Origin of the sequence: Lactobacillus sp. ESL0701, assembly GCF_029433445.1 — a bacterium.
Classification (GTDB): Bacteria; Bacillota; Bacilli; order Lactobacillales; family Lactobacillaceae; genus Lactobacillus.
The window spans coordinates 1-115,343 of sequence record NZ_JAQTIC010000003.1 but is presented as its reverse complement, the minus strand read 5'-3'; the positions used below and the strand labels follow the sequence as shown (position 1 = coordinate 115,343).

Annotated in this window: 98 protein-coding genes, 29 tRNA genes, 1 riboswitch and 1 other annotated feature (1 of these 129 running past the window's edge); of the genes, 20 read left to right on the top strand and 107 right to left on the bottom strand. The window is 39.6% G+C overall.

Features of this window, described 5'->3' with window-relative positions; genetic code table 11:
• The 5 genes from PT281_RS03505 to PT281_RS03485 form a co-directional block, all read right to left on the bottom strand.
• Positions 1–106: the start of an adaptor protein MecA gene (locus PT281_RS03505; protein WP_277152056.1), read on the bottom strand. The gene continues 623 nt to the left of window position 1, outside the view; 106 of the gene's 729 nt are visible here — the first part of the coding sequence; its start codon is at positions 104–106; the stop codon falls past the left edge of the window.
• Positions 107–213: 107 nt separating this feature from the next.
• Positions 214–612: a transcriptional regulator SpxA gene (spxA, locus tag PT281_RS03500; protein WP_277131190.1), complete on the bottom strand. Its 399-nt coding sequence runs from the start codon at positions 610–612 to the stop codon at positions 214–216.
• A 210-nt stretch (positions 613–822) separates the two neighbouring features.
• Positions 823–2,556 carry a phosphoenolpyruvate--protein phosphotransferase gene (gene ptsP, locus PT281_RS03495; RefSeq protein ID WP_277152054.1) on the bottom strand — a complete coding sequence of 578 codons (1,734 nt, stop codon included), beginning with the start codon at positions 2,554–2,556 and terminating at the stop codon, positions 823–825.
• Positions 2,556–2,822: a phosphocarrier protein HPr gene (locus PT281_RS03490; RefSeq protein WP_277152052.1), complete on the bottom strand. Its 267-nt coding sequence runs from the start codon at positions 2,820–2,822 to the stop codon at positions 2,556–2,558. The genes ptsP and PT281_RS03490 overlap by 1 nt, the downstream gene beginning before the upstream one ends.
• Positions 2,823–2,934: 112 nt before the next feature.
• Entirely contained in the window at positions 2,935–3,117 is a 183-nt protein-coding gene (locus PT281_RS03485; protein WP_277152051.1) for a hypothetical protein, read from the bottom strand.
• Between the two features lie 161 nt (positions 3,118–3,278).
• Here PT281_RS03485 and PT281_RS03480 point away from each other — a divergent pair, with 161 nt between their 5' ends.
• The 3 genes from PT281_RS03480 to PT281_RS03470 all read left to right on the top strand — a co-directional run bounded on the left by PT281_RS03480 (position 3,279) and on the right by PT281_RS03470 (position 6,309).
• Positions 3,279–5,471 (top strand): ATP-dependent Clp protease ATP-binding subunit, encoded by a 2,193-nt coding sequence (locus PT281_RS03480; protein WP_277152049.1) that lies wholly within the window; start codon positions 3,279–3,281, stop codon positions 5,469–5,471.
• A 123-nt stretch (positions 5,472–5,594) separates the two neighbouring features.
• Positions 5,595–5,876 carry a DUF1827 family protein gene (locus PT281_RS03475; protein WP_277152047.1) on the top strand — a complete coding sequence of 94 codons (282 nt, stop codon included), beginning with the start codon at positions 5,595–5,597 and terminating at the stop codon, positions 5,874–5,876.
• Between the two features lie 157 nt (positions 5,877–6,033).
• Positions 6,034–6,309, top strand: a complete 276-nt coding sequence (locus PT281_RS03470) for a hypothetical protein (RefSeq protein ID WP_277152046.1) — start codon at positions 6,034–6,036, stop codon at positions 6,307–6,309.
• A 29-nt stretch (positions 6,310–6,338) separates the two neighbouring features.
• Here PT281_RS03470 and PT281_RS03465 read toward each other — a convergent pair whose 3' ends face one another.
• Both PT281_RS03465 and PT281_RS03460 read right to left on the bottom strand, forming a co-directional pair.
• Positions 6,339–7,910 carry a peptide chain release factor 3 gene (locus PT281_RS03465; RefSeq protein WP_277152044.1) on the bottom strand — a complete coding sequence of 524 codons (1,572 nt, stop codon included), beginning with the start codon at positions 7,908–7,910 and terminating at the stop codon, positions 6,339–6,341.
• A complete protein-coding gene (locus PT281_RS03460; protein WP_277152042.1) occupies positions 7,910–8,779 on the bottom strand; it encodes a hemolysin family protein in 870 nt (289 codons plus the stop codon). Before PT281_RS03460 ends, PT281_RS03465 begins: the two co-directional genes overlap by 1 nt.
• A gap of 101 nt (positions 8,780–8,880) precedes the next feature.
• On the opposite strand from PT281_RS03460, the gene PT281_RS03455 reads away from it, so the two are divergent.
• Entirely contained in the window at positions 8,881–9,342 is a 462-nt protein-coding gene (locus PT281_RS03455) for a hypothetical protein (RefSeq protein WP_277141308.1), read from the top strand.
• Here the strand turns inward: PT281_RS03455 and PT281_RS03450 are convergent, their stop codons facing one another.
• Positions 9,343–9,822, bottom strand: coding sequence for a hypothetical protein (locus tag PT281_RS03450; protein ID WP_277152041.1), 480 nt, complete (start codon positions 9,820–9,822; stop codon positions 9,343–9,345).
• A gap of 10 nt (positions 9,823–9,832) precedes the next feature.
• The gene (gene recX / locus PT281_RS03445; protein WP_277152039.1) at positions 9,833–10,648 is read right to left on the bottom strand and encodes a recombination regulator RecX; all 816 of its coding nucleotides are present in this window, start codon (positions 10,646–10,648) and stop codon (positions 9,833–9,835) included.
• Positions 10,649–10,778: 130 nt separating this feature from the next.
• Here recX and rlmD (PT281_RS03440) point away from each other — a divergent pair, with 130 nt between their 5' ends.
• Positions 10,779–12,158, top strand: a complete 1,380-nt coding sequence (gene rlmD / locus PT281_RS03440; RefSeq protein ID WP_277152037.1) for a 23S rRNA (uracil(1939)-C(5))-methyltransferase RlmD — start codon at positions 10,779–10,781, stop codon at positions 12,156–12,158.
• 178 nt (positions 12,159–12,336) lie between these two features.
• On the opposite strand, the gene PT281_RS03435 is transcribed toward rlmD (PT281_RS03440), so the two are convergent.
• Complete coding sequence (locus PT281_RS03435; protein WP_277152254.1) at positions 12,337–13,254, bottom strand: alpha/beta hydrolase; 918 nt, start codon at positions 13,252–13,254, stop codon at positions 12,337–12,339.
• 113 nt (positions 13,255–13,367) lie between these two features.
• Here PT281_RS03435 and PT281_RS03430 point away from each other — a divergent pair, with 113 nt between their 5' ends.
• On the top strand, positions 13,368–13,652 hold the full coding sequence (locus PT281_RS03430) for a hypothetical protein (protein ID WP_277152035.1): 285 nt from the start codon (positions 13,368–13,370) through the stop codon (positions 13,650–13,652).
• 28 nt (positions 13,653–13,680) lie between these two features.
• On the opposite strand, the gene PT281_RS03425 is transcribed toward PT281_RS03430, so the two are convergent.
• The 6 genes from PT281_RS03425 to map form a co-directional block, all read right to left on the bottom strand.
• Positions 13,681–14,844, bottom strand: a complete 1,164-nt coding sequence (locus PT281_RS03425; protein ID WP_277152034.1) for a hydroxymethylglutaryl-CoA synthase — start codon at positions 14,842–14,844, stop codon at positions 13,681–13,683.
• Complete coding sequence (locus tag PT281_RS03420) at positions 14,845–16,059, bottom strand: hydroxymethylglutaryl-CoA reductase, degradative (RefSeq protein WP_277152032.1); 1,215 nt, start codon at positions 16,057–16,059, stop codon at positions 14,845–14,847. It lies immediately after the preceding gene.
• Positions 16,060–17,211, bottom strand: coding sequence for a thiolase family protein (locus tag PT281_RS03415; RefSeq protein WP_277152030.1), 1,152 nt, complete (start codon positions 17,209–17,211; stop codon positions 16,060–16,062).
• Positions 17,212–17,380: 169 nt separating this feature from the next.
• Positions 17,381–18,280 carry a UTP--glucose-1-phosphate uridylyltransferase GalU gene (gene galU / locus PT281_RS03410; RefSeq protein ID WP_277152028.1) on the bottom strand — a complete coding sequence of 300 codons (900 nt, stop codon included), beginning with the start codon at positions 18,278–18,280 and terminating at the stop codon, positions 17,381–17,383.
• 68 nt (positions 18,281–18,348) lie between these two features.
• Positions 18,349–19,266, bottom strand: a complete 918-nt coding sequence (locus PT281_RS03405) for a YihY/virulence factor BrkB family protein (protein WP_277152026.1) — start codon at positions 19,264–19,266, stop codon at positions 18,349–18,351.
• A gap of 6 nt (positions 19,267–19,272) precedes the next feature.
• Entirely contained in the window at positions 19,273–20,100 is an 828-nt protein-coding gene (map, locus tag PT281_RS03400; RefSeq protein WP_277152024.1) for a type I methionyl aminopeptidase, read from the bottom strand.
• A gap of 133 nt (positions 20,101–20,233) precedes the next feature.
• Between map and PT281_RS03395 the strand changes: the two genes are divergently transcribed.
• Positions 20,234–20,680 (top strand): flavodoxin, encoded by a 447-nt coding sequence (locus PT281_RS03395; RefSeq protein ID WP_277152023.1) that lies wholly within the window; start codon positions 20,234–20,236, stop codon positions 20,678–20,680.
• Positions 20,673–21,161: a GtrA family protein gene (locus tag PT281_RS03390; protein WP_277152021.1), complete on the top strand. Its 489-nt coding sequence runs from the start codon at positions 20,673–20,675 to the stop codon at positions 21,159–21,161. The genes PT281_RS03395 and PT281_RS03390 overlap by 8 nt, the downstream gene beginning before the upstream one ends.
• 96 nt (positions 21,162–21,257) lie before the next feature.
• On the opposite strand, the gene wecB is transcribed toward PT281_RS03390, so the two are convergent.
• Positions 21,258–22,400 (bottom strand): UDP-N-acetylglucosamine 2-epimerase (non-hydrolyzing), encoded by a 1,143-nt coding sequence (wecB, locus tag PT281_RS03385; RefSeq protein WP_277152019.1) that lies wholly within the window; start codon positions 22,398–22,400, stop codon positions 21,258–21,260.
• Between the two features lie 98 nt (positions 22,401–22,498).
• On the opposite strand from wecB, the gene PT281_RS03380 reads away from it, so the two are divergent.
• Both PT281_RS03380 and PT281_RS03375 read left to right on the top strand, forming a co-directional pair.
• Entirely contained in the window at positions 22,499–22,687 is a 189-nt protein-coding gene (locus PT281_RS03380) for a hypothetical protein (RefSeq protein WP_277152017.1), read from the top strand.
• A 162-nt stretch (positions 22,688–22,849) separates the two neighbouring features.
• On the top strand, positions 22,850–24,757 hold the full coding sequence (locus PT281_RS03375; protein ID WP_277152015.1) for an SHOCT domain-containing protein: 1,908 nt from the start codon (positions 22,850–22,852) through the stop codon (positions 24,755–24,757).
• Between the two features lie 428 nt (positions 24,758–25,185).
• On the opposite strand, the gene PT281_RS03370 is transcribed toward PT281_RS03375, so the two are convergent.
• Entirely contained in the window at positions 25,186–25,308 is a 123-nt protein-coding gene (locus PT281_RS03370; RefSeq protein WP_277152013.1) for a hypothetical protein, read from the bottom strand.
• 264 nt (positions 25,309–25,572) lie between these two features.
• On the opposite strand from PT281_RS03370, the gene PT281_RS03365 reads away from it, so the two are divergent.
• A complete protein-coding gene (locus tag PT281_RS03365; protein ID WP_277152011.1) occupies positions 25,573–25,842 on the top strand; it encodes a type II toxin-antitoxin system HicB family antitoxin in 270 nt (89 codons plus the stop codon).
• A 73-nt stretch (positions 25,843–25,915) separates the two neighbouring features.
• Positions 25,916–26,179 carry a type II toxin-antitoxin system HicB family antitoxin gene (locus PT281_RS03360; protein WP_277152009.1) on the top strand — a complete coding sequence of 88 codons (264 nt, stop codon included), beginning with the start codon at positions 25,916–25,918 and terminating at the stop codon, positions 26,177–26,179.
• Between the two features lie 107 nt (positions 26,180–26,286).
• Here PT281_RS03360 and PT281_RS03355 read toward each other — a convergent pair.
• From PT281_RS03355 to PT281_RS03330, 6 genes are all read right to left on the bottom strand, one after another.
• Positions 26,287–26,359, bottom strand: a tRNA-Arg gene (locus tag PT281_RS03355).
• Between the two features lie 53 nt (positions 26,360–26,412).
• The gene (locus PT281_RS03350; RefSeq protein WP_277152007.1) at positions 26,413–27,741 is read right to left on the bottom strand and encodes a PTS transporter subunit EIIC; all 1,329 of its coding nucleotides are present in this window, start codon (positions 27,739–27,741) and stop codon (positions 26,413–26,415) included.
• Positions 27,738–28,976, bottom strand: a complete 1,239-nt coding sequence (locus tag PT281_RS03345) for a DEAD/DEAH box helicase (RefSeq protein WP_277152252.1) — start codon at positions 28,974–28,976, stop codon at positions 27,738–27,740. The genes PT281_RS03350 and PT281_RS03345 overlap by 4 nt, the downstream gene beginning before the upstream one ends.
• Positions 28,973–29,683 carry a GH25 family lysozyme gene (locus PT281_RS03340; RefSeq protein ID WP_277152005.1) on the bottom strand — a complete coding sequence of 237 codons (711 nt, stop codon included), beginning with the start codon at positions 29,681–29,683 and terminating at the stop codon, positions 28,973–28,975. Before PT281_RS03340 ends, PT281_RS03345 begins: the two co-directional genes overlap by 4 nt.
• A gap of 144 nt (positions 29,684–29,827) precedes the next feature.
• On the bottom strand, positions 29,828–30,829 hold the full coding sequence (locus PT281_RS03335; RefSeq protein WP_277152003.1) for a D-2-hydroxyacid dehydrogenase: 1,002 nt from the start codon (positions 30,827–30,829) through the stop codon (positions 29,828–29,830).
• 107 nt (positions 30,830–30,936) lie between these two features.
• Positions 30,937–32,415, bottom strand: a complete 1,479-nt coding sequence (locus tag PT281_RS03330; RefSeq protein ID WP_277152002.1) for an MFS transporter — start codon at positions 32,413–32,415, stop codon at positions 30,937–30,939.
• A 323-nt stretch (positions 32,416–32,738) separates the two neighbouring features.
• Between PT281_RS03330 and PT281_RS03325 the strand changes: the two genes are divergently transcribed.
• Positions 32,739–33,749, top strand: a complete 1,011-nt coding sequence (locus PT281_RS03325) for an Abi family protein (RefSeq protein WP_277152000.1) — start codon at positions 32,739–32,741, stop codon at positions 33,747–33,749.
• A gap of 74 nt (positions 33,750–33,823) precedes the next feature.
• Here PT281_RS03325 and PT281_RS03320 read toward each other — a convergent pair whose 3' ends face one another.
• The 4 genes from PT281_RS03320 to PT281_RS03305 form a co-directional block, all read right to left on the bottom strand.
• On the bottom strand, positions 33,824–35,005 hold the full coding sequence (locus PT281_RS03320; RefSeq protein WP_277151998.1) for an amidohydrolase family protein: 1,182 nt from the start codon (positions 35,003–35,005) through the stop codon (positions 33,824–33,826).
• 108 nt (positions 35,006–35,113) lie between these two features.
• On the bottom strand, positions 35,114–36,298 hold the full coding sequence (locus PT281_RS03315) for an amidohydrolase family protein (protein ID WP_277151997.1): 1,185 nt from the start codon (positions 36,296–36,298) through the stop codon (positions 35,114–35,116).
• A 44-nt stretch (positions 36,299–36,342) separates the two neighbouring features.
• Positions 36,343–36,582, bottom strand: a binding site (T-box leader).
• Between the two features lie 605 nt (positions 36,583–37,187).
• On the bottom strand, positions 37,188–38,372 hold the full coding sequence (locus tag PT281_RS03310; RefSeq protein WP_277151995.1) for an amidohydrolase family protein: 1,185 nt from the start codon (positions 38,370–38,372) through the stop codon (positions 37,188–37,190).
• A 25-nt stretch (positions 38,373–38,397) separates the two neighbouring features.
• A complete protein-coding gene (locus PT281_RS03305; protein WP_277151994.1) occupies positions 38,398–39,600 on the bottom strand; it encodes an amidohydrolase family protein in 1,203 nt (400 codons plus the stop codon).
• Between the two features lie 181 nt (positions 39,601–39,781).
• On the opposite strand from PT281_RS03305, the gene PT281_RS03300 reads away from it, so the two are divergent.
• Positions 39,782–40,969 carry a hypothetical protein gene (locus PT281_RS03300; protein ID WP_277152251.1) on the top strand — a complete coding sequence of 396 codons (1,188 nt, stop codon included), beginning with the start codon at positions 39,782–39,784 and terminating at the stop codon, positions 40,967–40,969.
• A gap of 70 nt (positions 40,970–41,039) precedes the next feature.
• Here the strand turns inward: PT281_RS03300 and PT281_RS03295 are convergent, their stop codons facing one another.
• The 6 genes from PT281_RS03295 to PT281_RS03270 all read right to left on the bottom strand — a co-directional run bounded on the left by PT281_RS03295 (position 41,040) and on the right by PT281_RS03270 (position 46,045).
• Positions 41,040–41,552 (bottom strand): GNAT family N-acetyltransferase, encoded by a 513-nt coding sequence (locus tag PT281_RS03295; RefSeq protein ID WP_277152249.1) that lies wholly within the window; start codon positions 41,550–41,552, stop codon positions 41,040–41,042.
• Positions 41,553–41,602: 50 nt separating this feature from the next.
• Positions 41,603–42,367, bottom strand: a complete 765-nt coding sequence (locus PT281_RS03290; RefSeq protein WP_277151992.1) for an HNH endonuclease family protein — start codon at positions 42,365–42,367, stop codon at positions 41,603–41,605.
• Positions 42,368–42,424: 57 nt separating this feature from the next.
• Positions 42,425–43,561: a DUF262 domain-containing protein gene (locus tag PT281_RS03285; protein WP_277151990.1), complete on the bottom strand. Its 1,137-nt coding sequence runs from the start codon at positions 43,559–43,561 to the stop codon at positions 42,425–42,427.
• A gap of 435 nt (positions 43,562–43,996) precedes the next feature.
• On the bottom strand, positions 43,997–45,343 hold the full coding sequence (gene rlmD / locus PT281_RS03280) for a 23S rRNA (uracil(1939)-C(5))-methyltransferase RlmD (protein ID WP_277151988.1): 1,347 nt from the start codon (positions 45,341–45,343) through the stop codon (positions 43,997–43,999).
• Between the two features lie 80 nt (positions 45,344–45,423).
• Positions 45,424–45,690 (bottom strand): helix-turn-helix transcriptional regulator, encoded by a 267-nt coding sequence (locus PT281_RS03275; RefSeq protein ID WP_277131107.1) that lies wholly within the window; start codon positions 45,688–45,690, stop codon positions 45,424–45,426.
• Complete coding sequence (locus PT281_RS03270; protein ID WP_277151986.1) at positions 45,680–46,045, bottom strand: type II toxin-antitoxin system RelE/ParE family toxin; 366 nt, start codon at positions 46,043–46,045, stop codon at positions 45,680–45,682. The genes PT281_RS03275 and PT281_RS03270 overlap by 11 nt, the downstream gene beginning before the upstream one ends.
• Positions 46,046–46,179: 134 nt before the next feature.
• On the opposite strand from PT281_RS03270, the gene PT281_RS03265 reads away from it, so the two are divergent.
• Positions 46,180–46,887, top strand: coding sequence for a Bax inhibitor-1/YccA family protein (locus PT281_RS03265; protein WP_277151984.1), 708 nt, complete (start codon positions 46,180–46,182; stop codon positions 46,885–46,887).
• Positions 46,888–46,958: 71 nt separating this feature from the next.
• Here PT281_RS03265 and PT281_RS03260 read toward each other — a convergent pair whose 3' ends face one another.
• The 21 genes from PT281_RS03260 to PT281_RS03160 all read right to left on the bottom strand — a co-directional run bounded on the left by PT281_RS03260 (position 46,959) and on the right by PT281_RS03160 (position 79,277).
• Entirely contained in the window at positions 46,959–57,467 is a 10,509-nt protein-coding gene (locus PT281_RS03260) for a DUF1542 domain-containing protein (RefSeq protein ID WP_277151982.1), read from the bottom strand.
• A 260-nt stretch (positions 57,468–57,727) separates the two neighbouring features.
• A complete protein-coding gene (locus PT281_RS03255; protein ID WP_277151980.1) occupies positions 57,728–58,648 on the bottom strand; it encodes a diacylglycerol kinase family lipid kinase in 921 nt (306 codons plus the stop codon).
• A 30-nt stretch (positions 58,649–58,678) separates the two neighbouring features.
• Positions 58,679–60,109 carry an Asp-tRNA(Asn)/Glu-tRNA(Gln) amidotransferase subunit GatB gene (gatB, locus tag PT281_RS03250; RefSeq protein ID WP_277151978.1) on the bottom strand — a complete coding sequence of 477 codons (1,431 nt, stop codon included), beginning with the start codon at positions 60,107–60,109 and terminating at the stop codon, positions 58,679–58,681.
• Positions 60,110–60,112: 3 nt separating this feature from the next.
• Complete coding sequence (gene gatA / locus PT281_RS03245; RefSeq protein ID WP_277151977.1) at positions 60,113–61,552, bottom strand: Asp-tRNA(Asn)/Glu-tRNA(Gln) amidotransferase subunit GatA; 1,440 nt, start codon at positions 61,550–61,552, stop codon at positions 60,113–60,115.
• Positions 61,552–61,854 carry an Asp-tRNA(Asn)/Glu-tRNA(Gln) amidotransferase subunit GatC gene (gatC, locus tag PT281_RS03240; RefSeq protein WP_277151975.1) on the bottom strand — a complete coding sequence of 101 codons (303 nt, stop codon included), beginning with the start codon at positions 61,852–61,854 and terminating at the stop codon, positions 61,552–61,554. Before gatC ends, gatA begins: the two co-directional genes overlap by 1 nt.
• A 13-nt stretch (positions 61,855–61,867) precedes the next feature.
• Entirely contained in the window at positions 61,868–63,007 is a 1,140-nt protein-coding gene (locus PT281_RS03235; protein WP_277151973.1) for a CamS family sex pheromone protein, read from the bottom strand.
• A 13-nt stretch (positions 63,008–63,020) separates the two neighbouring features.
• A complete protein-coding gene (ligA, locus tag PT281_RS03230; protein WP_277151971.1) occupies positions 63,021–65,033 on the bottom strand; it encodes an NAD-dependent DNA ligase LigA in 2,013 nt (670 codons plus the stop codon).
• Between the two features lie 38 nt (positions 65,034–65,071).
• The gene (gene pcrA, locus PT281_RS03225; protein WP_277151969.1) at positions 65,072–67,315 is read right to left on the bottom strand and encodes a DNA helicase PcrA; all 2,244 of its coding nucleotides are present in this window, start codon (positions 67,313–67,315) and stop codon (positions 65,072–65,074) included.
• Positions 67,316–67,395: 80 nt separating this feature from the next.
• The gene (locus PT281_RS03220) at positions 67,396–68,043 is read right to left on the bottom strand and encodes a glycoside hydrolase family 73 protein (protein WP_277151967.1); all 648 of its coding nucleotides are present in this window, start codon (positions 68,041–68,043) and stop codon (positions 67,396–67,398) included.
• Positions 68,044–68,194: 151 nt separating this feature from the next.
• Positions 68,195–68,280, bottom strand: a tRNA-Leu gene (locus PT281_RS03215).
• Positions 68,281–68,347: 67 nt separating this feature from the next.
• Positions 68,348–70,099: an ABC transporter ATP-binding protein gene (locus tag PT281_RS03210; RefSeq protein ID WP_277151965.1), complete on the bottom strand. Its 1,752-nt coding sequence runs from the start codon at positions 70,097–70,099 to the stop codon at positions 68,348–68,350.
• Positions 70,100–70,173: 74 nt separating this feature from the next.
• Positions 70,174–70,833, bottom strand: coding sequence for a MarR family winged helix-turn-helix transcriptional regulator (locus PT281_RS03205; protein WP_277151963.1), 660 nt, complete (start codon positions 70,831–70,833; stop codon positions 70,174–70,176).
• 107 nt (positions 70,834–70,940) lie between these two features.
• On the bottom strand, positions 70,941–71,402 hold the full coding sequence (locus PT281_RS03200; protein WP_277151962.1) for a SprT family protein: 462 nt from the start codon (positions 71,400–71,402) through the stop codon (positions 70,941–70,943).
• A gap of 2 nt (positions 71,403–71,404) precedes the next feature.
• The gene (locus tag PT281_RS03195) at positions 71,405–72,103 is read right to left on the bottom strand and encodes a glycosyltransferase (protein WP_277151960.1); all 699 of its coding nucleotides are present in this window, start codon (positions 72,101–72,103) and stop codon (positions 71,405–71,407) included.
• A gap of 2 nt (positions 72,104–72,105) precedes the next feature.
• Positions 72,106–73,536, bottom strand: a complete 1,431-nt coding sequence (locus PT281_RS03190) for an oligosaccharide flippase family protein (protein ID WP_277151958.1) — start codon at positions 73,534–73,536, stop codon at positions 72,106–72,108.
• A 10-nt stretch (positions 73,537–73,546) separates the two neighbouring features.
• Positions 73,547–74,701: a CDP-glycerol glycerophosphotransferase family protein gene (locus PT281_RS03185; RefSeq protein WP_277151956.1), complete on the bottom strand. Its 1,155-nt coding sequence runs from the start codon at positions 74,699–74,701 to the stop codon at positions 73,547–73,549.
• Between the two features lie 101 nt (positions 74,702–74,802).
• Positions 74,803–75,456, bottom strand: a complete 654-nt coding sequence (locus PT281_RS03180) for an amino acid ABC transporter permease (protein WP_277131077.1) — start codon at positions 75,454–75,456, stop codon at positions 74,803–74,805.
• A 13-nt stretch (positions 75,457–75,469) separates the two neighbouring features.
• Positions 75,470–76,108 carry an amino acid ABC transporter permease gene (locus PT281_RS03175; protein WP_277151954.1) on the bottom strand — a complete coding sequence of 213 codons (639 nt, stop codon included), beginning with the start codon at positions 76,106–76,108 and terminating at the stop codon, positions 75,470–75,472.
• On the bottom strand, positions 76,105–76,920 hold the full coding sequence (locus PT281_RS03170) for a transporter substrate-binding domain-containing protein (RefSeq protein ID WP_277151953.1): 816 nt from the start codon (positions 76,918–76,920) through the stop codon (positions 76,105–76,107). The genes PT281_RS03175 and PT281_RS03170 overlap by 4 nt, the downstream gene beginning before the upstream one ends.
• A gap of 13 nt (positions 76,921–76,933) precedes the next feature.
• Positions 76,934–77,671, bottom strand: coding sequence for an amino acid ABC transporter ATP-binding protein (locus PT281_RS03165; RefSeq protein WP_277151951.1), 738 nt, complete (start codon positions 77,669–77,671; stop codon positions 76,934–76,936).
• A gap of 199 nt (positions 77,672–77,870) precedes the next feature.
• Entirely contained in the window at positions 77,871–79,277 is a 1,407-nt protein-coding gene (locus PT281_RS03160) for a DHA2 family efflux MFS transporter permease subunit (protein WP_277152247.1), read from the bottom strand.
• A gap of 143 nt (positions 79,278–79,420) precedes the next feature.
• Between PT281_RS03160 and PT281_RS03155 the strand changes: the two genes are divergently transcribed.
• On the top strand, positions 79,421–79,870 hold the full coding sequence (locus PT281_RS03155) for a GAF domain-containing protein (protein ID WP_277151949.1): 450 nt from the start codon (positions 79,421–79,423) through the stop codon (positions 79,868–79,870).
• A gap of 71 nt (positions 79,871–79,941) precedes the next feature.
• Here the strand turns inward: PT281_RS03155 and PT281_RS03150 are convergent, their stop codons facing one another.
• The gene (locus PT281_RS03150; RefSeq protein WP_277151947.1) at positions 79,942–82,608 is read right to left on the bottom strand and encodes a calcium-translocating P-type ATPase, PMCA-type; all 2,667 of its coding nucleotides are present in this window, start codon (positions 82,606–82,608) and stop codon (positions 79,942–79,944) included.
• Between the two features lie 501 nt (positions 82,609–83,109).
• Positions 83,110–85,509 carry a phosphoketolase family protein gene (locus PT281_RS03145; protein ID WP_277151945.1) on the bottom strand — a complete coding sequence of 800 codons (2,400 nt, stop codon included), beginning with the start codon at positions 85,507–85,509 and terminating at the stop codon, positions 83,110–83,112.
• 286 nt (positions 85,510–85,795) lie between these two features.
• Here PT281_RS03145 and PT281_RS03140 point away from each other — a divergent pair, with 286 nt between their 5' ends.
• Positions 85,796–86,569, top strand: a complete 774-nt coding sequence (locus tag PT281_RS03140) for a DeoR/GlpR family DNA-binding transcription regulator (protein ID WP_277151943.1) — start codon at positions 85,796–85,798, stop codon at positions 86,567–86,569.
• An 83-nt stretch (positions 86,570–86,652) separates the two neighbouring features.
• Here the strand turns inward: PT281_RS03140 and PT281_RS03135 are convergent, their stop codons facing one another.
• From PT281_RS03135 to PT281_RS03100, 8 genes are all read right to left on the bottom strand, one after another.
• The gene (locus PT281_RS03135) at positions 86,653–87,378 is read right to left on the bottom strand and encodes a GntR family transcriptional regulator (RefSeq protein WP_277151942.1); all 726 of its coding nucleotides are present in this window, start codon (positions 87,376–87,378) and stop codon (positions 86,653–86,655) included.
• A gap of 11 nt (positions 87,379–87,389) precedes the next feature.
• The gene (locus PT281_RS03130) at positions 87,390–88,310 is read right to left on the bottom strand and encodes a nucleoside hydrolase (protein ID WP_277151940.1); all 921 of its coding nucleotides are present in this window, start codon (positions 88,308–88,310) and stop codon (positions 87,390–87,392) included.
• Positions 88,311–88,429: 119 nt separating this feature from the next.
• Positions 88,430–89,122 (bottom strand): ribose-5-phosphate isomerase RpiA, encoded by a 693-nt coding sequence (rpiA, locus tag PT281_RS03125; protein WP_277151938.1) that lies wholly within the window; start codon positions 89,120–89,122, stop codon positions 88,430–88,432.
• Between the two features lie 124 nt (positions 89,123–89,246).
• Complete coding sequence (locus PT281_RS03120) at positions 89,247–89,717, bottom strand: DNA starvation/stationary phase protection protein (RefSeq protein ID WP_277151936.1); 471 nt, start codon at positions 89,715–89,717, stop codon at positions 89,247–89,249.
• 204 nt (positions 89,718–89,921) lie between these two features.
• Positions 89,922–90,173 (bottom strand): glycosyltransferase family A protein, encoded by a 252-nt coding sequence (locus PT281_RS03115; protein ID WP_277151934.1) that lies wholly within the window; start codon positions 90,171–90,173, stop codon positions 89,922–89,924.
• 86 nt (positions 90,174–90,259) lie between these two features.
• Positions 90,260–91,624, bottom strand: coding sequence for a PTS cellobiose transporter subunit IIC (gene celB / locus PT281_RS03110; RefSeq protein ID WP_277151932.1), 1,365 nt, complete (start codon positions 91,622–91,624; stop codon positions 90,260–90,262).
• A gap of 37 nt (positions 91,625–91,661) precedes the next feature.
• Complete coding sequence (locus PT281_RS03105; RefSeq protein ID WP_277151930.1) at positions 91,662–92,156, bottom strand: PTS cellobiose transporter subunit IIA; 495 nt, start codon at positions 92,154–92,156, stop codon at positions 91,662–91,664.
• Positions 92,157–92,169: 13 nt separating this feature from the next.
• A complete protein-coding gene (locus tag PT281_RS03100) occupies positions 92,170–92,505 on the bottom strand; it encodes a PTS sugar transporter subunit IIB (RefSeq protein WP_277151928.1) in 336 nt (111 codons plus the stop codon).
• Positions 92,506–92,699: 194 nt separating this feature from the next.
• Here PT281_RS03100 and PT281_RS03095 point away from each other — a divergent pair, with 194 nt between their 5' ends.
• Positions 92,700–94,148 carry a 6-phospho-beta-glucosidase gene (locus tag PT281_RS03095; RefSeq protein ID WP_277151926.1) on the top strand — a complete coding sequence of 483 codons (1,449 nt, stop codon included), beginning with the start codon at positions 92,700–92,702 and terminating at the stop codon, positions 94,146–94,148.
• A 59-nt stretch (positions 94,149–94,207) separates the two neighbouring features.
• Here the strand turns inward: PT281_RS03095 and PT281_RS03090 are convergent, their stop codons facing one another.
• On the bottom strand, positions 94,208–94,594 hold the full coding sequence (locus PT281_RS03090) for a PTS lactose/cellobiose transporter subunit IIA (protein WP_277151924.1): 387 nt from the start codon (positions 94,592–94,594) through the stop codon (positions 94,208–94,210).
• Between the two features lie 93 nt (positions 94,595–94,687).
• Complete coding sequence (gene scrK / locus PT281_RS03085) at positions 94,688–95,560, bottom strand: fructokinase ScrK (protein WP_277151922.1); 873 nt, start codon at positions 95,558–95,560, stop codon at positions 94,688–94,690.
• A gap of 199 nt (positions 95,561–95,759) precedes the next feature.
• Between scrK and udk the strand changes: the two genes are divergently transcribed.
• Positions 95,760–96,404 carry a uridine kinase gene (udk, locus tag PT281_RS03080; protein ID WP_277151920.1) on the top strand — a complete coding sequence of 215 codons (645 nt, stop codon included), beginning with the start codon at positions 95,760–95,762 and terminating at the stop codon, positions 96,402–96,404.
• A 43-nt stretch (positions 96,405–96,447) separates the two neighbouring features.
• Here udk and PT281_RS03075 read toward each other — a convergent pair whose 3' ends face one another.
• The 4 genes from PT281_RS03075 to PT281_RS03060 form a co-directional block, all read right to left on the bottom strand.
• Positions 96,448–97,026 (bottom strand): ECF transporter S component, encoded by a 579-nt coding sequence (locus tag PT281_RS03075; protein ID WP_277151918.1) that lies wholly within the window; start codon positions 97,024–97,026, stop codon positions 96,448–96,450.
• Between the two features lie 13 nt (positions 97,027–97,039).
• On the bottom strand, positions 97,040–97,618 hold the full coding sequence (locus PT281_RS03070) for an ECF transporter S component (protein ID WP_277151916.1): 579 nt from the start codon (positions 97,616–97,618) through the stop codon (positions 97,040–97,042).
• A 45-nt stretch (positions 97,619–97,663) separates the two neighbouring features.
• Positions 97,664–97,752: riboswitch (TPP riboswitch) on the bottom strand.
• Between the two features lie 59 nt (positions 97,753–97,811).
• The gene (locus tag PT281_RS03065; protein ID WP_277151915.1) at positions 97,812–99,038 is read right to left on the bottom strand and encodes an MFS transporter; all 1,227 of its coding nucleotides are present in this window, start codon (positions 99,036–99,038) and stop codon (positions 97,812–97,814) included.
• 102 nt (positions 99,039–99,140) lie between these two features.
• Positions 99,141–100,223: a M42 family peptidase gene (locus tag PT281_RS03060; RefSeq protein WP_277151913.1), complete on the bottom strand. Its 1,083-nt coding sequence runs from the start codon at positions 100,221–100,223 to the stop codon at positions 99,141–99,143.
• A gap of 241 nt (positions 100,224–100,464) precedes the next feature.
• On the opposite strand from PT281_RS03060, the gene hpt reads away from it, so the two are divergent.
• Complete coding sequence (gene hpt, locus PT281_RS03055) at positions 100,465–101,034, top strand: hypoxanthine phosphoribosyltransferase (RefSeq protein WP_277151911.1); 570 nt, start codon at positions 100,465–100,467, stop codon at positions 101,032–101,034.
• 53 nt (positions 101,035–101,087) lie between these two features.
• Here the strand turns inward: hpt and PT281_RS03050 are convergent, their stop codons facing one another.
• The 36 genes from PT281_RS03050 to PT281_RS02875 form a co-directional block, all read right to left on the bottom strand.
• The gene (locus PT281_RS03050) at positions 101,088–102,434 is read right to left on the bottom strand and encodes a hemolysin family protein (RefSeq protein ID WP_277151909.1); all 1,347 of its coding nucleotides are present in this window, start codon (positions 102,432–102,434) and stop codon (positions 101,088–101,090) included.
• A gap of 78 nt (positions 102,435–102,512) precedes the next feature.
• Positions 102,513–103,169 (bottom strand): nitroreductase, encoded by a 657-nt coding sequence (locus tag PT281_RS03045; protein ID WP_277151907.1) that lies wholly within the window; start codon positions 103,167–103,169, stop codon positions 102,513–102,515.
• 340 nt (positions 103,170–103,509) lie between these two features.
• A complete protein-coding gene (smpB, locus tag PT281_RS03040) occupies positions 103,510–103,965 on the bottom strand; it encodes an SsrA-binding protein SmpB (protein ID WP_277151905.1) in 456 nt (151 codons plus the stop codon).
• A gap of 12 nt (positions 103,966–103,977) precedes the next feature.
• The gene (gene rnr, locus PT281_RS03035; RefSeq protein WP_277151903.1) at positions 103,978–106,314 is read right to left on the bottom strand and encodes a ribonuclease R; all 2,337 of its coding nucleotides are present in this window, start codon (positions 106,312–106,314) and stop codon (positions 103,978–103,980) included.
• A 73-nt stretch (positions 106,315–106,387) separates the two neighbouring features.
• The gene (gene secG / locus PT281_RS03030) at positions 106,388–106,621 is read right to left on the bottom strand and encodes a preprotein translocase subunit SecG (protein WP_038521563.1); all 234 of its coding nucleotides are present in this window, start codon (positions 106,619–106,621) and stop codon (positions 106,388–106,390) included.
• A 69-nt stretch (positions 106,622–106,690) separates the two neighbouring features.
• Complete coding sequence (locus tag PT281_RS03025; protein WP_277151901.1) at positions 106,691–108,751, bottom strand: LTA synthase family protein; 2,061 nt, start codon at positions 108,749–108,751, stop codon at positions 106,691–106,693.
• Between the two features lie 73 nt (positions 108,752–108,824).
• Positions 108,825–109,847 carry a lysylphosphatidylglycerol synthase transmembrane domain-containing protein gene (locus PT281_RS03020; protein WP_277151899.1) on the bottom strand — a complete coding sequence of 341 codons (1,023 nt, stop codon included), beginning with the start codon at positions 109,845–109,847 and terminating at the stop codon, positions 108,825–108,827.
• Positions 109,847–110,890 (bottom strand): glycosyltransferase family 4 protein, encoded by a 1,044-nt coding sequence (locus PT281_RS03015; RefSeq protein ID WP_277151897.1) that lies wholly within the window; start codon positions 110,888–110,890, stop codon positions 109,847–109,849. Before PT281_RS03015 ends, PT281_RS03020 begins: the two co-directional genes overlap by 1 nt.
• Before the next feature lies 1 nt (position 110,891).
• Positions 110,892–112,055: a glycosyltransferase family 4 protein gene (locus tag PT281_RS03010; protein WP_277151895.1), complete on the bottom strand. Its 1,164-nt coding sequence runs from the start codon at positions 112,053–112,055 to the stop codon at positions 110,892–110,894.
• 117 nt (positions 112,056–112,172) lie between these two features.
• Positions 112,173–112,257 (bottom strand) — tRNA-Leu (locus PT281_RS03005).
• Positions 112,258–112,300: 43 nt separating this feature from the next.
• A tRNA-Cys gene (locus PT281_RS03000) sits at positions 112,301–112,371 on the bottom strand.
• A gap of 21 nt (positions 112,372–112,392) precedes the next feature.
• A tRNA-Gln gene (locus PT281_RS02995) sits at positions 112,393–112,464 on the bottom strand.
• A 7-nt stretch (positions 112,465–112,471) separates the two neighbouring features.
• Positions 112,472–112,544, bottom strand: a tRNA-His gene (locus PT281_RS02990).
• Between the two features lie 12 nt (positions 112,545–112,556).
• Positions 112,557–112,627, bottom strand: a tRNA-Trp gene (locus tag PT281_RS02985).
• A gap of 4 nt (positions 112,628–112,631) precedes the next feature.
• A tRNA-Tyr gene (locus tag PT281_RS02980) sits at positions 112,632–112,713 on the bottom strand.
• Between the two features lie 7 nt (positions 112,714–112,720).
• Positions 112,721–112,793: transfer RNA gene (locus tag PT281_RS02975), tRNA-Phe, on the bottom strand.
• Positions 112,794–112,799: 6 nt separating this feature from the next.
• A tRNA-Asp gene (locus PT281_RS02970) sits at positions 112,800–112,873 on the bottom strand.
• 2 nt (positions 112,874–112,875) lie between these two features.
• Positions 112,876–112,949: transfer RNA gene (locus PT281_RS02965), tRNA-Met, on the bottom strand.
• Between the two features lie 10 nt (positions 112,950–112,959).
• Positions 112,960–113,046, bottom strand: a tRNA-Ser gene (locus tag PT281_RS02960).
• 39 nt (positions 113,047–113,085) lie between these two features.
• Positions 113,086–113,157: transfer RNA gene (locus tag PT281_RS02955), tRNA-Glu, on the bottom strand.
• Between the two features lie 692 nt (positions 113,158–113,849).
• A tRNA-Ser gene (locus PT281_RS02950) sits at positions 113,850–113,939 on the bottom strand.
• A gap of 2 nt (positions 113,940–113,941) precedes the next feature.
• Positions 113,942–114,015, bottom strand: a tRNA-Ile gene (locus PT281_RS02945).
• A gap of 5 nt (positions 114,016–114,020) precedes the next feature.
• Positions 114,021–114,091 (bottom strand) — tRNA-Gly (locus PT281_RS02940).
• Between the two features lie 21 nt (positions 114,092–114,112).
• Positions 114,113–114,185, bottom strand: a tRNA-Phe gene (locus tag PT281_RS02935).
• A 6-nt stretch (positions 114,186–114,191) separates the two neighbouring features.
• Positions 114,192–114,265: transfer RNA gene (locus PT281_RS02930), tRNA-Asp, on the bottom strand.
• Positions 114,266–114,267: 2 nt separating this feature from the next.
• A tRNA-Met gene (locus tag PT281_RS02925) sits at positions 114,268–114,341 on the bottom strand.
• A 34-nt stretch (positions 114,342–114,375) separates the two neighbouring features.
• Positions 114,376–114,449 (bottom strand) — tRNA-Ile (locus PT281_RS02920).
• Positions 114,450–114,460: 11 nt separating this feature from the next.
• A tRNA-Met gene (locus PT281_RS02915) sits at positions 114,461–114,534 on the bottom strand.
• Positions 114,535–114,575: 41 nt separating this feature from the next.
• Positions 114,576–114,649, bottom strand: a tRNA-Pro gene (locus tag PT281_RS02910).
• 6 nt (positions 114,650–114,655) lie between these two features.
• Positions 114,656–114,729 (bottom strand) — tRNA-Arg (locus tag PT281_RS02905).
• A 9-nt stretch (positions 114,730–114,738) separates the two neighbouring features.
• Positions 114,739–114,824, bottom strand: a tRNA-Leu gene (locus PT281_RS02900).
• 9 nt (positions 114,825–114,833) lie between these two features.
• Positions 114,834–114,905: transfer RNA gene (locus PT281_RS02895), tRNA-Gly, on the bottom strand.
• Positions 114,906–114,917: 12 nt separating this feature from the next.
• Positions 114,918–114,990: transfer RNA gene (locus PT281_RS02890), tRNA-Thr, on the bottom strand.
• Positions 114,991–115,022: 32 nt separating this feature from the next.
• Positions 115,023–115,104 (bottom strand) — tRNA-Leu (locus PT281_RS02885).
• 12 nt (positions 115,105–115,116) lie between these two features.
• Positions 115,117–115,189, bottom strand: a tRNA-Lys gene (locus PT281_RS02880).
• A gap of 4 nt (positions 115,190–115,193) precedes the next feature.
• Positions 115,194–115,266, bottom strand: a tRNA-Val gene (locus PT281_RS02875).
• Positions 115,267–115,343 lie beyond the last annotated feature (77 nt).

Genomic DNA, 115,343 nt, shown 5'->3' with positions numbered 1-115,343 from the left:
TATCCCGATCCCCTAATAAATCTAAAACTTTTAAGCCACGACTAGCTAACTCATTCTTATCTATTCGGACACGAATAGTATTTTCATTAATATGATCAACTTGCACGAGTTTTCACCTCCATTGGATTCTTTTATCCATTGTAGCGTACTTTGAAGATAAAATAAAAGCGTTAGTTTAAAAAACTAACGCTTTTTATTAAAAATATAGCTTGATTATAAGTCTGCAATCTTTTGCATTTCTTCGAGCTCAAGCCGACGAACTTTCCGTGGCAAGAACCGACGAATTTCATCTTCATTGTAACCAACTTGCAAGCGCCGATCATCCATAATGATTGGTCGTCTTAACAAACTTGGATTCTTTTCAACCAAATTAAGCAATTGGTCAATCGATAAATCATCAAGGTTAACTTTTAACTGCTGAAAAGCTCTTGAACGCGTTGAAATAATTTCTTCGGTACCATTTTCTGTCATCCGCAAGATTTGAATAAGCTCGTCTTTAGTAAGAGGTTCAGAAAAAATATTTCTTTCTTTAAAAGCAATGTCATGCTTCTTTAACCAAGCCTTAGCTTTACGACACGAGGTACAACTCGGAGATATATATAAATTAACCATATATTTCACGCTCCTTTGAACAAATACTACTTCTTATCTATAATCTATTATAGCATATTACTTCTTTTTTGTAAGTAGTATTTTTGTAATTAACTATATTTTCATCTTACAAATAAAAAGTGAATAAATTATGACTTTTTTATCAAGAAAGTTTAAAGCTAAACAAAAAATAGTACATCATCTTTGATAATGTACTATTTTTTTATTCTGTTATTTGTCAACTTGATTCATCAAGTCAGCAACTAACTGTTCATTTTCTTCAGCAGTTTCAGAAATATAACATGCCTTATTTGCCAGTTCCTTGAGATCCTCAGTGTTAAGCTTCTTCATTAAGCTTCTAATTCGCAAAATAGAAGTTGCACTCATTGAGTATTCATCAAGACCCATTGACAATAAGATTGGGAACATGGTGCTGTCACCTGCAGCTTCACCACACATGCCACACCAAATACCATTTTCGTGAGCTGCATCAATTGTATGCTTAATTAACCGCAATACTGATGGGTTAGCAGGTTGGTACAGATAAGAAACATTATCGTTACCACGATCAGCAGCCATTGTATATTGGATCAAGTCATTAGTTCCAATTGAGAAGAAATCAACTTCTTTGGCAAATTGGTCAGCCAAAACTGCAGCAGCCGGAACCTCAATCATCATCCCGACTTCTAAGTTATCGCCAACTTTGACACCATCATTAACTAACTTAGTCTTTTCTTCAGCTAAAATAGCCTTGGCCTTGCGTAATTCGTTCAAGGTACCAATCATTGGGAACATAATTCCTAACTTGCCGTAAGCAGAGGCTCTAAGCAATGCCCGTAATTGGGTGCGGAAAATGTCTTCATTCTTCAGTGACAGTCTAATGGCACGAATACCTAAGAATGGGTTCATTTCGTCTGGCAAGTCCCAATAATCAAGGTGCTTATCGCCACCGATATCCATTGTCCGAATAATAACTTGCTTGCCGTGCATTCCTTCGATAACTTCTTTATAAGCCTCGAATTGTTGGTCTTCTGTTGGGAAGTCCTTAGAATCCATGTACAAAAATTCAGTCCGGTACAAGCCAATCGCTTCGGCACCATTATCATTGACACCTTGCATATCGTTTGGTGTACCAATGTTAGCTGCAATGGTGAATTCCTTGCCGTCAGCTGTAACTGATGGTTCATTCTTCAATTTTTCCCATTCAGCCTTTTGGGCTAAGAAAGCTTCACTCTTTTGCTTGTAATCAGCAACTTGAGTATCACTTGGCTCAATGACAGCATCGCCATTTAAACCGTCGACTACTAAAGTCTGACCGTTCTCAACATCAGCAGTAATTGACTCAGTACCAACAACGGCTGGTAATTCAAGTGACCGAGCCATAATTGCTGAGTGCGCAGTCCGACCACCAATATCAGTCACAAAGCCCTTAACAAATTGTTTGTTTAATTGAGCAGTATCACTAGGAGTCAAATCATGCGCAACCACAATAACTTCATGGTCAATTGCAGCTGGATTAGGCAATTCTTTATTCAAAAGATGAGCCATGATTCGCTTAGAAACATCGCGCACATCAGCAGCACGTTGTTGCATATAAGCGTTGTCAGTCATCCCTTCAAAAATTGCAATAAACTTTTGTGCAGTTTCATCAAGTGCGGCTTCACTATTAATTTTTTGGTCTTTGATTTCAGTTTCAATGGCTCCTGTAAATTCAGGATCATTTAAAATCATCAAATGGGCTTCAAATACTTGAGCTTCGTCCTCGCCTAAACTCTCTTTAGCGCTGTCACGAATTGCTTCAACTTCTGAAGTCGAAGCAGTGATCGCATTTTTAAAGCGATCTAATTCACTAACAGCATCGGAAACAGTGGTCTTCGTAAATGAAAGATCTGGTTCTACCAAGAGATAAGCGGGTGCCACAGCGATACCATCACTTGCAGCAATTCCTTTTAAAATCTTGGTCATTATTCAGCTAAACCCTCTTTTTTCATTGTATCTGAAATAGCGGCAATAGCGTCTTTTTCATCATCACCATCAGCAGTAATTGTAACATCAGCACCCTTACCAACACCAAGTGACATAACACCCATGATTGACTTCAAGTTAACTGACTTACCGTTATACTCTAAATTAATATCTGAACCAAACTTCGAAGCAGCTTGTACTAAAAGTGTAGCTGGACGAGCGTGAATACCTGTTTCTGCAACAATATGAAAATCGCATTTTTCCATTATAATTATCTCCTTTAAAATTGAAAAATCAAAACGGTAGTAAATACCTACTCGAGTATTAGACTATCATTTTTTTGTGAATTAGACAACATAAATGTAACAGTTTACATCATTAATTTTCAGACTTTGACTGTGAATAAATTATTTTTCCACCACGTAAAGCACGGCCAGTAATATTTTGCCGTTTGCCAAACGCCCGCAAGGCTGCTTGAAAATCAAAGGCATCTTGGGGAGCAACTTCATATTGGTCAAGCTCCCCTTCAGCCAACTGTTCAAGAATTTTTTGATAATCCACTAAATATCACCGTCTTTTTTATCTTTTTGTTTAATGACCACTGTTATTTTAACATATTTATTGAACTTACAAAAAATAAGTTTTTCAGGTTTTAGCACTTGATTATTGAGAGTGCTAATTATATAATTTAGTAAACTTGAAATGAAAGGCGGTAAGTGTAATTGCTTTGTCAAAACTGTCAAAAGCGGCCTGCTTCCATTCACCTTTATGCCAAGGTTAATGGTCAAAGTCGCGAAATTAATTTATGTGGACAATGTTATCAACAACTTAAACAACAAGGAAATATCAATATGAATAATGACAACAACGGTTTCTTCGGAGACTTTGATGACTTATTTAATAGTATGAACGCAAATAACGCGGCATTTAATAATGCTAATTCCGAGCATCCGCAACACGTTAATAATGGCGCCGGCGGTGGTCATTCACTACTCGACCAATATGGTACTGACTTAACAGCACTAGCTAAAAAGGGCAAAATCGACCCAGTTATTGGTCGGGATAAGGAAATTGCCCGCGTAATTGAGATTTTAAATAGAAGAACTAAAAACAATCCGGTATTGATTGGTGAAGCCGGCGTTGGTAAGACAGCAGTTGTCGAAGGACTCGCCCAACAAATTGTTGATGGGTCAGTTCCTGCTAAATTACAGGACAAGCGAATTATTTCACTAAATGTCGTTTCACTTGTTCAAGGAACTGGTATTCGTGGTCAATTCGAACAGCGCATGCAGCAATTAATTAAAGAATTGCAACAGCACGACGACATTATCTTATTTATTGATGAAATTCACGAAATTGTCGGTGCAGGTAACGCTGAAGGCGGAATGGACGCAGGTAATATTATTAAGCCTGCCCTAGCCCGCGGCGATTTACAACTTGTCGGCGCAACCACCTTAAAAGAATACCGTGAAATCGAAAAAGATTCTGCACTTGCTCGGCGCTTCCAACCTGTTGATGTTAAAGAACCATCTGTTACGGAAACCATCCGTATCTTAAAAGGAATCCAAAAACGTTACGAAGATTATCACCATGTTCACTATACTGATGATGCCATCAAATCAGCAGCTGAATTATCAGAACGTTATATCCAAGATCGTTTTTTGCCTGACAAGGCCATTGACCTGCTTGATGAAGCTGGTTCAAGAATGAACTTGACCATTCCTTATGTTGATAAGGACAAGCTCAAGGAACGCATTACTGCTGCTCAACAATTAAAGCAAGAATCATTGAAAAACGAGGACTACGAAAAGGCCGCATATTACCGCGACCAAATCGAAAAGTACAATAAAGTAAAAGACCAAAAGATTGATCCTGACAAGTCCCCAGTTATCACCAGCAAAATTATGAACAAGATTGTTGAAGAAAAAACTGGTATTCCTGTTGGCGACTTGCAAAAGCAAGAAGAAAATCAGCTACAAACTTTAGCACCTACCTTAAAAGCCCATGTTATTGGGCAAGACCAAGCCGTTGATAAAGTTGCCCGCGCAATCCGCCGCAACCGCATTGGCTTTAATAAGTCCGGTCGCCCAATTGGTTCCTTCTTATTTGTTGGTCCAACTGGGGTTGGTAAGACAGAACTAGCTAAGCAATTAGCCAAGCAAATGTTTGGTTCAAAAAATTCAATGATTCGTTTTGATATGTCAGAATTTATGGAATCCTACTCTGTTTCCAAATTAATCGGTTCTGCTCCTGGCTATGTTGGTTATGAAGAAGCAGGTCAATTAACCGAACAAGTTCGTCGTCACCCTTACAGCCTAATTTTACTTGATGAAATCGAAAAGGCAGACCCCTCAGTAATGAACCTGTTCTTACAAATACTAGACGATGGGCGCTTAACTGACTCACAAGGTCGGACCGTTTCCTTTAAAGACACGATTATCATCATGACTTCTAATGCTGGTCAGGGAATTAAGAATACTAGTGTTGGCTTTGCGGCTGAAAATACAGATGAAGAAAAAGATTCTGCTAGAAGCTCAATGAGTCAATTCTTCAAGCCTGAATTTTTAAACCGGCTTGATGATGTCATCGAATTCAACGAGTTATCAAAGGAAGATTTAGTTAAAATTGTTAACTTGATGCTTGATGAAACTAACAGCATGGTTAAGAATCAAGGCTTGCAAATTAGTGTAACTGATGATGCCAAGAAGAAATTAATCGAGGAAGGTTATAATCCAGCTATGGGTGCACGACCTTTACGCAGAATAATTCAAGAAAAAATTGAAGACCGCGTAGCCGACTTCAAGCTTGACCATCCAGATGCCAAGAACTTAATTGCTAGTCTTATTGATGACCACATTGTAATTAATGAGCAACTGGCTACTAGTGAAACAGCAGTTTCAGACACCGAACTTTAATTAAAATATAAAGAAAGCATGATTACTGTAAATTACAATAATCATGCTTTTATATTGGGAAAAAATAATAATTTAGCGTTATACTAGAGTTAATAAAACTACTACAAGAAACGGGTGAAATCCATGCATTTAATAGATGTAACCAATAGCTATCGGGATTTAGTTCACAGTCAGCTTAACTCAACTGACGTGAACTATGTCAAAGTTTATTCTTTAGGCAATACTTCTGTTATTTATACTGAAAGTGACAAGGCAATCGGGATTGCGATCGAAAACCACGACCGCCGCGTCCGTAAGGATGAGGTCGAATTCATTATCAAACGTTTGATTAAAGAAAATGATCCTTCATATTTAGTAACCTTTGATAAAAATCAACGCGTGGTCGAAATTCACGTTGATAAATAAGATAGTTATTGCTAGTAAAAGGCACTTTAAGATGATTCTTAAAGTGCCTTTTTTTATTTATTCTGACTTATCGCAAAATCCAATTAACAATTACAATAAATAATGCTAACATTATTTTAATTTTCAAATAAGTAAATTTAACTATGGGTATCGACAAATGAAAAAGAAAGAAATCAAAAATTTAAGTGAGGGTAGATTTTTTCACCTGATTAACCTTGAACGCAGGATTAGCAGAATTGTTGGTGTTATTTCATCATGTTATGTCTGTTTCTTAATCTGGACGGTCATGACTAACTTCGGCGTTTTTGCCAAAACAATTTCCGTAACTTTTGTTGTTTTAGCTATTTATTTTTCAATCTGTGCCATCTTGGACATTAAAGATAGAATTAACCGCCGTAAACAGGAGAAATTAGAACATCAGAAAAATGGTTGACATTAATTGCCAACCATTTTTTTGAATTTTTAAAGTTTTTCAGTTAATTTAACATCCGGATACTTATCTTTAAAGAAGCGTTCCGCAAATTGATTTTCAAATAAGAAGAGCGGTTGATCATAGCGATCCTTAACCAGCAGATTACGACTGTTCGACATTGCCGGATCAAGCTGGTCTGGATCAATCCAGCGAGCTACCCGATGACCGATACTGGTCATTTCAACATCTGAGTTATATTCATTCTTCATTCTGAATTTAAATACTTCAAATTGCAGTTGTCCAACAGCACCTAAAATATATTCGTCAGTCTGGTAATTGCGGTAAAGCTGAATGGCTCCTTCTTGAACCAACTGCGTCATCCCCTTGTGGAACGACTTTTGCTTCATCACGTTTTTGGCAGTTACCCGCACAAACAATTCCGGCGTAAATTCCGGCAATGCAGGATAGACAACCTTGCGCTTACCCGCGTAGATACTATCCCCAATTTGAAAATTACCGGTATCGTATAACCCAACGATATCACCAGCAACGGCATCAGTAACTTGAACACGTTCACTAGACATAAATTCCGTAGCGTTATTCAGCCGAATTGGCTTGTCCGTCCGCGCTAAGGTAACATCAAGTCCCTTCTTGAACTCACCGCTGCCTACTCTGACAAAGGCAATTCGGTCACGGTGATGGGGATTCATGTTAGCCTGAATTTTAAAGACAAAGCCCGAAAATTCTGAATCATCAGGATTCAATTCCTCGTCCCCGTTAACCAAATGACTTTCAGGAGCCGGAGCTAATTGCACAAAACTCTTTAAGAAGGTTTCCACACCAAAATTTGTTAGAGCTGAACCAAAGAAAACCGGTGTCTGGTCACCCTTAATAACTTTATCAAGGTCAAAGGTATTACCCGCTTCCTTAATTAAGTCAATCTCATCCAAAGTATCTTGGAATTGTGAATTTTGACTAAACGGTTCACTTGCTGGCAGTTTTCCGTCCTTATCTAATGGCAAAAAGCGGTCTTCGCCATCCTTACGGTACAATTCAACCTGATTATTGGCAATATCGTATAGTCCTTGCAGCGTTTGTCCTGAACCAATCGGCCAGTTCATTGCGACCCCTTCAATGCCAAGTAAGTCTTCTAATTCCGCAATTAGGTCTAGCGGCGGGCGACCATCACGGTCAAGCTTATTCATAAAGGTAAAAATCGGAATCCCGCGCTGCTTAACAACCTTGAACAGCTTTTTAGTCTGCGGTTCAATACCTTTTGCAGAATCGATAACCATTACGGCTGAATCGACAGCCATTAACGTCCGGTATGTATCTTCTGAGAAATCTTGGTGTCCCGGGGTATCAAGAATATTAATTCGTTTACCCTGATATTCAAACTGCATTACGGAACTGGTAACAGAAATCCCACGTTGCTTTTCAATTTCCATCCAGTCACTGGTGGCATAATGACCAGTCTTACGTGCCTTAACCGTTCCGGCATTGCGGATTACCCCACCAAAAAGAAGCATTTGTTCCGTAATCGTCGTCTTCCCAGCATCGGGGTGCGAGATAATCGCAAATGTTCTTCTTCTTTTTACTTTATCTAAAAGTCCTTCACTCATTAATTACTTTGCTCTTCTTCCTTTTGTTTTCCTTCCGGAATTGTCAATAACACCGTCAGAAGCCGTGACCGCATCATTCTTCTAGTTGTTAATACCATCCCGTTATCCAGTTTAACCGATAACTTTTCGCCCTTAGCCGGAATAATTCCTAGCTTGGTAATCATAAAGCCGGCAACAGTATCGACATCCTCCATCTCAAGGTCAGTGCCAAACTGTTCATTAAAATCAACCAGCGGCATCTTGCCATAAATGACATACTTATTAGGGCTAAGCTGGTTAAACAAGACTTCGGCATGATCGACCTCATCATCAATATTGCCGACAATTTCTTCAATCAAATCTTCAATCGTGGCTATCCCAACCACGCCGCCGTATTCGTCCGTCAAAATAGCTAGTTGCTGCTGCGTCTGCTGCATTTCAACTAGTAGTTCACTTAGATCAGTTGTTTCCGGTGCAAATAACGGCGGGTTCATCACATCATCATAATCAATATTGTCGAAGCCCTTTTCTCTTGCCTTACGAAGCACCGTGCGAATATGAATCACACCGATGATTTTATCCTTATCCTGCTGGTACACAGGGATGCGCGAATAAGGCTCACGCAAAATGTCATCAAGATTATCCTGAAAGCTATCACAGCAATCCACCATATACGCGTCAATCCGCGGGACCATTACCTCGCGGACCATCCGCCCTTGAAAATCCAAAACATTGTTTAGCATGGAGGATTCTGTTTCACTAATTTGCTTGTCTTCAAACAGTGTTGTAACTTCCTTAGCTAAATGTTCTTTGGTTTCTTCATCACTTGCAGGGGAAAATTTATTCTTAAATCGCTTAAATAAATTCCCCTTGGCAGGGTCGCTAGTCATAATTTTTGCTCTCTTTCTTAAAACATCAATATAAATAATAACATTATATCATGTACGCCCGTGATATGTTAGAATAGCACGTAAGAAACGAGGTTAATTTAATGAAAAAAAGTCACGTTCTACTTGTTTTTACATTTTTACTATTAATTCCCTACCTATGCAGCCTTTTAATTATCGGTATCGGCTACGATGCGCTAGTTCTGCATTCGGCCGACTTATTCAGAACAACTATCGGCGCGCTAGTTGGCGCGATTATCATGTTTGCCATCAAAGCAACAATCCAACGCCCCGTTGATTTATTAGCCGTTGCCGTTGACGACGGCTTTTTTAAACAATTATTGCGTTTTTTCAGTATTAGACGGCGCTACTTGCTACTGTTTGCCAACATGGTACTTGACTTCATTCTTTGCTTTGCGGCAACGTTTTTAGTCCGTAATTGCCTGACACTTGACCAGATTGTCGGTAAATCTGTCGGCATTGTCTTTTTGGTAATGCTTTTGTCAACCTGCCTTGGCGCGTATGTCGAATACGATAACTTATCAATTGACCCCAAGCAGCATTAATTACTTACTGTCCTCAAGATACAAGTCTTGGAACAGTTTTTTTGTATCTAAATCTAGACTCTGCAAAATATATGGCGTGGTACTATCGCCCATATTCTCATAAACCTGAGTCCCTTCTTCGGTTACTTTTTGGATCAGTTCCGGCAAGACAAAGTTAAGCGGCTGATTAAAAAAGGCTAAACTTTGCTCAGACAATTCAACTCGGGCAACCTGAGTTCGCGGCAGGACAAACTTCATTAATGTACTTGGCACTTCAACTTCCTTAGGAACAATTACGCCGTACCAATACATAAAATTTTCTGGGCCAAACACGACTAGGCTGCTGCGCTTGTTACTCAAATGGTTCGACTTCAAAAACTGCCGAAAAGCAGGATCATTTTCCATTTTCAAGTTACAGCCGGAAAACGATTTTTCCTGATCCATCATCGCGTCAGGAAATGGTCTTCCGACAAAAATCAATTCTTCTTGTGCTTGTTTCATTATTCTTCTCCTAATATTCAGCTAATTCAGCCAGCGGAATAATTTCACCAGCTAAAAACGCATCAATTTCATTACTGGCAAAACCGTGAGCAAACAAATAATTACGAATCTTGCGGTCGCGTTCGCTTTCTGGCAGCCTGCGAAAACGTTTATAGGCTTTGACCCCTTGCTTTTTGAGTGCTTCAACCTGTGCCTCAGCGTCTGGCTCTAAATCTATTTCGGCAATAACCAGTGAGGCAATACCACTAGAAAAGCCGTGACTCATGAGCTTGGAATTCATCTTGCGCTGCAATTCACGCTCGGATACCTTACCAACCTGACTTTTCAGGGACTTTAATACCCGCAAGCCTGTATCCAGCCAATCTTCATCGGCTATTGCAGTCATTTCTTCTTGAATAATTGCTGGATCAATTCCCTTTTGGGTTAACTTACGTGTCAAGGTCAACGGTCCATCAGTCCCGCTGCGCAGACTCTGCTTAATTGATAAAACGGTATATTTGCGATCATCCAAAAAGCCCATCGCACTTAGCTGCGTAACTGCACTTTGTGCAGCTTCATCGTCAATCTCGTGCTTTTTTAAATATTGTAAGACTTCATAAACTGTACGTGCTTGGTAACTTAGATAATTTGAAGCTAAATTAGTCGCCTTACTGTCGGCATCAAACTTTTTAACCGTCGCTAATTCTTCAGGTGTCAGTTCCTGCCCTTTTAACAACATAAACTCGGCAACGGTCTGCTCACTAGCTGAAAAAGCATACTGCCCATCCAAAAAAATATTGTAACGTCCCGGTCGTTTTTGACTGCTGACTTTAGTAATGACTGGCATTTTAACCTCAACTTTCTAATTCTTAACCTCACCCTATATGCTAGCAAATTTTCGTGTTTCTTGCTAAAAACTTTTTCTGAGGAGTACAATAAATTATTAATAGTTAATTATTTATTGTAGAAAGAACATTATGTACAAAAATTTCAAACGAAACCAACCAAAAGAAAAAGACGTAATTATTACCATTAAGCGTCTTGGCATTAACGGTGAGGGCATCGGCTACTACCGTAAGAAGATTATTTTTATTCCTGGAGCTTTACCAGGTGAAGTCGTCGTTGCTAAAATTATCAAAGATTTTCCCCATTACCTTCAAGCTGAACTTGTCCGCATTAAAGAACAAAGTCCTGATCGCGTTGCCTTCCCTAAAGGCGTTAATCCCGCAATCGGCGGTCTTGAACTAGCACATTTGTCCTACCCTAAGCAATTAGAGTTTAAACGTGACAATGTACTTGAAGCCTTAGAAAAATTCCATCCCCGCGGCTATCGTAAATACAAAGTTAAACCGACCATCCCGGCCCCAAATGAATGGCACTACCGTAACAAAGCACAGTACCAAATTGAGCAAGATCACGGTAAAACTAACTTAGGCTTGTTTGCGCCAAATTCACATCATCTTTATGACTTGCCAAACATGCCAACCCAAAGTGAAGCTACGCAAAAGATTGAACGGCAAATTAAGACCTTAGTTGAAAAAATGCACGTGGCTGTTGCTAATCCTTACCGGCATACTCCCGGTCTGAAGACTATTGTTGTTCGCGAAGCCGAAGCTACCCAAGAAATTCAAGTAACCTTAATCACTGTTGGTCATGAAATCAAGAACTTGTTGCCGTTAAGCCAAGAAATCATGAAATTACCTGGCGTGGTTAGCGTTTATCAAAATGAAACTGACTGGCGTAACCCACAAGTCTGGGGCAATAAAACCGAAAAACTTGCCGGTAAAAACAAGATTACTGAAGAAATCTTGGGTAAAAAGTTTGCCTTGTCACCGCGGGCCTTTTTCCAACTAAATCCGCAACAAACCGCCAATTTGTACTCGGAAGCGTTGAAGTTTTTAGATCTTGACCAAGATGCAACCTTAATTGACGCGTACAGCGGTGTTGGTACCTTAGGTATCTTAGCTGCAGAACACGTTAAGCAAGTGATTGGCATTGAAACCATTCCAGAAGCCGTTGATGACGCTAAACACAATGTCGAACTCAACCACATCAAGAACGCCGATTATCTTCAAGGCAGTGTTGAAAAAGTTTTGCCGCATTTACAAGAAACCGGCGTAGCAATTGACGCCTTAATCGTTGACCCCCCAAGAACTGGGTTAGCTAAGAGCTTAATTAAAACGCTGCTCAAGATTAAGCCACAAACTTTTGTTTACATTTCTTGTAACCCATCAACTTTGGCCCAAGACCTCGTCTTACTATCTGAAGCTTATGATGTCCGCTTAATTGAGAACGTTGATATGCTGCCGCAGACTCCACGGTGTGAATGTATTGCCAAATTAACTTTACGCAAATAAAAAAACAGCTGCCATAATGGCAGCTGTTTTTGTTTGCGGATAAGGTATATTTCTACTATCTATTACATTATTAGCAGAGCATTTTGACAATATACAATTTTAGAGATTAAATTTTTGCTGATACGCTATCCACTTAGTTATCATAGCAATTATTGTAATCGCTTGCAAATATTAAACTTTATTTAATGTATTGGGCTAAGAATTGACTAACATGTGCTTTGTAAGCTGCGGGATGATCCTCATAAGAATTAGCATGTTTGGACTTTGGAGCAATCCAAAGCTGCTTAGGACCTTGAGTCGCACGATAATTACGATAAACCATCTTAGTTGGCACAAAAGTATCATTACCGCCGTGAATAAACAACATTGGTCGATGATTTTGGTGCAACTGATTGATACTTGAACCATCTTTAAGGAAGTAACCAACTTTAACGCGATTAATTCCACTCAAGATTTCAACCATTGGAAATCTTGGGAAAGCCGGCATATTATATAGAGCTTTAGCCTCGTGTTCAATTTCATCTTTGACACTAGTATAGCCACAGTCTTCGACAAATGCCCTAACCTGCTTAGGTAACTGCAACCCGCTGACCATCATCGTCGTGGCACCACCCATGCTAACGCCAAAGACAACAATTTGCTGGTTTTGACCGTTTTTAGCAAGTACTCGGTTAATCCACTTTTTGACATCGGCCTTTTCGACCCAGCCGTAGCCAATATATTTTCCTTGACTCTTGCCTTGGGCACGTGGATCTGGTGTCAAAGTATTGTAACCTAACTCATGAAATAGCGCGTCGTACTTGCCCATATCTTCTTTAACATTCATGTAACCTGGCAAGATAATTGCTGTTTTATGCGAATGTTTGCTAGGAATATAATTAGCATCTAGGCGGTACTTGTCATCAGCAGATTGCATGTGCCATTTTTCTTTATTAACCTGCTTGAACCATTTCTTCTGCTTGTAAAGCGGGTCAGACTTCTTAAGAACCTTACTTGAAGAAGACAAAAAACTCTTATGTCCCGGGACACAAGCCACCTTAAAGAAATAAAACCCGGCACCAGTAAATAACAGACAAATCAATAAAACAACGATAATTAATGAAAGCCATAATTTTTTATGTTTTAATTGTTTCAAAGAGTATAGCCAACTTTCTATCAAAAATATAATACGATTAGTATAACATTTTAGCTTTTGTATAGGTTAATAATATGAGACTCACAGATTTACTACAATTAACTAATGACTTAAATGCGCAAACAAGTTTTTATTTAACAATTAAAGAGCAAGTATTGCCGCTAGGACAATTAAAGATTACGAGCAGTAATTGTTTGCTTTATCCAGGAAAAGTCCCAATGACTAAAGCCAAAATCATCCACTTAGTCAAGCATTTGCACGGTCGCGCTATCCCACTATGGGTACAAGACGGCACTGAACGATTACCCATTTATGGCATCCAAATTTTACCGGAAACTAATTCGGTTAGACTAACTTAAAAAGCAGACTGTCACCAGTCTGCTTTTATTATTTTTGCCGATATTGGCGAATATGATTTTTCGTGCCAGCAAAGTACCAGTACCCCGCAGCTTCATCACTAACTAAGATTAAGCCATCAGCCGGATCTCTAAGAGCCATTGTAAAAATCTGCTCATATTCCGGAATTGTTAATTTTTGTCGCCTGCTTAGTAAATCTTGCGTTGCACTCGGGTTAAGCATTTTTTGATAATCTGCAACTGTTCGTCCCGAGAAGAACTCGCCCATCGCACCTGAGCCATAAGAAAAAAGACCAACTAAGGCATTATCTGCTAATGAGCCGTTTTCTAATAAACTCAATAAGCTTAAATAAAGTGACGCCGTATAAATATTCCCTACCACTCTGCCGTATTGCGCACCGGCTGTAAAGTTAGCCACCAAACGACTAATCGTTGCTTCATCTTGATTGACAACTGCTAACCGGTTAGCCTTTAAACCCATTTTGGTAAAGGGTAAATGATAGATTAGCGCCGCAAAATCACTTGTCTGCCAATTTTTTAATTTCTGATAATCCGTAAACGTTCTTTGAAAAAAGTCCAAGTAAACCTGGGTGGAATACTTACCGTCAACTAACGCGGTCGCAGAATTATTAGGCCGCCAAAAGTCATTAATATCCTGACTAAAGGCACTATGACCATCGTTTAAGGTCAAAATACGCGGCTGCGCCTTAATTAGCAAGCTGACGCTGCCCGCGCCCTGGGTAACTTCTCCCGCAGTCGCAATACCGTAACGAGCCAGATCACTGCCGATTACAATCGCGCTATGATGGGGATGCAAGCGAACATAATCGCGGGCAATCATCACACCAGCAGTCATGCCAAAACAAGCTTCCTTCACCTCAAAAGTTCGAACTTCTGGGGGTAAATTCAAGGCGCTTTTGACAAATAAAGAAGCAGACTTCGACTGATCAACACCACTTTCAGTCCCAAAAACCAGCAAGCCCACTTGCTCGCGATCAACTTGTGACAAATAGCTCTGTGTGGCGTTAATTCCCATTGAAACGGCATCCTGCGTCTGATCGGCAATACTCATCTGGCTTTGGCCAATGCCAATTAAATATTTATTGGGATCTTCATTGCGCGCGTGAGCCAAATCCACCATATCAACATACTTATTAGGCGTATAAAACCCTATCTGGTCAATTCCAACCTGCATTTAGTCTTCCCTTTCTCTAACTTGATGCAAAAACTTACTGGCTGCAGCTTCTGAATACTCACGATTTTGCGTCAATAACTGCAAAACCTGCTTTTTTTCTTGCGCAGTCGCGGATAAATTAGCTACTAAATTGCGAGCCTGCAGCTTCATGTGCCCTTTTTGGATACCTTCGGTCGCAATTGCCAGTAAGGCAGCCAGATTATTAGCCAGTCCCACTGCCGCAATTACATTAGCTAATTCTGCGGTGGTAATAGTTTTTCCTAAAATCCGGTAATTTTGTTGAACATCGGTGCGTGCCTTAATTGAGCCGCCAACTGTACCAATTGCCAGCGGCAAAGTCAATTCCCCAGATAAATAGTCGCCTTGAACTTCCCACTTGCTTAAACTTGTGTACTGCCCAGACTGACTAGCTAAAACGCCGGATGCAGCCGCAACCGCACGTTCATCATTGCCCGTTGCCATTAAGACGGCATAGACGCCATTCATAATTCCTTTATTGTTAGTCACAGCACGATACACATCGCGTTGACCAATTTGACTTAATAAGGCAATCTTGTCAGCAATCTCCGCCCCGCCAACTGCATTTACTGGCAATTTAACTTGGGCTGTCGTCAATTGACTAGGATAATTTGATAAAATCGCAAATAATTTTGAAGTAACTATCGGCAATTTTACCAATTGATCCGCTAAAAACTCCATAATTGCATTTACCTTATTGGCCCCCATGGCTTCAGCGGGGTCAACTAATACTTTCACATAAACAAGCTCATCTTCTTGCCGCAGCTCAATTTCTTTCACACCGCCGCCATGTTTAACCAAACTCGCAAATTCTTGATTAGCCAGTTCAATTAATTGGGGAAACTGCTCGCTTAATTTTTCTGGCTTAAAGTCAGTTGTGACCTGTAAAATAATTTGACCATAAATACCCTGACGCTTGCTTTGAGCAGTAACGCCGCCACATTTATTAAAAATATTACTGCCATGATTGGCAGCCGCCACAACTGAAGGTTCTTCTGTTGCCATTGGCACCCAATAAGAGTGGCCATTAACCAGCAAATTTTGCACTAAGCCTACTGGTAAACGTAATTGCCCTACAACATTTTCGCTTAATTGGTTAAGCTGATTTAACGTTGCCGCGTCAATGTCATCTAATTTTATTCCTTGTTTTACAAGTACGTCCCGTCGCTGCTGCGGCGTTAATCGATAAAACTTCATTTAATTCATCCCGATTAATTCACAGGCAATTGCTTGACCGCCACCAATGCAGAGAGTTACCAGTGCCCGCTTGCCATTAACATGATTTAGTGCATTAATTGCAGTTGTCACTAACCGCGTACCTGTGGCAGCTAAGGGATGCCCTAGAGCAATCGCACCACCAAAAATATTCAACCGTTCCATTGGAATTGCCAGGTCGCGAGCCAAGGCAACACTCGGGGCCGCAAATGCTTCGTTGACTTCAATTACATCATAATCCGTAATTTGACTAGCTGTTTGTTTCAATAACTTTTGTACAGCATAATACGGTGCATAACCCATATAAGCTGGATCAGTTCCGGACTCCGCAAATGCGCCCAAACGAGCTAACGGCTTGAGCTGCAGCTCTTTTACCTTTTCTGCCGTTGCCAAAAGTACCATACTGGCACCATCACTAAGTGGTGAAGCATTCCCAGCAGTGACTTGCCCATCTAGAGTAAAAGCGGGCTTGAGCTTACCTAACGCGTCAAGGCTGGTATCTGGGCGAATATTTTCATCTTGAACAATTTGGTGACCATTAATCTTGGTCGTAATTAGTTCCGGTGCAAAATATCCTTGCTTAACAGCTCGTGCGGCTTTTTGGTGTGACTCATAGCTGTACTCATCCATTTCTTGGCGTGAAACTTGATATTTTTCGGCGACATTTTCTGCAGTTATGCCCATATGCTGCCCAGAAAAAGCATCAGTCAAGCCATCAGTTAACATGATACTTTCAAGTGCCGGTGAATTTTTGGTGCTACTAAAATATGCGGCATTGGTCATGCTTTCACTACCGCCAACGGCAACCAAGCCAAAGTCTCCCAATTCCATCTGCCCTTGAGCTAGACGCAAAGCCTTCAAACTCGAACCGCAGACTTCATTAACAGTTACACTGCTGCTATTCAGCTTCATGCCAGCATTCAAAGCTATTTGCCGCGCCATATTTTGACCCAAGCCGCTTCCTAAAACATTCCCCATAAACAAAGCATCAAGGTCGCTAGCTTCAAGACTAATACTACGCAAAGTTTCGGTAAGTGCTAATTGACCCAAAAAGACCGCATCCTGATCAGCCCATTGCCCGCGATAACGACCAAATGGTGTCCTTTTCGCAGCAACAATAAAAATATCTTTCATTAACAGATTCTCCTACTAAAAGATTTATTTCCAAACCTTAGCAAATTTCGACACGTTTAACTAGTGGTTTGAGTGGTGTTAAGAAAAAGTTTAAAGTCGTTTTCAAAAATTTAGACAAAATTAAAAGCATCCTAAACCTAAAGTTTAAAGTGCTTTCAAATCATTTTGTCTATTTCTTTTTCTTATCTTGAGCCGCTAACTTTTGACCCAAATTAATAATATACTTACGCAAATCATCCTTAATTTCAGGATGATTAAGACCATATTCGATGGACGTTTCCAGATAGCTTTCCTTATTACCCACATCGTGGCGTTCACCTTTAAAAACATGAGCAAAAACGCGCTGCGTCTTATTCATTGTATCAATGGCATCAGTCAATTGAATTTCTCCACCGCGACCTGGCTTCTGCTTAGCCAAAATGTCAAAAATTTCTGGCGTTAGCAGATACCGACCAATAATCGCATAATCGCTAGGTGCCTTATCAATATCCGGCTTTTCCACAAAGGACTTAACATTAATCAGTCCCGGCACAATTTCGTTCTCCGGCTCAATAACACCGTATTTAGAAACTTCCTTGTGCGGCACCGGCATCACTGCGATTGTTGAAGCATGAGTTTCATTATACCGGTTGATTAGCTGCTGAGTTAACGGCACTTTATCTAACATTAAGTCGTCACCCAGCATGACAACAAAGGGCTCATCCCCAACAAAACTACGTCCGCGAGCAATCGCATCGCCTAAGCCAAGAGGATGGGGCTGTCTTGTATAGTAGATATTAATCCCCAATTGCGTAATTTCTCGCGACATCTCAAGCAAGCTGGTTTTACCTGTTTCTTGCAAATTTTGTTCAAGTTCAGGATTAGAATCAAAGTGGTCTTCAATTGTCCGCTTATTTTTACCAGTAACAATCAAAATGTCTTCAATTCCTGAATTTTTAGCTTCCTCAACAATAAATTGAATGGTTGGCTTATCAACAATTGGCAACATTTCCTTAGGCATTGCCTTAGTTACAGGCATAAATCTCGTCCCCAGACCTGCTGCTGGTATAATTGCTTTTCTTACTTTCATTTTTTACACTTTCTTTTATCTATGCTTTGAAATCCAATATAACAGATTTTGCGCGATTGTGCTAATTTTTAATGATGGCGTTTTCTTTGGATATATTCTGCTAAATGACCGGCAGAATACTGTACTTTACCAACACGTAATGAAATAATCGCCGCATTGACACAGGTACCAAGTAATAATAAAACTGAAGAAATATTAAGCCATAACATGAAAATAATAAAGGTACCAATGATGCCATAATTTTCCCAACTAATATGGAAGTGATGCAAATAAAAACTAAACAAATAAGATAATAGCAGCCAGCCAATTAAAGTTGTAAAAACTCCCGGCCAGATTACCCGTTTTTTCAATTTAATATTAGGCAAAACGTAATTCAAATAAAATAACGTTCCCAGCAAAATAATCCCCACAACTGGATAACGATAGCTAAAAATCTTTTCAATTTCACCAACAGAGAAAGAAAAAATCGGTCGTAAAAATTCCAATACCTGCTGACCAAAAATCAAGGTTAGACTCAGCAAAGTAAAAATTATAATCATTAAGTTAGTTAATAATATTGTGATTGACCGTGTCCAAACCGTTACCTGCCACTTCTGCTTTAACTCCGTAGAGCGCACACCATAAATGCGATTCATGCCAATCCGAATCGCATTGACTAACGATGAAACTGACCATAAAGCTAAAATAACACCAAACGAAATATAACCAGTTGACTTGCGTCTTAACAGCGAATTAATAATCGGCATAATAAATTTAGCAATTTTGTCCGGAAAAATCAGATCAAGGTAGCTGGCAATTGGCGTCGTATCTATATGGAACAACGGCAAAATATTTCCGATAATAATAATTAATGGAAATATCGAAAACAAAACATAATAAGCAATGACAATTGCACTAGTTAATACTTCACCTTGGGAGAATTTGAGTGATAGTGTTTTATAAAATAAGGCAACACGATTTGGTGCTGCCTCTTTTTTTCTATTCATGCAACCTTAATCATCCATTTCGTCAAAATGTGGTAGGTATTTTTCATAGCCAGCGTAAGGTTTTTGCAAAGTTAAAATCTTGGGACCATCTTTGGTAATGGCAAAAGTATGTTCAAACTGCGCCGATTTAGAACCATCTGGTGTCGCATAATAAACCCAATCATCGTTAGGATCACTAACTGTCTTTTGCTCAATGCGCCAGTCGCCGCCAGCTTCGACCATTGGCTCAACGGTGATTGTCATGCCTTCACGTAACCGTAAGCCATGACCAGCCTTGCCCCAATGCGGTACTTCTGGATCTTCATGGATACTTGGTTGGATACCATGACCAACTAACTCTTTAACATCGCCGTAGCCGTGTTCGTCTTCAACAAAATGTTGGATCACCGCACCAATATCACCAATTCGATTACCCAAAACCGCTTGATCAATTCCCAGATACATTGCCTTCTTGGTTGTTTCCATCAAATCACGGTCGGCATCCGAAATTTTACCCACTGGGTAAGTGGTACAAGAATCAGTTTCATAACCATTGAGATTGCAAGTGACATCAACTTTAACTAGGTCGCCTTCGTTTAAAATTGTATCTTTACGCGGGGTCGCGTGGGCAATTTGGTCGTTTACCGAAATACACGTCCCATACTTATAACCTTCAAAGCCCTGCTCAGATAGACGACCGCCACGGCTTTTGACAAACTCTTGACAGAATTCCTCAATATCCCACGTCGTAATCCCCGGCTTAATCACATCACGCAAGCCTTCAAACATTGATGCCAGTAACCGACCCGAAGCCTGCATCCCTTTAAGTTCTCGAACGGATTTTATTGTAATCAAAACTAAACTCTCCTCTTAAAAATCATCTTTGTTTACATTATAGCGTTTTTTAAAAGTTTACTAAAGAATTTCATCAATCTGCCTAAATTATGTATAATAATATGATGAATTAAATAGGAAAGGTATGAAAAGCATGAAGGCAAGGATTGTCTACGCTAGTATGACTGGCAATGATGCAGATATGGCAGATATTTTGGAAGAAGATCTGCAAGATTATGATTTTGATGTAGAAACTAGCGAGGCTGAATTTACAGATGCTAGCGACTATTTAACAAGTGACCTCTGCATCTTCGTGACCTACACTTATGGTGAAGGCAAGATGACCGATGATGTTGCTGACTTTTATGAGCAATTAAAAGAATTAGATTTAAGCGGCAAATATTTTGCAGTAATGGGCAGTGGCGATAAGACTTACAATGATCATTTTTGTGAAAATGTCTTTGACTTCGAAAAGATGTTCAAGCAAGTTGGCGCTAAAGAAGCTGTTGCACCAGTGACAATTGAAAATGCACCAGATGATGATGCTATCGCCGCGATTGATAAGGCAGCAGAAGAAATGGCTGATCGGTTAAATGGCTAATAGGATTAATCCATGGCGTCACCCCATAAAATTTGTTAAACGGCACCGCAATCTTTTCGTTTATATGGTTTTTGGGTTTATCGCCGCACTAATTAATACGGTTGTCTTCATGGCTCTACACAAGTGGTGGGGTGGAGCCGTTTTCTTTTCTAATATTATCGCATTTGTAATTTCTAATTTGGCTTCTTACTTCTTTAATCAAAAAGCCGTCTTTATCAACAATGTTGACCAAGATCACTCAACATGGCATAAGTTGATTGTTTTTTTCACTTACAGAATTATCAGCTTAATTCCTGACCAGATGATTATGTCTGTTGGTATTTCATGGCTGCACCTTAGTCCCCTGCCAGTTAAGATTATTGACCAAGTATTAGTAGGAATTTTCAATTATCTAACAACACGGTCAGTTTTCCAAGCACAGGAAACAACCTTGATTGAACGAGCTAAACAGCGAATTCAAAGGCATAAAAATAACAAATAAAATAAAGTCGCAAATTTATTCTTGCGGCTTTTATTTTGTAATTAATAAAACAATAAAAGCCGCAGAAATAAGTCTGTGGCTTTTTTATAATCATAATTATTCAAAATCTGCTGGCTTTTGTCCCTGTGGTTTTGCAAAATAATATGCAATATCATCCATAATTCGGTCGCAAGCATGACCGTCACCATATGGATTTTTGGCGCTAGCCATTTTTTGATAAGCTGCTTTATTTTCCAGCAAATCAAGCATCGCCTCACGCACCGCATCAACTTCAGTTCCCACTAATTTAAGTGTACCAGCCTTAACCCCTTCAGGGCGTTCAGTTGTATCACGCAACACTAAGACCGGCTTATTAAGTGAAGGGGCTTCTTCTTGCACGCCACCAGAATCCGTCATAATAAAATAACTGCGTTTGGCTAAATTATGAAAATCGACCACATCTAATGGAGCAATCAGATGAATACGTGGATCATTACCCAAAATTTCACGGGCAACTTGTTGAACACGCGGCGACAAGTGGACAGGATAGATAATTTCAACGTCTTCATGACTGTCAACTACCTGCTTCATCACCTTAAACACCCGCCGCATCGGTTCACCTTGATTTTCACGGCGGTGCATCGTTACCAAGATGACTTTGTGACCCGGCTTGATTAAATCAAGGACATCATGGTGATAATCTTGTTGAACAGTTTGCTTAAGAGCATCTATTGCAGTATTGCCCGTAACAAAAATATTGTCGGCGCGATGATTTTCTTTTAACAAATTCGCTTTACTTAATTCAGTTGGCGCAAAGTATAAGTCAGCTAAATCGTCAGTCATTTGCCGGTTCATTTCTTCAGGATAAGGTGAATACTTGTTCCACGTCCGCAAACCAGCTTCGACATGCCCGATTGTGCTCTGCTCATAAAAACTAGCTAAACTAGCCGCAAAACTGGTCGTTGTATCACCATGTACCAGCACAATATCCGGCTTTTCTTTCCTAATCACTTTGGCTAAGTCAATCATTACCTTGGCCGTAATTTCCTCAAGTGATTGATTCTGCTTCATAATATCAAAGTCGTAATCCGGTTTGATTTTAAAAATTTCTAGAACTTGATCGAGCATTTCACGGTGCTGCGCACTAACCACCGTTACCTCGTCAAAACGCTTATCAGCCTGCAGTTTCAATACAAGTGGTGCCATTTTAATTGCTTCAGGTCTAGTGCCAAAAACCGTCATTACCTTAATTTTCGTCATAAAAGCCTCCGTCTTGATATAATCATACCCGATTTAACAGGCGAAAAACAAGCTCGTATGGTTTAATTAAGACAGAATTTAGAAAAGGTGTCGTTTAAATGAATCACAGTTTTATTCTTTTATTAATTGCTGGTCTATTAATCGTTTTTGCCAGTTTTAGCCTAGTTTACAGCTTTGATAAGAAGCAAAGTCAAAAAACTAAACGAATTTTACTCATAATTGGGATTATTTGTCTGTTAATTGTTGCTTTTTTAGCAGTACAGATTATTAAAAATCCGTTGGCTTAGCCTATTTGTAATGTTTATTTTTAAAAGCTCTTGCATATCAAATTCAATTATTTTGAAATCAACCATATAATTAAATATATAAAGCTATTAATAAAAGTAGTACAATAATTTCAGGTTTAATTAGATTTTGATAATACTAACGCTAAAAAGGGCTTTTAAAATATGACATTAAAAAAACATAAGCATAAAAATCCCAAACCCTGGTACAAACACTTTTGGGTTTGGCTAATTATTATAATTTCTATATTGTATTTAACTACTACATCTAGTATTTTTGAAAAAGTTTCATTACTATTCTGCCTAGCCTTTTATCTTTTAGGATATTATCTAGCACATAACCACGTCAAAGACCAACTTCCAAAAAAGCAACCCGAAAACACAGAAAAAATAAATATTATAACTACTGTAAAATACCCACTACTTGTGCCAATCGCACAATGCGCCTTTTGTGGTAAAAATATTTGCTATTATCAACTTCATGTAAAATTTAAAAATTCAGCATATATTTGTAAAGCTTGTATGCACAAATATAAATTCCCGATAAGTAATACGGCTATTACTTGGGTCAAGTATCATACAATTGACGATTTTAAAAAACATCTTGATAAAGGCCAAGATTTCGCAGATATTGTTTTAGAAATCAAGAAGTACGCCAAACCCAAGAAAGGATCGCCTAAACACTGGTATGAACGCTTTTGGGTTTGGTTACTTATTTTAATAGCTTTGATATTTTACTTACTTGAAACTTCAGCAATTTTTTCTATAAAAATTTTTGCATCTCTTTGTTTAATATTTGGAGTTGGTATACTTTTTTTATCAGATAAGAATAATAACGAAGAAATTTGGAAAAAGAATCATTCACGGTGTGCACTCTGTGGTCAATATCTTGACAACGAAACTCGCTTTTTGAAATTTATGTATTCAACTTATATTTGTAAAAATTGCATGCTCAAATATAAGTTTACTCCTATTAGTAAAGCTCGGGCTTGGGCAGCTTCTCATACTGTCGAAGATTTAAAAAAATATCTTGACAAGGGTCAAGATTTCACTGATATTATTTTGGCTACTGGTAATAACCTATCAACACCGCCGGTTTATGACAGCCAGTTTCACAAACCATGGTACAAGCGAACTGAAATATGGCTGCTTATTATAATGGCTTTTACAGCGTGCTTGACAGCGTCGTTTATAAACATTTTTATCAGAATTATTGTGGCACTCTTGGCTATCTTCTTTGTTTGCGGTGCTCGTACATCAAGCAAAATTGATTATGATATTCTAACTGAACAAAATGATGCACAATGTGCTCTCTGTGGTCAAGGTCTTTATTACAGCGACAAATTTTTAAAATTAAAAGGTTCTACTTATATTTGTCAAGATTGTATGACTAAATATAAGTACGCTGAATCAGCAAAAAATATGGGTGATTGGACAGCCTCCCATACAATTAATGACTTAAAGGAATACATTGATAAGGGTGAAGATTTCACAGATATTTCTTTAGAAGTACAAATCCAGAAAGGAGAAAAAGACCAATATATAGCAGCTTTTAAAAAGAAATCCACCCGCTATTCCCATTATTACTTTAATATTGATGCCAAAAAAATCTATATTGACAAAACACTGCTATTTCCTGAAAGATTAGTCGATGCTAGTGAAATTGCTTCATATCACATTAATGAGAAAAAACATACTGAAACTGAAAAACATTTTGTCACAGAATATTTTGTCAACAATATTCCAATGGGAAAAACCACATCTGAAACAAAAGAATACCTCGATCACCTCGGCTTAACTATTACTTTAACTGATAATAGCGAATTTGAAATTAAATTTGTAATTATCAAAAGTGAGATGACCAGTGCTCGTGTTGATAGCGCATATTCTCAATTAGAACAAGTAATTGCCATTCTTGATACTTGGCAGGATTATGAAATAGAAAAAAAGCAAAAAAAGAAACAAACTAACGACATCATGAAAGAACTAATAAACTATAAAGCATTATTAGAAGCTGATATTATTACCAAAGAAGATTTTGATGCTAAAAAGAAACAATTATTAGATCTTTAAATAAAAAATTAGACCTAGCTGTTAATTCAGCTAGGTCTTTTAGTTCAAATTTTGTTTACCTACATTTTAATAACTCCCGTGCTCTATCAGGCATAAGCAAGTGAAGTTAAAGCTTAATAAGCGGTATTCTACCTGATGCAATACTCTGTAATTCTTAAATATTTTATTTAATCAATTAGCCATTTGCGATTATCTTTCTAATTATATCTAATATGATTGCCAATACAATCGCTATAACAGCAGATCTATAATATTTCTTTTCTTTTTTAGTCAATCTTCAAAAATACCTTTCTAATATATAAAAACTTTATGGTAACAGTTTGAAGATTATTGTTATTATTGAACAAACGATTATTATTATTTGAGCCGTACATTTACTCATTATTTTCTCCTTTATTAAATTTTATATGTTTAATGACTTTCTTTAGTTAAGGCTTAATGCCAAAGTACAAAAGAATTGCAATAACTGCTGAAATAATTGATGCAATTACTGCAGCTATGTCTAAGGCCGATGCTTTATCTTTTTGTTTTTTCATATTTTTACTTTTCATTTTTCTTTGCTCTAGTTATTTTAGTAATTTTATTACTCCTGCAATTACTACAATCATTAACCCGGCTAAAACTAATTTTTTAGGTCTTAAATCAATTATTGTATTGATAATGATATTACCTTTTTTATTTTGATAATGATATTTGTATATTTTCACTTGCTTATTTTCCTCATCATTCCTAGAACTCTCACATACTATTAAGGAATTATTATTTAATCATTATACACGTTTATTGTATATAATTACTAGGAAAGGATAATAGATATGAAGAAATTAACTTATCCAGTAATTATTACTGAAGTAACTGATGAAGACGGTCATTATTTTTGTGTAAGTTCGCCAAATATAAAAGGTATGGTCACTCAAGGAGACACTTTCGAAGATGCAGTGTATTGGACAGAAGATGCCATTGCCACTATGATTGAGGGTGAAGAATACCCTAAACCTCAAGATCCAAAGAATTGGGAATTAGAGCCTAATGAAAGCATAGTGTATGTCACTGTTGACATGGAAAAATGGTTACAAGACAAGTAACCTAAAATCGCACCTAAGTATTTGGCAAAAAATCATCAAACTAAACACATAAAGTTAAGAAGGGATGTATAATATGCAGAATTTATTAACTTATCCAGTAATTATTTGGCCAGCTGAAAACGGCTATAATGTTTCAGTGCCAGACTTAGGTAAAAATGGCTTAGCTACTCAAGGAACTGATTTAGATAATGCTATTTATATGGCGCGCGACTTAATCTACTGCATGCTAGCCCATACTACTAATTATCCTGAAGCTATACCACTTGATAAGGTTGTAATTCCTCATGAAGCTAAAAACGCTATTACAAGAGTGATATCAATTAACGTTAAAAAATAGGTTATTAACAGACTAACCAAAATCTTCTAGAGATAATAATGAAACCCAGAAGCTAGAACAACTAACTTCTGGGTTTTACTATATTCTTAAAATTATTCAGATTTCAATGACCCCGGTGAGATTCGAACTCACCTCTACGGTTTAGGAGACCATTGTTCTATCCAGATGAACTACGGAGTCATAACAAATTAACTTTACCAAATTTACGTGATAAAAGCCAATTTTTTTAGTAATTAATATTGCCTCGTATAATATGGACGCGGACCATTAGCATCAGCCAATTTGTCTGCCGCAAAGACAAACGGTGTCCAGATTGCCAAGGCGATCAACATATTAACAACACACAAGACGATGGCACGCCAGTCGTAGTTGCAAGCCAAGAACGGGCCAATAATCGGCGGCAAAATTCCCGGCACCGCAGCTTGAACAGGATTAACCAATCCCATCATGCTCACCCAATATGAGAAAGCAACATTAACTAACGGTGCCACAATAAATGGAATGAAGTATACAGGATTAAGAACAACTGGTAGTCCTAAGACAACTGGCTCATTAATGTTAAAGATAGCTGGTGCCAAGGCGACTTTGGCAATTGTTCGATAATCGCTGCGTTTAGAAAAGAGCAAGATTGCAACAATCAACATCAATGTTCCACCAGCACCACCAAACCAGGCAAACACATCAAATGATCCTCGTACCCACAACATTGGTGCTGGCTTACCATTACGCACGGCCGTAATATTCATATTTTGTGCTGTCATCCAGATTGAATCCAAGATGGGCGCCATCACGCTTAACCCGTTAATACCAAAGAACCAGAAGATTTGAACAAGCAGCGTCACGAGCATCACCATCCCGAAGCCCTGCCCCATCTTGACTAACGGCCATTGAATTGTGTGCAAGAGCCAATTGCCAAAGTATGTACCAGTTACTACTTGAAAAATAAAATTAATTGCCCCAACAACAAAAATTGCAATTGTTGCTGGTACTAATGAGTCAAAGGCTCTTTGCTCTGCATAAGGTAGATTAGCTGAAAGATGAATCATTATTCGTGCCTTAACACAGAAAGCATAAATCAAAACACCAATCGTCCCAAACAAAATTGCGGTAAAAATCCCGGTAGTTGAAAATTGCTCAATGTTAAACACTTGGTTCATGATAACGTCATGACCAGCAACCTGAATTTTCGTCAAATTAGCAATACTCATGGCTAATGACGAAAGTGCAACTAACGCGCCAGCAAGCGAGTCAACCTCCAAGCTTTTAGCAAAGTGATAGCCAAGTGATAATGCCAAAAAGAGCGCGAACAAGGCAAAAGTGCCACGCCACACCACATTACAAATTAAGACCATGGGCTGCATTGTCCAGGCAAAAGTTGTCCAACCTAAGTTGGTCTTCGCTGCTGCAATCAAACTTTTAATCAATACAGCAGCCGAACCAGCAATCGTAATTGGCATGACAGAAACAAATGCATCCCGCAACGCTACCAGCCAGCCCACTTGACCAATTTTATTGGCTATTGGCAATACATAATCTTCCAGCCAAGCTACTAATCGACTCATTGTTCCCCCTTTTGCTTCAAATAGTGTGGGTGATAACCCTTATTTTTATTCTTCTGCTTCTTATGTTTCTTCTTTTTGCTTGGCGCCGATACCACTTTTTCCTCAGTAACTGCTTTTTTAGCCTTCTTCTTACGCGGTAATTTGGTTACCAATCTGTATCCAGCAAAGTAAACCCGTTCTAAAGTCGCACTATCACCAAGCAATTTCTTTAAATCACGAAAATCATGGTCATCGCCAAGCGTTACCACATAACCATTTGCTCCCATTCGACCTGTTCGACCAGCACGATGCAAATAAGTGTTAACTTCGCTCGGAATATCAAAGTTAATGACGTAAGTCACACCGGGAATGTCCAGTCCGCGAGCTGCCAAATCCGTTGCCAGCAGCAATTTGGTTTTCCCGACCTTCAGATCATGGAGTGCCTGCTCGCACTTTTCCTTGCCAAATTCATTTGCCAGCAGGGTAAATTTAGTCTTAGTATGCGCAAAAATCCCCGCAAACCGCATCATTGTTTGGTTGGAATCAAAGAACAAAATTCCTTTAAAATGATCCAACCGCGTCAACCGCTGCACAAAGTCAATCTTATGAGTATTATCAATCTGCAAGAAATAATTCTTAACAGTTGTTGTCTGCTGCGAGCGTACATCAACTAGTAAAAATACGCGCCCGAAAATTTCTTCGGCCTTTTGCGTAATTTCCGATTCTGTCGCACCAAACAACAGAATTTGCGCGTCAGAAGACAGGTTTTGTCCTAAAGAACTAAGTAGTTCCATCTTGCTGAATTCTAAAATATCATCGGCTTCATCAATAACCAACGTCTTAATTTGCTCTATTTTAATGCGATTACTGGAAAAGAAGTCAAAAAAGCGTCCTGGAGTAGCGACAACAACTTCTGGGTGCTTCTTCTTTAAATTATCTTCCTGCCGCTGACGATTACCAGCACCAACTAAACTAACACCCTTCAAGCCTAAGGCATGAATAAAAGGATTAATTGCGTGCCGAATCTGCACCGCCAGTTCAGTTGTTGGTGCAATGATTATTAAACTATTGGGCATACCCTTCTTGACACGTTCCAAAGCTGGCAATGCATAAGCTAGCGTCTTGCCCGTTCCTGTTTTAGCAAGTGCTACCAGACTAGCCCCATTTAAAATCGCGTCACGTGTTTCTTGTTGAATTAACGTCGGCTGTTTTAAGCCTAGTTTAGTTAAAACTGCTTCAATTTCTTGTTTCATTATTGTGTTAACTGCCCATATTTCTGTTTATACTGTGTTACTGTGCCGTTATATGCCAGCATGACAACCCCACCATCTTCTAACTCACGGACATTTTTAACCCGGCCGTTAGTCGTGTATTGCCAAAAGGCATATTGGAGTTTGTTCGGCTCACGTTTGCTGGCTGTAATAAATAAAACACCAGCTGGAAAATACTTTTTATACTTAACCGGCAGGTCAACCATCACACGTTTACCAGTATTTACCAGCATATTTGTAAACTGCGCCATCTGCTTAATATACTCTAGTCGGCGTTCACTTACTGCTGGTATCACCATAATTGGTAAACTACCCGTGTTAGACCCTACTTTTTTCATAAAATAAGTATAATGCTGCTGGGGTGTCGACTCATCACTATACGCTACACTCGTGCCAAACGCCAGCTTAGTTCCTAAAATTTGATCGCGATAAGCTAGATAATCGTCATCAAAATATGACCGTCCCTGTGTACTGCGTAAGTAGACAAAGGAGATTCCGTTTGCCTGCAATTCATGCATTGAAACATAGCCATAATCTTGATTTAATTCCACGCCAATTGCACTTGAATTAGCATCCGGCGGCAGCGTCGTTTGCTTTTTCAAATTAACTAGCCCATTAAATAAGAGCGCGAGCGCAATTGCCAACATAAGCAAAATTGCCGGTAGTGTGTACTTATGATGAAATCGTTTCATCTAATTCTCCATCATTTATATCAACGCCATCAATTATACCAATACTTTCATTATAAGCGAATAAACCGAATTTTGATAATTTTACCGCAAAAATAAGCGATTAACTTAAAAAAGTTAATCGCTTAGCTAGTTTAGAATTCACGACTACATTTCAACAAGGTAAACTGGCTTTTGACCATTTAACACACGCTTAATATCAGTCATACTATGCTCAATCATATTCTTAACTGACGTCTTCGTGTAGTAAGCAGAATGTGGTGTAATTATAACATTTGGCATCTTCGCTAATTCCTGGTAAGTCTTTGGTAATTCGGAAAGGTCATCAAATTTCTTCATGAAGAAATCATTTTCTTCTGTCAAAACGTCCAAAGCAGCACCAGCAATTTCATGATTCTTCAAAGCAGCTACTAAGTCTTCGGTATTAACTAGCGGACCCCGGGCATCATTAATAATAATTGCCGTATCTTTCATTTGCTTAAATTGCTTGGCGTTAATCATATCCACAATTGATGGATCAAGTGGCGTATGCAAAGTTAAAATGTCAGATTCCTTAATAACTGTATCAAAATCCGTATATTCCAAGAAGGCTTCGTTGGCAGGATTTTCAATCAAGTCATTACCAATAACTCTAGCACCCAAGGCACTAAAGATTTCCGCAACTGCTGAACCAATTCGACCCACACCAATAATCCCGACAGTCTTATTATAAATTTCATCACTCATCAGATTTTCTTCACGGACAAAGTTTAAATCATGCTTTTCATTGTGCAAGATTTGCCCCCAGTTACGCAATAAGTACATGGCTGAAGTCAGCGTGTTTTCCGCAACAGCTCGCGGTGAATATGCTGGAGTGTTGGTAACAAATAGGTCATATTTATGAACATAATCCCAATTAATAATATTGTAGCCAACTGACCGCAAAGCTAACTGCTTAATCCCAAAGGAAGCTAACTTTTTATAGACCTCTTCTTGGTCTATGTCCTCAACTTGCATCATGCTAACACAGTCAAACCCCTTAGCTAGATCAACCGTTGATGCATCCAAAATGTCCTCACTTGTTTCTAAGTCATCTTCAGGGTGATTTTTACGCCATTTGTCAACATAAACCATTTGTTCAGGTGTCATATTGTATAGTAAAACTTTCATTAGGATAAATCCTCCTTTAAACCAAAAAATCTTTGCTTATATTTTAACTAATATCTGCAAAGATTTAAAGATTATTTTAGAATTTATTTAAAATTATATTAGATTTTTTATTTATCAACTTCAACTGGCTTGTTCACGTCAGTATGCCAGTTAAAGTAAAAGTTGAGCCCAAAAGCCACTACCAGTAATAACAGCGACACCAACATAATTTCCTTAATACCATTATGAAAAATCATCCGCATTGTCGGCAATAACTTTGCTGGTAAATGTTTTGCCGTTTGCGCATCACTTAACTCATTCATCATATGCATGGTAATTCCTAGATGTTGTTTTACGCCGCGTGCTAGTGCCATGTTCATAATTACGCCATATACGGCTGACATTACCGTTTGTGCCAAAATCCTAATTAAATATGATGTTGATGTGGCTGTTGCCATATTAGCCATGCCGGCATCTACTTGCACTTTGACTTGCAGTGCCACAAAGATAAAGCCAACGCCAATCCCCGAAAAAGCACAAACAAAAGTTAACCACTGCAAAGGTGTTTGTAAATCCGCTAAAAATACCCCACCTACTGAAATGGTCATCCCTAAAATACCAATTAAAACTAACATAAAGGTGCGCACCCGATCACTAATAAAAGAAACACTCTGTGAGGCAGTAATATCAACAATTGAATTGGGAACTAAGGTTACCCCACCAACTAGCGCCGTAGTCCCCAAGAGTGCTTGAGCCCACATTGGCAAGTAAGTATTAACTGCTAAATAAGCTCCCCAAGTGAATGCAAAGAGCAAAAAGTCACCATTTAACGCCTTATTTTTGAAAATTGAAAGCGGAATAATTGGATTAGTCGCCCGCTTTTCTCGCCACAAAAAGCCACCAATAAAAATCAGACTAATCGTAATTAGTAACGCGACAACTAAATTACTGGTCAACCCCAGCAGCTGGATGCCCATTAAAAATGTCAATAAACCAACTGCTAGTAATAACGCGCCGGAAAAATCAAACTTGCGTGTCGATTTTGGCGTTATCGGCTTGAAATAAAATATGCTCAAGATAACCGCAATAATACCAATTGGCACGTTAAGGTAAAAGACCCAGTGCCACGACATCGTATCGATAATGGTGCCGCCAACTAATGGTCCCATAATCGCTGCCACATTAAAACTTGCAGTTAAATAACCCAAAATTCGTGTCCGCGTTTTAATATTAGGATAAATATAACCAACAATAATATACGGCAGCGACCCCATTCCACCGGCGCCAATCCCCATTACTAGCCGAGCAGCCAAAAAGAAAAAAATATTTGGTGCTAATCCTTCAAAAATTGAACCAATAATAAACAAAACCAATGATAACTCAAAAGCTAATTTGTTAGTAATTTTCTCACCGATTTTTGTCCACAAGGGAATCGAAATCGACATCCCCAGTAAAAAGATGGCAACAATCCACCCCATAAATTGAATACCATGTAGTGCCGCGACAATTGCCGGAATCGCGGTATTGATTACTGTCCCATCCAATCCCGACATAATGTTACCTAGCATTAATGCCAGCGTGACATACTTAATCTGCTTCTTAGTCATCATTACTCCTCAAATTTAAATCACACAAAAATTCCTATCACTGCACAGTGATAGGAACTTATTTTTCTTGTTACAATTATGAAACTATCTGCTAAAAAAGCAAGAGAATTTACCAAATCAAAGCAAGATTCTCGAGTTTTAAATATCATTTTTTCTTATTAACTAAGATACTGTAATTTCTATTCTAGTATTGTATAATATTTTTATTATTGAGCAGAATAAATTATTGACTTTGAATACATTATCCGTTAAATTATTAATGAAAGATCTATCCCTTCGCTTAACGGACACGTCCCATCGCGAAGGTTTTTTTATACACAATTATGAAAAATAAAATTTCCCTTAGATACATTGATCAACTCTCACTATTTAAACTTCGAGGAATCAATAATATTTCTTTAAATGCACATCTGGATTCAACTAAGTTAAATCAGCAATTAAAGACTATTAGTACTATTGGTTACTATAATCTTAAAAACTATGCTAAACCATATTTAGACACTTCAACTAAACAGTATAATAATCTTTCTTTTGATGAGTTAGTAGCAAGATACTATCGTGATAAACATCTTAGACAAGCTGTTTTACATGCGATTGAAGATATTGAAACCACTTTAAATACTCGTATTGCTAACACTATTGGTACAAAATATGGTGAATATGGCTACTTACCATTTAGGTTGTGGTGTCAGCGAAATTCTAGAAATAAATTTCTTAACAATCATCTAATGGATAAATTTGCTATTGAAAAAGAGCAATCTAATTTTGTAAGTAAAATTCAATATAAAGTTAAAAAATCTAATTCATATGATATGAAAGACTTTGTTGAAAATACTGAACGAGTATATCCACCTATTTGGTTATTAATGAATGAACTAACACTTGGCGAAACAATTCATATTTATAAATTAATGTCTAAGACAAATAGAAAAGAAATTTCTAATTATTTTGGTTGTAAAACAGATGAATTAGTAAGCTGGCTAGAAAGTATCAACTTAATTAGAAACATTTGTTGCCATAATGGTTTATTAGCAGACTTCAAATTACGTACTCGTGCCAAAGTTCCTCAAGAGTTTAAATTTGATTCTGAAAAAGATATGGATATTTTATTTCGCTTACCAGATGGCAATTATACAAATTCTCTTGCAATGCAAATTTGTATCATCGTCAAACTCATGGGTAAAATCAATAACAAATATATATTTTCAGATCTTAAAAAAGCCATTTTTAAATTAATTGATAACACAACTACTGCCAATTATTATGGCTTTACATCTAAAGAAGCCATTAACAAGTTATTTAAACAATCCCAAAACAACCTATCTGGCTATTAAATAATACAACTAAACTTTAAACAAAAAATCCTGTTAATACACATTAACAGGATTTTTATATGCCTTAATTAAATTTAATATGCCCGATGGCCCTTCTTATAAACAGCCTTATCTTCTTGGGCAACTGCCTTAATATCTGCTAACGGATCATTATCCAAAACCAAAAAGTCGGCGTATTTGCCAGCTGCTAACGTGCCGTATTCATCATCAATTTGCATCAACTTGGCTGAATTTACACTGGTTTGTAAAGCTTCAAAAGTACTAAAACCATCGTCAACCAACAGTTGCAATTCGACGGGAGTCTTCGAAAAGTCGTTAAAGGTGGTCCCAGCATCTGTTCCCAATGTGATTTTGACACCGCGATCCTTGGCATGAGCAATATTTTGGCATAAATCAGCTAACGCCTTCTTTGCCTTGTTCATTTCCCAATCTGGTGCAATCCCAGCTGCATATTCAGGAAAGGCCCATGCCGCAATAATTGTTGGTGTTAAGTAAGTTCCCTTTTCTAACATTAGATCAATGGCTTCATCATTAACGTAAAAGCCGTGTTCAATCGAATCGACGCCAGCTTCAATCGCGTTCATAATGCCAGCAATTCCTTCCGCATGAGCCGCAACCGTAATCCCTTTATGATGTGCCTCGTCAACCGCTGCCTTAATTTCAGCAACACTAAGTTGCGGATCATCCATAAAGTCACGCTCGGTCATAATCCCACCAGTGGTCATCACCTTGATTACTTTTGCACCGCGCTTTAAGCCTTGACGAACTGCCTTGCGCATCTCATCTGGTGAATCAACAACATAGCCAAAATTAGGAATATCCCCGTGACCGCCAGTCATTGAATACGGGCGTCCTGATGGCATCACGTCAGGCACATCTGTAATTTTTCCTTCATTAATCATCTGTGCAATTGTTAGATCAATGTCAAAAGTTGAGCCGCATTCACGCACGTATGTAACTCCAGACTTAAGCATTTCATGTAAATGCTTAACAGAATCAACCGTCGTTTCCACCACGTTAAAGTCAGTTACCCCACGTGGGTCAGTTGGATCCATCACCATGTGGTCATGACAATTAATCAATCCCGGCATAACATACTTACCCTGTAAATCGACTACTTTATCAGCTTGTGGTGCGTCGCCACTGCCCAAAGCCACAATTTTACCAGTTTGCTCATCAACTTCCAGCCAAGAATTTGCTTGAATGCTATCTTGCTCACCATCGAATAAATTTAAATTTTGGTATAGAACCTTCATGCTGTTCTCCTTTTTCTTTATTAAATACGTATATTTTATTCCCTTTTAAGTATGAGAACAACTCCAACATAAAAAACGCCTTTTTTAGAAAAAGACGTTTTTTAAAATTTAATATGCACGTTGACCCTTCTTATAAACAGCCTTATCTTCTTGAACAACTACGGTGATGTCAGCCAATGGATTTTCATCTAAAACCAAGAAGTCCGCATACTTATCAGCTTCTAACGTGCCATATTCATTGTCAATCTTCATCAACTTAGCATCATTGAGGCTTGTTTGCAAAGCTTCAAAGTTGGTAAACCCTTGCTCAACTAACAGCGGCAACTCTTGCGGTGTCATCGTGAAGTCATTGAACGGCGTTCCGGCATCTGTGCCTAATGTAATCTTAACGCCAGCATTTTTGGCCTTAGTAATATTGCCCCGCAGATCTTTCCAAGCGGCAGAAATTTTAGCCATTTCCCAGTCAGGAATCTTACCAGGAGCATATGCAATAAAGGCCCATGCACCAACAATTGTTGGCGTTAAGTATGTTCCTTTTTCTAGCATCAATTCAATTTCTTCATCATTAACATAAAAACCATGCTCAATCGAATCCACGCCAGCTTTAATCGCATTCAAAATTCCCGGATTACCTTCAGCGTGTGCCGCAACAATCAAGCCCTTGTGGTGTGCTTCCTCAACTGCCACATGCATTTCTGCTTCACTTAATTGCGGCTGGTCTAGTGCATCACTTTCAGTCATGACACCACCAGTTGCCATAATCTTAATTGCTTTTGCCCCTTCTTTAATTCCCTGACGAACGGCCTTGCGCATTTCATCAGGTGAATCAACCAAACGACCAAAGTTCGGCATGTCACCATGACCGCCAGTCATTGAAAAAGGATGACCTGCAGGCATAATTTCGGGTACCCGACTTAACTTACCTGCCCTAATTAATTTATCTAATTCAATATCGATATTATAAGTACTGCCGCATTCACGAATATAAGTAACGCCAGATTTTAACAAATCATGCAAATGCTGGACGGCACGGACAGTTGAGGGAACAACCCCAGCACTTGAACCACCATCAGGAGTTGTCGGATCCATAAAAATATGCGTATGACAATTCATTAATCCCGGCATAACATACTTGCCGCCCAAATCAACTGTCTTATCAGCTTGTGGCAGCTCACCAGAACCCACTTGGATAATTTTGCCCGTTTGGTTATCGACCAACAAGTAACTGCCTGCCTTAATTTCATTATCTTTGCCATTAAATAAATTAATATTGGTAAAAATTGTCTTACTCATCAAAATGCCTCCTATTTTGGCAATTAAAAAAGCACCCGTCCTAATTCAAGGACGAGTGCTCGTGTTACCACCTTTAATTTGTTTGCCATTTACACGACAAACCTCACTAGCTATCTGACAATAGCTTGCATTGATAACGGCTGCAGCACCGCTGCTGGCTAAATATCACCAGTAGTCACCAATTCAAAGCCCATGTTCACTATCACTAGCCTAACAACTTTCATCATAATGTCGTCTCGCTTTAAAGACACGCAAATAGCTACTCTGCTTCTCAAGATGTTCTTATTTATAATTAATTTATCATCATGATTTAATCATGTCAACCTAAAATTGCAAAAAGCTGAAGGGGAATTTAATCGCCAACTTAATTTTTTATATACAAAAAGTAGCTAAACCACACTAGGTCTAGCTACTTCCATAGTTGCTCAATCCGTGTTATCATATCAATGAAGATATTAATAATGATAGTGAAACGAAGCTATGAGATTGAACTTTTAGGCACTGCGTTCCGAGGTACATGCCAGTGTACCCCATAGCCAGTGCCAAACACCAAAAGGTTTGTCAAAATAAGACTTCCTTTCATGATAACCATAGGGTACATGATTTCTCATGTACCATTTTTATTATAACAAAAATAATAAACATCTGCTTTAGTGGCTGGTGTCTATTTTGTTTAATTCATTTTTTCATTCTGAGACAGATTACCCAATTAATCTTAAGTTATCAACAGCTGCAAATTTAATGATAACTTGTGATTTAGCCGTGATGTATTTTTTACGCTAACTCACAATTTATGTATAGATTGATATAAATATCTGTCTCAAAAACTTCAAGCCATAAAAAACGTCTTTTTACATTATAGTAAGAAGACGTTTTTACTTAATTAAGCTTAATATGCACGTTGGCCCTTCTTGTAAACAGCCTTGTCTTCTTGGGCAACGGCCTTAATGTCCTCCAGTGGATTGCCATCGAGTACCAAGAAGTCAGCGTACTTCCCCTCTGCCAAAGTGCCATATTCATCTTCAATCTTCATCAATTGTGCAGAATGGACACTGGTTCTCAAGGCTTCATAGTTAGTGAAGCCTTGTTCTGCCAACAGTTGCAATTCAACTGGCGTCATTGAAAAGTCATTAAATGGCGTTCCGGCATCAGTACCCAACGTAATCTTAACGCCGCGATCTTTGGCATGAGTAATATTTTTACGCAAGTCACCAAGTGCATCGCTAGCCTTCTTGATTTCCCAATCAGGAACCTTACCCTCAGCGTAAGTTGGAAAGGCCCAGTCAGCAACAACTGTTGGTGTTAAGTAAGTTCCCTGCTTGAGCATCAGGTCAATTTCTTCATCGTTAACGTAAAAACCATGCTCAATTGAATCAACGCCAGCCTTAATCGCATTCATAATACCTGGATTACCTTCGGCATGGGCAGCAACAATCAAACCCTTGTGGTGAGCTTCTTCAACTGCGGCATGAATTTCAGCGACACTCAATTGTGGATCGGTCATAAAGTCGTTCTTAGTCATAACACCACCGGTGGCCATGACCTTAATTGACTTAGCACCCTTCTTCAATCCTTGGCGAACCGCCTTACGCATTTCGTCTGGTGAATCAACTAAGTGACCAAAGTTTGGCATGTCGCCATGACCGCCAGTCATTGAATATGGTCGACCAGATGGCATAACCTCTGGTACCTTGGTAATTTTACCCTCATCAATCATGCGAGCAATTGTAATATCGACGTCATAAGTTGAACCACATTCACGAACGTAAGTAACGCCGGATTTCAGCATCGTGTGCAAGTTTTTGACAGAATTAACAGTCGTCCGGACAACATCAGTTGCCGTTCCACCAGTTGGGTCATCTGGATCCATAATCATGTGGTCGTGACAGTTAATTAACCCCGGCATGACGTATTTACCAGCTAGATCAACTGTCTTGTCGGCAGTAGGAGTAGCTCCTGTCCCAATTGCTGTAATCTTACCGGTTTCATCATCGACAACCAAATAACTACCAGCAGTAACTTTTTCTTGTTCACCATCATAAAGATTCATATTAGTATATGCAGTTTTAGTCATTTAAAAGACCTCCTAAAAATTATTTTTAATATTCTACTAACTTACCATTTTGATAAACTTGCTTATCTTCTTGAGCAACTGCCTTAATATCAACCAGTGGATTATCCTTCAAAACAAGGAAATCAGCCTTCTTGCCGGCAGTCAAAGTACCATAATCTTCACTAAGTTGAATCAATTCTGCGGCATACTTAGTTGCACCAAGTAAAGCTTGCAAAGGTGTTTCACCAGCTTCAACTAGCAATTCCATTTCTGTAGTTGTCCCATTATCAAAGCGGTTAAACGGAGTGCCGGCATCAGTACCAACAACAATTCTGACACCCTTCTCGATTGCCTTGCCAATATTCTTAAAGAAAATATCCTTAACTTCAATATCCTTTTTAATCATGTAATCGGGAATTGAGCCCTTTGGCGCATCAAAGATACATTGACAGGCATTCAAGGTTGGTACTAGACAGGTACCTTGCTTAATCATCAAATCCATCTGTTGCTCATCAACGTAGATCCCGTGTTCAATCGAATCAACACCAGCTTCAAGCGACAATTGGATGCCGCGATTGCCTTGGGCATGTGAAGCTACTGTCATGTGCTTAGAATGAGCTTCTTCAACTGCGGCGTTCAACTCTTCAGCGGTTAACTCAGTATCATCAACACGATCAGTTGGTGACATAACACCACCAGTCGCCATGACCTTGATATTCTTAGCACCATGCTTGAATTCTTCTCGCACGCTTTGGCGCATATCAGCAGCACAAGTAGTCAAATGACCCCAAACTTCCTTACCATCGTCACCTTCTGGGAAATCACCATGACCGCCCAAAATACTCATTGGTCTACCAGAAGGGACAATTTCTGGACCTTCAACTCTGCCTTGGTGCATTAACTTCATTAACTTAACGTCCGTATCACTAACCGCACCACAATCACGAATTGCCACGACACCGTTACGCAACAGAGTCTTCAAGTTTTTAATTGCATTGACGGTCGCTTCAGTTTCCGTTAAGTAAGCTGTGTGATTATCCATCGGATCCATCATAATATGAGTATGAGCATTAATTAACCCAGGCATGACATATTGCCCCTGCAAGTCTACTGTTTGATCGGCTTCAGGAGCAGTGCCTGTGCCACTAGCTCCAACTAAGCCTTCATCGTTTACTAATAACCAAGCATTATTTTGCATTTCCTCAGTTTCTGCATCGAATAAATTGCAGTTCGTGTATAAAGTTGTCATCTTCTACTCCTTACTTATTTTTTATTTATTTTTAATTTAATGAGTATATTCTATGATTATTTTTGATATTTGACAACACTATTTTTCTAAAAGTTGTTGCGAAATTTCAAAATCTCTTTTATAATCTATCTCATACAAATTTAATTTATTTTTTAGGAGTGATTAATTTATGAGTCCAGCAATGTATGCATCAATTTCGTTCGCAGTTGTTATGCTGTTTATTATGATTGGCGAGTGGGTTTCCTCACTAACTAATGCTTATGTACCATCTGTCTTTATTACGGCTGTCCTGTTCGCCGTCGGTTTTTGGACTTTCTTACCTAAAAACGTCGTTGCCAAGGCATCGTTTGGTCCTGACTTCGCTAACATTTGTATTTCATTATTGCTGGTTCACCTTGGTACTCTGATGAACTTAAAGGAATTAATCCAGCAATGGAAGGCAGTTTGCATCTCTTTATTAGGAGTTGCAGGAACACTCTTGTTAACCTTGACTATTGGTACTAAAATCTTTGACTGGCACACAGTTATCGCTGCTGTACCGCCATTAACCGGTGGACTTGTTTCCGCACTGCTCATGACTAACGGGTTAAAAGCCGCTGGCATCACGTCTTTAGTCGCACTGCCAATTGCTATGTTTGTTATGCACTCAGTTGTCGGTTATCCATTAACAGCTTGGATGCTTAAACGTGAAGGTCGCCGCGTTGCCGGTGAATACCACAAGGGTAATATTCAAGCACCAGTTTCTGTTGAAGAAGTTAAGAAAGAAAACGGCAAAAAAGGCGGCTTCAAATTACCGGCTGAATACCATACCGCTGCCTTCATCTTGGTTAAGGTCGCATTTGTTGCTTTACTAGCTAATTGGTTCTCTTCTTTCTTAAAGACGACCTTCAATTTTGACTTGAACGCTAACGTTGTTTGTTTAATCTTCGGTGTTATCGCCCACCAATTAGGCTTCTTGGAAGACAGCGCCTTAAACAAAGCTAATGTCTTCCAATGGTTAATGTATGGTCTGCTTGCTTATGTCTTTTCACAATTAAGCATCACGACACCACAGATTATTGGCAAAGTTTTCGTTCAAATCATTGTCTTAATGTTACTCGGATTATTAGGCATGTTCCTCGCATCTGCTATCTTGGCTAAGCCATTCGGCATGAGCCCAGAAATGGCCTTCGCTTGTTCATTAACCTCACTGTTTGGCTTCCCAGCTGACTATATTCTGACAACAGAAATTTGTCATAATGTTGCTAAAGATAAGGAAGAAGAAGCAGTCTTAGTTGACCAAATCTTACCTAAGATGCTGGTTGGCGGCTTCGCAACTGTATCCGTTGCTTCAGTTATTATTGCGTCAATTTTCTTAAAGCTACTGTAATTTTAAATAACACCAATTTATTAAAAAACGTCTTTCCACAATTAGTGAAAAGACGTTTTTGTTATGTCCATTAATATTCAACTTTGAAATGGTAAAACCCTGAACTCATCTGCTTTAATGTTGCAACTACAGACGTAGTATTGAGCCTTTTACCTGTTGTTAAAATCTGAAATTCACCATCAGCATCCATTAATCTAGCTGATGTCTGATGAAAACCATTCCGCTCATAAAAGTGCAACCGGCGGACACGCTGTGAATAATTCTTAGCAATTTTGGTCACTGGCTCAATGTCCAGCGTCAACTGCTTATCTGGAAACTTAACTTGAAGATGCTGCAAAATCTGCGTGCCATACCCTTGCCCGCGCAAGTCAGGATTAACCGCCAAGTAAAGCAGATAAACAGTTTGACTGCCGACAGCATAATATGCCATGCCGCAAAATTTACCATCATCATAGAGTGCTTGAAAATGCACATTCTTATGCAGTGCCATCAAATTAAGCTGCCATAATGGAAATCGTTCCCACTTGGGAAATGCTGATAAGTATAATCTCTTGGCTTCACGATAAGCTTGATTAGGACAAATAGCAGATTTGGAAATTAAAATAAATAGTCACCTTCACTAAGAAAATAATACTATTTAATAGTATAACCTACTTGGTCGGTAATGCCAGAGACTTCTGCAACTTTCGTCATAATAGCAAGAATATCACGAGCTGAATAATTAGTTTCAATTTTAAGACCATTTTTCAAGACTGATGGGCTACGTAGACTTGAAAATAACTTTTTCTGTAAACTTGGTTCTTGCTTGATCTGAGTTAAATTACGACTATCCTCATCCCAAAGATAATTAAGCAGCGTAATTAAAGCTGCGCGCCAAGATGTTACTGGATAACTTACACCATTAATAGTGAGCGAGGCAGGTTTTCTACCAGTAATATTAATTCCATCAGCAATATTATACTCGCCAGCTAATATCAGTTCAGTTTGCTTCTCGCTATAAATCTTCGGTTCAGGAAAAATACGTAATAATTCCACAATTAATGTTTTAGCTCTAGTAGTTATCGCTGTTTCATCCCACATAGAATAACTTTGCGCAACTTCACGAGTTAAATTAATGTTTGAATCACGGTAAAATTCTTTCTTTTCTGAAAAAGTCCGATTACTCATTTCTTGGTTATACTTAGTCAAAGTTAAATTGCCTAAACTGCCGCCATATTGTTCATTAACTCGATCCGCATTTGTGACCTGCAACCGCCAGTCAGTCGTTAAATGCTGCGGCATAATATGCTCAACTTGCGCATCATCAAAGTCAATTACTTCTTTAGTACGACTTTCTTCTAACATTACCAGAGTTAACTTAGCCATATTATTGCGCAACTTATATAGATTAGTAGTCATCAGACTAGCTTTGAGTTCACTATCACTTGGAAAAGTATTCTTTAAAAAAGTTAGTTCTCACTCCAATAAATGATCATCATCTTCACAAAGTGCAGCCACAATCTTATTTAGACCATTTGTTGGCCGACTGCAAATCTTAAGCCGAAACAAATAATTCTCAAGTACTGTTACAAGTTCAATAATTTGGTCTGAATCAGTTTCTTTATCTGCTAGCAATTTCAATAAATATGGATATAAAACTCTGCTATCCATAATGTTAATGTGTAATAAACTTTTATTTAATTTTGGTAATGCAGTATTTGCTTCTAATAATTGCTTGTAAAGTCTAGCAAAATTAGTTAGCTCACGTAAAGCACTTACGGCGTTTAACTGTTTATCATAAAAGAAGTTTTTGTAGGTAGGATAAACTCGATCTTTTTTAACCGTAGTGTGTGTCTGCATAATCAAATAATGCCGCAAAAATTCTGCAAAAGTTTTTGTTGAAAAGAGTGCTTCAATCTTTAACCAATATTCTTGATACAATTGCTGCTGCTCATCAATATCTAACCCCATTAACAAAAAGTTACGAACTAAATCTGAAGCTGATAAAGACTTCCCGGTTGAATTCAAGCTTTCAAAAATTTCTTGCGGATTTTCAACTTGGTTATTATTTAATTCAATCCATACCAACTCAAAGTGATTCATTGCTTCATATAATTCAGCAATCTTAATTGGGCTATTCTGCAGCTTTTGTTCAAAAAAGCGGTAATTTTCAATAATCTTAGATGGTTCATTAAATTCTATCAACTTGTTATTCATCACCGCATTGAAAGCAGAAATATCATGCTCAATCGGCTTAAATTTCAAATGATTGTTGGCAGTTAAATACTTATTGAATAAAAATTCCTCTTCAATTTCTTGGCAATGCTCCTCATCTTGATTAGCTATTGCCCTTAATAATAAAGTTAGGGTGGTCAGTCGCTGCTGTCCATCAATAATGCGATTAAGATGACTTAGATTCGAACCAGTCTCAGAAACATAAACAATCGTACCAATAAAATGATCGCGATTGTTCTGAGAGGCAAGCACAAGATCGTTAAAAAGCTGTTCACATTGTTCTTCGTCCCACTCGTAGTTTCGCTGAAAAACAGGAATTTCAAAAATAGTTTTGTTCTGTGATAAAAAATCAAATAAATGTGCAGTGTCAGCTTTCAATAATAAGACTCCTTAAATATAATTAAAATTAATTATATCATTAATTTTGTATAGCAAAAGCTGCGCTTGAAAATTGCGATAATGAATTAAATTTTATACTTTATTAGGCTTAAATCAAAAAGTACAAACGTGTTATAATTCAGTAATTACCTGTTATCAACAACATTTCAAGTTTAAAATCATCAACTAAATTACTCGTTTTCATAATCAAGGAATTAATAATATCAATTCTCAGATTATCTTATAAATTTCTTTATGACTTTCATTAATATGAAAACTTTATTTCCTTTAGAAAAAATTTTTTCAGGCTCTTTATAGAGGTTGTAGTAAAAATTTTTCAGCCACAGTAGTTTTTTAATTAATTATCCTAAAAGCTGCAAAATCTAAATTAGCACCTTATTTTTTTCTCCACACAAAAAATACTAATCTATTATTCTATTTTCTTGTCAACACCACTACTGCTTCGACATGTGGCGTCTGTGGGAACATATCAACTGGATCAATCCGGTTAAAGTCATAACCCAGTTTTTGGAATTCCTGCAAGTCACGCACAAGCGTGGCGGGGTTACAGGAGATATAAACAATCTTCTTCGGACCAGTCTTAACTGCGCCGGCAATAAATTCTGGTGTCAGGCCCTTTCTTGGGGGATCAACGAAAATCACATCGCTGGTAATACCCTTGTCGGCCCAACGCGGCATCAACTCTTCGGCCTTACCCACAAAATACTTGGCATTGTGAATGTCGTTCATTTCGGCATTATCATTGGCATCCTTAACGGCATCCCGCACAACTTCAATTCCACGCACACTCTTGACGTGCTTAGCAACGCTCAAACCAATTGTCCCAATACCAGAATAAGCATCAATCACCGTATCCGTTTCCTTTAAGTCAGCCTGCTTAATTGCCAAGTCATACAATCTTGGCGTTTGCAGCGAGTTAATTTGGAAGAAACTTTCCGGCGAAATTCTGAACTTAACATCACCAATTTGGTCAACAATCTGCGGCTTACCAAAGATTAAGTAGTCAGCTTTACCCAAAATAACATTGGTCTTCTTCGGATTGTAATTTAAGACTAGGCTAGTAACACCTTCGATTTTCTTAATTTCTGCGGCAATTTTTTCTAATTGAGGGAAATCCTTGTGCAGACAAACCAAGATGACCATGATTTCGCCATTAGCCTTGCTGCGGCGCACATCAAGGTAGCGCACCTCGCCCTTATTATGAATTTCATCATAAGCTGGGACTTTGCTGGCACGCAAAATGGCACGCACGGCAACCAAAACGCGATCAATCTCGGGATCAGTCGTAAAGAAATTAGTCAATGGCACCAAGTCATGTGAATGCCGTCTGAAAAAGCCAATCTCCAATTGGCCATTAACTGTTCGTACCGGCACCTGCGCCTTATTACGGTAACCTGTCTCTTCTGGGCTTGGCAAAGTCTGACCGACTTCCACATTGTCCAAATGAGCCTTTTGCAGTAAGTTAACGACCTGATTGCGCTTAAACTCCAGCTGCTTGTCATACTTAATGTGTGCTAATGATGCTAGGCCTGTTTGCACCCATTGATTAAGCTCAATATTTACTCGGTCGGGACTTTCCTTAATAATCTTTTCGATTTTAGCAAAAGCAAACCGCTTCTTGACCTTCAAAATTTTGGCACTGACTGTTTCACCCGGCAGCGCATTGGTCACGAAAATCGTCATGCCTTCATAATGCGCTACTCCCATTGCCTCGTAAGACAAGTCGGTAATTTCTAAGTCAATAATTTGATTTTTTTCCATTTTTCGTCCTTTTTTACAAACACTGATTAACATTTCTATTTTACAGGAAAATAGCAGAAAAGTATTGTCAAAAAGAATTCCTATAAAAATTCCACTTTAATAGTTTTACCCATTGCATGAGCAATCTTAGCTAATTTATCAAAAGTTACATTACCGCCGCTCTCAATCCTTGCGATTGTTGATTGCGGAACACCAGCCCGTTCCGCCAAATCTGCCTGTGTCAATCCTGCATCTTCTCTTGCATAATATAGTGCAATTGCGCTTGCAGAGCGCTCTTTTTCAGAATAATAGCCTTCTGCAAATTCAGGATCTTTTAATTTTTGTTTTAAAATATCGTCAATTTTCATTTTGTTCATACCATTCCTTTCTTAAACTAATCGCATGTTTAATTTCAAAAATAGGCGTTTTCTGAGTTTTTTTGGTAAAACCATGAGTAATAACATATCGTTCATCTTCAACATGAAAATATAGTGCTCTCTGAATGTTTTTTCCTACTTTACTTCGTAATTCATATAAATTCCTAGTGACGCCAATTTTTTTCACCCAATTCATCCTTTGTGCAACGAGCAGCCCCTGTTCTTCTGTATCCGTGATTACCTGTAATAGTTTTTGCTGATCTTTAATAGATAATTTATCTAGCCATTCGACAAATTCATCGTGACCATTAGGTCTCTGATATGATTCAAATTCTGGATTTTTCATAGTCTAATTATATCATTAATGCATTGTAAATTCACTTATATAATATTAAACAAATTTCCCCTATTTCTTCACTCTCTACACCAAATGTGTTACCGTATTATCTAACATCTAATAAAAAGAAAGGATGTCATTAAATGAATAATTTTGATACTAATCAGGGACGGCGGCAAATCCGCAGTATCTCTGATACCAACAGCTTTTTAACCAAAATGTACGCGTTAATGGGTGTCGCAGTGCTGGTTTCCGCTCTTGCCGCTTATTTAACAATGACCGTCTTTAGAAGTGCCGTCATGCAAATGCCAGTCGCAATGATGTGGCTCATTTTGCTGGTACCTTTCGCCTTATCGCTGGGAATCAGCTTTAAGGCCAACCGCAATCCTGCTGCTAGTTTCATTATGTTAATGATTTTAGCCGTCATTTATGGCTTCGAATTTGCCCTAATTGCCGGCTTTTACACGGGAACGCAGCTCACAACCGCGTTTGTTTCTTCAAGTGCGGTCTTCATTGCGATGGCTGCTTTTGGGACTTTTACCAAGAAAGATTTAACTAATTGGGGTTCCTATTTCAGCGCCGCTCTATTCGGCTTTTTCATCGCTTGGATTGTTAATATGTTTTTGCATAATCCAACGATTACCTACATCTTTTCCTTCATTGGCGTGATTATCTTTACCGGCTTAGTTGCCAGTGATGCCAACAAGATGAAGATGATTTACAACAATTATGGCAATCAGGTTTCAACTAATGGTCTGGCCATCTTAGGTGCCTTACAGCTCTACTTGGACTTCATTAACATTTTTCTGTTTATCCTCGAGATTTTCGGATACAGTAACAACAATAATTAACAGCATAATTTTACAAACAAAAACGCTAAGCTTTTCAGCTTAGCGTTTTTTGTCAGGTCTGAATAATTTTATTAAAAATTATTGACCTGCAAATATTGGTTGCGACCAATAATGTAATACTGTTTACCCTTAATTGTAACTGGGTCACCATAAACGGTTACCTGCTTACCCTTGGCGATAAGCTTATTGCCGATTTGCTTACCTGACCGATTGTAAATAGCGGCACTATGTGTCAGCTTCTGTTCAGTACCAATTATATTAGCAGCAGCTATATAGTATCCATTAGTCAACTTAGTAAACTCGCGACCATTAATGACTGTAGTTCCACTAACTTCAACAATTGAATTATCGGTTAGAACCACCTGGCTGACGCGTTCACCATGCTCATTATACAAATAAGCATTATGCATCAACAGTTTTTCGTTAGGTCCTAAAGTTGCTGGCTGACCTGATGGCTTAACAGCCGTTGCGGCATTGACATTAGCTGCCTTGATATATTCGCCAGCACCAATAATGTAGTATTGTTTACCAGCAATTTTAACTGGGCTGCCATAAATCGTAATTGCCTTGCCCTTCTTGAGAACCGACTTGGTACCAACACGCTTGCCAAAACGATTATAAACATAAGCATTATGGTTCAACTTAGCCGATTTACCAGTGACGTTAGTGTCAATTAGGTAGTATTCTTTGCCTTGATTATGTAAAATCAGGTAAGTTTGACCAGCGATTTCCTTAGTGCCATAGGTCTTAACTGTTGAACCAGCTTTCAGAACCCACTTATTAACTCGCTTGCCACTTTCATCATAAATATAAGCATTATGCAGCAGGGTTTGTTCTTTTTCCACATCATTAGCAGGTAAAGTTGGCGTCGGTGCTGAAATTGAGCCACTGTTATCACTATCATGCAAAACATGATCAATAGTTGGCTTATCAGTGTAATGCTTGATAATTTCATTAATTGCCTTATCACGGGCAGCAATCACACTTTCATGATCAGTTGCCGAGTTAATTGCGCCCTGATCCTTGATTGCTTCGTTTAATAGCTCATTAACCTTAGCTTTGAGCTTAGTCTTATCAGCTTGGCTGTAATCAGGATTACTATCAATAGCCTGATCAGCAGCATTTGCTGCATCCTGAACAGCTGCCGTAGCAATGTCACGCAGCCAGCTAACCAAGTTGTCATTAATATCATCACTGCTTGTAGTGTCATTTAAGTTATCTAGCGCTTTTTGCTTAGCAATGGCCAATTGAGTTGGACTAATTTTGCCTGTCGATAACTTATCCTTAGCTGTTGTATAGGCATCGCTAATCTTATTAATTGCATCCTGTCTAGCAGTAAGCAAATCTTTGCCACTAGTTAATGCATTTGCGACACCTGTACTATCTGTTGCAGCATCAATTTTATCTTGAGCAGCAGTCAGAGCAGCTTGCACTTTTTGTTTCTGTGCTTCCTTTTGCTCATCCGTCAAACTTGAATTATCGATTGCCGTATTGGCAGTATCAGCTGCTAACTGTAATTCTTGCTTAGCCTTGTTTTGAGCATCAAGAAGTGATGTATTAGCTGTCGCGTCATTAATTGCTGTCTTACCATTAGTCAATTCGGTTGCAACATCTTTACTATCAGTCGCAGCGTCTACCTTCCCTTGAGCAGTAGTCAAAGCGGCTTGCACTTTCTCCTTCTGTTCTGCCTTTTGCTCATCTGTCAAACTTGAATTATCAATTGCCGTATTGGCAGCATCAGCTGCGGCAGCCAAGTCTTGTTTGGCTTTACTCTTAGCTTGCTGTAAGTTAACTTTATCAACTATTAGACTAATATATTGCTTACCGTCTGTTAAAGCTGCTTGAATATCGTCACTAGTTGTAGCCTGGTTAATTTTATCCTGAGTGTCACTTACAGCAGCAGCAATATTACCTTTTTCTGTGGCTTTCTCCTCATCAGATAAGTTAGAATTATCAATTAAAGTCGTTGCTTCATCTGCAGCATTTTGCAAATCTTGAATAGCTTGATTCTTATCAAGTAAAAGTTCTGTATCCTTGGAAACATCGTAAATCTTTGTCTTGCCATCTGTCAAGGCAGTATTAACTCCATTTTGATCAGTTGCAGCATCTACCTTATCCTTAGCAGCAGCCAACGCTTCCTGAACTTTTTGCTTTTGTGCTGCCTTTTGCTCAGCCGTCAAAGCTGAATTATCAATTGCTGTATTGGCAGTATCTGCTTCTTGGTCCAACTTATTCTTAGCAGCAGCTTGGGAATGACTTAATGCTTGCGTATCATAAGCATTAATATCGCTCATGCCAGCTGTCATAATTTCATCAATCTTATCAGCCTTGCCGCTAACATCCCCATCGGGCTCAACAACCTCATTAATGGCATCCGTCGTCTTCTTGGCAGCAGCATCAATCTGCTCTTTCAAATTCGTCTTATCCGTCTGACTTAAAACATCATCCGGAATTTGATCGATCCTGTCTTTGGCTGCTTTAGCTGCATCATTAACCTTTTTAGCAGCAATCAGCTTATTCAAAGCAGTTCTACCGCGATCATAAGCTTCAACTGCTGATCCTAGATCAGTTGCACCAGCTAAGTCTTCAATTCCATTTTCCACTTCTGTAATTAAATCACTGTATTGCGTCTTCTCTTCATCAGTTAATGCCAAATCATCATAATCAGTTGCTAAATCCTTAGTATTAGTAATTTCATTAGCAAAATGGGGATGACTATTTCCTTTATTTAAAACCGCCTTAATCTTATCAATACCATCTGCCTTAGCACTATCAAGGGCAGCATCATCTGCTGCTTCAACTGACGCCTTAGCAGCATCATAAGAACTATTAATATCTGCAATGGCAGCTTGCTTTTGCTCTGATGTTAAGCTCGACTTATTAACAATTGCAATTGCCTTATCTTGCTCATCCTTAATAGCATCAAAGGCTGCACTCTTTTGACCGTCAAGTTGTGCGGCTCTAACAACATTATCAATATTCCACTCACCTGTACTCAATTCATTATCAGCAGCATTTGTATCAGTTGCCGCCGCAATCTTTGCCTTAGCAGTATCAAATGCAGCATCAACCAAGGCTTTTTGCTCTTGCTGCTTGTCTACTGGCAAGCCAGATTGTTCAATCTTTTGTTTTGCATCCGCAGCGTACTGTTCTAACTCCGCAATCTTATCAGCCTTATGATTCAACGTCTCTTGATCCGAAGCTGCACTAACAATCGCGGCAATCCCTGCTTCGCCAAAGTCAGCTGCACCATCTTGCACTGTTCCCTTTTCAGCATCAGAAATAGCAGTTGTCGCAGCCGTCAAATCAGCTGGCAGCGGATTAGCTGGCAACTGGACATTATTAATCTTGTCCACAGCCTTCTTTCTTGCGGCCTCAATTTGCGCTTCCAGCATTGCTTTTTGCTCAGCAGTTAAATTAGAAGCTTCTATTGCACCCTTACCATCTGGTCCAGCAGCGTAAGCATTAATCGCGGCAATTTGCTTATTTTTCTCAGCCGCTAATTGTGCCGGCAAAGTTGAATTAGTAATTGCGGTCTCGCCGGCTGTTTGCGCTGCAGTAATTCCAGCTTGGTCTGGTGCGGCATTAATTGCGGAAATAGCATCACTTAGGGCAGCATCAACGGCGGCGTTAGCTGCCGCAACTTCGCTCACGCTTAAGTATGGACTTGCGGCATCAGCTGGATTATTAGCTGCAGCGGCAATTTGAGCTTTAGTGTCTGCTGCTTTTTGCTTCAAAGCTTTAATCGCAGTATCCTTCTCATCATAAAGTTGGGAAATATTGGCAATTGTCGTTATGCCTTGATCTTTAGCAGCTGCCATATTGGTAATTGGGTCTGTTGTTTCCTTAGCATCCTTAATTTTATCAGCGGCCTTAACTCGTTCGGCTTCAATCGCCGCTTTCATCTGCTGCTTTTGTTCCGGCGTTGCCGATGACGCGTCAATTGCTTGATTTGCCTGATCCGCAGCAGCTTGTAAGGCTGCCAGGTCGGTATTCAAGGCTTCTTCTACATCTTTAGCAGAAGCAACTGCAGCAATATTTGTTGTCCCAGTAGCTGCAACCTGGGTTACCTCATCTGGAGTATTTGCCTGATTAATTGCCGTAATTGCATTGTCTAGGGCAGTTTGAACCTGCTCATTCAAGTCATTATATTGATCTTGATCTAGCTTTCCATCTTGATATGACTGGGCAATTTGCGCCTTTAAATCATCTGCCTGATTTTGCAAATTATTTTTGGCATTATTTGCCGCCTGCGTTAATTCTTCATCAGTGGCATGACCACTAATATTATTGATTGCTGTTTTACCTTCAGTTGCAGCTGCTGTAATCCCAGCCTCATCAGTTGCGGCATTAACCTTATTTTTGGCTTTTTCTAATTCGCTGGCAACTAAGCTCTTTAAGTTATCCTTCTTAGTTTGGTCCAAGTCTAGCTGGTCAATCGCTGCAGTCGCATCTTGAGCAGCTTGATCCAATTCTTTGTTAGCCGCATTCTTTTTGCCTTGCAAAGTTGCGGCAACTAAAGCTTCGTCAATCGCCAGAATTCCCGCACGCTCCTTAGCTGGAAGTGACGACTCATCTTGAGAGCCATTAATGGTAGCCACAGCATTGGTGTAAGCATCCTTAGCTTGCTTCTGATATTCTGCTATTTCATCAGCAGTTAAGTTAGGATTATTAGCAATTTGGTTTAAAATTCCCGGATTTTCAGGAGTGCCATCACCATTTAATTCCTTATCAAGAGCAGCAATTGCCTTATCCTTAGCTTCGTTCAAATCGGCTGCCGTCTTAACATTAGCAATTGCAGCCAAAGCCAATTGCTTTTGCTCATCAACTTCTGCAGAGGTAGTTGCCGCATCAATTGTATTATTAGCAGCTGTCTGAATTGATTCCGCCCGCTGTCTATCCTCTTCATTGAATTGAGCATTATCGATTGCGGCTTGAATTGCTTCCTTAGCTTGCCGCTTATTAGCAGCTAAACCAGCCTTAGCAACTTCTTGATAAATCGCTGTTTCACCTAGGTTTTCCGCAGCAGTAACTGCAGCTTCACTTGTTGCACCATTAATTGCGTTATGAGCAGTAGCAGCTGCTTCATCAATTGCGGCTTCACCAGCAGCAATTTCAGCAGCAGATAAGCCCCTAATTGAATCACGAAGCTGCTGCTTAGCAGTGGCAGCGGCATCAGCAATTTTTTGATTAGCAGCATCCTTAGCAGCAGTTAGGCTAGTTTCCTTTTCTGCTTCTAAAATTGCTGTCTCGCCTGCAGTTTCAGCAGTTTTAATATCAGCTAAATTATCTTTAGCCGCAATCTGCTGCTTACCATCATCACGAGCAGCGTTAATTGCGTTAATTGCTGTTTGTTTAGCATCAGCAGTCATTGCCGACGCATTAACGCGATCAACTGCATCTTGTGCTACTTGGTCAAGCTTATCTTGGTATTCCTTAATTAAACTGTCCAAATCACCAGCATTAACTAACACATTTTGCATGTTATCAATACCAGCATCCCGGTCACTGTTAACTTGAGCAATTGTTGCTGGTGCCGGATTATCAACCTTATTTAGAGCGGCATTATATGCACTTTCAACTTGAGCAATTAACGCTGCTTTCCCAGTACTATCAATATTAGTCTTTTGATTAATAGCCGCAATAACAGCATCATGTTTGGCTAGTAATGCTCTTTCAGCAGCAATTTGAGCTGACTTCAAATCAGCAGCTGCCTTAACTTGCAACATTGCATCCCGACCATTAGTTGCTGCTTGCGCAACTTCGTCTGTTGTCCCAGCCGCAGCGACATCAGCCTTTGCCTTGTCCAAAGCCGCATCAACTTGTGCTTGATAAGCTAACTTTTGGTTAGGTCCCAAATTACTATCCTGCTCAATATGCTCCTTAATTTCAGCAGCCAAATTATTTAAACCGATGGGATTACCCGTGTTGTCTAAGGCATTATCTTTGGCAGTCGTCAACTCTTGATTAGCATTGTCAGCAGCATCAGTCGCCACACCGTTCATCGCGTTAATTCCTGCAGTCTTATCAATTACGATTTGGTTAGTTGTGGTATCAGCCGTTACTTTTGCAACTGCATCATTGTAAAAGTCATCAATTCTGCCCTTTAATTCAGCTTGCTTAGCAGCATCAATCTTACCAGCTGCAAATAAATCATCAATTGCCTGCTTGTTAGTTGTCTGAGCAGTTGTTAATTCTTGCAATGCCTTGGCTTTAGCAGCCGCTAAATCAGCCGCCACTTCGATATTATTAATGTTGGTCTTACCAATTGTCTTAGCACTGGTTACATCATCTGTCGACGTAGCCGCGTTGATATTATTAGTTGCCGCAGTGACAGCTTGATCAATCTGACTCTTATAAGCTTCTTTTTCGCTTGCACTCAGTTGATCTGCTGGCAAGTTATCAATAGCTGTCTTAGCAGCCTGAGCAGCTTGTGTTAGTTCACTAATTGCTGCTGCTTGAGCAGATTGCAATGCCGTATTTTGCGTCGTCGCATTAGCGACAATTCCATTAATGCCATTTTCGGCAGCCACTTCCGCGTCATTAATTGCGTCTATCGAAGCTGCCGCGTTAATATTACTAATACCCTGATCAACCTGATTTTGAATATCATGCTTAAACTTGGTCTTGTCAGCAGCACTCAAACTAGTACCATCAATTTGCGCATTAGCAGCAGCTTGCGCAGCCTGCAATTTGGCAATTGCATTATTTCTTTCAGAAGCTAATGTCTGGTCTGTAAGTAAATTATTCAATGCAGTCAGACCAGCAGTAGTTAACGTATTAACCTCATCCTGACTAGTTGCTTGATCAATTTGATCTTGATAACCAGTATGATCGTCATTAGTCAACAGATCCTTGACTGCCTGAATCTGTTTGTCACGTTCGCCAGCACTCAAGCCGGATAAATTATTAATTTGGTTTTCAATTTCCAGTGCCTTTTGTTCAAGTTGTGCTTTAGCACCAACACGATCAATGGCAACTATACCAGCAGTCTGCACTTCTGCTAAATTATCATTAGTTGTCGAATCAGCAGTTATGTTATCAATTCCTGTTGCTAGTGCGGCATCAATATCAGTATTAATTTGGTCAGTAAGTGTGCTATTACCTGGATACATTGCAGCATATTTTGCCTTTTCACTAGCAGCCTCATTTTGCAGTGCAATTAACGCATTCAGTTTATCAATGGCAGTTTGAGCAGCTTCTTTTTTAGCTACCATATCATCTTCATCACTAGCTGTGCCTATTGCCGTTATTGCATCTTGGGCAGCGGTCAACGCATCCTGTACCTTCTGGTTAGAACTACTTTCTAGTTGCGACTTAGCCGTATCGTAAGCCGATTGTAATCCACTAGTTGCAGCCGCATTAAATCCATTAACAATTTGATCTAAGGCGGCTTTACCTGCAGCTAAATCACTGGTACCGGCATCAATTTGCGCTTCATAGTTTGCTGACTCACTCTCAAGCTGGTCAGCCAAACTTGGATAATTTTGCTTCAAGGTATTCTTATACTTACGCAAGTCTGAAATCGTGTTAGCCGTCGCAAAAACTTTATCTGTATCATTCTTGGCTGTTTGATAAGCTGTGCCGGCTGCATCCAGGTCAGCAGCTGAATCAATGGCAGTTTTACCAGCGGCAGCCGCAGATACTAATTCGGTTTGATACTTCTCTTTTTGCTCTGATGATAAGGCTAAGACATTCGTAATTTGGTGCTTATTATTAGTCGTTGTAGTTGCAATATTGTCTTCTGCCTTGGTCTTGAATGAAGCCAAAATATTATCTTTAGCTGCTGTCAGCGCAGCGTTAATCTCATCACTAGTGCTATTCTCATCATCAAAGACACCATTAGCGGCATTTACCAAATCAGCAATGTCAGAATCATCTGTCGTGCCTAAATATTGGTTAGCTTTTTGCGCATACGCAGCTAATTCAGCTTTAGCGGCATTCCTTAATTCGTCTACATTAGCTTTCTCAGCCTTACTTACTTCATCATTGATTCCCGCAATTGCTGCATCACGCCGGTTAACTATTTCCGCGCTATCAGTTGTCCCATAAACAGAATCGGCTGAAGTCGGATTATTAGTTGTTGACTTAGTCACCCAGTCATCAATTGCATCAATATATGGTTGTGCCTTAGCTGTATCTGAACCAAATAAATCAGTCAACTTTTGCTTAGCAGCAGTCGCTGCAGCATTAATTTCTCTGACTGCATCCTCTTGCTTTTTAACTGCAATTTCACTAGCAGAATATAATTTTGCCGATTGAGGATTTTGTGGATCTTCCAGTGATGGGTCACCTTGAACAAAATTCTTGGTCGCTGTTAATGTCACCACACTGCCGGTCGCGATACTAGCAAGTTGAGCTTTAGGTACAGTGATCGTAAACTTGAATTTACCTTGATGGGCACCGCTAGTTTCCGCACTATCAGCAGAAATAGCCGCATACTTAATATTTTGTGCTGCTTCTTTATAATATGGACTAGTTATATTGCCCAAGCGGCTATTATCTGGCATTACAGCAGAAATATAGGCGCCGCCCTCATTAACATAACCAGTGATTACTTCATTATCGCCATCATCAATGATAATATCATCATCACTAATCGGATCAATTGCTAAAAAGCCATCATTAGCACTAACAAATTCAAGTACCGCCACATCTTTGCCATTAATTAGTGCAATTGCTGCTGTTTCATCACTTGGACTAATTCCTTCAATCGCTGTATTAATCGTTGACAAGGTACCATTGCTATTACCCTTAAAGCCAAAAGTTCTAAAGGCGTTCGACGTACTTGTTCCTGGTTGTTTTAACCTAACGCTATTAAGCGTAAAGTTACCAGTCGACAGAATATTAGCCACAGAATTGCCACCAGTATCTAGCAAAAAGTCCTGGGGATTATTAATTTGCGTATTTGAACTAGGGTTAAGTAAAGTCAATTTGCCAGTCCCTGGGTTATCAGTTAACTGAATTTTGAAGTTACTACCAGTAATGTCTGACGAACCACCAATATTCATTAATGTTCCGGCAAAATTACCCATATTTTTCCCGGTAATATTAAAGTTAGCTGCCTTGCCAACTGTTAAATTACCACCAATATTAACTAAAACATTGGCTGGCCCCTTGCCAGTACGATCACTAATGTTACCGTTAGTTACGACATTTAAACTGCCGCCATCGCCAACTGTTAAGCTTGAACCACTATCGGATAAGTTAATTGCCTTGGCTTTACGGTTATTAATCGTACCTGTATAGTCAGTCGTCCCCCCGACATTAATGTTGACAGTGCCGCCAGTTTGAATATTAACGGAACCTTGTCCACTATAAATAACAATCCCATTAGCAGAATTAGTATTTTCAATTATATTTGGACTGTCTGGCATATCACCGCCCTTAGGATTTAAGGTTACGACCGCACCAGTTTTAACAATAACTTGATTATCATTGGCTAAAGAAATGCCGTCAATTGTATCTGCACCAGTCTTACCGCCAGACATTTCAACTACATTGCCGCTGTATGTCGTCCCCGTAAATTGAGCACCATTTTCAAAAATTAACCGCCCACCTTCTTTAGTAAACTCAAACAGCTGCTGAATAGTTGATTGTGTTGTTGATGTGCCAAAGACATTAGTATATGTTTTGACTGTTTGGGCGGTATTAGTACCATAAAAATGAATTTCTGTATGTTCACCAACAAACATCATCTGTGAACCAATAAAGTTAACATTCTTAAAATTGACAATTGCCCGCTTATTACTGCCAGTTTGCATTAAGCCATAATACGTACAACTATAAATATCAAGATTTTCATAAGTTATATTAACTTTAGTTGTCGACGACTTATCACGTGGACGATATCTTTGAAAGTCAATGATATAACGATTATCTGCCGCAGACTTGATTACTAAGTCTCTAGTTTTCACTTCTACGTCGGCATCACTAGTTCCCGCCTTAATATTATTAATAATATTAATTTCGTGGATATTAATATTAGAAAAAGCATCAGTTAGCCCTTTCCACGAGCCAACATTAACTGAAGATTCAGTAGTAGTTGCCAAATTAGGTGTTTCCACTAAGTCTTGGGTCTGCGGCTTTTGCTGCTGAGTAACAGTAGCTGGAGAATTATCACCAGTTGTAATATTAGCTGCGGCATCATTAGCATCCGCCTGGTGACCATTCTCATCTGGTTTAGCTGCAGGCTGACGATTATCTTGGTCTTGGTCGGGTTTTGCAGGTTCAGCTTGATGATCATCAGTCTTATCAGATGATGACTGATGATCTTGATCCGGAGTTTTAGCGGTTGAATCCGTCTTGGTATCTTCAGGCGAATCATCTCTTAAAAAGGATTTTAAGCCAGCATAAGTTGATAACTTATCATTGTTAGGTATATCGGCCTTAATCGTTGAAGTTTGGTCAGTTTCATCAGTCAATTGCTTAGTTTGAGTTTGGCTTTGGTCTGACTGCAATGTATCAGCTTTAGCAGTTTGTCCCTTAACACCCATAAAGGTAAAGCCTAGTAGAACTGATGCAACACCAATTGTTAGTTTTCTAATCGAAAAACGATCCTTTTTTGATTCCAGGTTCATTTTCCGTAATCTTTCTTTAAAATTATTTTTTCCTAACATTTTCTGCTCCTATATCAGATATATAAAAATATATATTAAGACACTTTATATTTTTATATTAAGGCACAGATATTTGTTAGTCAATTAAAGCGCTTTATTTGTAAATTAAATAACACGCATCATATTTTAGGTATCAAAAAAGCCGCATTTTTGCGGCTGAAAATTATTATTAAGCATAAAAATAGTGCTACCTTCCTCTTTGGAAAAATAACACTATTATTTTATTCACCAACGTAAAATTCAATCCGTTGTTGTAAATTCTTAAAAGTAACTGGGCAGTAATCGCCAATTTCACCATCAAGATTAACCGGTAATTTTTGACCTTCACTCTTACCAATCAGATCAATCTTTAAACCGCGAGTCTTGGTATAAATAATATCTGGATCATCAACATGCTTACCATTTAATGCTAAGGCCATCAAACGCAGCAATTTTACCGGATCAGATGGCTTAACAATAATTAACTGAAATAAGCCATCGCTTAATTCGGCATCGGGCATTATTTGCTCAAAACCGCCAATCGAATTGGTCATCCCCAAAAGAAGCATTGACAGTTTACCTTCATAAACACCAGCATCATAAGTCAGGCGTAATTCATTTTCAGTCAAGTGCGGCAACATTTCCGCACCCTTAATCAAATATGCAGCATAGCCTAATGCCGACTTAACCTCTGATGGTACACCATAAGTTAGTTCCGTTAAGGATCCACAAGCGGCAATATTGACAAAGTATTGGTCTTCATCAGCAAAAGTAGCTTGACCGATATCCATCTTGCGGGTCTTGTTATCTAAAATAACTTCAGCTGCTGCTGCAATGCTATCACGCGGAATATGCAGTGCCCGAGCATAATCATTGGTTGTCCCCGCCGGAATAATTGCCATCTTCGGGCGTTTTTCCAAAAAGGCTATACCATTAACCACCTCATTAATGGTACCATCACCGCCAGCCGCGACAATCAGGTCAAAGCCCTCGGTTGCAGCCCGTGTTGCTTCTTGCTGGGCACTTTTATTTTCTGGTGTAGTCCTAAAAGCGCTCGCCTCATAGCCAGCACGTTCTAAGACGTCTAAAATATCAGCGACATTTTTAGGCATCTGTTCGTGACCAGATACAGGATTATAAATCAATCTTGCTTTTTTAGTCATAGTTACTACCTTATTACTTAAAAATCAACATTAACGTTTGTTTAGTTCTTCATTCAACAGCTTATTAATTACCTTTGGGTTAGCCTTACCACGGGTCTGTTTCATTAATTGACCAACAAGGTAACCAATAGCACGATCTTTACCATTCTTGAAGTCCTCAACTGATTGAGGGTTGCTATCGACAACTTCCTTAACCATTGGTTCCAAGATACTGGTATCAGATAATTGCACCATGCCTTGATCTTCAACATACTTCTTAGGATCAGTACCATTGGTAATAGTTTCAGCGAAGACCTTCTTAGCAATCTTAGAAGAAATTGTTCCGTCTTTAATCAGTTTAATCATGGCAGCTAAGTGTTCTGGCGTTAACTTAATGTCAGCTAACTCAACACGGTTATCATTCAAGTAACCATTAACTTGCGTGTTCATCCAGTTAGCAGCTAATTGAGGATCAGCCCCTGCAGCAACTGCTGCATCAAAGAAGTCGGAACTTTCCTTAGTTTGCAGTAAAACATTAGCATCATAGTCCTTCAAACCAAAGTCGTTAACATATTGGTTGTAACGTTCTTCAGCTGAACGTGGCAAAGTTGCCGCAATTTCATCAATCCACTCTTGACTGATATGGTCTGGAGCAAGGTCTGGTTCTGGGAAGTAACGATAATCAGCGTCGCCTTCTTTAACCCGCTCAAGAACAGTCTTACCAGTTGCATCATCAAACCGACGTGTTGATAATTGAACGCGTCCACCTGACAGTAAAACTTGAGCTTGACGTTTTTCTTCATAAGCTAGTGACTTACGCACGTGTTCAAATGAGTTCAAGTTCTTCATTTCAACCTTGGTACCAAGTTCTTTTTGACCAGCTGGGCGAATCGAAATGTTGGTATCAACCCGCATTGAACCCTCTTCCATCTTAACGTCAGAAGCACCAGTAAACTGAACAATCTTACGCAACTTTTCAAGGTAAGCATAACCTTCTTCTGGATCAGCGATTTCTGGTTCAGAAACAACTTCTAACAGCGGCACACCCTGACGGTTTAAGTCAACATACGAAAAGCCGTTAGTACCGTGAGTATTCTTACCAGCATCTTCTTCGATATGCATTTCGTGAATACCAATACGCTTCTTCTTACCATGAACTTCAATTTCGACATAGCCATCACGAGCTAATGGTTGGAAGAATTGCGTAATCTGGTAAGCCTTAGGACTATCTGGGTAATAGTAGTTTTTCCGGTCAAAGTGCGTGGTCGGTAAAATATGTGCATGAGTTGCTAAGGCAACCATGATTCCCAAACGGTAAACGTCCTTGTTAACAAATGGCAAAACTCCCGGCATTGCCCAGTCAATAACGTTAGTTTCAGTGTTAGCTTCAGCACCGTAACTTACTGGAGAAGGTGAGAAAATTTTACTCTTTGTCTTTAATTCGAAGTGGACTTCGAATCCAATCGTTGATTTAAAATTCATCAGTTAATCCTCCATTCCTGCTGGTGTTTTTTCATAAAACTTGTTCGTGCGTTCAATAAAGTCAGCAGTCTTAAAAATACTGCCTTCATCAAAACGTTTAGCCATAATTTGGAAGCCAACAGGCATTCCGTCAACTAGACCTGCTGGAACACTGGCCGCTGGAATACCGGCTAAGTTAGCAGAAATTGTCAAAATATCGTTGTTGTACATCTTAATTGGGTCAGAAATTTCACTGCCAATACCGAATGCTGGTTCAGTAGTTGTTGGCCCAACAATAACATCATTATTAGCGAAAATTTCATCAAATTCATCACAAATTAAGGTTCTAACCTTAGCAGCTTGTCTGAAGAAGCGGTCATATGAACCAGCTGACAATGCAAACGAACCTAACATAATCCGCCGCTTAACTTCGGTGCCAAAGCCTTCTGAACGTGACTTAACGTAAACATCAAGCAAGTTCTTAGTGTCGTCAGCACGGTAGCCATAACGAATACCATCATATCTTTGCAAGTTAGATGAAGCTTCACTTGAAGCAATAATGTAATAGTCAGGAACAACATATTTAGTTAATGGCAATGATACTTCACTGATAATCGCACCAGCATCTTCTAAAGCATCAATTTGCTGTTGAATGACATCGTGCATTTCACCATCAACGGCATCCATGTATTCCTTAACAACGGCAACCCGCAAGCCCTTAACATCTTGACCGATAAATTGGGTAAAATCAGGAACTTCACGAGTTGACAAGGTTGAATCATGGTCATCGCTACCAGCAATGACGTTTAATACTTCAGCAGCACTCTTAGCACGCTTACTCATTACCCCAATTTCATCAAGTGATGAACCAAAGGCAATTAGACCCCAACGTGAAACCCGGCCATAAGTTGGCTTAATGCCAAAAATTCCGTTAAAGGCAGCCGGCTGACGGATTGAACCACCGGTATCTGAACCAAGTGCTGCAACTACTTGACCGGAAGCAACAGCAACAGCAGAACCACCGGATGAACCACCAGGAACCTTATCTAAGTTCCACGGGTTATGAGTCGCGCCAAAGTATGAATGTTCAGTTGAAGAACCCATCGCAAATTCATCCATGTTGGTCTTACCAACAAAAGTTGCTTGTGCCTTCTTCAATCTTTCAATAACAGTTGCATCATAAACTGGAATATAGTTATCCAAAATATGACTGGCAGCAGTAGTCTTAACGCCATCAGTAATGATGTTGTCCTTAACAGCAATTGGAATACCAGCAAGCTTATTCTTCGCAAAGTCTAAATCAGCAGCTGGCTTGGCATCTTCTTGAACAGTAATCCAAGCATTCAGCTTGTCGTCAGTCTTCTTAATATTTGCAACAGTATCCTGAGCAAGCTTCTCAGCTGATAAGTCACCCTGTGCCAGTTTTTTGTTTAATGAGTCAATATCTTCATTTAAGTAGTTCATTACTCGTCCTCATCCTTATTAATAATTACAGGAACCTTAATGAAGCCATTGGCTTGTTCAGGAACATTCTTCATTAATTCAGCACGACTTTGCCAGTGTTCTGGCTTGTCTTCTCTGAAAACAGTGTCGCGATCAACAACCTGCACTGTTTCATCAACACCTTCAGTATCAACTTCTGATAATTGGTCGGCCATGTTGATAATTGAACTCATCTGTTCGGTAACTGTACCGATTTCATCTTCATTAAATTCAAGCCGTGACAGGGTTGCCACGTGCTTAATTGTGTCTTCTGTGATTTCCACTATTAGACCCTCCTTATTCACCGCCATAAATATGGACTTGATAACTACTATCTGCTGTTTCTTTAGCAACTAAAGCCTGAATATCATTAACAGAACCAATCTTAATTTCAACCGGCACGTTATCTGGCAAGTACTTTTTGGCTGTTGATAAAACCAGCCGTGTAAAACTCTGCACCTGCTCGTAACCGTAAAATTGAGTGGTAATTGAAATATTTTCTTGACTTAACTTACCATTTTCATAGCGCAAAGTGGCTGTTACACCACTGATATTTGGAAAATAATCTTGAATTGATGCCTTAAAACTATTGAAACTCGAGGCATCACTACTATTAATTGCTTTTTTATTGCCAACAGTCGGCAACACTTCCGTTTGCGCGGAAATAGATTTCCATTTAGTTATTTTACTACTATTAGCAGCCGCTGTCCCGCTCAAAAAGTAAGTTCCACCAACTAATGAGTCTTTGGCTGACTTGGAAAAAAGACCAACAGTAATCGGAACATTCTTAAGTGCCTTACGTTGACGCAGGCGAGCAATAATTTGTTCAGCTGCCTTTTGCCCCGCAGCTTTTTGCTCAGAACGGGAAATTGTATCCTGATATTCAGCGCCATCTTTAGTTTTTTGATAATAATCAACCGAATTCATCGCTAAACCAATACTCATTCCGTTAATGTGATAATTGGAACCTGACCCTGCCAAATAATCCTGCTCTAAGATTTCTTCTAAATAATATGGATTGTAGTTCTTCTTGGTACCTTCTTCTGGGTTAAGCCCCAACGGATTTGCCTTAGACTTGCGCCCCAGCCAATCATTAGCCATCGCCGCACTAATATATTGACCTTCCTGAAAGACATTGGAATTAGTAGAATAGACGTCTTTTGAGATTTGGACTAACCCGCGCTCAAGTTCACGCGTATCAACAGAATTGTCATTGTCAGTTGCTGTTAATCCAGAAATCGGACTAGTGATATAATGCCCGTCCTTTAACAAAACTGTATAGCCATTTCTACCCGTATCAGTTGTCTGATAAGTCTTAGCCTTAGAGTTAGACGAAGTTTTAGCATTATTGGCCAAGTCTGAATTTTTTAAATTACCACAAGCCGTTAAGGTTAATGCTGCTCCCAAAAGCGCTAAAATGTGCACATATTTTTTCAATTTAGTTATTCCTTCATTTGATTTGGGCAATTGCTTCTTCTTCCGTTAAAACTGGAACCCCAAGCTGCTGCGCCTTAGCAAACTTGGAGCCAGCATCTTTGCCATAAATTACATAGTCTGTCTTACTCGAAACTGAACCAGTTACCTTGGCACCTAATGCCTGTAGCTTCTTAGTAAATTCACTACGTGTAAAGTGGGCAAGTGAACCAGTTAACACGACTTTTTTATCCTTAAAGTAATTATCGGGAATTTCAGCAGTTTCTTCCGCAGTTACTCCCAAGTAATTCATATTAACCCCGCGTCTTGCTAGTTCCGCAATCAGCTCGGCAACTTCAGGTTGCGCAAAATAAGTCGTCAGTGATTCCGCAATCGTCATGCCTATTGTAGCGATTGCGGCAACATCTTGCACGCTAGCTGACATAATCTTTGTCATATTTTTAAACTTTTGGGCAATTAAGCGCGCGGCCTTGGCACCAACATGGTCAATTCCAAGTCCCGTGAGCAGTAATTCAACCGAATTTTGCTTCGAATTAGCAATCGCTGTCAATAAATTATTAATGGACTTTTCCTTAAAATGATCCAGTTTTGCCAAATCGTCCGCGTCTAGCCGATAAAGATCGGCAACATTATGGACCAAATTGTTAGTGATTAATTGACGCACAATTTTTGGTCCCAAACCATCAATATTCATCGCTGGTCGTGACGCAAAATGCGTAATTCCTTCTTCAATCTGGGCTGGGCATGATGGATTAACGCAGCGCAAAGCAACTTCACCTTCTAAGTGAATTAGCTTTTGCCCGCAAGATGGACAGGTTGTCGGAATCGGATACGGCTGTGAGTCCTTAGGGCGCTTAGTCAAAACAACTTGTGAAATTTCCGGAATAATATCACCGGCCTTGTGCAGCAAGACCGTGTCGCCAATGCGTACATCCTTTTCCTTTAACAAGTCGGCATTATGCAAAACCGCATGTGACACGGTCGTTCCTGCTAACTGCACGGGATCCATGATTGCCGTTGGCGTTACCACGCCGGTTCGACCGACTGTCCATTTAATCTCATGTACCACAGTTTCCTGTTCTTCTGGTGGGAACTTATAAGCAATTTCCCAACGCGGAACCTTGACCGTGTTACCCATATTTTGCTGCAGGCTTAGGTTATCAACCTTCAAGACAATCCCGTCAATGCCGTATGAAAGTGTGTCACGCTTAGCCGTGTATTCGTCAATAAAGGCAAAAACATCAGCCATCTTGGCTAACTTACGACCCGTATCGTTAGTATGAAAGCCCAGCCTTGCCATTTCACTAATCGCTTGATGCTGACTAGTAATTTCTTGCGGCGGATTCACCCAAGTATAGATAAAAGTACTTAAATTTCGTTCTTTAGTTACCTTAGCGTTTAATTGCCGCAAGGAACCAGCAGCCGCATTGCGGGGATTGGCGAAGGCCGCCTCACCTTTTTCATCACGTTCAGCGTTTAATTTAGCAAAGGCCTCTTTACCCATGTAACATTCACCACGCACTTCTGTCGTGATTTTTTCTGGTAAAACTTGTGGTATGTCAGCAATATAACGAGCATTAGCCGTCACGTCTTCACCAACTCGGCCGTTACCACGCGTTGAAGCTCGTACCAACTTGCCATCTGTATATTCAAGATCAATCGACAAGCCATCAATCTTTAACTCAACATTGTAAGCGACTGGATGCCCCACTAGCTTTTGTACCCGATCATCAAACTCCTGCAGTTCTTTTTTAGAGAAGACATCCCCCATCGACAACATTGGAATTTCATGATCCACTTTGGTGAACTCAGAATCAATCTGTCCACCAACTTTTTGCGTAATTGAATCCGGCGTTACTAATTGGGGAAACTGCTTTTCAAGTTCAACTAGCCGCTGGTATTTTTGGTCATAAACATTATCTTCGACTTCAGGTGCATCCTTAGAATAATAGGCTTCTGCCCATTTATTAAGTTCTGCCCTTAGTCCCGCAACCTCTTTTTTGGCCTCATCAAGAGTTAAATCTGCCATTTTCTTCCTCCTGATTAATTCTTTAACTTTTAATTTAATTATACCTTTTTAATTGGGGCGAATGCCGCTAAAAGCCGCTTAATTCCCTTACCATTGAAGGCAATATCAAGTTCCATATCCTCACCTGTGCCATTGACCTTAGTCACGACACCGCGACCCCAAGCCTTGTGTTCAACTTGATCGCCAACATTCCAGCCCTTCTTCTCGGCACCAACAGCACCTGCCGGCTTAACCTTAGGTGTATAAACCTGTGCGCGAGCACGTTCGCCTGCTTTGGCAAACGGCGGCGTCTGTGCTTGAAAGCCGCTGGCAATTGTATTACCAGCGTTAGGATTTTCAACTTGAAGATCTTTAGCGTCAATTTCTTCCAAAAACCTTGACGGCGGATTATTCTGCATCCGGCCAAACATCATACGTGAATAAGCATTAGTCAAAAACAGCTCTTGCCGTGCCCGGGTAATGCCGACATACGCTAAACGCCGTTCTTCTTCTAATTGATCGTCTTCTAATAGTGCCCGCGATAATGGGAACAAGCCATCTTCCATCCCCACCAAAAAAACAACTGGAAACTCTAGTCCTTTAGCCGCATGCAGCGTCATTAAGGTAACTTGGTCGTCATTATTAGCCAAATCATCTTGGTCACTCAGTAAAGAAACTTCTGCCAAGAAATCACTTAGCGGGTTGTTATCATCGCTTTCGGTCTCATACTGTTCATCAAAGCGCTTAGTAACCGACAAAAATTCATCTAAGTTTTCTAAGCGTGTTTCTGCTTCAATCGTATGTTCATTCTTAAGCGCTGCCGTATAGCCAAAGTCCTGCAAAATCTTTTCGGTTAAGCCAGTTACACTATGGTCTTGGGCAAACTTAATGGCATCACACAATTTAGCGCCAAAGTCACTCAATTTAACCGCAGCCCTAGTCGAAATTCCCGACATTCCCAAATGGTCGAACGTCTCAAGTAATGACAAGTTGTTCTCTTGGGCAAGTGCCATGAACTTATCAATTGTTACCGCACCAATCCCACGTTTAGGTGTATTGACAATCCGATTAAAACTCATGGCATCACTTGGGTTAGCCACTAATTTTAAATAGGCCATAATATCCATGATTTCTTTGCGGTCATAAAATTTATGCCCACCAACAATCTGATATGGCACATTAGACTTCACAAACGATTCTTCGACTGTTCGCGACTGCGCGTTTGTCCGGTATAAAACAGCAAAATCATGGTAAGAACGATGTTTTGCTTTAACCTCTTCTTGAATTTTACTAATGATGAAGTGCGCCTCATCATCACCACTTTGAGCCTTATAATAAGTAATCTTGGCGCCTTCACCTTGATCAGTCCACAAGTTCTTTGCTTTGCGGTTGCGGTTATTTTTAATTACGGCATTTGCGGCGGACAAAATATGACCAGTCGAACGGTAATTCTGTTCCAGCTTAACGGTCTGCACACCAGCGTCCTGGTAATCATGCTCAAAGTTCATGATGTTTTCCATATTAGCACCACGCCAACCATAAATTGACTGGTCAGCATCCCCAACCACACAAATATTCTGGTATTGCGCTGCTAATTCATGGCATAACTCGTATTGTGCCTGGTTAGTGTCCTGATATTCATCAACAAGTAGATAACGGAATTTGTTTTGGTAGTAATGCAGTACGGTCGGATCTTGTTTAAACAGCACCAATGTCTGCATGATTAAATCGTCAAAGTCCATAATTTGATCGTGTTTAAGCCGGCGCTGGTATTCTGCATAAACCTTAGCAGCCATTTTTTCAAAGGGCGAACTTGCACTTGCCTTGTAAGCCTGCGGCGTTAACAAGTCATTCTTAGCATTTGAAATTGCCGACAAAATTCCCCGTGGTTCATACATTTTAGGGTTAATGTTCAGTTCTTTTTCAAGGTGCTTAACTAAGGTTAACTGTTCGGATGAGTCAGCAATAGAAAAGTTATGGCTGTAACCAATTTTATCGGCATCGCGGCGTAAAATGCGCACACATAGAGCATGGAACGTTGACATCCAAATATCATTGGCGCTTGGACCCAATAATTTTTGTTCACGCTCGCGCATCTCCTTGGCAGCCTTATTAGTAAAAGTAATTGCCAAAATATTCCACGGCAATACACCTTTAACCTCAACTAGATAAGCAATCCGTCTGGTTAACACCGAGGTCTTGCCGGAGCCTGCACCAGCAACAACCAGCAGCGGACCTTCGGTAATCTTAACGGCCTTTTCCTGCTGCGGATTTAATCCTGCTAAAATTGATTCTTCGCTCATTCTAATTCCCTTCACAAAAATTTTTTCATAACTATTTTATTGTACCAAAAATAAAGGCCAAAACTGGAAGTCCCCGCCTTTTAATTATCATATTGATCAAGATTGTACTGCTTGATTAAGTTAATCAGCTTATCCGCGTAATCAGGGTCGGTAGCGTAACCGTCTTGTACCAGAGCTTGAGCCTGCTTATGGTAGTCTTTAGCTGCTAAGACATGACGATATTGTTTATTATTCCAACTGGTACCTTTTTGGAAAAGTTCCGCATGTGCCCTAATTGACGCTTCATAGGAATCATAAATTTGAAAGCGTGCCTTAACAACAATCCATTCGCCCTTAACATATTCTTTAGTTGTTAAAATTGCTGAAGTATTAGGATTAGTGCCCTTAACACCAAACAAGTTATTATATTTTTGCGATAAACTGCTTTGGCCGTAGTCACTTTCAAGACAGGCTTGGGCAATCGTAATACTTGGCAATAGGTCATAAGACTTATCAACTTCCTTAGCAATCGGCCCGATTTTTTTAATAAATGCCTTATGCTGTCTGATAACTTTTGCTCGTGCTTCTTCACGGGCCAATTGTTCCTGCCTAATCTGTTCTGATTGAATTGCCTGCCTGCGGTAGTACCGAAAAGCAGCGAAGGCAATAATTAACAAAAATAGAATAATAAATGCCCGTAAAATGATCTGCCAACTAGATTGTGCCTTGTGTTTACGTCGTCTTGCCATAAAATTTCCCTTACTTAAAATATTAGTACCCTAAGTATAACCTGTCTTGGTCGTAAATTTTGCAATGTAATTAATTTTTAAAATAAAAAGAGCTACTCTATCCAGAATAACTCTCTAAAACAAAAAATGGAGCCGTAGCTCCATTACTTAGTGCGGGCAAGAAGACTCGAACTTCCACGATCTAAAAACGATCACAAGATCCTTAGTCTTGCGCGTCTGCCATTCCGCCATGCCCGCGACACAAAGAATACTATAACGCAAAATTATCTTTTGTACAAGAGTTTTCTGTGTCTTTTTTAAAAAACTAGTCAACCATTTGTTCCTGAACATAACGCGCATACAACTTATGAGTTGCCATCAACTCACTATGCGTGCCGTGACCAGTAACTTGACCGTGTTCAATAAAGTAAATCTGGTCAGCGCCAACGATTGTCGCCAATCGGTGGGCAATAACCAGCGTAGTTCTGCCAACCATTAACTGGTCAAGTGCCTGTTGAACCTTACCTTCTGATTCTGAATCAAGACTGGCGGTAGCTTCATCAAGCATTAAAATTTTCGGATCCCGCAGAAAAGCGCGCGCAATTGCTAAGCGCTGCTTTTGACCACCCGATAATTTAATTCCCCGTTCACCGATTTCGGTTTCTAATTGGCGCGGAAATTCTTTAACAAATTGGTCGGCATACGCCAAAGATAAGCCATGCCATAAAGCTTCATCGCTCAAGTCTTTTTCTAAGCCATATTGCAAATTCTCGCGAATTGTTCCTGAAAAAATAGCGCTATTTTGTGAAACATAGCCTATCTGGGCGCGCCAATTATGCAAGTCAATCTCGGCAATGTCTTGCCCGTCAACCGTAATTCGCCCACTATCAGGTTGATAAAACCGCTCAAGTAAAGAAAAGATCGTTGACTTACCGGCGCCACTGGGACCAGCAAAGGCGACGACAGTATTCGGCTCAGCCGTAAACGAAATCGACTGCAGCACTGGCTCTTCTGAAGCATAACTAAACTGCAAATCTTGAGCAACTAAGGTCTTGCCCTCAACATTAAGTTGCTGGTGCGTCAGCCCTTTTTCTGGCTGCAGCTGCAAAATTTCCTGAATACGTTCAGTTGAGCCCATCGCCTTTTGCAACTGTGAGAAGAAGGTCGCAAAGCTGGCAACTGGCGCAATCACATTAAATAGATAAAGAATGAAGGCTATCAAAGTTCCCGAAGTTAAAGTTCCTTGACTAAGGCGCACAATCCCATAGGCTAAAATGCCCGCAAAAACAGTCATCATTACCGTGGTCATAATGGGCTGCAAAATTGCTTCTACTCGAGCATCTTTAATCCCAATCGCAAAGATCCGACCAATAAAATTTTTACCGCGCTGTTCTTCAAACTGTTCCCCATTACTTGCCTTAATCAGGCGAACCTCCGATAACTTCTCACTAACATCACCATTAAAATCGGCTGTCGCCGCCTGTATTTGGCGACCAAGACGGGCCATAATTCGCCCAATGGGAACCAAAATGATAACCACTATCGGCACACTAGTAAACATTAATGCCGCCATGCGCCAATCCATGATGAATAAAATAATAATGGAAAACAGTAGTTGAATCGCACCAGTAATAAAATTAGGAAACTGTGAAGTAATCAAGTCCTTAATAATTCCCGTATCATTAACTAGCCGTGAGCTGCTTTCCCCAGCCTTATTAACATCAAAATAGGAAACCGGTAGGCGCAACAAGTGGGTCCATAATTTTTCGCGTAAATTTTTCACGGCACTCTCACCAAAATAACGCAAAATATAGCCACCAATGGTTCCCAAGATCACTTGCAATGCGAAAATCACTATTAAAATCAACAACATCTGTACATTAAACTTTGTCAAACTGCTTGTATCCACCAATTGCTTGGTTAGCAGCGGCAATAGTAAATTAGCGCCGCTAGTAATCAAACTAAAAATAAGACCTAAAATAAACAATGATTTTTTCAGTTCTAATTCCTTTAGCAGCTGAAAAAAGTCTCTCAGCTTAACCTGTTGTGTTTCTTTTTTGCGTGATCTCAACGCCATTTGGTTACCGACTTTCTCTTGAACTAAACAAAAAGTTTTTCACTAACTGAAAAACTTTTAATCATTGTTTTTAATTATATTTCATTATCTTCGTTATGCCAAAAATTACGCCAAAAATTACGGTCATATTCATGTTTATAATGATTGTTATCATACTCAAAATCATGGCAGCGCCGGTGACAATCGTGCATTTTGCGCCAAAACTCATCCCGCTCTTTTGGTGAATAATTATGCTCGCGCATTTGCGTGCGCCACTTAGTCATCTCTTTCATCTTAGTCGTTGGATCAACAAACTGTTGTGCTTGTTTTTTGAAAGAATCATCCCAGCCCGCCGCAATTTTTTCTAAATAATTACTAAATTCAGCTTGCTCCTCAGCTGTTAACCCAGCAAAAAAGTCAGTTTCGGTATCTTCTTGATATTGCTCATTTAAGTTAGCAGCCTGCTGTTTACCAGCAGCAGTCAAATATACCCGCTTAACTCTGCGGTCATCAGAATCGGTTTCACGCTTAATCTCACCTTTAATTTCCAGCTTTTTTAGCAGTTCTGCTAATGACCCAGGCTTAAGCGCCAGAACTTCCGCCAAATAGTTTTGTGTCAAACCGTCTTCTAAATTTAAAACTGCCAGAACTCTTTTTTGTCCAGAAAACGGCTGCTTATTTTGGTACATAAAATAGCGACTAGCTCGCATGATAAAGACCAATTGTTTCATTAAGTTTTTATTTGTTACACCCATAATTAATATCCTTTAACAAATTAGTTAGGCACCTAATATTTTTACTTTAAATTATAGTTTGGTGCCTAACAATCTGTCAAATAAAAAAAGCCACTGCGTAACCAATTTTAATGCACTAACTTTTTTACCAGCTTTAACTTGCCGCCGCACTTACCGCAGCTATATCGGCGTACGTTAATCTGGCGAACACGGCGATATTCTTGACCACATTTTTGGCAAGAATACAGATACTTACGCTGCTGTTTTTTGCTTAGACCAATATCCGGCGCAAAGCGTGAACCACCAACCTGATTTAGCAGCTGTTTAAAGTCTTGATCGCGATGACGATAGCCGCGACCAGACAGGTGCAAAAAATAGTGCGTTAACTCATGCTTGATAATCCCAATTAACTCGTGACGATATTGCGGGATTAAAAAGTGCGCATTAATTTCAATTTGATGGTCTTTTAACCGGTAACGTCCACCCGTAGTAGTCATGCGGTAATTAATTTTAACTTGATGCCTAAAAGGCTGATTAAAATACTTCACAGCAATTGCTTCAACCAGCTTTTGTAATTCTGCTTCAGTCATTACTACCTAAAACAACGCGCATACAATGCTGCTTCATGCTTAGTTTTAATTCGAACCTTTAGCGCCGTTACCAGTTTGCGCTTGAATGGCTTGGCTCCTTCCATCCAAGTTCCCGTGAAGACATGGATCGTCTTACTATTAGCTGATGGATTGCACAGAATACCATCAGGATAAACATGAATGCCCGTTTGCAAAACTTGCTCTTGATTATTGGCAATTGCACCATACTTTTCTTTTAAAATATCGGCAACTGATACCGTATTAACACCAGCCATTTGATCTTGACTATCAAAAGTAAAGTCGCGGTCATCATAATATGCCAGCATGTCTTTTAACAACGGATGCTTGGGTTCAGCACCAAAAACCGCCGTAAACGGATTGTCCTGATTTTCAAACCCCACAAAGGCACGATTACTTAATAATGAGGTCAAATCATCTAATACCAGCACATCAGTATCTAAATAAATGCCCCCCATTTCGTAAACGGCTTTTGCACGAATATAGTCGGAAACAAAGGCCCATTTTTTGGCCCTGTAAGCCTGCTCAACGTACTTATTTTCATGAATATCAAAATTCTGCTCGTTCCATTCAATAATCTGATAGCCCTGCAAATGCCTTTGCCAGGTCCGCATACACCGCTGAATATTCTTGGGCTTCGGATTGCCGCCAACCCATACATAGTGAATAATTTTAGGAATCATCTTTAACCTCGTTTGAGAAAATTTTTAATTAACTGCACAATATCCTGATTAAAATCAAGCCGCATCATAAACATTAATGCCATGTAGAGCACTAGCATGATAATTGACTTAATTGTCATATTTAAAAAAGCCGACGACACCAGCTGCGGCATTAACATCCCTACTGCCAAAACAATCGCCGCAATTATAAAATACTTCGGAATTTCTTTGAAAGAATATTTAAAATCATAGCCATCGCGGACAATCCATAACCGTAAAATCAAAACGACAAATTCGGTGATTAAAATTGCGACCATCGCGCCAGTTGCGCCATAAAATTGGTCCAAAAAGAAGCTCAAGACAACTTCTAAAATCGCCCCAACAATTACCGGCAAGGCATAATCACGATCGCGGTGGTTAGCCAAGGCAAACTGATTGGCAAAGACCCCACCTGTGGGGATCATGACAATTGTTAACGTGAAGAAGAACATCAGTGGCACCATTGGCGTAAACTTTGCGCCAAAAAAGAATGGTACAAATTCTCGCGTATTAGCCATGATAATCACCGCGAACATGGTACCCAGCCAAACTGTGGCTTCAAGCGACTTTTTCAAGACAAGACGCTGCTCATCTTTACCTTCACTCGCCATTTTGGGCATAATTACCAACGAAATACTGGTAATTACCCCTAAAACCATATTTGAAATTCGCTGTGAATTATCATAAAACGCTACTTGAGTTGAATTTTTGAAAATCCCCAAAATTGGTTTATCTAATGAAGTATAAATTTGCGTAGCAATCTGCGGAATTAATAAGGTAATAATGGCCTTAATTGTCGTTTGGTACTTATAAAAATGCTTGACTGGTCCACCAACAAAACGGTGAATATCAAACCAAAAGACAAACGACCCCAGCATTGTAGACACCGACATAATCAGCATATATTTCCACAAGTCACCAGGACTTTTGACCCAAAGTAAAATTAAGACTACTGATACCAATTTAACCGCCGTGTTTTTCAAAACGACCCGACCAAATGCCGCTAACCCTTGAAAAAACCACGAAATATCCACTTGCGCCGAAATCAAATACGGCAGCATCAATAGCAGATAATTCCAATACTTAATATGGAATAAACTGGCAGCAGCAACTACCAAAACAATGGTCACGACACTTGCTGATGCCTGAAAGTACCATAACCCCCAAAAGGCATCGGTTAAGTCCTGTTTAGTCCCAAAGGCACGCACTTGCGCAATTGTCCGCATGCCAATGTACGAAATTGATAATGTACAAAAAATCATCAAAAATTGCATGATATTATTCACATTACTGTAAATGCCATAGGTTTTTGGTCCCAAAATTCGCGACAAATAAGGCACCGTAATTAACGGCACCAAGACAAGGAAAATTTGGTAAACCGCATTATACAAAATATTTAAAAATGTTTTTTTCACAATTTTTCCTCTAATAATTTTGGGTCATGAAAGCAAAAATTTGCTCGCAAGCTGATTGAACGGGTGCTTGATTAGTCAAACAACGCCAATATTGCCGCTTTGGTTGATAATCGTCCTTACCACGTGCCAATTGTTCCAGCGCCTCAATCAATTCAGCTTGCTGGTTAACGCACTGCCCTGGGACAACTTCTTCATACGGTCCCATAAGTAGACCCCGCGTTTGCTCATACTCTTTGAGATAATTAGTAATAAAAATCTCTGGCTTATCCAAATTCAGATAATCAAAATAAATTGACGAAAAATCAGTTAGCAAAAAATCTGTCGCGCCAAGCAGTTCATATAAATCATAATCGTTTTGAGCCAAATAATCATTATTTAAAAAGGCGATATTAGAGAATTGACTGCTTAAATGGTCAAACAGCTTCATTTCATAAGGGTGCAGTTTCACAATTAAATATTGGTGCTGCTCTTTAAGCGCCGCATTTAAGGTCGCCGCATCAAAATCAGCTAAGGTCAAAAAATTCCCTGCCTTAATCTGCTCAAGGACATTTTCATCATCTAATTCATAGCGAAAAGTTGGCATGTAAATCCCAACTTGGGTGTGGTCATCAACTACCCCAAACAGGTCATGCAGCAATTGCTTTTGACTGACTACTGGATGCTGTAAGGCATCAAGCCGCGGAAAACCAAGTTGACGGTATTGGTTAGCACTAACTCCAATGCAGGCACTCATCAAGCTTTCATATAAATCTGAACTCGAACAAACAATATCCGCGGTTTTGCGCCACAATTTCTGATTGCGCTTGTTATCCCTAGCCCTAGTATTGTTAGCCATAATGCCCATCCGTTTTAAAGGGATCCCGTGCCAAAATTGCACATTAACCTGACTCTTGCGAATTTTAAAGGGCTGATGCGTCGTCAAAACAAATTTAGCCGCGCCAATTTCTCGCCAAGTTGCAAAAGATAAATGTGAAGACGGCCATGGCTCAACTAGTGTGACCGTGTAATCTGGATGGTGCTTTTTTACATATTTGGCAAACAGATAACCATTAGAACCTGAACGACCTGCCCCGTTGAGCACGACAATCTTTTTGTTATTTATGCGTGTAAGCCGTGCCCATAGCTTCATCACTTGCAGGTAAAGCCGAAACAAAAAACTTTTCATAATCAATCTTTCCTAAATAATCTCTCTTTAGCCTACAAAAAAAGCTTGAGCAAACTCAAGCTTTTTCACGTTATTTTTTAAAAATTTATAGTTTAGGGCAATTACGATAACCTCTTACCAATCTGATTACCAATCACTGACAGCGTGAAGCAGACGATAAAGTAAAGCACCGCTAAAGCCGCAAACATCGGCAAAATATAGTTGGCATTTTGCCCATAAATAACCTGCGCGTGCTGCATCAATTCCGGCACGACAATAATTGTTGCAAGAGAAGTATCCTTAATTAAGGAAACAAACTGACTAATAATTGTCGGAATCATATTCTTATATGCCTGCGGCAACACAACGTGCCATAATGCCTGCACGAAGCTCATTCCGGTTGAACGAGCACCTTCCATTTGACCAGGGTCAACCGACTGGATACCTGATCGCACGATTTCCGCAATCATTGTCGACTCAAAAACAGTCATCGCAATAATCGCCGCCGGAATTGTTTCGGGACGCAGACCAAAGTTCGGCAAACCAAAGTAAGTGAAGAAAATAATCAATAGCAGAGGCACATTTCGGATAATATCAATAATGAAACCAACAATTTTGGAAACAAATTTAATCTTAGAATAGCGAATAATCCCCAAGATTGAACCCAAAATAAAACTCAAAATCACCGAAATTACTGAAATATAAATCGTCACCCAGAGTCCCATCAGCAAAAAGCGTACATTGAGCCACGAAAGAGCATTAATCCAATTTTGCATTTTTCTGCACCCCCTAAGCCAATTTCTTCTCTAAATGCTGCATGTAATAACTAAGCGGCAGTGTAATAATCAGGTATAAAACGCCGACTACTAGATAACTATTAATCGTATCAAATGTTGTCGAAGCAATCGAGTTGGCTTGATACATAAGATCAAAACCAGCTACAAAGGCTAGGACCGACGAATTCTTTACTAAATTGACAAACTGGTTGCCAAGCGGCGGAATAACAATCTTAAAGGCTTGCGGCAAAATAATATACCGCATTGCTTGCCAGTAGGTCATTCCCGTTGAACGGGCACCTTCCATCTGACCGCCAGCCACCGACTGAATACCCGAGCGAACCGTTTCGGCTATAAAGGCGGAAGTATACAGACTTAAACCAATTGTACCAGCAGTAAAGCCGTTAATCTTAACAACATACATTGGAATTACAAGGTAAAAGAACATCGTAATTACTAACAAGGGAATGTTACGAAAGATCTCGACATAAGCACGACCAATTGTCCGCAAAACTTTATTCGGTACAATTTCCATAATTGCGAAGATCGTACCAATAATTAAACTGAAGAATAAGGCAATCACGCTCGACAACACGGTCCAACCTAGACCAACTAGCAGTTGACTACTAAAATGAGAAAAAATATTAATCATTTGCGATACAACTCCTTATACTTAAATCCTGGTACATTACCAAACCATTTTTTAATCAAGCGGTTGTATTCACCATCGTGCTGCATTTCCAAAACCGCCTTGTCAACAGCTTTAGTAAATCCAGTCTGACCCTTGTTAACGGCAACACCATACGGTTCGACCGTAAACGTGCCGCCGCGAACCTGGTAGCCCGGATTCTGCACTGCTAAGCCAAACAAAATCCCGTTATCAGTTGTCAAGGCATCACCTTGGTGAGACTTAAGTGCGTTCATTGCTTGGGCATAATCCTGCAATTCAATTACGCGGGCCTTTGGGGCAACCTTCTTAATGTTAGCTACTGAATTGGCACCAACTACGCCAATAACTGTCTTGCCGTTAAGGTCCTTGACACTATGGATTGACGAATTCTTTGGCACTAATAGCGATTGCCCCGCGTCAAAGTAAGATTTAGAAAAAGAAATTACCTTTTCCCGTTCTGGCGTAATCGACATGGTTGCAATCACCGCGTCAACGTTACCGTTCTTCAATAATGGCACCCGTGATTGTGAGGTGGTCGTCGTAAACTCAGCTTTACCTGTTGGTCCTAAAATATGCCGCGTGATTGCCTTAGCCATATCGACATCGAAGCCCTTGGGTTGACCATCTTTAACGTCAATCAGACCAAACAGCTTAACATCGCCCTTAACGCCCCAGCTAATTGTATTGGTACGCTTAACATTATCCAAAACTGACTGGTCACTTAAACTGCGACCACAACCGGTTAATAAGAGCAAACTAGCTAATAGAGAAACCAACCAAAATCTCTTTTTCATGATTGCTCCCTCCTTAATGCGAAATAATCTTACTCAAAAATTGCTGTGCTCTTTCCGTCTTAGGCCGTTTAAAGAAACTTTCACTAGCATCATCTTCAACAATTCTACCTTGATCCATGAAGATTACTCGGTTGGCAACCTCTTTAGCAAAGCCCATCTCGTGCGTGACGATTAGCGAAGTCATGCCGCTATCAGTTGTAACCTTCTTGATAACCTGCAAAACATCATCAATCATTTCGGGGTCAAGTGCAGAAGTTGGTTCATCATACAAGATCAATTTCGGTCGCATGGCTAGCGTTCTGGCAATTGCCACCCGCTGCTTTTGACCACCGGAAATCTGTGACGGCATGTTATGTGCCCACTTCTCCAGTCCAACCATCTCTAATAAATGCATTGCCTGCTCTTTATTTTCTTTTTCCGGCATGTGACTGACAATGCGTGGTGCCAGCATGATATTTTCCAACACATCTTTATTCTTATATAAATTAAAATGTTGGAAAACCATGCCGACGTCCCGCCGCAAAATATTTAAGTCAGTTTTGGGATCAGACAGGTCATGATTGTTAACAATCAATTGCCCTTTTTGAATTGATTCAAGGCCATTGACAGTTCTTACCAAGGTACTCTTACCTGAGCCAGAAGGTCCAATTAAGACAACCGTTTCCCCCTGATCAATCTTCAAATTAATGTCGTGCAGTGCATGAAAATGGCCATAAAACTTTTGCACATCATGGAATTCTATCATCGACATTATTACCGCCTCTTTCATTATCATTGCAATAAAATTTAATATATAACTAAATCTATTTTACTATACCAATTAATTTTTTAGGAAAATTAAGCCCTTTTTTAAGTTAAATATTAAATAATTAATATAATTTTAAATTTGTTTGTAAAAAATAACTTTTATCTCAAACTAAAAGATAAAAGTTATTAAGTAGTATTATTTTTTAAACATCAAGATCATGACTTGGCGTTCTTGCACCAAAGTTAACTGCCAATAAGACACCGACAACAGCTAATGCAAGGGTAAAGAACAAACCATAGTGGACGCCATTAGTAAACTGAGCGGCACTATCAGCACCTTGATAAGCTGCCTGTCCTAACCCGAGCAAGCTGGTTGCCAAAGCTGTTGCTAAGGCACCAATAATCTGTTGCATGGTATTCAAAATCGTGCTGCCATCAGCCGATTCTTGCCCCTGCAGAGAATTCAGAGCGTAAGTTTGTGCTGGTGACATTGCCAACGGACAGCCAACCATCAAGATGATGTGGGCCGCCACAATGTAAGCTAAACTGGAATGACTGTTAGACATTAATAACATCACTATTCCAACAATAGCCAAGATAAAACCAACTACTGCCGGAAGTTTTGCCCCAAGTGAATCATACATTCTCCCAGCAAAAGCTGAAACAACGGCATTAATAATTCCCCCCGGCAGCATGATTAAACCAGTAATCGCAACTGGCAGTGATAACCCGTTTTGCAGATATTGCGGCAATAAGTACATTGCCGACAAAATAATAGCAAAGTCGACCATTACACTTAAGGCACCTAAAGTAAAGGCCCGTTTATTAAACACATGTAAATTCAATACTGGTTCGGTTAAATGCAATTGACGCTTACCATAAAAGAACAAAACAATTAAACCAAGAACAAGTAAACCTAAGACAACAGGTGAACTCCAGCCTAAGCCACTTGCCAAACTAACTGACATAACTAAACTTGAAAAGCCAACTACTGATTCAATTACTGACAAGAAATCAACGCGTGGCTTAGTAATTTGACCGACATTTTTTAAACCAAAAATAGCTAAAATTAGTGCAATAACCAAGAATGGTACAAATAGCCAGAAAACATAGCTCCACGATAACTTACCCAAGATAATCCCCGTTAAAGTTGGACCAATTGCCGGTGCCAGCATAATAACCAAGCTGCAGACACCCATTGCTGTCCCCAGCTTATATGGTGGAAAAATCAACATCACAACCGTAAAGGTAATCGGTAAGATTAATCCCGTGCCAATTCCCTGAATCATCCGACCAGTCAATAAAATAGCAAAATTAGGTGCCATAGCTGAAATAACTGACCCAATAATAAAGGCCAATAATCCCGTAATGACAATTTTCCGTGTGCTAAACCATTTAGTTAATAAACTTGAGAATGGCAAGATAATCCCAATAATTAACATGTAGCCTGTTACTAAAAATTGAATTTGTGAACTGCTAACGCCAAAAATTTTCATTAATTGGGGCAATGCAATGTTCAGCGATGTCTCTGACAGCATCCCCACAAAGGTGCCGATTAACATCCCTGCCATTACAAGCCAAGGTTTTTTCACCTTGACAATTGCGTCCATTTTTTTCATCAAAACTCCTCCTATTTCGTCCCTAATTTTTAGACGACTTATCTAGAATAACAAAATAAGATTAGTCTTGTAAGCTTGTTATCGTTTTCAAATTTAATAAACTAGTTTACACTAATTTTAATGAGGAGAATTAAATGAATAAACACGAGAATTATCAACTGCTGCTCAAGCAGGCCAGCAGCTTACTTGCTGGTGAACATGACCTAATTGCCAACATGAGTAATATTAGCGCGCTATTGTTTAGCAGTCTGCCTAATGTCAGTTACGCCGGCTTTTACCGCTATCAAGATGGTGAATTGATTTTAGGACCATTCCAAGGACCCGTTGCCTGCATGCACATCAATTTGGGCAAGGGTGTTTGCGGCACCGCTGCCGCAACTCGGCAAACGCAAATTGTCCCAGACGTTCATCAATTCGCAGGTCACATTGCCTGTGATGCCGCAACTAATTCTGAAATTGTCGTCCCAATGGTTAAAAATGACCAATTAATTGCAGTTCTTGACCTAGACAGCAATGATTTCGCGACTTTTGACGAAGTTGACGCGGAATATTTAGCAAAAATCGCAAAGTTAGTGGTGGTATAAAACTTGCACTAACAAATAAATCCCCCTTACAGAAATAATTTCTGCAAGAGGGATTTTATTTTTATTAAAACTTACTTCGCGCCCAATTTTCTTTCAAAGAATTTAACAACTTCCACAATTACAATCATGCAGATACCAGCTAACAAAACGATTAACCACTGCACGCCGTTCAATTCTGTTACGTCAAAGAATTTCGTCATGAACGGCAATTCTACTGCCACCATCACTAATGCAGAAACTAGGATTGCCCAGTTAAACCACTTATTAGCAAATGTCCGCTTCGTGAAGATTGACTGGTGAATGTATTTGGAATTAAATGCATGGAACAGCTGAATTAATCCTAAAGTCAAAAAGGCCATGGTTAATGCATCCTCATGCTGCAGGGTGCTATTAGCAAGGTGCGGACCAAAATTAAGTCCCAACTGGTAAGTCACCAGCACTAATATGCCTTCCAAAATACCTTGGTAAACAATTGAACTGGCTACCCCGCCGCTGAAGAACGTGGATTTCTTACCCCGCGGGCGCCGATTCATAATGCCTTTTTCTACGGGTTCAAGTCCCAATGCAATTGCCGGCAACGTGTCTGTTACCAAATTAATCCACAATAATTGCACAGGTGCTAAAATATCCCAGCCAAGCATTGTCATCATAAAGACGGTTAACACTTCACCAACATTACAGCTCATCAGGTATAGAATCGCCTTCTGAATATTACTGAAAACTTTTCGGCCCTGCTTAACCGCTTCAACAATCGTGGCAAAGTTATCATCAGCCAAGATCATATCGCTGGCACCCTTAGAAACTTCGGTTCCCGTAATCCCCATGCCAATCCCAATGTCAGCTTGTTTCAAACTCGGCGCGTCATTCACACCGTCACCAGTCATTGCCACAATCTTGCCTTGTGCCTGCCATGCCTTAACAATCCGCACCTTGTGCTCCGGTGAAACACGCGCATAAACGCTATAATCACCAACATGCTCTTGCAAGTAGTCATCACTTAGTTCATCAAGTTGAGCGCCCGTAACCACTTGCTGGTCTTGCCCCGGTTCAATAATTCCCAGCCGCTGAGCAATTGCTTGTGCCGTTACTTGAAAATCACCAGTAATCATTACCGTTCGTATGCCAGCCTGCTTGGCTTCCGCAATCGCCGCCTTTGCTTCAGGTCTTTCTGGGTCAATCATCCCAACCAACCCAGCAAAGATAAGGTCTTGCTCAACATTATCAGTTGTTGGCTCACCATACGGCTGCTCAACAACTTTATATGCCAAAGCTAGTACACGCAAAGCTTGTTCGGCCATAGTTTGATTAGCTGCTAAAATTTCTTGCTTTTGGGCTGCAGTAATTGGAATAACTTGCCCATTTTTTTCAATTTTAGTGACCCGGTTTAATAATTGGTCAGGTGCCCCCTTAACCGCCACCAAAAAATGATCGCCAGCTTGATTAACGGTACTCATCAACTTACGTTCAGAGTCAAACGGCACTTCCTGCACACGTTGATGTTGTGCCAACAATTCTTGGACATTAATTTTTTGGTTGAATGCATACTGAACCAGAGCCGTTTCTGTTGGGTCACCCAAAAGCTGCTTGTCGCTAATTCGTGTGTCATTTGCTAGCAGCATTGCCAATAGAGCCGGATTTTTTGCAGTGATTACTTGTGCAGCCTGATGAACTTGACCATCATAATAAACCCGCTCAACTGTCATTTTATTCTGCGTCAGTGTTCCTGTTTTATCAGAACAAATAACGTCAGTTGCCCCTAGCGTTTCCACAGCAGGCAATTTGCGCACAATTGACTTGTGCTTAGCCATTACTTGCGTGCCCAATGCCAAAATAATGGTAACAATTGCTGGCAGTCCTTCCGGAATTGCCGCTACGGCTAACGATACAGCTACTAGAAACATATCAATCGCTAATTTGTCAGTCGGCTCCGTGCCTTGTTTGGTAAAAAAGCCAACGGCAAACACAATCGCACAGATTACTAAAATCATAATCGTCAGCGTTTTTCCCAGCTGATTCAGATTTTGCTTCAACGGCGTATCAGTTTCATCGGTATTATTAAGCAGCGTCGCAATTTTCCCAACTTCAGTGTGCATTCCTGTTTGGGTAACTATCCCTTCGGCACGGCCATAAGTAACATTGGTATTTGCAAAGGCCATGTCGTCTTGGTCAGCCAGAGCAACCTGCGCTTTTTCTAGCGGTATGTCTTGCTTATCAACCGGGACAGATTCACCCGTTAATGCCGATTCCTCAACCTTTAAGCTGTTGACGCTTGTTAGGCGCAAATCGGCTGGAACGACATCACCAGCCTCTAATAAAACAACGTCTCCTGGCACCAAATCAGTACTGGGAATTTCTACAACTTGACCATTACGCCTAACATGCGCGCTGGGCGTCGCCATTTTTTTCAACGCATTAATCGCTTCTTCTGAACGTGCTTCTTGAAAAACGCCCAAAATTGCGTTCAATAAGACAACAATCATAATTATTGCCGCATCAGTCCACTCTTGGGCAACAAATCCCGATAATAACGCAGCAATAATCAAGACAATAATCATAAAATCTTTAAATTGGGCCAAAAAGCGTTGCCACAAGCTAATCTTCTTCTTCCCAGCTAAACTGTTAGCACCATATTGCTCACGGCGCTGTTTAACTTGACTTGCGGTTAATCCTTCGCTCAGTGAAGTACCTAATTCACGAGCTACCTCTTGAACCGCCTGTCTGTAATAATCTTGGGCCATTTTTACCTCCTAATAAAAAAGAGACTTATATGCATACTGCACACAAGTCTCACTAATTAAGATAAGTCCAGAAAGTTTTGCTTTCGGCTGTTGGGCTTATCGCAAGTAATTGCTGTTACTCCCTTATGATTAAGTTAATTATAAATAATTTCATTTATTTTAACAAGAAAAACCAGTTAAAAATTAATATTAATTGCAAAAGGCATCTCTTGTTCACGATGCTAATCTCATACTATAATATCCGTGAATAATAAAAAGCAATCCTACTATCAATAGGATCGCCAGCACTCAGAATCATCGCTTATTAGCGGTGGCATAACATTAATTATTTCACAGAATAACCGTTGCGATGCGAACGCTTAGCGGTTATTTTTGTTTGGTAAAAAATTTTACCAAACTCGTTAGCAGATCATGCAAAATCACTATTTTTATCAAAAAAGAACCTAGTTTCAATTGAAACTAGGTTCTTCTCTATTTAGAGGGATATTTGATTAGTTAGACTTAATTTAAACCAGTCCATTGCCATTCGGTAACTTCCGGCATATCCTCACCATTATCACGAATATATTGGTGATGTTTAGCAAGCAACTTGTCCATCTTAGCTACAAAGCCAGCACTCTTATCAGCCAGCCGTGGTACGCTCAAGACAGCATCCTTAGCTAAGTGGAACCGATCAAGTTCGTTGACTACCCGCATATCAAATGGCGTGGTAATGTCGCCTTCTTCTTCGTAGCAGTGAATATGAATATTGTCACGTTTGCGACCAAACCAGATTGATTGCATCATGGCTTTAAAGCCGTGCCATGCAAAGATAACGGGCACATCGCTTGGGAATAAGCGGTCAAATTCTTCATCAGAAATTGCCTCTGGATTATCCTTGGTGTTCATCAACTTCATAATATCAATGATGTTAATGTAGCGCATCTTCAAATCTGGAAATTCCTTGTGCAAGATGTCAATCGCTGCTAACGATTCCATTGTCGGTTCAGTTTCAGTCGAAGCAAAGACAACATCTGGCTTAGCATTTTGGTCAGTTGAAGCCCAGTCAATGTATGACAAACCATGTTGGGCAATCTTAGTCGCTTCATCAATTGAGAACCATTGTGGTCGTGGCTGCTTAGAAGTAACCAAAATATTGATACATTCACGGTCAGTAAAGGCCTTTTGCGAAATTGCCAACAGTGAGTTAGTATCTGATGGCAGATATTCATGAATTAAATCTGGCCGGTTCTTTTCGTACATATGAGTCAAAATACCTGGGTCTTGGTGGGTATAACCATTGTGATCTTGTTGGAACACAGTAGAAGTAGCAACAAAGTTTAACGATGGGTAATCATGACGCCAATATTGTTCCTTAGCCTTACGCAACCACTTCATGTGCTGAGTCAACATTGAGTCAACCACGCGACCAAAGGCTTCATAAGTAGCAAAGAAACCGTGACGACCAGTTAGAACATAACCTTCAAGCCAACCTTCATCTTGGTGTTCTGACAACTGTGAGTCAATAATCCGACCACTTGGTGCCAAGTTTTCATCATTAGGCTCATGAATTTGCTCACCCCATTGTCGCTTTTGGTCATCAAGCAGCTTGAACATTCTGTTGGATTTAGTTTCATCTGGACCAAAGCCGCGGAACGTATTAGGGTTCAGGTCAGCAACTTCACTCAAATATTTTGCCCATTCAGCCATATCTTGAGCTTCAACTGAACCTGGCTTGTCAAACTTCAATGCATACTTACGATAGTCAGGCAAAGCCAAACGCTTAGGATCTTTACCACCGTTGGTAATTGGATTCATTGCCATTCTTTGGTCACCATGAACCATATTCTGCTTAACGATTTCAGTTGGGGCACCATTTTCATCAAACAATTCTTCTGGTTTGTAACTCTTAAGCCAATCAACCAGCATGTCTTTGTGTTCCATATCGTCTTGTTCAACCGGAATTGGAATTTGGTGGGCTCTAAATGAGTTCTCAATTGGATTACCATCAAGGTCAAACTTAGGACCAGTCCAGCCCTTAGGTACTCTAAAGATGATCATTGGCCAATGTGGCAAAGTTGCATCATTATTTTCACGGGCATGCTTCTGGATTGCCTTGATTTCTTCGATCACAGTATCCATTAACTTCGCCATTTCTTGGTGAACTTGCATATGATCCTTATAACCATCAAATTCGCCGCCATTATAAGCAGAAATAATGTATGGGTGCCAGCCCATGCCTTCAAAGTACTTGGTCAACTCTTCATCAGTCATGCGCGAAACAATGGTTGGATTGGAAATCTTGAAGCCATTAATTTGTAAGATTGGTAAGACGGCACCATCTTTAATTGGGTTGATAAACTTATCGCTGAACCAGCTAGTTGCTAGTGGACCAGTTTCTGATTCCCCATCACCAATTTCAACGGCCGCAATTACGTCAGGATTATCCAAAATCGCACCTGTACCATGTGAGAGAGAATAACCTAACTCGCCGCCTTCGTGCAATGAACCCGGTGTTTCAGGAGCAGCGTGTGAAGCTGAGCCACCCGGAAAACTGAAGCGCTTGAATAACTTAGCCATACCTTCTTCATCCTGCTTGATGTCAGGGAAGCGTTCAGTATATGAGCCGTCAAGGTAGGCATTAGAAACCATTACTTGACCACCGTGCCCTGAACCTTCGATATAGAACATGTCCAAGTTGTACTTCTTAATTACCCGATTTAAATGAGCATAAATGAAGTTTTGTGGTGAAATTGTGCCCCAGTGGCCAATCGGCTTAGGCTTAACATCACTGGCTTTTAAGTCATGCTTTAATAGTGGATTGCTCATTAAGAAAAGCTGTCCAACAGATAGATAGTTAGCTGCGCGCCAGTCAGCATCGACGCTCTTTAAATATTCTTGTGAATCGTAATCAACTGCCATTATCTTTCTCCTTTAGCAATTACTTACTTAATTTCTCTTTACACACTATATTATAGCAAGTTTTTCTAAAAGTTCAACCATTTAAAAAATTGGTTCGTCCCAATTTAAAAATCAGCATTTAAAATACTTAATAGTTGCTGCATCAAGCTTTATCTAGTTCATTATTGGTATTTATCAGTATTTAATTGCCCAAATACCGATAAATGCTGATAAAAATTCTGACTTATTAATTAAAATATTTATAATAATCTCTAAAGATGATAAATTTATTTTTGGAGGAAGCAGAATGACACAGGAGCAACGATTACATGAAATTAGACAAATGCTTGTTAGGCAAAACCATCTGATTACCCGCGATTTAGCCAAGCACTTTAATATTTCGTTTGATACAGCTAGACGTGACGTAATTCGATTGGTCGCTACAGGCCAAGCAATTCGCGTCCATGGCGGATTAATTAGAAATACTGACGATGAGGGGCTGCCGTTTTTAACCCGCAACCAGATTGACTCGCCAATTAAAACCCAAATGGCGCAAATGGCACAACATTTTATCCATACTAAGCAATGTGATTTTATTGGACCGTCAACGATCCTTAAAAAATTGTGTCAGCTAATCAGCGGTACTAATTTACAAATTGTTACTAATTCAATTGATAACTCGCTTGAACTAATGCGGTCAGAATTTCCCGAAATTTTACTTTTAGGCGGGATAGTTAACAAAGAACACCGATTTAATTACTCTGTTCACGCACTTGACTTACTTAAAGGAATTAGTTTCAACAATGCCTTCGTTGGTACGGCAAATGTAAAAAGCGATGGTATTTACCTACCTAAAATTAACGATGCCGAACTAATCAAAGTAGCAACTTCACGGGCAAAAAGAATTATCGTTGTCGCCGAAAAGCATAAGTTTAACAATCCGAAAATTGCGCCTTACATGGCTGTTCCTCTTAGTCAGATTGATGTGCTTATCACTGATGAGCCATTACCTGACGAGATTAAGCAAAACTTTGCGCCAACAACGCAAATTATTTCAGTTTTAAAGAAGGGAAATAACTAACCAAAAAGTTAGCTAAACGATAATTTTCTTCTTTAAATAAAATGTATCCTAGCAAAAAGAGCAAGCTCAAGCTTGCTCTTTTGTTATTTATTCAAATTAACAAACGTATTAAAACGCATGTATTGATAATGAACCCGCATTGTTGAAAACTCGAATGGGGTTCCATCATCCAAGAAGAAAATCCCTTCCATTACCCCAACTGGTTCTGTTGCCTTGAGCTGCATCTGCTCTTGATCGTCAGCACTTGATGGGTCAACAGTAATATTCAGAAAGGCCTTAGTAACAACCTTGTTCTGGGTATCTTCCAAATAATTAAACAGTGAACTCTGTAAATGCTGCGGCTTTAATTCCGGCACAATTTTGATTGGCAGATAACCCGTTTCAATAAGAAACGGCTGCTCATCCATTAACCGCAACCGCCGAAATTCATAAACAAAATCATTTTTATTCAAAAACAAATCTTGCGCAATACTTTCAGGAGCTTTAACAACGTGAAAATCAAGCAGCTTAATTTTTTGCTGTTTGCCAGGGACTTTTAAACTATCAGTCAAGCCTAGATTAGAACCCTCATAACGAAATAAGGATTGATTTTTTAAATAAAGTGGGTTAATAAACGTGCCACTGCCGCGTTTTTTAAAGACAATTCCTTGTTGCGACAATAATTCCATTGCCCGCTTCATTGACGAACGGCTAACTTGATAGTGCTCGGCCAAGCTGCGCTCATCAGGCAATCTCATCCCATCATATTTATTATTTAAAATATTCTGCTTAATATCGTGCATCACGGTCCGATAAACAAAGTCTGCCATTTACTGCCTCACTAATTTGCTTGCTTAATTGCCTGAATAATCCAATCGGAAAATACGTCTTGATCTATCTTAACGCCAACTTGGGCATTAGCTGGTTTACCAAAGAAGTCATTAAAGTCCATGATTGAAGCACCATAAGCATGTGGGCTCTTGGTATCAACCACAATATAAGCTGGCTTAAAGGTGTACATCTTAGGATTTAACAACATCCCTGCAGCCAAAGCATCATAAATCTCCCGCCCATCAGTTTCTGTTTCATCATGCAGATTGGTTAAAATATGGTACAACATATCACCAGTCTTGCCCAAAGCTTTAATCTTCTGCAGCGTTTCTTGGGTTATAAATGCTTGATGACCTAACTCAAGTGGTGCCACCTTGATTGGCACGCCGCTGTCAAAGACAATCTGAGCAGCTTCAGGGTCACCAGCAACATTATATTCACTATATGGACCCCAATTGCCACGACCAATCGCGCCACCCATAATTACTAATTCTTCAATTCTAGCAAGGTCATCAGGATATTGTCTGAAGTACAAGGCAAAATCTGTTGCTGGACCAATCTGCATCAAAGTTACCTTGGTCTCGCTCTTAGCAACTACTTCATGGATCGCTTCGGCAGCTAAACCCGGAACCAATAATGTCTCGTCAGCTTCAGGAAAATCATAGCCAGCCATACCAGACTTACCATGAACACTTGAAGCATCAATTGCTGCCCGCAGCAATGGCCTTATTGCACCAGCGACAACTGGTACCTTAGTTTGCAAAAAAGCTTCTAATTTTAAGGCATTCTGTAAGGTCTTGTCCAGAGTTACATTACCCCACGTTGCCGCAATTAACTTGACGTCTAATTCTTTAGCAAATAAGGCAATGGTAATTGCCACTGCATCATCAATTCCGGGGTCTGTACTGATAATCAAAGGTTTTCTTGTCATTAAATTTCCTCTTTTAAAAAGTTTATACGTCAATCATACCAAAACTTAGCCCTAGTTGCTCCTTTTAAAAGAAAAAATGAATTGCCAATAACCAATTTATCAACAATTCATCGCTAATTTTATTTTTTACGATCTTCAATCTCGCCATCGCGATGTGCAATAATAACTTCATCACACATATCAAGAAATAAGCCATGTTCCACAACCCCCACAGTGTGGTCGAGATAATCAGCCAAGCCATGTGGTACAGGAATGCGGTCAAGGTCTAAATCAATAATGTAATTACCATAATGGGTAACAAAACGTTTGCCAGCAGCCATGCGCCACTTGGGCTTTAACCCTTCTGCTTCAAAACGACGAAAAGTTTGTTCACATGAAATTGGCAGAACTTCCACAGGCAGTGCAAAACCACTCAAGTGGTCTACAACCTTCGATTCATCAACAATCCACATTACTTTTTTTGAATTAACGGCAACGTTTTTTTCTAAAGTTAACGCGCCACCACCGCCTTTAATGCCATCAAAGTTAGTCGCAAAGCGATCCGCGCCATCAATTGTTAAATCAAGCTGGTCAATCTCGGCGAGCTGGTTAACTTTAAAGCCCCAACTCTCCATCTGCTTCTTGCTTCTACTGGAAGTAGTGGCAATGGCTGCTAATTCTAGACCTTCTTCTTGTTTGCGTTTACCTAAAGCATCAATCAAAAAGGCTACGGTTGAACCAGTACCAATTCCTAATTTCATTCCTGGCTGAACCAGGCTAGCAGCTTTAATTCCAGCTTTTTGCTTTAATTTATCCTGTTCTTCTTTATCCATCGTCTTACTTTCCCACTATTCAATCATTGCCAACTCATCAATTAACCTTATTATAGCAAAATTTTCTATCAGTAATCACAATAAAAAAGAGTAGTTCATTTAAACTACTCTTACTAATCAATTTTTATTCTGGATCAATTCCTGGTGCCTGATTAATCTCTGCAGACATCATCCAAATACGCTTTTCAACTTCTGTGTGACAAGTGGTGAACATATCATTAGTTGAATAGTCGCCTTCTTCATCGCTGACTTCCAGACCCTTTTGGTAGTCTTGCTCTAATTGACGATAACCAGCAATAATCTTGCCATAACGCTCATCAATTGTTTCATTCCAGTTTGGCTCTTCATCCTTGATGTTAGTCATCTTCGCAATGTCGCTAAGTGTTGAAACTGGTGAGCCATCCAAGGTAATTAATCGCTCTGCGACTAAATCTTGTTGATTAGCCAATTCATCCATCACTTTATCAAGATATGGGTGCAACTTCAAAAAACGCTCACCGCGCATGTACCAATGGTGTTGGTGCACAATCATGTGCATTTGCGTCAAATCTGCTACTAATTGATTTAAAACTTCTTTTGTCTTAGGATATTTCATAATAAAATTCCTCCTATTCAAACACTCTTGGTTACATTTTTATCATAACAAAAAGTGAGTTGAATTACTTAAAACTTGTTTGTGAAAAAGTGTATTAAAAAAACAATCAGTTTTATAAAACTGATTGCTTTAATTAAATATGAATATTAATATCTTGAAAACAAAACCTTTTTATCCAGGTCAGCAAGATTAATAATTGCTACTTCATTTAGCAATACTAATGCCATTGTTTCTTGCAATTCCTTGACCAAGATTTTTTTGTTTTATTGAAGTAAATATCTCTGGATATTCATTCTTAAACTTTTGAATAATATCAGCAGTACAACCTGTGCTGCCATCATCAACAACTATTACTTCATACTTACCCGTAAAGGTCTGACAAGCCAAAGAATGTAAGCAACGTGCTAAATACTTCTCTTCATTAAAGGCAGCAACGATAATTGAAACATCTATCATCGTTTCATTATTTCCATAGAGTTTATTTACTATAAAGCCCTGTTCATATTAATACTTATACACTAGCTTAATCTACACACTAACTTCTAAGCATTTTCTTGTGCAGCAGCTTCTTTTTCTTGCTTCAATAAGACATTATCGTAATGCTTGATAAATGGATACCAAATTACAAATGCAACAATTGCACAAATAATTGACAAAACTCCACCTTGCCAACTTCCCGTTGCAACCAGTCCGCCTAAACCAACTGGTGATGGCCATGGTTGTTGCGCAATAATTTTCGGTACCATGTGAGTGGCAATTCCTAAATAGGCAACTAAACTCGAAGCCATTGGTGCTAAGATAAATGGAATCATTAAGTTAGCATTGTAAACTACTGGTAAACCAAAAATCAATGGTTCATTAATGTTAAAGATTGCTGGAACAATCTCTACCTTACCAATTTCTTTTAACTGTGCCGAACGAGCCCGCAAAACTAGCCAAATGGCAACACCCAAAGTTGCACCAGAACCACCAATCGTAACAAACGCATTGGTAAACTCACCAGCAAATACATGGTAAGCACCTCCGTGTTGGTTAGCTTGCAAGTTAGCCAATACAATTGGAGTATAGAATGAACTGATAATTGTTGCACCATGAATCCCAAACCACCATAAGAAGTGAATCAAGAACATGATAACTAGGATACCCCACCAACTATCAGCAATATTACTAATAAACGAAAATGGAACAAACAGAACCTTAAATAAATCTGTTCCCATTAATACCAATGCCATATTAATTGCAGCAACGATAATTGATACACAAGCTGTAGGAATTAAGGCACTAAAAGAGTTCGATACCCCAGCTGGTACTGATGCTGGCATTTTAATTCGCCAATTATGCTTAATTGTATAACGATAAATTTGAACTGTTAACCATGCAATTACCAAACCAATAAAGATACCAACGGCACCAATCCGATAAATACCTGCAGTTTGTGAAGCTTGGTAACCACCTGCTAGCATCTTATCTTTAGTAAACATAGTCACAAACTGAACTGTACCATTCTTCCATATTAATTCCGGTACGGTAATAAAGAATGCCATTAAGAACATCATTAACCCATTGACTGGAACTAAATTAATGTGCTCTTCATCACGATATATTTTAGTATATGAGTATGCAAAAGTCCCAGAAAAGACCAATGCCAAAATACCCATCGTGGCATTATAAACAGCTTGATATAAATTATCAAACCGACCAATCGTACTATTATAGAAACTGGTAAATCCAGGATTTCTAACTACATCTGGTAAAACTGTCAAAATTAAGAAAAATGCTCCAACAATAGTAAATGAAATCACACTGTAACCAGCATCCATGATTGCTCGTACAAATCTAGTAGCCGCAAACTTACCAATTAATTTAGATATTCGATCTTTCATCGGTATCTTTTCTTCTTCAGCCATAACGTTCCTCCCCTAACAGTAAAGCCTTTATCTAGCTTTAGTGACTCTTTTTAAACGTTGCAATTACTTTGGTATAGCGATCTTTTCCATTAATAATATTTTTAATTCGTACCTCACAACAACCAGCAAGAACAATTCCAACCAATAAAATCGTTAAAATCAATACTTTACTGCTTTGATCTGAAACAAATGGGAAAAAATACGTTCCTATTGGAAACTGTAACAAAATAATCAACAAAATATTTACGACAATTTGAATCCAAAAATAAATTCGAGTTATTGGTACATCTAAGTCGCGATTGTGCATTTTACTTAGCTGCTCAATAGCTGCTGCCGCTGAAAAAATTGTCATTATCGCAGCAGCAATAATTCCAGTTATTCTTTTATATGGTAATGAAAATATCAACCAAAATATGTTTGTAAATAAGTATGCCGAGACCGAATACCTTAACATTAGATAACGACTAAAATAAAGATATTTCAGATTATCTTCATATTTTTTACGAGCTATTTCATCCTTTTCATCTACCATCTACTTAATACCCCTAACCGTTAATTAAATCCTCAGCTTGTTTAAGGACCTTTTCGCCATTCATCATGCCATACGCTTGCATATCAATTACGGCAACAGGAATATCAGCACCATCTTTGCCCTTACCTTTAGCCTTATCCTTCATATCATCTTCCATATAGCGAACTTGTGGCCCTAACAGTACACAATCAATGCCTTCTTGATCCAAATGTTGTGGTGCTTCTGAAGCTGGACACGCAAAAATTTTCACATCAATGTTCTGCTTTTTTGCAGCTTCCTGCATCTTAGTCACCAACAATGATGTACTCATTCCTGCCGCACAATTCAGCATAATTGTTTGTTCTGCCATAATATATCCTCCTAAAATGTATCCTATAGATTTTGTTCTATGCAATACATTATAAAGCGCTTCCATAAAAAGCGCAAATAAATCTTAATTTTTTATTCATCTTTGATATTTAACTTGCGATAAAAATATATTGTTATAAAATGCTTGTTGTAAACGTTATCAATACTAATAGATTTTAATAAGTGAGGTTTTTTATGTATTCAGCAAAAATGCCAGATGACTTTTTATGGGGTGGTGCCGTTGCCGCTCATCAATTAGAAGGTGCTTGGGACGAAGACAATAAAGGTGTATCGATGGCTGATGTCATGACTGTTGGTTCTGCTACTAAGCCCAGAGAAATAACCGATGGCATTATCCCTGGTAAAAATTATCCCAACCATAGTGCAATTGACTTTTACCACCATTACGATGAAGACATTAAATTAATGGCTGAAATGGGCTTTAAAGCCTTCAGAACCTCAATTGCTTGGACACGAATCTTTCCTAACGGTGATGAGTCAGAACCAAACGAAGCCGGACTAGAATTTTATGATAAATTATTTGACACTTGCCATAAATACGGCGTTGAACCTGTCGTTACTTTGTCCCACTTTGAAATGCCATTTCATTTAGCCAAGAAGTATAATGGCTTCACTAATCGAAAAGTAATTGATTTCTTCTTGCACTTTGCCACGGTCTGCTTCAAACGTTACCAAAATAAAGTTAAGTATTGGATGACTTTTAACGAAATTGATAACCAATCTGACTTCGGCAATGACTTCTCAATGGCTACTAATTCGGGCATTCTATTCAAAAAAGGAATGACGGATCAAGAAAAAGAAGCTGCCATGTTCCAAGCAGCTCATTATGAATTAGTTGCTTCAGCTTTGGCAGTCAATGTTGGTCACAAAATCAACCCTAGCTTCCAAATTGGCTGCATGATTAATTACTCACCAGTTAGACCATTAACACCATCTTCTGACGATGTTTTACTAGCTGATAAATTTGAACAACGTCGCAACTGGTTCTCAGATGTTCATGCCTTTGGTGAATATCCTAAAGAAGTTGAAGCCTACATTGAGCGTCATGGCTATCGTCCTGATATTACAGATGAAGACCGTGTCGTTCTAAAAGAAGGCACTGTTGACTATATCGGTTTTAGTTATTACCAGACAACAACAGTCTCTGCTAAGAAGGTTAAGCCTGATGAATTAAGTAATTTGGCACAAGCTGTTGACGTTAACCCAACACTTGAACGCAGCGACTGGGGCTGGGAAATTGACCCAGAAGGTTTACGGATTGCTCTCAATCACTTGACTGACCGCTATCATTTGCCATTGTTTATTGTAGAAAATGGTCTTGGAGCCTATGATAAGGTTGAAGCAGATGGTTCAATTCATGATGATTACCGTGTTGATTACTTACGCAAACATATTTCAGAAATGGAAAAGGCAGTTGCCCTTGATGGTGTTGACTTAATGGGTTACCTGCCTTGGGGGCCAATTGACTTGGTATCTGCTGGAACTGGTCAAATGGACAAACGTTATGGCTTTATCTATGTTGACAAAAACGATGCCGGCGAGGGAACTCTGAAGCGGTCACGCAAGGATTCGTTCTATTGGTATCAAAAAGTTATTAAGTCAAATGGTCAAGACTTAGATTAATAATTTAAGACATACAAAAAGGTTTCTACAATTAATGTAGAAACCTTTTTTATTTAAGATTATTCACTATCTTTTTCTAATGCGTTAGCCTGGTATAATTTTTCGTACAAATCTACCATTTCGCCTGCCAAATCCCTAAAAGTAATGGCATTCATCAAATGATCTTGGGAGTGAACAACTAGCAAAGTAACCTGAGTATGCTCACCCTGTGCCTCTTTAGTTAACATATCTGTTTGCGAATTATGAGCCTGAAGCAAGGAATCGTCAGCTTCCTTTAGCTTAGCTCTAGCAGTATCAATATCACCCTTTTTAGCAGCGCGAATTGCTTCAAATGCTAAACTCTTAGCATTGCCACCATTAGCAATTAAGCCCATTGCTGCCATTAACGTTGCTTGTTCTGAATCTTCTGGAGTTTCTTCTTTAGCTGTATTTTTTTCTTCAGTCATATTATCAATCTCCTAAATGTAATAAACAGTAAATTATATATTTAATTATAGCGCTTTCATATAATAAGTAAACTTTTTATCAGCAATTTAGTACTAAGCTTTTAAAAGTCGCTTAGCCAAAGCAAAATTACCAACAGTCGCTGACCCATTATCGGCAATTGCTGGCATCACAATATACTTAGCTAAGTCTGGCACTTCAACATAGCCGTTTAGCATTTTGGCAAAATCGCGACGTACTTTTTGTAAAAATGCTTCACTAGTCACGCCGCCGCCAAAAACAACCTTATCTGGTCTTAAAATTAAAGTTACTTGTAAAATAGCTTGTGCCACATAATAGCTCATTATGTCCCAGACAGGATCAGTCAATGGTACATCCTTGCCGGCTTTACCTAAGCGGGCTTCAAAAGTCGGTCCAGAAACAAGCCCCTCAAGGCAATCCTGATGATATGGACATACACCCGTAAAATTTAAGTCCCCTGGATGACGCTTAAGTAAAACATGTCCCATCTCAGGATGCCCTAATGAGCCAACCAGCTTACCATCAATAATCGCGCCACCACCAACACCAGTGCCAATTGTATAATACACCAGAGAATCAATATCTTCATTGGATAATAATGACATGACATATTCGCCATATGCGGAGCCATTAACATCCGTTGTAAAAAAGATGGGCACATTAACTTGTTTTTTAATAAAGCCGACAAAGTCCGTATTCTGCCAGCCCTTCTTAGGAGTTGTAGTTATATAGCCGTAATTAGCTGCTGTCTGGCGAATTTCAATTGGACCAAAGGAAGCGATACTAATCGCTGTTATTGGAAATTGTTTAAAATAAGCGGCAGCCTTTTGCAAGGTTTCGTGCGGTGTTGTTGTCGGAAAAGTTATCGTATCTTTGACTTGGTAATTTTCATTACCCACTGCACAAACAAACTTAGTCCCGCCAGCTTCAATTGAACCTAATAACATACTTTATCTCCTTCATTTACCAAACAGTGAACTTATATTGCCTATTAATTCATGTTACCCATTTTATAAAGCCCTTTCAAGCACAGATTTTATCTTTTAATACCAAAATTATTAACCAAAATCTTAAAATATCGCTTGTTTTAGTGGTATTACAGCAAAAACTACAGTAAAATATTATTTGATAAAAAGGAGAGTCTGAATGTCTAAACTTGAAAAACCCGTCGTAATTGGGATTACCGGCGGTTCGGGTAGTGGTAAAACAACGATTGCCCATAAAATTGTTGACCAAATGCAAGAAAATGAACACGTCCTAATTATGACGCAAGATTCATACTACAAGGATAATACCGGTATTCCAATGAGCGAACGGATGAACATCAATTATGACCATCCTGATGCCTTTGATATTCCGCTGCTTAAAGCCCAAATCAATGACTTGCTTAACTACAAGCCAATTGAAATGCCCGTCTACGACTTTAAGGAACATACCAGAAGCACTGAAACTATTCACATTGAGCCCGCTGATATTATTATTCTTGAAGGAATTTTGGTTTTAGCAAATGAAGAAATTCGAGACTTAATGGACATCAAAGTTTACGTTGATACCGATGATGACATTCGCTTCATTAGACGGCTTGAGCGGGATATTGATGAACGCGGACGTTCAATTGACTCCGTAATCGACCAGTACTTGGGTACCGTTAAACCAATGTACCACCAATTTATTGAACCAACTAAGCGTTACGCTGACATTATTGTTCCCGAGGGTGGCGAAAATAATGTTGCCATCGACATGCTAACCACTAAGGTTCATGCAATCTTAAGAAAAGAAGCTGCTAACTAAAAAGGCCGAGGTAATTATCCTCGACCTTTTTGTTTACTCAAAATTATTCCACTTTCGGCTTTAATGCGCGATCAAACAGGTTAGTAATTAACTTAACCAGAACACCATCAAATAAAACTGACGAAAGGATGCTGACAAAGAACATCACAATTTGCACCTTAATCGCAAATTTATACCAGCCATACATCAGATAACACGGAATAAAAAAGCCAAAACTAGCAAAAAATGAACCTGTTAAAACACTTCGCCATGAAAATTTCTGGTAACGGGACTTTTTCGGGAAAAAGCCAATTTCATTGGTCAATCCTTGCATTAGTCCCGAGACTACAGTGGTAATGCCCCATTGACCGCCGCAAGCCATCTCCACGATTGAAGCAAGCAGCTCTCCTACTAATCCTGAACCTTTTGTTGGGACAAAATACATTGCAAGAGGTGCTGCCATTAACCACAAACCGGCAAAAAAGGCGTCAGTTGCTGGGGCATATCCCGTCGGCAGCAATAACATTTTGACTAAGTTATACAGGTCATTAGTGCCATAGGTATAAAAAATACCCATGAGAATACCAATTAAAGCAACCAAAATTACCGACTTAACATTCCATTTTGATGATCTTGTAAACATGATTTACCTCAATCTATGCCACTTTCGGCTTTAGCGTGCGATCAAACAGGTTAGCGATTAATTTAACCAGTACACCGTCGAAGACAAGTGCCGAAATCATGTTGGTAATGAACATTACAATCTGAACCGTCATGTTAAATTTGCCCCAACCGTAAAGAATATATGATGGAATAAAAATCCCTAGTCCTGCAAAGAAGGCACCAATCATAACACTCTTCCAAGAAAATGCTTGATAGCGTGACTTCTTTGGGAAAAAGCCAATTTCGTTGGTTGCACCTTGAATAAGTCCTGAAATAACAGTAATCGGACCCCATTGACCGCCAATTGCCATTTCTACGATCGAAGCTAGCACTTCGCCAATTGTCCCAGAACCAGCCGTTGGTACAAAATACATTGCTAACGGTGCTGCCATTAGCCATAAACCCGAAAAGACCGTATCGGTTACTGGGGCAAAGCCTGTAGGAACCAGTGCCATTTTAATAATGTTGTAAGCCCAATTAAAGCCGTAGGTATAAATTACCCCCATAATAATTCCAATCAACGCGACCAAAATTACCGACTTAACATTCCATTTTGATGATCTTGTGAACATAAAAATACTCCTAACTAACTATTAAGTCAGAAGGAGTACAGTTAAATGCTTATTCAAACACTTCCCTAACGCAGGCATTGTCCTGTTCAGGTTCCAAGGGTAATTCTCAGCTAAGCGCACCCCTAGTGACTAAAATCTATTTATAGGTAGTATACCACAATGATAATTATTATAAAACCATTCTTTTACTTCACTAATTATTTGCCAGCTTTTTCAATCCAGGCAGGCTAATCATAATTATCAAGCTGATAATGTATAAACTTGATAAGAAACCCATAACAACCGTTAAGTTGTAGTGATCCATCAAGATACCAATCACAACTGATGAAAACCCGCCAATCGCACGACCAATATTAACAATAATATTATTCGCACTCGAGCGAATCTCCGTTGGGTACAGCCGGCTAATTACCGCACCATAACCACCGAACATCCCATTAGAGAAGAAGCCGACAATTGCCCCAATGATAAGCAAGGTTATCATGTTAGTAGCCAAGCTTAAAGTATAAACCATAATTGCCGAGCCAATTAAGAAGATACCAAAGGCCCGCCGTGGACCAAAATGATCGAAAATTGTGCCGAAGGTCATCATTCCAATGCTCATTCCCATAATCGTTGCAATCATCCATAAACTTGAATTGGCAACATTCAAATTTAATTGTTTCTGTACAATTGTTGGCAGCCAGTTCATTAAACCAAAGTAACCCGCAATTTGCACCGTCATCATAATCATCAAGCCGATACTCTGCCAAGCAAGCCGCGGTGTCGCGAACATCTTGCCGGCAACATTGGTTAATAGTGAACCTTTTTCTTCGGCCTTAGCCGTTAAAAATTGCTTACTTTCATGCAGGTGTTTTCTAATAAAAACTGTTAAGACTACCGGCACAATACCAACTAAAAATAACATATGCCAGCCAGCAGTTGGAATAATCCACGCCGCGATTAGCGCCGCGAAGATTGCTCCCACCTGACCGCCAACTGCCGCAATTGAGGTCATTTTACCAATTTCTTTTTTCGGAAAAGCTTCGGCAATTAATGCAATCCCAACACCATATTCACCGCCGGCACCAATTCCGGCCAAGAAACGGAGTGCATAAATCAAATAAATGTTATTGGCAAAGGCCATACAGGCTGTCGCCACCGCAAAAATAATCACGGTATGGCTGAAAGTTTTGACGCGGCCGATCTTATCGCCCAACATGCCAAACGCAATTCCGCCAAATAACATTCCCAAATTAGTAATCGATGAAATTAGCCCTGCCGCACCACCAGACAGGTGCAGGTCAGCAATCATCGAACTCATCGCAAACGATAGAAAAAGCACATCCATGTTCTCTAACATAAATCCCGATGAAGTCGACGCGATGGTCCACTTCTGATCTGTAGTTAGTGCATGACTGTGCTCATTAGTTGTATCCATATTTAATTCCTCCGAAACAAGCGCTCTCTGTCGCCTAATTATTTCTTTGGAACATTATTTTACTCGTTTAATAATTTTTTGCAACCAAAATATTAAATTTACTTAAAATTGGCTGAAACTAGCTAATTTTTCAGTAGTTAAATCACGAATAATTGCCACTGTCATTTCAACGGCTGCCTTAAAATCTTGGTAAGCACTAAAGCAATATGGTGAGTGCTCGTAACGAACTGGAATACCAATTACAATTGTTGGTGCCCCATTTTCATAATAAATTGCGGCACCATCTTGGCCGCCGCCAGTTCTAACCGAACGTGTATAAGGAATATGATTCTTATCAGCAACATCACAAGCGTATTGCTGGAACTTAGGATTAGGCAAGAATGACGTATCCATGTCACGCATCATTGGTCCGTGCTTTAAGGCAGTTTGCGAAAGCCAATCAGGAGTGAAGGTATCATCAGCTGGACAAGATTCCAGCACAATACCTAGGTCTGGCTTAACAGTGCGAGCTGTAACATAAGCTCCGCGCAAGCCTACTTCTTCTTGGCTTGACAGTGCAGCAACAACGTTAAATGGCGTTTCTTCACCGTCTAATGTTTCCAAAACATCAGCCATGGCTGCGGCACCAAAGCGGTCATCAAAGTCCTTGCCAAAGAACAAGCCCGACTTTTCGTTATATTCACACTTAACGTCAACAAAGATTGGACAACCAGTATCAATCTTATAATCGTTCAATGTTTCTTCACGCGAACTTGAACCAACATCAATTGACATATCAGCAACATCAGGCACATTATTGCGTTCAGCTTCCGTCATAAAGTGCGGTGGCTTAGTAGCTACAACACCGGGGATATATTCACCATCACGATTTTTAATTCGAACTCGCAATGCTGGAATATTGTACTTAACCCAGCCGCCTAATGGGACAAACTTAATCATGCCGTTAGGTCTAACTGCCTGGGTGATAAATCCGACTGAGTCTGAGTGGGCGTCAAGCTGAATAACGGGGCGACCTGCCTTATTTTCCTTCTTAGAAGCATAAGCATTTAACATGCCGTCAACCTTAATATTGGCAAAATCCTTAACTGTTTCGGTAAACAATTTGACAAACTCGCCTTCAAATCCTGAAGTTGAATTTGCATCCGAAAAAGCTTTTAACATTTTTATTTCTTGTTCTTTTTCCATTTTGCTTAACCTTTCATACAAAAAATATTTACTTATATTGTAGCAAAAATAGTCACGTAAAATTAAAATATTTAAGTTATTTTTCAGATAAAAAAGCGATTTTTTAATTTAAGTAAAATATTAGCAATTAAATCCGCGCAAACCCCCGTAAAAAGTGTAAATCTAGCTACTTTTTATGCAAAAGAATGATATAATCGAGTCTATTAGGAATCTTGAATTAGTTGAAGTGAAGGGTAGATAAATGCCAAAAAACGACAATATTAATAGAATTATTGACCATAAATTATTTACTGAAGACGATATTCACCAAATGTGTGTCCGCCTAGGCAAACAATTGACTGAAGATTATGCCGGCAAGAAGCCACTGATTGTTGGGGCACTCAAAGGTGCGATTTTCTTTTTAACTGATTTGGTCCGTGAAATGAACGTTGAAGAAGAAATCGACTTTATGGACGTTTCCAGTTATGGCGATGGTTTTGTTTCTTCAGGCAAGGTTGATTTGATTACTGACCTAACTACTGATGTTAAGGATCGCGATGTCTTAATCGTTGAAGATATTGTTGACACTGGTCTTACCTTAAAATACATGAAAGACATGCTTAAGGAACGCGGTGCTAGGAGTGTTAAGTGCTGCGTGCTTCTTAACAAGGAAGCTAACCGTGCTGCTGATGTCGAAATTGAATATTACGGCTCCAAGGTTGGCAATGAATTTGTCGTTGGTTATGGTCTGGACTTCATGAATGCTTTTCGTAATATCAAATATATTGGCGTTTTAAAGCCTGAAGTAATCAAGCTAGTCGATAACAAATAACTTTATAAAAAAGCGTTACTTAATCAAAGTAACGCTTTTTTATTGGTTTAACTTTATTCTTCTTTATGCACAGCAGGCTTTTTAGCCAAGCGTTTAACGATAAACCAACGCATAAAGCCTTGCTCAATATTATCCAGCGTGAACGAAAATCCTTCAAACTCAACTGATTCATCCTTTTTTAAGTCTGGATAATGTTCCATCATATAACCACCAATGGTGATAATATCACTATTTTGAAAACTCTTTAAATCCGTTCTGAAATAACGCTCAAAATCATACAAGGTAGTTTTTCCGGAAACATGAATATTGCCTTCCGCATCCTTAATGATGTAATCATCGGAAACGTCATCAATCTCATCCTTAACTGTACCGAATAATTCTTCATAAATGTCTTTATCGGTTACAATACCGCTGGTACCACCATATTCATCAACAACCAAGACAATCGGCGTATGCTTCTTAATCATTAAATGCAAAACATCCTGAATTGGCATTGATTCTGGCACTGTAATCATGGTGCGAATAATCCGTGTTACTGGCACATGAGCATCAATACGGCTTTGCTGCACCACATCAAAGGCATAAATATAACCAACAATGTCGTCTTTATTATTGTCACGCACTACTGGCAACCTGCTTGCACCTTCTTCAAGATACATTTCTAACGCCTGAGCAATAGTATCAGTTGAATCAATCACAATTAACCGTGTCCGGTCAGTCATAATATCCTTAGCAACCTTATCGTTTAGTTCAAAGGCACGTTTCATGTATGTTAAATCGTTTTTATCAAGAGAGCCGCCATGCACTGCTTTACGCGATAATTTGATAATTTCTGATTGTGAATAAACCTGATTCTCTTCATCGGCGGGTTTAAAACCTAAAACCTTTAATAAGCCATTGGAACTAGTATTAAGCAGCCATACAAACGGATAAACCAAGGTGTGAAAAGCCTGCAGCGGTGTCGCTAATTTCAGCAGCATTTTAACCGGCATATCAATCGCGATATTTTTAGGGACGATTTCCGTAATGACGACCTCTAAATATGTTAGTAAGATAACACCCAAAAGAGCACTTATTGACCGGACAAGTGAAGGATTTAGATGCGCTAAATTTAACAAGTCTGCAAACAAAGTTGCGAATGTATCAGCAGAAAACCAACCTAAGACAACCCCCACAAGCGTTGTCCCCACCTGCGTGGTTGATAAATATTCATTTAAGTTGTGAACCATGTGCAACGCACGCTTTACTTTGCGACGGTTGCCGGTATTATTTGTCAGCATATCTTCCAGCTGACTTGATCGAGTTTGGACTAATGCAAACTCTGCAGCGACAAAAAACGCCGCAAAGACAAAAATTACCAACGTCGCTATTAAGTAAGTAATTATTTGGGCTATACTCAAAATTTGTCACCTTTTTGTCAAAAAATTCTATCCTTTATTTTAGCATCAATAGCGCACTTTTAATCATCAAAAGTAATCTTACTTGACCAATTTATAAATCTTTTCAAATGGCAGCCTTGCCGGATAATATTTAGGATCATTAACTTCAGCTGCATTATCTTTGTAGCCTAAACCAATGGCCATGCCTACAAGCTCATTTGCCGGAATCTCTGCATACTTACGTACCAATTCTGGATAAGCAACCATTGAGTGCGCTGGCATCACCGCCACTCCTTCATTAAGTGCCAATAACATGATACTTTGAGCAAAAACACCCAAATCAAACACTGACCATGCAGGCGAAGTCCGCGGAATTGTCATGAATGCCACATCCTGCGCGTTAAACATTGTATTATTAGAGTGTGTAAACAATTCTATCTTATTATTGTAAAAATACGGCTGCGATGCCCCCACGGTTGCCAAACTTTGACTTGGGTAAGCATCCCAGTTAAGCGATAAAATCGTGGCAAAATCTTCATGCGGGTCAACGCCTTCCTTGATCTTTTGCATGACTTCCTTTTTCAAATTACTCAGTGCGTCACCGGTTACCATATATATCCGCCAAGGTTGTGAATTAAGTAATGACGGTGATAGTTGAGCTTTTTTAATGATTTTTGCAAGCAGCTTCTCGTTAACCTTTCGGTTAGAAAACTTACGCGTTACACGTTCATGATTATATACGTCCTTAAATTCCATTTAAAATTCAAATCCTAACATTTTAGTTTATTAAATATTATTTTCTCTAGCCAAACAGCTTAACTCTATTATACCACCGCTAGAACATTGCTTAATCCAATATCCAACTAAAACAATTTAACAATCTTATTGTCTAACTTATGAGCAATATATACAATGACAATATTAATAAATGATACATGATTATGCCAAAAAATAACAGTCACAAAATAAAATTTTTGGTAATTGAATAATTATCGGACTTGCTCAAAATCTGATTAATGTCTTCAAACTGCCTATTAATATAACTTTGTTATATACAAAAAGCAGTTTGATTAGTAATAACCAATCAAACTGCTTTTTAAGCTTTATACTGACGGCGAAGCTCGCGTTCTTGATCGCGTTTTTTAATAGTTTCGCGCTTATCATACTGCTTTTTACCCTGACCAACACCAATTAAAATCTTGGCAAAGCCGTGTTTCAAATATACTTTAAGCGGAACAATTGTCACGCCGCGCTCAGCCTGCTCTTTAGCTAATCGTGTCAGTTCCTTTTTATGCAAGAGTAACCGGCGACTACGCAAGGGCTCATGATTATAACGATTACCCTGCTTATACTCGCTAATATGCACATTTTCTAAAAAAGCAGAACCATTAATTACCTGCACGTAGCCGTCACGCAAACTAATCCGCCGCGCGCGCACGGACTTAATTTCTGTTCCCGTCAGTGCAATTCCAGCTTCGTATGTTTCCTTGATGAAATAATCATGATGCGCTTTTTTATTCTGCGCGATTAAATTTTCATTCTTTTCTTTCATCGGCTTTTGGTCCTAATGCTTGTACTTACTAAAATGCGGATGGTTGCCGTTCTTACGGAAACCATTGCGACTGCTGCCGTTATGACCGCCGCGATGGCCGTGATCGTTATGGAATCCGCGACTGCCATGACGCCGATTGTTATTGCCGCGATTATGATGTGGGTGCTTTGGCGCATTTGGATCATAAACTTCAAAGTCTAACTGGTGCTGCTCAATATTAGCATTAATTAACGTGACCTTGATTGGCATGCCGACACGGTATTGCTTATGCGTGCCGCGACCCGTCAAGGTTAAACTCTTCTCATTAAAGCTATAAAAATCATCATTCAAATTCGAAATGTGAATCAAGCCTTCAACCGTATTTGGTAATTGGATAAACATTCCAAAACTTGTTACCGAAGAAACCACCGCATCAAAATGCTGACCAACTTGATCGGCCATAAATTCGGTCATCTTCAAGTCATTAACTTCTCGCTCGGTGTCAATTGAAACTCGCTCTTGAGTTGAAGTTTGCTCAGCAACATCAGGCAAGTAACTAGCAAAATGCTGCTGGACTTCCTTACCCGTCCCTTGATCACTGTAAGCATGAATCATGCGGTGCACCATCAAGTCAGAATACCGTCTGATTGGCGAAGTAAAGTGGGTATAGAACTTGGCAGCTAAACCAAAGTGACCTAATGCTTCTTCTGAATAATGTGCTTGCTTTAAACTGCGCAGCATCATCATTTGAACAACGGCTTCCTCAGGTGTTCCCATTGTCTTAGCAACTACCTTTTGCAAGTCAATTGGCTTGATGTGATTTGGGTCAGCCTTAATATCTAACCCAAAGGCACTACAAAATTCAAAGAAGTTCTTAATCCGTTCACCATCAGGAGTTTCATGAACCCGGTACAAAAATGGCACATGCTTTTTGAAGAAGTCTTCAGCTACTGTTTCGTTAGCCACCAGCATGAATGATTCAATCATCTTTTCAGCAGTGCCCCGATTGTGCAAAACAATATCAGTTGGCTTGCCTTGCTCATCAACAATAATTTTAGCTTCTGGTTCTTCAAAGTCAATCGCACCGCGTTGGTGACGCTTCTGATATAAAGCGTTATGTAATTCCGCCATGTCTTGCAGCATTGGCCGCAATTTAACATACTTTTCTTCTAATTCATCAGAATTATCAGGATCAAGTGCCTGATTAACCTTGTTATAAGTTAAACGTCCATGTGATCGCATCACTGACGAATGAATTCGATAATTTACCCGCTCACCTTCTGGGGTAAATTCCATTTCACAAGATAAAACCAGCCGGTCTTGCCCCTCATTAAGTGAACAAATCCCATTTGACAACCGGAATGGCAGCATTGGAATTACGCGGTCAACCAAGTAAGTACTATTGCCACGCGCAAAAGCTTCCTCATCTAACGGTGTTTTTTCTTTAATGTAATGAGATACATCGGCAATATGAACACCCAAATGATAATTGCCATTAGGTAATTTCCATAAAACTACCGCATCATCGAAGTCCTTGGAATCATCACCATCAATCGTGACAGCTGGCTGATCGGTAATATCCTCGCGGTTATTCCATTCCTCTGGCTCAATATGATCAGGAATGGCATTAGCCTGGTCCATTGCATCTTGAGGCCACTCTGTGCGAACATCGTGCGCAGAAACAATTGACATAATGTCAACGCCAGGATCGTTCTTGTTACCAATAATCTCAATTACGACACCAGCCATTGAGTCTGGATTGTCTTCACTTGGATAATTGGCAATTGATACCTTAACCATATCGCCCATTTGCGGGTGCAAGCCATCTTCACCAACATAAACGCGATACTTATGTAGCTTCTTATTGGTACTCAAAACATACCCTAAAAAGTGGCTAGCCTTAACTTGTGCGTCAGTTATTGGGTGAAATTCACCAACTAACGTGTCAAGGCTGCGTTCAATAATTTCCTGAACTTGACCTTCTGGACCCTTGCCATTCCAAGGATTACCACCAGCAGTAATCTTAACGCGCACCTTGTCGCCGTCAACAGCATACGCGGTATAATCACTAGCAATAAAAATATCATCTGCTTCTTCATCTTCAAGCTTGACAAAGCCAAAGCCCTTGTCATTAGCCCGAAATGACCCTTCAACAATGGTATTTTCTTCGGCTAACTGGTAATGACCATTACCATCAGTAATAATTTTCTTTTCTTGTTCCAAAAAGGAGAGTGCCTTGACAATATCAGAAAAACTGCCGAGGCGGTCCCGCCGCAGCATCCTGTCAATTTGCTCTACTTGGTATTGTTTTTTGGGATTATGGCGAAAGATTTCTAAAACATTAGCTAAAATTTTTTCGTTTTGTGCCATGCACTAATCTCCGTTCCTTATTAAAAAATATAAAAAAAGTCCTCCCCAACATTTGATCGGGAGGAACTAAAACTTACTTTGAAGACAAATAAGCTAACACAATAGCAAAAGCGAAAAAGAGAACCAACAAAACTGCTGTAACTTTTTCCATAAATGCTTCAAAACCACGTTTCTTCGTTTGGCCACTAAAAACTGCGCCGCCTGATAGGGCATTCAATGCATCCTGTTGCTTTTGCGGCTGCATCATTGTTGCAATAACAATTAAAATTGAAACAATAATTAGTAGCGTCATAAATAAATTGTACAATGCGCTGCCTCCAATATACAGATCGATTACTTACAAAGTTTATCATAAAAGACGGCTTTTTTCGAGTATTTATTTTTCAAGTTCCGGCGCATCCGTCTTAAATTGTTTCTGCGTCGTCTTCTTATGATTTTGGTACCACAAAGAAGTTTTGTTAGGACTAAACAGCTTCTTCAGTGCCTTGTCCTTATTATAGTCATAATCATTTGCTTTGACCTTTTTAAACCACTTAGGCTTGTAAAAGCGCAGCAAATTACCATCAATTACCCGATCGGACAAGGATAACTGTGTGGTTACCCGGTTTGAAATTGCCATCAAATGTAACTTCAATTTTTTATCAGGATCCACAATTTTCATGCCCGTCTTAGTATCATAATAAGTCCCGCCAACTTTAGCATATTGCGGCGTGATGAAGTCGCCGTTACGCTGCGCCACAATCTGCGGTGCCTGTGAACTAAGCAAGTCATGACCAAACTGAATCGTGCCTCTGTCATTAATCCCCAATAAGTTAAGCAAGGTTGGCAAAACATCAATCTCGCCGCCATAAGTCTTGTCAATACCGCCCTTGAGTCCCTTCATATGGAACATCAACGGCACCCGCTGAAACTTCAAATTGTCAAAGTCAGTGAACTCATCCTGCTTTAATAATTGAGCACTAGCCTTATGGTGGTTCCCAGAAATACCGTAGTGGTCACCGTACATTACAATCAACGTCTTTTTATCAAGCCCGGTTTTCTTCAGCCAATGCATCAATTCCCCGATTGCCTGATCCAAATAATGCGCGGTCTGCACATAACCATCAACAGTTTCATCCCCCGTATCCGTTTTATCAATCGACTGGTTCTTCTTGTCAATCTCATAAGGATAGTGGTTAGTCACCGTAATCATCTTTAAATAAAACGGCTGCGGCAGACGCTCAATGTACTTAATCGACTGGTTAAAGAAGATCTTATCCTTTAACCCGTAACCGATATAATACTTCGGTTTATTCTGATAATACGACAGCGGCATAAAATACTGGTAGCCAAACTGCTTGTAGGCATTATTCCGATTCCAAAACGAACCCGCGCCGCCATGCATTACAGCTGTCGTATAACCACCTCGTTGGTTTAAAATTGCCGGCGCGCTTTCAAAGGTGTTCGACGTGCCGTAACTCGACATTGCCGACCCTGACTGCAAACCATAGAGTGAATTTTCCAACATCATTTCCGCGTCTGATGTCTTTCCCTGACCAACTTGGTTATAAAAGTTCGCAAAACTCAATGTATCTTTAGCATGATACAGCTTGTTCAGGTTGGGCGTAACTGCCTTGCCCTTCCACTTATAACCAATTAAAAATTGTTGGAAGCTCTCAAGATGGATTACCAGAACATTTTTGCCCTTAGCTACACCAGTATATTGCGGATTAGGCTTCACATAGTTAGCCTTCAGATATTTTTGAACAGAGCCAAGATCGGAAACATTGGCCTTAGCCATCTGCGCGCTTGTTTGGGCAGTTTTAAAGCCGTCATAAACAGCATACTCGTTCATTCCCAGATACTTAACAATGTAGTTATTGTCAAACGTCCTTGTTAATAGTCCCGACCGATCCTTTTGCGCCATTTTCAGATTTAGACCAATCATCATGACAGCCAAAACCTCAACTAACACGTTGAACTTGAGTTTAAGCGGTCGCAAATCATACTTAATGACTTTACCGCACAATAGCCCAATAATGACTGCAACATCAAGTAAGGCTAAAAAGTCGGTTGCATGGGTTATCCCCACGATACTTTTACCTAAATTATCCGCGGTTGAACCTGAAGTCTTAATAATTGATAAGGACAAAAAGTTAGAAAACTCACGATAGTACAAGATGTTGGCAAACAGCCACAGACTTAATACAAGATCAATCGCAATAATAATCCAATACGATTTGCGTCCCTTAAAAAAGAGCCCGATTCCTAATAATAATAATCCCGCTGGCAGCGGATTAAGCAGGAGCAAAAAGTTCTGCATTGCGCCAGCTGCACCCAAGTTAAATTTCGTTAAGTAAATTGCGTATGTTTTCAGCCAAAAGGCAACTAAAACAGTAATGAAAAAGCCTAGCTTGGTTTCTGTCAGCCATTGCAAAAAAGACTTGATCCGTGTCATTCTATTCTCCTCTCACCATGCTAATATACTACGCTAAAGCCTGATTAAACAAAGTGATTTTAGCAAAAATTAATTATTTGGGAGAACTCGGTATCTTCCGCGGTTTAAAAATCCAGCCAAAGATACCCAGTATCATTCCAAAGAAGTACGTCACAAAGCGCCATAGGAACATCCCTAAAATCAGAGTGCCATTTGACGAGATAAAAGTTGAAAACAGCGTTTGAAAACTGTATTCAGCCCCACCAGACGCACCAGGAATCGGAATAATTGCCATAAACATGATAATCATGATATTCATTTGTGTCACGCTAACCCAATCAGCTGGGACATTGAGTGTCACCAGCACCATGTAAGGAATTGAGTAAAAGCATATTAACTGCAAAACAGTGAATAGCGCGCTTAACAGTAGCTTCTTTTTTTCTTTTTTTAATTCCTGGCTTTCACGATAAAAGGTATCAATCTTCGCCATCGTATTTTGGCGCCAAATAGCCACTCTTTTGGGATTAATCACTTTGGCAAGCAAATTCAAGATCCAATTAGCCGTCTTTTTGGTCCACTGATAAGCAAATAAAACCCCTAGCAGCAACACAATAGAACTGACATGAATTAAAAAGCCAATGGCAATAAAAAATGCTAATCCGCCAAATTTAGTTGCTACCATGTGAAAGCCACTAATAATCGTGACAACATAGGCAATAAAAACCACGATTTGGTAAATGATAAACTTCATCAATAATAATGAGGTCGCCCGACCGCCTTCGATTCCCATCTGCACCATTGCCGCTAATTGTGATGGCTGACCGCCAGTAGACATCGGGGTAATTGCATTAAACAAGGCTTGAATTATCGGTATCCGTAAAAATGACCAGCTCGAGCGTTTCGGCTCGTTTTTGCGTTTTGCCAAAACTGCCAAAATACTGGCTTCAAAAACGTATGACAGAAGCATTAAGCCAAATACTGCAACTAGCCCCAAAAGGTTAATATTCTGGGCGGCTGCCCAAAGCTGAGCAACGGGTGTCTCCTTTAAATCGACAAATAAAACACCGCCGCTGATAAGTAAAACAATTAGGATCCCCCATAAGTGTTTTTTATTCATTAGCGAATCTGTCCCAACTTTTTACCCAAGTCGTATTGTTCATGATAAAATTCATTCCAAATTTGAGCTAAATGATCTTCAGAATACTTTTGGCTAGCTAAATTTGATAACTTACTATACTTATTAAGCACAGACTGATCGCTAGCCGCACGCTGCAATTGAGCATTCATCTCGGCAAAATCATGACCACTCATGTAATAGCCATCAATAATTGCCTGATAGAGGTCCAAATCACGCAATAGCACCGGTGTACCACAGCTAAAGGCTTCTAGTACCGACATGGGGAATAACTCATCATAGGACGGTAAAACAAACAAGTCAGCGATATTCAGATAGTCGACCAATTTTGCCCGGTCAATAATTCCGGTAAACTTAAGGTTTTGTGGTGGATCGTCAACTAGCTCCTTAAAATGCTCGTAACCATCAGTAATTTTACCGAAAGAAAAGCCACCAGCCCAAATAAACTGAATATCAGGATTCGCCAGTGCCATTTTGGCAAAATCATCGACGCCTTTACGTTCCTGAACTTGTCCATCACCAAAAACCACAAACTTATCTCGGGGAATACCTAATTCATGGCGAAAGGCGTCCTCCTGTTCTTGAGTTTCAGGATAAAATTCAGTCTTAGAAACAAAATTAGGAATGTACTTAACTCGCTCACGTTTAATGCCATACTTAACCAATTTATCAATAAAAATCGGATTAACAACAACAATCTGATCCATGCGTTTGTAAAAGTCGATGACGTAGCGATAAAAGACGTTTTTAGCGACCCCCGGCAGTTTGATTGAACCTTCGAGCGTTTCCGGCAAAAAATGGACATAACCAATTTTACGACCACGGCTAGGTGAAAAACTGTTAGCGAAATAAGTCGGATTAATCGTATGGTAATGCGTTAAGTCACTTGCACCATATTTATTATTTGTCACATAAAATTCGTCAACTAAATGAGTTCTTAATAAGCTCATTAACTCATTATAGGCGGAGCCAACACCCTGTCCCTCAACTGATGCAGCTTGTGAGAACATATTTATTCTAATCATTTTAATCCTCTTTGCGCTTTTCTTGATAATTAGCAATTACATCTTGGTAAAACTGACAAACACAATTACCAAAATGTTCTGCCGAAATCTGCTTAAGTTTATCGGTCAATTTAGCCTGTGGAATTTGAAAATTGCCCTTTTGTAAATAAGACAAAATTTCCTTTAGCATTTCACTTTGGCTTGTAAAAACCTGCCCTAGATCAGGATCATCAAAGACATGTTCCGTATAATCCGTGTCATAGACAACAGACTTCGTACCAGCCGCTAAAGCTTCAATATATGTCAGACCCTGAGTTTCCGTATCACTGGCTGAAACAAACAGGTTCGCCATTTGGTAATATGAACCAACATCCTCATGCGGCACATTTCCCGCGAAAATCACGTAATCTTCAAGTGTCAGCCGCTCAACTTGCTGCTTCAAAACAGAAACATCGGGACCATCACCAGCAATTACCAGCCGAAGCTTAGGGAATTCATCAATGATTTCTGGCATAACATTTAAAATACGGTCAATTTTTTTCTCACCAGCAATCCGACTTAATGTTAATAATACCGGACTATCAGTAGCGATGCCTAATTCCTGACGAATATCACGAGTCGGCTTCTGATTCATCTCATTAACGGCTACGCCGGTCGGAATGACTCTCATCGGTATAGTTACACCATAGCGATGCAATAACGCTTCTACGCGCTCGCTAGGAGCAATCACACCATCCATATTTTTGAGAAAGACATTGGTAAATTGCTTAACGTGATATGGTCTAAGCAAATGACCGTTTAAAACGTAATGTAAATAGTCCTCATACATTGTATGGTAAGTGTGAATTGCCGGTATTTTAAGCTGATGTGCAACATATTTACCGATCATTCCCAACGCAAATTCTGTTTGCGTGTGAACAACATCCAGTTTAACTTCACGAGCCACCTTAGTAGCTTCAAAAAAGCCACGAAAAGCAATCCGCCGATCAGTAAATGAAATAAAAGGAATACTACTAAACCGAAAAACGTTAGCTTCAACTGTCCCCTTTTTAACATGCGGATCAGTTGTCGTAAAAATAAATACATTGTGTCCCTGAGCCTCAAGAGCATCCTTGAGTGTTTTGATTGATGTTGCAACACCACTAATCTGTGGGAAATATGTATCGGTAAAAATACCAATATTCATCTGACTACCTCCATCTACTGGTATTATAAAGATTCCGCATTACTTGTGCAATTTTTATAAGCAAAATTATTAATTGTAAAATAAAAGCAGCTCCTAGATAGGAGCTGCTTTAAATTATAGCGGTGATCGGGGTCGAACCGATACGTCCGAAAAGGACACCAGATTTTGAGTCTGACGCGTCTGCCAATTCCGCCACACCGCCATGATATTTAATTATTAACCAATAGTTCTAGCAATGAACCATAAGGCGGGGATCGGATTTGAACCGACGATTAAGGTTTTGCAGACCTCTGCCTTACCACTTGGCTACACCGCCATCAGCTATTTTAATAATAGATTGGGATAGCTGGATTCGAACCAGCGCATAATAGAGTCAAAGTCTAGTGCCTTACCGCTTGGCTATATCCCAATACTAGGGCGGAATATGGGATTCGAACCCATGTATGCCGGATCCACAAACCGGTGTGTTAACCCCTTCACCAATTCCGCCATGAAGGTAAACAGGGATAGTAGGAATTGAACCCACACTAGCGGTTTTGGAGACCGATGTACTACCTTTATACGATATCCCTATTATGGAGGAAGGTGGATTCGAACCGCCGAACTCAGAGAGAGCGGTTTTACAGACCGCCGCGTTTAGCCACTTCGCTATTCCTCCAGGCTGATGGCGCGGGACGGAATCGAACCGCCGACACAAGGAGCTTCAATCCTTTGCTCTACCAACTGAGCTACCGAGCCATCTTACGGTCCATATCAGATTTGAACTGATGATCTTCTCCGTGACAGGGAGACGAGATAAACCACTGCTCCAATGGACCAATTGCGGGAGATGGATTTGAACCACCGACCTTCGGGTTATGAGCCCGACGAGCTACCTAACTGCTCCATCCCGCGATGTTTTAAAAGGAGGATGTGGGATTTGAACCCACGCACGAGAAACCCGTCTAACGGTTTTCAAAACCGTCCCCTTAAGCCACTTGGGTAATCCTCCATAATGTAAAAATAATATATATACCAATATTGTTGGTAATGACCCGTACGGGATTTGAACCCATGTTACCGCCGTGAAAGGGCGATGTCTTAACCACTTGACCAACGGGTCATATTCGTTTTCTTCTTAATACATAAGACGCTTAATTATAATACCTAATATTAATTAAAAAGTCAACTATTTTATTTTTGTAATTCAGAGCTATCAGGCGATACCTCAATCACAACGTTATTAATAATACAGGATTAGACGTCATCTTGCAAGACTTTTATTCAAAAATATTTCGTTTTTTATTTAGAAAGCGCATTAAGCCTAATTTATCAATGCTTTTTTGTGTCACTTTTTAGCCAATTTCCTAGTATTAATAGCTAATTTGCTGTTAATTTTCTTGCTTATTAGCATCAATGAAATTGTCTCATCCATAACTTTAACTTCTATTGATGATTAATTTTAGTAATAAGTCATCTCCTGTCGCCGAGTTAAACAGAAAGTTATTAATTATTATCTATAATTCATACTTAAAAGTTTTGCTTTACCTGCTACTTGTTCCAAATTATTTTATTTTTAGTAGGCACATTGCTACTACTAATCCCATTGTTACCCTTTTAAGCCAAGTACGCCCCCTATTCTTCTCTTATAGATATTAGTTTCTTAACTACTAGCAAGTATCGCTTTATTGCTAATTTGACAAAGCAATTTATAAGTTATCAGCTAATTACTCATTAAAGCTAACAAAAAATATGAGATTTTAAAATTTGAAGACAAAAAAAGGAACCTTGAACTAACAAGATTCCTTTATACTACGGAGACTGAGGGATTCGAACTCTCGCACCGGAATAACCCGATCTACACCCTTAGCAGGGGCGCCTCTTCAGCCACTTGAGTAAGTCTCCAATGGGCCTAAATGGACTTGAACCATCGACCTCACGCTTATCAGGCGTGCGCTCTAACCAGCTGAGCTATAGGCCCATTAAAGCGGGTAACGAGAATCGGACTCGCGACTAAAGCTTGGAAGGCTTTCGTTTTACCACTAAACCATACCCGCAACAAATTAATATAACAATAATGGCGCGGGACGGAATCGAACCGCCGACACAAGGAGCTTCAATCCTTTGCTCTACCAACTGAGCTACCGAGCCATCTTACGGTCCATATCAGATTTGAACTGATGATCTTCTCCGTGACAGGGAGACGAGATAAACCACTGCTCCAATGGACCAATTGCGGGAGATGGATTTGAACCACCGACCTTCGGGTTATGAGCCCGACGAGCTACCTAACTGCTCCATCCCGCGATGTTTTAAAAATAAAAGTACAAAATCCAGTTTATGGACCTTGTAGGACTCGAACCTACGACAGGACGGTTATGAGCCGTCTGCTCTAACCAACTGAGCTAAAGGTCCAAGCTCTAGTATAGCGGCGGGGGGGATCGAACCCTCGACCTCCCGGGTATGAACCGGACGCTCTAGCCAGCTGAGCTACACCGCCAAAAAATTAATAAAAGTAACCAATAAAATATAAGATTACAATCGGGAAGACAGGATTCGAACCTGCGACCCCCTGGTCCCAAACCAGGTGCTCTACCAAACTGAGCCACTTCCCGAGATAATGCGCCCTGAAGGATTTGAACCTTCAACCTTCTGATTCGTAGTCAGACACTCTATCCAGTTGCGCTAAGGGCGCGTCATTATATGCCGAGGACCGGAGTCGAACCGGTACGGTTGAAACCAACCGCGGGATTTTAAGTCCCGTGCGTCTGCCAATTCCGCCACCCCGGCAAGTAATGAAGCGGAAGACGGGATTCGAACCCGCGACCCCCACCATGGCAAGGTGATGTTCTACCACTGAACTACTTCCGCGTAATATATAAATGCCGATTATACGATTTGAACGTACGACCCCCTGTTTACAAGACAGATGCTCTACCAACTGAGCTAAATCGGCAAAATGTAAATATGGTACATAATATTGGCAAATACGGGTGGTGGGACTTGAACCCACACGTCCTGAAACACTAGAACCTAAATCTAGCGCGTCTGCCAATTCCGCCACACCCGCAAAATGGGGCCATGAGTCGTGACGGGCTTGAACCGTCGACCCTCTGATTAAAAGTCAGATGCTCTACCGACTGAGCTAACGACTCGGTATGGAGGATACAGGGCTCGAACCTGTGACCTCCTGCTTGTAAGGCAGATGCTCTCCCAGCTGAGCTAATCCTCCAAAGCACGGCAGCGTCCTACCCTCGCAGGCAGTCTCCCACCAACTACTCTCGGCGTGAAGAAGCTTAACTACTGTGT

Bases quoted from the DNA above. Each gene is read 5' to 3' on its own strand.
- PT281_RS03350 (WP_277152007.1), bottom strand. From the start codon at position 27,741: ATGAGTCGATTAGTAGCTTGGCTGGAAGATTATGTATTGCCAATAGCC.
- rlmD (WP_277151988.1), bottom strand. From the start codon at position 45,343: ATGGAAAAAAATCAAATTATTGACTTAGAAATTACCGACTTGTCTTAC.
- PT281_RS03335 (WP_277152003.1), bottom strand. From the start codon at position 30,829: ATGAAAGTTTTACTATACAATATGACACCTGAACAAATGGTTTATGTT.
- wecB (WP_277152019.1), bottom strand. From the start codon at position 22,400: ATGACGAAAATTAAGGTAATGACGGTTTTTGGCACTAGACCTGAAGCA.
- gatA (WP_277151977.1), bottom strand. From the start codon at position 61,552: ATGAACTACTTAAATGAAGATATTGACTCATTAAACAAAAAACTGGCA.
- udk (WP_277151920.1), top strand. From the start codon at position 95,760: ATGTCTAAACTTGAAAAACCCGTCGTAATTGGGATTACCGGCGGTTCG.
- galU (WP_277152028.1), bottom strand. From the start codon at position 18,280: ATGAAAGTAAGAAAAGCAATTATACCAGCAGCAGGTCTGGGGACGAGA.
- recX (WP_277152039.1), bottom strand. From the start codon at position 10,648: ATGCCAGTCATTACTAAAGTCAGCAGTCAAAAACGACCGGGACGTTAC.
- rnr (WP_277151903.1), bottom strand. From the start codon at position 106,314: ATGGCACAAAACGAAAAAATTTTAGCTAATGTTTTAGAAATCTTTCGC.
- PT281_RS03460 (WP_277152042.1), bottom strand. From the start codon at position 8,779: ATGACTAGCGACCCTGCCAAGGGGAATTTATTTAAGCGATTTAAGAAT.
- PT281_RS03135 (WP_277151942.1), bottom strand. From the start codon at position 87,378: ATGGCAGACTTTGTTTATCGGACCGTGATGCACGATATTAAGCAGAAT.
- PT281_RS03465 (WP_277152044.1), bottom strand. From the start codon at position 7,910: ATGAGTGAAGGACTTTTAGATAAAGTAAAAAGAAGAAGAACATTTGCG.
- PT281_RS03115 (WP_277151934.1), bottom strand. From the start codon at position 90,173: ATGATAGATGTTTCAATTATCGTTGCTGCCTTTAATGAAGAGAAGTAT.
- PT281_RS03370 (WP_277152013.1), bottom strand. From the start codon at position 25,308: ATGAAAAGTAAAAATATGAAAAAACAAAAAGATAAAGCATCGGCCTTA.
- spxA (WP_277131190.1), bottom strand. From the start codon at position 612: ATGGTTAATTTATATATATCTCCGAGTTGTACCTCGTGTCGTAAAGCT.
- PT281_RS03275 (WP_277131107.1), bottom strand. From the start codon at position 45,690: ATGAAAATTGACGATATTTTAAAACAAAAATTAAAAGATCCTGAATTT.
- PT281_RS03150 (WP_277151947.1), bottom strand. From the start codon at position 82,608: ATGGCCCAAGATTATTACAGACAGGCGGTTCAAGAGGTAGCTCGTGAA.
- PT281_RS03220 (WP_277151967.1), bottom strand. From the start codon at position 68,043: ATGGCAAGACGACGTAAACACAAGGCACAATCTAGTTGGCAGATCATT.
- gatB (WP_277151978.1), bottom strand. From the start codon at position 60,109: ATGAATTTTAAATCAACGATTGGATTCGAAGTCCACTTCGAATTAAAG.
- PT281_RS03165 (WP_277151951.1), bottom strand. From the start codon at position 77,671: ATGTCGATGATAGAATTCCATGATGTGCAAAAGTTTTATGGCCATTTT.
- PT281_RS03360 (WP_277152009.1), top strand. From the start codon at position 25,916: ATGCAGAATTTATTAACTTATCCAGTAATTATTTGGCCAGCTGAAAAC.
- PT281_RS03405 (WP_277152026.1), bottom strand. From the start codon at position 19,266: ATGAATAGAAAAAAAGAGGCAGCACCAAATCGTGTTGCCTTATTTTAT.
- PT281_RS03260 (WP_277151982.1), bottom strand. From the start codon at position 57,467: ATGAACCTGGAATCAAAAAAGGATCGTTTTTCGATTAGAAAACTAACA.
- PT281_RS03450 (WP_277152041.1), bottom strand. From the start codon at position 9,822: ATGAAACAAGCACAAGAAGAATTGATTTTTGTCGGAAGACCATTTCCT.
- PT281_RS03100 (WP_277151928.1), bottom strand. From the start codon at position 92,505: ATGGCAGAACAAACAATTATGCTGAATTGTGCGGCAGGAATGAGTACA.
- PT281_RS03160 (WP_277152247.1), bottom strand. From the start codon at position 79,277: ATGGACGCAATTGTCAAGGTGAAAAAACCTTGGCTTGTAATGGCAGGG.
- PT281_RS03490 (WP_277152052.1), bottom strand. From the start codon at position 2,822: ATGGAAAAATGCGATTTTCATATTGTTGCAGAAACAGGTATTCACGCT.
- PT281_RS03375 (WP_277152015.1), top strand. From the start codon at position 22,850: ATGACATTAAAAAAACATAAGCATAAAAATCCCAAACCCTGGTACAAA.
- PT281_RS03330 (WP_277152002.1), bottom strand. From the start codon at position 32,415: ATGACTAAGAAGCAGATTAAGTATGTCACGCTGGCATTAATGCTAGGT.
- PT281_RS03070 (WP_277151916.1), bottom strand. From the start codon at position 97,618: ATGTTCACAAGATCATCAAAATGGAATGTTAAGTCGGTAATTTTGGTC.
- PT281_RS03270 (WP_277151986.1), bottom strand. From the start codon at position 46,045: ATGAAAAATCCAGAATTTGAATCATATCAGAGACCTAATGGTCACGAT.
- smpB (WP_277151905.1), bottom strand. From the start codon at position 103,965: ATGAAAGAAAAGAATGAAAATTTAATCGCGCAGAATAAAAAAGCGCAT.
- PT281_RS03210 (WP_277151965.1), bottom strand. From the start codon at position 70,099: ATGGCGTTGAGATCACGCAAAAAAGAAACACAACAGGTTAAGCTGAGA.
- PT281_RS03315 (WP_277151997.1), bottom strand. From the start codon at position 36,298: ATGAGTAAGACAATTTTTACCAATATTAATTTATTTAATGGCAAAGAT.
- PT281_RS03430 (WP_277152035.1), top strand. From the start codon at position 13,368: ATGAGACTCACAGATTTACTACAATTAACTAATGACTTAAATGCGCAA.
- ligA (WP_277151971.1), bottom strand. From the start codon at position 65,033: ATGGCAGATTTAACTCTTGATGAGGCCAAAAAAGAGGTTGCGGGACTA.
- PT281_RS03170 (WP_277151953.1), bottom strand. From the start codon at position 76,920: ATGAAAAAGAGATTTTGGTTGGTTTCTCTATTAGCTAGTTTGCTCTTA.
- scrK (WP_277151922.1), bottom strand. From the start codon at position 95,560: ATGTTATTAGGTTCAATTGAAGCTGGCGGGACTAAGTTTGTTTGTGCA.
- rpiA (WP_277151938.1), bottom strand. From the start codon at position 89,122: ATGGATAAAGAAGAACAGGATAAATTAAAGCAAAAAGCTGGAATTAAA.
- PT281_RS03140 (WP_277151943.1), top strand. From the start codon at position 85,796: ATGACACAGGAGCAACGATTACATGAAATTAGACAAATGCTTGTTAGG.
- PT281_RS03180 (WP_277131077.1), bottom strand. From the start codon at position 75,456: ATGCAAAATTGGATTAATGCTCTTTCGTGGCTCAATGTACGCTTTTTG.
- PT281_RS03175 (WP_277151954.1), bottom strand. From the start codon at position 76,108: ATGATTAATATTTTTTCTCATTTTAGTAGTCAACTGCTAGTTGGTCTA.
- PT281_RS03195 (WP_277151960.1), bottom strand. From the start codon at position 72,103: ATGATTCCTAAAATTATTCACTATGTATGGGTTGGCGGCAATCCGAAG.
- PT281_RS03060 (WP_277151913.1), bottom strand. From the start codon at position 100,223: ATGGAAAAAGAACAAGAAATAAAAATGTTAAAAGCTTTTTCGGATGCA.
- PT281_RS03090 (WP_277151924.1), bottom strand. From the start codon at position 94,594: ATGACTGAAGAAAAAAATACAGCTAAAGAAGAAACTCCAGAAGATTCA.
- ptsP (WP_277152054.1), bottom strand. From the start codon at position 2,556: ATGACCAAGATTTTAAAAGGAATTGCTGCAAGTGATGGTATCGCTGTG.
- PT281_RS03320 (WP_277151998.1), bottom strand. From the start codon at position 35,005: ATGAAGGTTCTATACCAAAATTTAAATTTATTCGATGGTGAGCAAGAT.
- PT281_RS03300 (WP_277152251.1), top strand. From the start codon at position 39,782: ATGTATGCATCAATTTCGTTCGCAGTTGTTATGCTGTTTATTATGATT.
- PT281_RS03420 (WP_277152032.1), bottom strand. From the start codon at position 16,059: ATGAAGTTTTATCGATTAACGCCGCAGCAGCGACGGGACGTACTTGTA.
- PT281_RS03095 (WP_277151926.1), top strand. From the start codon at position 92,700: ATGTATTCAGCAAAAATGCCAGATGACTTTTTATGGGGTGGTGCCGTT.
- PT281_RS03065 (WP_277151915.1), bottom strand. From the start codon at position 99,038: ATGGATACAACTAATGAGCACAGTCATGCACTAACTACAGATCAGAAG.
- PT281_RS03020 (WP_277151899.1), bottom strand. From the start codon at position 109,847: ATGAATAAAAAACACTTATGGGGGATCCTAATTGTTTTACTTATCAGC.
- PT281_RS03395 (WP_277152023.1), top strand. From the start codon at position 20,234: ATGAAGGCAAGGATTGTCTACGCTAGTATGACTGGCAATGATGCAGAT.
- PT281_RS03075 (WP_277151918.1), bottom strand. From the start codon at position 97,026: ATGTTTACAAGATCATCAAAATGGAATGTTAAGTCGGTAATTTTGGTT.
- PT281_RS03390 (WP_277152021.1), top strand. From the start codon at position 20,673: ATGGCTAATAGGATTAATCCATGGCGTCACCCCATAAAATTTGTTAAA.
- PT281_RS03120 (WP_277151936.1), bottom strand. From the start codon at position 89,717: ATGAAATATCCTAAGACAAAAGAAGTTTTAAATCAATTAGTAGCAGAT.
- PT281_RS03310 (WP_277151995.1), bottom strand. From the start codon at position 38,372: ATGACTAAAACTGCATATACTAATATGAATCTTTATGATGGTGAACAA.
- PT281_RS03010 (WP_277151895.1), bottom strand. From the start codon at position 112,055: ATGAATATTGGTATTTTTACCGATACATATTTCCCACAGATTAGTGGT.
- PT281_RS03255 (WP_277151980.1), bottom strand. From the start codon at position 58,648: ATGACTAAAAAAGCAAGATTGATTTATAATCCTGTATCTGGTCACGAA.
- PT281_RS03475 (WP_277152047.1), top strand. From the start codon at position 5,595: ATGCATTTAATAGATGTAACCAATAGCTATCGGGATTTAGTTCACAGT.
- PT281_RS03045 (WP_277151907.1), bottom strand. From the start codon at position 103,169: ATGGAATTTAAGGACGTATATAATCATGAACGTGTAACGCGTAAGTTT.
- PT281_RS03305 (WP_277151994.1), bottom strand. From the start codon at position 39,600: ATGACAACTTTATACACGAACTGCAATTTATTCGATGCAGAAACTGAG.
- celB (WP_277151932.1), bottom strand. From the start codon at position 91,624: ATGGCTGAAGAAGAAAAGATACCGATGAAAGATCGAATATCTAAATTA.
- PT281_RS03365 (WP_277152011.1), top strand. From the start codon at position 25,573: ATGAAGAAATTAACTTATCCAGTAATTATTACTGAAGTAACTGATGAA.
- PT281_RS03455 (WP_277141308.1), top strand. From the start codon at position 8,881: ATGAAAAAAAGTCACGTTCTACTTGTTTTTACATTTTTACTATTAATT.
- PT281_RS03200 (WP_277151962.1), bottom strand. From the start codon at position 71,402: ATGACTGAAGCAGAATTACAAAAGCTGGTTGAAGCAATTGCTGTGAAG.
- PT281_RS03340 (WP_277152005.1), bottom strand. From the start codon at position 29,683: ATGAAACGATTTCATCATAAGTACACACTACCGGCAATTTTGCTTATG.
- PT281_RS03290 (WP_277151992.1), bottom strand. From the start codon at position 42,367: ATGACTACTAATCTATATAAGTTGCGCAATAATATGGCTAAGTTAACT.
- PT281_RS03145 (WP_277151945.1), bottom strand. From the start codon at position 85,509: ATGGCAGTTGATTACGATTCACAAGAATATTTAAAGAGCGTCGATGCT.
- PT281_RS03015 (WP_277151897.1), bottom strand. From the start codon at position 110,890: ATGATTAGAATAAATATGTTCTCACAAGCTGCATCAGTTGAGGGACAG.
- pcrA (WP_277151969.1), bottom strand. From the start codon at position 67,315: ATGAGCGAAGAATCAATTTTAGCAGGATTAAATCCGCAGCAGGAAAAG.
- PT281_RS03380 (WP_277152017.1), top strand. From the start codon at position 22,499: ATGAATCACAGTTTTATTCTTTTATTAATTGCTGGTCTATTAATCGTT.
- PT281_RS03185 (WP_277151956.1), bottom strand. From the start codon at position 74,701: ATGAAAAGTTTTTTGTTTCGGCTTTACCTGCAAGTGATGAAGCTATGG.
- PT281_RS03425 (WP_277152034.1), bottom strand. From the start codon at position 14,844: ATGCAGGTTGGAATTGACCAGATAGGGTTTTATACGCCTAATAAGTAT.
- rlmD (WP_277152037.1), top strand. From the start codon at position 10,779: ATGTACAAAAATTTCAAACGAAACCAACCAAAAGAAAAAGACGTAATT.
- PT281_RS03155 (WP_277151949.1), top strand. From the start codon at position 79,421: ATGAATAAACACGAGAATTATCAACTGCTGCTCAAGCAGGCCAGCAGC.
- PT281_RS03470 (WP_277152046.1), top strand. From the start codon at position 6,034: ATGAAAAAGAAAGAAATCAAAAATTTAAGTGAGGGTAGATTTTTTCAC.
- hpt (WP_277151911.1), top strand. From the start codon at position 100,465: ATGCCAAAAAACGACAATATTAATAGAATTATTGACCATAAATTATTT.
- PT281_RS03265 (WP_277151984.1), top strand. From the start codon at position 46,180: ATGAATAATTTTGATACTAATCAGGGACGGCGGCAAATCCGCAGTATC.
- PT281_RS03415 (WP_277152030.1), bottom strand. From the start codon at position 17,211: ATGAAAGATATTTTTATTGTTGCTGCGAAAAGGACACCATTTGGTCGT.
- PT281_RS03325 (WP_277152000.1), top strand. From the start codon at position 32,739: ATGAAAAATAAAATTTCCCTTAGATACATTGATCAACTCTCACTATTT.
- PT281_RS03205 (WP_277151963.1), bottom strand. From the start codon at position 70,833: ATGGGTGTAACAAATAAAAACTTAATGAAACAATTGGTCTTTATCATG.
- PT281_RS03025 (WP_277151901.1), bottom strand. From the start codon at position 108,751: ATGACACGGATCAAGTCTTTTTTGCAATGGCTGACAGAAACCAAGCTA.
- PT281_RS03130 (WP_277151940.1), bottom strand. From the start codon at position 88,310: ATGACAAGAAAACCTTTGATTATCAGTACAGACCCCGGAATTGATGAT.
- PT281_RS03105 (WP_277151930.1), bottom strand. From the start codon at position 92,156: ATGGTAGATGAAAAGGATGAAATAGCTCGTAAAAAATATGAAGATAAT.